The 94,854-nt window shown below is 42.3% G+C and carries 79 protein-coding genes and 3 tRNA genes; 36 read left to right on the top strand and 46 right to left on the bottom strand.

Annotated elements, in window-relative coordinates:
• Window positions 1-181: 181 nt before the first annotated feature.
• Entirely contained in the window at window positions 182-895 is a 714-nt protein-coding gene (locus tag ACT3QP_RS01465) for an HAD family hydrolase (RefSeq protein WP_444524181.1), read from the bottom strand.
• Window positions 896-1,028: 133 nt separating this feature from the next.
• Window positions 1,029-2,039 (bottom strand): RluA family pseudouridine synthase, encoded by a 1,011-nt coding sequence (locus tag ACT3QP_RS01460; protein ID WP_192991861.1) that lies wholly within the window; start codon window positions 2,037-2,039, stop codon window positions 1,029-1,031.
• A 1,217-nt stretch (window positions 2,040-3,256) separates the two neighbouring features.
• On the opposite strand from ACT3QP_RS01460, the gene ACT3QP_RS01455 reads away from it, so the two are divergent.
• Entirely contained in the window at window positions 3,257-7,336 is a 4,080-nt protein-coding gene (locus ACT3QP_RS01455; RefSeq protein WP_444524180.1) for an Rne/Rng family ribonuclease, read from the top strand.
• A 171-nt stretch (window positions 7,337-7,507) separates the two neighbouring features.
• Here the strand turns inward: ACT3QP_RS01455 and ACT3QP_RS01450 are convergent, their stop codons facing one another.
• Window positions 7,508-8,437: a DUF808 domain-containing protein gene (locus ACT3QP_RS01450; protein ID WP_192991859.1), complete on the bottom strand. Its 930-nt coding sequence runs from the start codon at window positions 8,435-8,437 to the stop codon at window positions 7,508-7,510.
• A gap of 410 nt (window positions 8,438-8,847) precedes the next feature.
• Between ACT3QP_RS01450 and ACT3QP_RS01445 the strand changes: the two genes are divergently transcribed.
• From ACT3QP_RS01445 to ACT3QP_RS01425, 5 genes are all read left to right on the top strand, one after another.
• Complete coding sequence (locus ACT3QP_RS01445) at window positions 8,848-9,702, top strand: DsbC family protein (RefSeq protein ID WP_444524179.1); 855 nt, start codon at window positions 8,848-8,850, stop codon at window positions 9,700-9,702.
• A gap of 353 nt (window positions 9,703-10,055) precedes the next feature.
• On the top strand, window positions 10,056-11,414 hold the full coding sequence (locus tag ACT3QP_RS01440) for a homoserine dehydrogenase (protein ID WP_442063384.1): 1,359 nt from the start codon (window positions 10,056-10,058) through the stop codon (window positions 11,412-11,414).
• Window positions 11,415-11,527: 113 nt separating this feature from the next.
• The gene (locus tag ACT3QP_RS01435; protein ID WP_192518134.1) at window positions 11,528-12,709 is read left to right on the top strand and encodes a thiolase family protein; all 1,182 of its coding nucleotides are present in this window, start codon (window positions 11,528-11,530) and stop codon (window positions 12,707-12,709) included.
• A 398-nt stretch (window positions 12,710-13,107) separates the two neighbouring features.
• Window positions 13,108-13,956, top strand: a complete 849-nt coding sequence (locus ACT3QP_RS01430) for a DUF2382 domain-containing protein (RefSeq protein ID WP_192991855.1) — start codon at window positions 13,108-13,110, stop codon at window positions 13,954-13,956.
• A gap of 412 nt (window positions 13,957-14,368) precedes the next feature.
• The gene (locus tag ACT3QP_RS01425) at window positions 14,369-14,956 is read left to right on the top strand and encodes a YsnF/AvaK domain-containing protein (RefSeq protein ID WP_444524178.1); all 588 of its coding nucleotides are present in this window, start codon (window positions 14,369-14,371) and stop codon (window positions 14,954-14,956) included.
• Between the two features lie 170 nt (window positions 14,957-15,126).
• Here ACT3QP_RS01425 and ACT3QP_RS01420 read toward each other — a convergent pair whose 3' ends face one another.
• Together ACT3QP_RS01420 and secA are read right to left on the bottom strand one after the other, a co-directional pair.
• Window positions 15,127-15,411 carry a hypothetical protein gene (locus ACT3QP_RS01420; protein WP_192518137.1) on the bottom strand — a complete coding sequence of 95 codons (285 nt, stop codon included), beginning with the start codon at window positions 15,409-15,411 and terminating at the stop codon, window positions 15,127-15,129.
• Between the two features lie 328 nt (window positions 15,412-15,739).
• Window positions 15,740-18,523 (bottom strand): preprotein translocase subunit SecA, encoded by a 2,784-nt coding sequence (gene secA / locus ACT3QP_RS01415; RefSeq protein ID WP_444524177.1) that lies wholly within the window; start codon window positions 18,521-18,523, stop codon window positions 15,740-15,742.
• A 460-nt stretch (window positions 18,524-18,983) separates the two neighbouring features.
• On the opposite strand from secA, the gene mutS reads away from it, so the two are divergent.
• The gene (mutS, locus tag ACT3QP_RS01410; RefSeq protein ID WP_444524176.1) at window positions 18,984-22,151 is read left to right on the top strand and encodes a DNA mismatch repair protein MutS; all 3,168 of its coding nucleotides are present in this window, start codon (window positions 18,984-18,986) and stop codon (window positions 22,149-22,151) included.
• Between the two features lie 206 nt (window positions 22,152-22,357).
• Window positions 22,358-22,681, top strand: coding sequence for a ferredoxin FdxA (gene fdxA / locus ACT3QP_RS01405; RefSeq protein ID WP_055123496.1), 324 nt, complete (start codon window positions 22,358-22,360; stop codon window positions 22,679-22,681).
• Window positions 22,682-22,819: 138 nt separating this feature from the next.
• On the opposite strand, the gene ACT3QP_RS01400 is transcribed toward fdxA, so the two are convergent.
• The 22 genes from ACT3QP_RS01400 to ACT3QP_RS01295 all read right to left on the bottom strand — a co-directional run bounded on the left by ACT3QP_RS01400 (window position 22,820) and on the right by ACT3QP_RS01295 (window position 47,061).
• Window positions 22,820-22,993: a hypothetical protein gene (locus ACT3QP_RS01400; protein ID WP_444524175.1), complete on the bottom strand. Its 174-nt coding sequence runs from the start codon at window positions 22,991-22,993 to the stop codon at window positions 22,820-22,822.
• Window positions 22,994-23,011: 18 nt separating this feature from the next.
• The gene (gene tfpZ / locus ACT3QP_RS01395) at window positions 23,012-23,812 is read right to left on the bottom strand and encodes a TfpX/TfpZ family type IV pilin accessory protein (protein ID WP_444524174.1); all 801 of its coding nucleotides are present in this window, start codon (window positions 23,810-23,812) and stop codon (window positions 23,012-23,014) included.
• Window positions 23,813-23,899: 87 nt separating this feature from the next.
• Complete coding sequence (locus ACT3QP_RS01390; RefSeq protein ID WP_444524173.1) at window positions 23,900-24,352, bottom strand: pilin; 453 nt, start codon at window positions 24,350-24,352, stop codon at window positions 23,900-23,902.
• 136 nt (window positions 24,353-24,488) lie between these two features.
• Entirely contained in the window at window positions 24,489-24,953 is a 465-nt protein-coding gene (locus tag ACT3QP_RS01385) for a pilin (protein WP_444524172.1), read from the bottom strand.
• A 622-nt stretch (window positions 24,954-25,575) separates the two neighbouring features.
• Complete coding sequence (locus ACT3QP_RS01380; RefSeq protein ID WP_442439998.1) at window positions 25,576-26,019, bottom strand: type IV pilin protein; 444 nt, start codon at window positions 26,017-26,019, stop codon at window positions 25,576-25,578.
• Window positions 26,019-26,606: a prepilin-type N-terminal cleavage/methylation domain-containing protein gene (locus tag ACT3QP_RS01375; RefSeq protein WP_444524171.1), complete on the bottom strand. Its 588-nt coding sequence runs from the start codon at window positions 26,604-26,606 to the stop codon at window positions 26,019-26,021. Before ACT3QP_RS01375 ends, ACT3QP_RS01380 begins: the two co-directional genes overlap by 1 nt.
• Before the next feature lie 131 nt (window positions 26,607-26,737).
• Window positions 26,738-30,484: a pilus assembly protein PilY gene (locus tag ACT3QP_RS01370; RefSeq protein ID WP_444524170.1), complete on the bottom strand. Its 3,747-nt coding sequence runs from the start codon at window positions 30,482-30,484 to the stop codon at window positions 26,738-26,740.
• A 96-nt stretch (window positions 30,485-30,580) separates the two neighbouring features.
• Window positions 30,581-31,408: a pilus assembly protein PilX gene (locus ACT3QP_RS01365; RefSeq protein WP_442439995.1), complete on the bottom strand. Its 828-nt coding sequence runs from the start codon at window positions 31,406-31,408 to the stop codon at window positions 30,581-30,583.
• A gap of 32 nt (window positions 31,409-31,440) precedes the next feature.
• Window positions 31,441-32,331, bottom strand: coding sequence for a PilW family protein (locus ACT3QP_RS01360; protein ID WP_192991811.1), 891 nt, complete (start codon window positions 32,329-32,331; stop codon window positions 31,441-31,443).
• 44 nt (window positions 32,332-32,375) lie between these two features.
• Window positions 32,376-33,026 carry a type IV pilus modification protein PilV gene (gene pilV, locus ACT3QP_RS01355; protein ID WP_442439994.1) on the bottom strand — a complete coding sequence of 217 codons (651 nt, stop codon included), beginning with the start codon at window positions 33,024-33,026 and terminating at the stop codon, window positions 32,376-32,378.
• The gene (locus tag ACT3QP_RS01350; protein ID WP_444524169.1) at window positions 33,023-33,508 is read right to left on the bottom strand and encodes a pilus assembly FimT family protein; all 486 of its coding nucleotides are present in this window, start codon (window positions 33,506-33,508) and stop codon (window positions 33,023-33,025) included. Before ACT3QP_RS01350 ends, pilV begins: the two co-directional genes overlap by 4 nt.
• A 495-nt stretch (window positions 33,509-34,003) precedes the next feature.
• The gene (locus ACT3QP_RS01345; RefSeq protein ID WP_444524168.1) at window positions 34,004-34,813 is read right to left on the bottom strand and encodes a ComF family protein; all 810 of its coding nucleotides are present in this window, start codon (window positions 34,811-34,813) and stop codon (window positions 34,004-34,006) included.
• Between the two features lie 27 nt (window positions 34,814-34,840).
• Window positions 34,841-36,340 carry a phospholipase A gene (locus ACT3QP_RS01340; RefSeq protein WP_444524167.1) on the bottom strand — a complete coding sequence of 500 codons (1,500 nt, stop codon included), beginning with the start codon at window positions 36,338-36,340 and terminating at the stop codon, window positions 34,841-34,843.
• Between the two features lie 557 nt (window positions 36,341-36,897).
• Window positions 36,898-39,054 (bottom strand): cytochrome c biogenesis protein CcdA, encoded by a 2,157-nt coding sequence (locus ACT3QP_RS01335; RefSeq protein WP_444524166.1) that lies wholly within the window; start codon window positions 39,052-39,054, stop codon window positions 36,898-36,900.
• Between the two features lie 235 nt (window positions 39,055-39,289).
• Entirely contained in the window at window positions 39,290-39,838 is a 549-nt protein-coding gene (locus ACT3QP_RS01330) for a protein-disulfide reductase DsbD N-terminal domain-containing protein (protein ID WP_442439990.1), read from the bottom strand.
• A gap of 604 nt (window positions 39,839-40,442) precedes the next feature.
• On the bottom strand, window positions 40,443-41,513 hold the full coding sequence (locus ACT3QP_RS01325) for a hypothetical protein (RefSeq protein ID WP_442439989.1): 1,071 nt from the start codon (window positions 41,511-41,513) through the stop codon (window positions 40,443-40,445).
• 758 nt (window positions 41,514-42,271) lie between these two features.
• The gene (locus ACT3QP_RS01320) at window positions 42,272-43,198 is read right to left on the bottom strand and encodes an AraC family transcriptional regulator (RefSeq protein WP_442072901.1); all 927 of its coding nucleotides are present in this window, start codon (window positions 43,196-43,198) and stop codon (window positions 42,272-42,274) included.
• Window positions 43,199-43,497: 299 nt separating this feature from the next.
• Window positions 43,498-43,573 (bottom strand) — tRNA-His (locus ACT3QP_RS01315).
• Window positions 43,574-43,612: 39 nt separating this feature from the next.
• A tRNA-Arg gene (locus tag ACT3QP_RS01310) sits at window positions 43,613-43,689 on the bottom strand.
• A 96-nt stretch (window positions 43,690-43,785) separates the two neighbouring features.
• Window positions 43,786-43,862, bottom strand: a tRNA-Pro gene (locus ACT3QP_RS01305).
• A gap of 235 nt (window positions 43,863-44,097) precedes the next feature.
• Complete coding sequence (locus ACT3QP_RS01300) at window positions 44,098-45,582, bottom strand: McrC family protein (RefSeq protein WP_442439988.1); 1,485 nt, start codon at window positions 45,580-45,582, stop codon at window positions 44,098-44,100.
• 15 nt (window positions 45,583-45,597) lie between these two features.
• Window positions 45,598-47,061, bottom strand: a complete 1,464-nt coding sequence (locus tag ACT3QP_RS01295) for an McrB family protein (RefSeq protein WP_442439987.1) — start codon at window positions 47,059-47,061, stop codon at window positions 45,598-45,600.
• A gap of 335 nt (window positions 47,062-47,396) precedes the next feature.
• On the opposite strand from ACT3QP_RS01295, the gene ACT3QP_RS01290 reads away from it, so the two are divergent.
• The 3 genes from ACT3QP_RS01290 (at window position 47,397) to ACT3QP_RS01280 (ending at window position 51,032) form a co-directional block, all read left to right on the top strand.
• Window positions 47,397-48,104 carry a DUF4442 domain-containing protein gene (locus ACT3QP_RS01290; protein ID WP_442439986.1) on the top strand — a complete coding sequence of 236 codons (708 nt, stop codon included), beginning with the start codon at window positions 47,397-47,399 and terminating at the stop codon, window positions 48,102-48,104.
• 413 nt (window positions 48,105-48,517) lie between these two features.
• Window positions 48,518-49,345, top strand: a complete 828-nt coding sequence (locus ACT3QP_RS01285) for a thiazole synthase (RefSeq protein ID WP_442439985.1) — start codon at window positions 48,518-48,520, stop codon at window positions 49,343-49,345.
• Between the two features lie 265 nt (window positions 49,346-49,610).
• Window positions 49,611-51,032, top strand: a complete 1,422-nt coding sequence (locus ACT3QP_RS01280; RefSeq protein WP_442439984.1) for a WS/DGAT/MGAT family O-acyltransferase — start codon at window positions 49,611-49,613, stop codon at window positions 51,030-51,032.
• A gap of 119 nt (window positions 51,033-51,151) precedes the next feature.
• Here the strand turns inward: ACT3QP_RS01280 and ACT3QP_RS01275 are convergent, their stop codons facing one another.
• Both ACT3QP_RS01275 and dxs read right to left on the bottom strand, forming a co-directional pair.
• A complete protein-coding gene (locus ACT3QP_RS01275) occupies window positions 51,152-51,979 on the bottom strand; it encodes an inositol monophosphatase family protein (protein WP_442439983.1) in 828 nt (275 codons plus the stop codon).
• 403 nt (window positions 51,980-52,382) lie between these two features.
• Window positions 52,383-54,431, bottom strand: coding sequence for a 1-deoxy-D-xylulose-5-phosphate synthase (gene dxs / locus ACT3QP_RS01270; protein ID WP_442439982.1), 2,049 nt, complete (start codon window positions 54,429-54,431; stop codon window positions 52,383-52,385).
• 466 nt (window positions 54,432-54,897) lie between these two features.
• On the opposite strand from dxs, the gene ribA reads away from it, so the two are divergent.
• The 3 genes from ribA (at window position 54,898) to ACT3QP_RS01255 (ending at window position 57,480) form a co-directional block, all read left to right on the top strand.
• A complete protein-coding gene (gene ribA, locus ACT3QP_RS01265) occupies window positions 54,898-55,590 on the top strand; it encodes a GTP cyclohydrolase II (RefSeq protein ID WP_192518159.1) in 693 nt (230 codons plus the stop codon).
• Window positions 55,591-55,597: 7 nt separating this feature from the next.
• Entirely contained in the window at window positions 55,598-56,602 is a 1,005-nt protein-coding gene (gene hemF / locus ACT3QP_RS01260; protein ID WP_192518160.1) for an oxygen-dependent coproporphyrinogen oxidase, read from the top strand.
• Window positions 56,603-56,997: 395 nt separating this feature from the next.
• Window positions 56,998-57,480 carry a c-type cytochrome gene (locus tag ACT3QP_RS01255; RefSeq protein ID WP_192991804.1) on the top strand — a complete coding sequence of 161 codons (483 nt, stop codon included), beginning with the start codon at window positions 56,998-57,000 and terminating at the stop codon, window positions 57,478-57,480.
• A 277-nt stretch (window positions 57,481-57,757) separates the two neighbouring features.
• Here ACT3QP_RS01255 and ACT3QP_RS01250 read toward each other — a convergent pair whose 3' ends face one another.
• From ACT3QP_RS01250 to ACT3QP_RS01240, 3 genes are all read right to left on the bottom strand, one after another.
• On the bottom strand, window positions 57,758-58,714 hold the full coding sequence (locus ACT3QP_RS01250; RefSeq protein ID WP_192991803.1) for a mechanosensitive ion channel family protein: 957 nt from the start codon (window positions 58,712-58,714) through the stop codon (window positions 57,758-57,760).
• A gap of 104 nt (window positions 58,715-58,818) precedes the next feature.
• Entirely contained in the window at window positions 58,819-59,394 is a 576-nt protein-coding gene (gene gloA / locus ACT3QP_RS01245) for a lactoylglutathione lyase (RefSeq protein ID WP_192991802.1), read from the bottom strand.
• A gap of 149 nt (window positions 59,395-59,543) precedes the next feature.
• Window positions 59,544-60,182 (bottom strand): carbonic anhydrase, encoded by a 639-nt coding sequence (locus tag ACT3QP_RS01240; protein ID WP_192518164.1) that lies wholly within the window; start codon window positions 60,180-60,182, stop codon window positions 59,544-59,546.
• A gap of 807 nt (window positions 60,183-60,989) precedes the next feature.
• Here ACT3QP_RS01240 and potA point away from each other — a divergent pair.
• From potA to ACT3QP_RS01220, 4 genes are all read left to right on the top strand, one after another.
• The gene (potA, locus tag ACT3QP_RS01235) at window positions 60,990-62,231 is read left to right on the top strand and encodes a spermidine/putrescine ABC transporter ATP-binding protein PotA (protein WP_192518165.1); all 1,242 of its coding nucleotides are present in this window, start codon (window positions 60,990-60,992) and stop codon (window positions 62,229-62,231) included.
• On the top strand, window positions 62,231-63,109 hold the full coding sequence (gene potB / locus ACT3QP_RS01230; RefSeq protein ID WP_192518166.1) for a spermidine/putrescine ABC transporter permease PotB: 879 nt from the start codon (window positions 62,231-62,233) through the stop codon (window positions 63,107-63,109). Before potA ends, potB begins: the two co-directional genes overlap by 1 nt.
• Entirely contained in the window at window positions 63,109-63,897 is a 789-nt protein-coding gene (gene potC, locus ACT3QP_RS01225) for a spermidine/putrescine ABC transporter permease PotC (protein ID WP_192518167.1), read from the top strand. The genes potB and potC overlap by 1 nt, the downstream gene beginning before the upstream one ends.
• A gap of 93 nt (window positions 63,898-63,990) precedes the next feature.
• Window positions 63,991-64,881 (top strand): LysR family transcriptional regulator, encoded by an 891-nt coding sequence (locus ACT3QP_RS01220; protein WP_192518168.1) that lies wholly within the window; start codon window positions 63,991-63,993, stop codon window positions 64,879-64,881.
• A 549-nt stretch (window positions 64,882-65,430) separates the two neighbouring features.
• On the opposite strand, the gene crcB is transcribed toward ACT3QP_RS01220, so the two are convergent.
• From crcB to ACT3QP_RS01200, 4 genes are all read right to left on the bottom strand, one after another.
• Complete coding sequence (crcB, locus tag ACT3QP_RS01215; protein WP_192518170.1) at window positions 65,431-65,802, bottom strand: fluoride efflux transporter CrcB; 372 nt, start codon at window positions 65,800-65,802, stop codon at window positions 65,431-65,433.
• Window positions 65,803-65,853: 51 nt separating this feature from the next.
• Window positions 65,854-66,912 carry a tRNA (adenosine(37)-N6)-threonylcarbamoyltransferase complex transferase subunit TsaD gene (gene tsaD, locus ACT3QP_RS01210; RefSeq protein WP_192518171.1) on the bottom strand — a complete coding sequence of 353 codons (1,059 nt, stop codon included), beginning with the start codon at window positions 66,910-66,912 and terminating at the stop codon, window positions 65,854-65,856.
• 364 nt (window positions 66,913-67,276) lie between these two features.
• Window positions 67,277-67,792, bottom strand: a complete 516-nt coding sequence (locus ACT3QP_RS01205) for a c-type cytochrome (protein ID WP_444524165.1) — start codon at window positions 67,790-67,792, stop codon at window positions 67,277-67,279.
• Window positions 67,793-67,873: 81 nt separating this feature from the next.
• Window positions 67,874-68,266, bottom strand: coding sequence for a hypothetical protein (locus tag ACT3QP_RS01200; RefSeq protein ID WP_444524164.1), 393 nt, complete (start codon window positions 68,264-68,266; stop codon window positions 67,874-67,876).
• Between the two features lie 408 nt (window positions 68,267-68,674).
• On the opposite strand from ACT3QP_RS01200, the gene rpsU reads away from it, so the two are divergent.
• Both rpsU and ACT3QP_RS01190 read left to right on the top strand, forming a co-directional pair.
• Window positions 68,675-68,890, top strand: coding sequence for a 30S ribosomal protein S21 (gene rpsU / locus ACT3QP_RS01195; protein ID WP_010195908.1), 216 nt, complete (start codon window positions 68,675-68,677; stop codon window positions 68,888-68,890).
• 121 nt (window positions 68,891-69,011) lie between these two features.
• Window positions 69,012-69,464, top strand: coding sequence for a GatB/YqeY domain-containing protein (locus ACT3QP_RS01190; protein ID WP_444524163.1), 453 nt, complete (start codon window positions 69,012-69,014; stop codon window positions 69,462-69,464).
• Between the two features lie 47 nt (window positions 69,465-69,511).
• Here the strand turns inward: ACT3QP_RS01190 and ACT3QP_RS01185 are convergent, their stop codons facing one another.
• Window positions 69,512-71,104 (bottom strand): M48 family metalloprotease, encoded by a 1,593-nt coding sequence (locus ACT3QP_RS01185; protein WP_444524162.1) that lies wholly within the window; start codon window positions 71,102-71,104, stop codon window positions 69,512-69,514.
• Window positions 71,105-71,572: 468 nt separating this feature from the next.
• Between ACT3QP_RS01185 and ACT3QP_RS01180 the strand changes: the two genes are divergently transcribed.
• The 4 genes from ACT3QP_RS01180 to thiS all read left to right on the top strand — a co-directional run bounded on the left by ACT3QP_RS01180 (window position 71,573) and on the right by thiS (window position 73,811).
• A complete protein-coding gene (locus tag ACT3QP_RS01180) occupies window positions 71,573-72,010 on the top strand; it encodes a sulfurtransferase TusA family protein (protein ID WP_442061969.1) in 438 nt (145 codons plus the stop codon).
• 228 nt (window positions 72,011-72,238) lie between these two features.
• Window positions 72,239-73,102 carry an RNA polymerase sigma factor RpoH gene (gene rpoH / locus ACT3QP_RS01175; RefSeq protein ID WP_225739217.1) on the top strand — a complete coding sequence of 288 codons (864 nt, stop codon included), beginning with the start codon at window positions 72,239-72,241 and terminating at the stop codon, window positions 73,100-73,102.
• Between the two features lie 46 nt (window positions 73,103-73,148).
• Window positions 73,149-73,526, top strand: a complete 378-nt coding sequence (locus ACT3QP_RS01170; RefSeq protein ID WP_442069599.1) for a DUF423 domain-containing protein — start codon at window positions 73,149-73,151, stop codon at window positions 73,524-73,526.
• A gap of 84 nt (window positions 73,527-73,610) precedes the next feature.
• A complete protein-coding gene (gene thiS, locus ACT3QP_RS01165) occupies window positions 73,611-73,811 on the top strand; it encodes a sulfur carrier protein ThiS (RefSeq protein WP_192519796.1) in 201 nt (66 codons plus the stop codon).
• A 224-nt stretch (window positions 73,812-74,035) separates the two neighbouring features.
• Here thiS and hpf read toward each other — a convergent pair whose 3' ends face one another.
• Window positions 74,036-74,416 (bottom strand): ribosome hibernation-promoting factor, HPF/YfiA family, encoded by a 381-nt coding sequence (gene hpf / locus ACT3QP_RS01160; RefSeq protein ID WP_192519795.1) that lies wholly within the window; start codon window positions 74,414-74,416, stop codon window positions 74,036-74,038.
• A 438-nt stretch (window positions 74,417-74,854) separates the two neighbouring features.
• A complete protein-coding gene (rpoN, locus tag ACT3QP_RS01155; protein ID WP_444524161.1) occupies window positions 74,855-76,513 on the bottom strand; it encodes an RNA polymerase factor sigma-54 in 1,659 nt (552 codons plus the stop codon).
• 456 nt (window positions 76,514-76,969) lie between these two features.
• Here rpoN and ACT3QP_RS01150 point away from each other — a divergent pair, with 456 nt between their 5' ends.
• Window positions 76,970-77,866 carry a carbon-nitrogen hydrolase family protein gene (locus ACT3QP_RS01150; protein ID WP_444524160.1) on the top strand — a complete coding sequence of 299 codons (897 nt, stop codon included), beginning with the start codon at window positions 76,970-76,972 and terminating at the stop codon, window positions 77,864-77,866.
• 7 nt (window positions 77,867-77,873) lie between these two features.
• Here the strand turns inward: ACT3QP_RS01150 and ACT3QP_RS01145 are convergent, their stop codons facing one another.
• The 4 genes from ACT3QP_RS01145 to lptM all read right to left on the bottom strand — a co-directional run bounded on the left by ACT3QP_RS01145 (window position 77,874) and on the right by lptM (window position 81,886).
• Window positions 77,874-78,926 carry a tyrosine recombinase XerC gene (locus ACT3QP_RS01145; protein WP_444524159.1) on the bottom strand — a complete coding sequence of 351 codons (1,053 nt, stop codon included), beginning with the start codon at window positions 78,924-78,926 and terminating at the stop codon, window positions 77,874-77,876.
• Between the two features lie 58 nt (window positions 78,927-78,984).
• Window positions 78,985-79,872 (bottom strand): diaminopimelate epimerase, encoded by an 888-nt coding sequence (dapF, locus tag ACT3QP_RS01140; protein WP_444524158.1) that lies wholly within the window; start codon window positions 79,870-79,872, stop codon window positions 78,985-78,987.
• A 329-nt stretch (window positions 79,873-80,201) separates the two neighbouring features.
• Window positions 80,202-81,533, bottom strand: a complete 1,332-nt coding sequence (gene lysA, locus ACT3QP_RS01135; protein WP_444524157.1) for a diaminopimelate decarboxylase — start codon at window positions 81,531-81,533, stop codon at window positions 80,202-80,204.
• A 59-nt stretch (window positions 81,534-81,592) separates the two neighbouring features.
• Window positions 81,593-81,886, bottom strand: a complete 294-nt coding sequence (gene lptM / locus ACT3QP_RS01130) for an LPS translocon maturation chaperone LptM (RefSeq protein WP_192520342.1) — start codon at window positions 81,884-81,886, stop codon at window positions 81,593-81,595.
• Between the two features lie 683 nt (window positions 81,887-82,569).
• Here lptM and ACT3QP_RS01125 point away from each other — a divergent pair.
• From ACT3QP_RS01125 to ACT3QP_RS01080, 10 genes are all read left to right on the top strand, one after another.
• Entirely contained in the window at window positions 82,570-83,799 is a 1,230-nt protein-coding gene (locus ACT3QP_RS01125) for an acetate/propionate family kinase (protein ID WP_192520343.1), read from the top strand.
• A 194-nt stretch (window positions 83,800-83,993) separates the two neighbouring features.
• Window positions 83,994-86,141 carry a phosphate acetyltransferase gene (gene pta, locus ACT3QP_RS01120; RefSeq protein WP_442069601.1) on the top strand — a complete coding sequence of 716 codons (2,148 nt, stop codon included), beginning with the start codon at window positions 83,994-83,996 and terminating at the stop codon, window positions 86,139-86,141.
• Window positions 86,142-86,519: 378 nt separating this feature from the next.
• Complete coding sequence (locus ACT3QP_RS01115; protein WP_444519033.1) at window positions 86,520-87,443, top strand: nicotinate-nicotinamide nucleotide adenylyltransferase; 924 nt, start codon at window positions 86,520-86,522, stop codon at window positions 87,441-87,443.
• A 142-nt stretch (window positions 87,444-87,585) separates the two neighbouring features.
• Window positions 87,586-87,999: a ribosome silencing factor gene (rsfS, locus tag ACT3QP_RS01110; protein WP_192520346.1), complete on the top strand. Its 414-nt coding sequence runs from the start codon at window positions 87,586-87,588 to the stop codon at window positions 87,997-87,999.
• A 205-nt stretch (window positions 88,000-88,204) separates the two neighbouring features.
• Window positions 88,205-88,972, top strand: coding sequence for an MOSC domain-containing protein (locus ACT3QP_RS01105; protein WP_444524182.1), 768 nt, complete (start codon window positions 88,205-88,207; stop codon window positions 88,970-88,972).
• 30 nt (window positions 88,973-89,002) lie between these two features.
• On the top strand, window positions 89,003-89,497 hold the full coding sequence (locus ACT3QP_RS01100) for a hypothetical protein (RefSeq protein WP_444524156.1): 495 nt from the start codon (window positions 89,003-89,005) through the stop codon (window positions 89,495-89,497).
• Window positions 89,498-89,641: 144 nt separating this feature from the next.
• Entirely contained in the window at window positions 89,642-90,142 is a 501-nt protein-coding gene (locus tag ACT3QP_RS01095) for a DUF2247 family protein (protein WP_444524155.1), read from the top strand.
• Window positions 90,143-90,198: 56 nt separating this feature from the next.
• Window positions 90,199-91,074: an N-acetylmuramoyl-L-alanine amidase gene (locus ACT3QP_RS01090; RefSeq protein WP_444524154.1), complete on the top strand. Its 876-nt coding sequence runs from the start codon at window positions 90,199-90,201 to the stop codon at window positions 91,072-91,074.
• A gap of 44 nt (window positions 91,075-91,118) precedes the next feature.
• Window positions 91,119-91,865 carry a pyridoxine 5'-phosphate synthase gene (locus ACT3QP_RS01085; protein WP_444524153.1) on the top strand — a complete coding sequence of 249 codons (747 nt, stop codon included), beginning with the start codon at window positions 91,119-91,121 and terminating at the stop codon, window positions 91,863-91,865.
• A 21-nt stretch (window positions 91,866-91,886) separates the two neighbouring features.
• Window positions 91,887-92,072 carry a hypothetical protein gene (locus tag ACT3QP_RS01080; protein ID WP_444524152.1) on the top strand — a complete coding sequence of 62 codons (186 nt, stop codon included), beginning with the start codon at window positions 91,887-91,889 and terminating at the stop codon, window positions 92,070-92,072.
• A 47-nt stretch (window positions 92,073-92,119) separates the two neighbouring features.
• Here the strand turns inward: ACT3QP_RS01080 and ACT3QP_RS01075 are convergent, their stop codons facing one another.
• From ACT3QP_RS01075 to ACT3QP_RS01065, 3 genes are all read right to left on the bottom strand, one after another.
• Window positions 92,120-92,479, bottom strand: coding sequence for an ACT domain-containing protein (locus ACT3QP_RS01075; RefSeq protein ID WP_263972675.1), 360 nt, complete (start codon window positions 92,477-92,479; stop codon window positions 92,120-92,122).
• A 255-nt stretch (window positions 92,480-92,734) separates the two neighbouring features.
• Window positions 92,735-93,226: a hypothetical protein gene (locus tag ACT3QP_RS01070; protein ID WP_444524151.1), complete on the bottom strand. Its 492-nt coding sequence runs from the start codon at window positions 93,224-93,226 to the stop codon at window positions 92,735-92,737.
• 575 nt (window positions 93,227-93,801) lie between these two features.
• Window positions 93,802-94,041, bottom strand: coding sequence for an ACT domain-containing protein (locus ACT3QP_RS01065; protein ID WP_444524150.1), 240 nt, complete (start codon window positions 94,039-94,041; stop codon window positions 93,802-93,804).
• Between the two features lie 178 nt (window positions 94,042-94,219).
• On the opposite strand from ACT3QP_RS01065, the gene ACT3QP_RS01060 reads away from it, so the two are divergent.
• Window positions 94,220-94,840 (top strand): glutathione S-transferase family protein, encoded by a 621-nt coding sequence (locus ACT3QP_RS01060; protein ID WP_444524149.1) that lies wholly within the window; start codon window positions 94,220-94,222, stop codon window positions 94,838-94,840.
• Window positions 94,841-94,854: the final 14 nt, after the last annotated feature.

Raw genomic sequence — 94,854 nt, 5'->3', positions numbered from 1 at the left:
GATAAACCCTTTTTTATTGTCACAGACAATCATATTATCGCTGCATTATCAAATAATACCATTCACAAGAATACGATTAGCTGTGTCAGAATCGCTTAGCCTACAATGTGTAGTACTTGCACTCTTTTTCCTTGCTACTCTAATTTTTGTGAATGGTATAACTAAAACACTCAAACTGACATTATCCGCATAGAAGTTTGGCCAGTGCTTCTGGTGTGTCAACCTGATAAGTAGGTTGCTGCGCGGCGAGCTCAACACTAGAGGCTGTGCCGTAATTGACTGCTATACTGGTCATCCCAAGTTGCGTTGCCATTTGAATATCATAAACACTGTCACCGATAAAAACCGCATCAGACACTTGCTGCTGCGTATAATCTAAGATATCTATCAGCATTTGCGGATTAGGTTTCGACCCTGCTTCATCAGCACAACGTGTCATCACAAAATAATGATGACTCTCTGAAGCATCTAACACACGATCTAACCCCTTCCGCTTTTTTCCTGTAGCGACTGCTAGTTTTTTACCTTGTTGCTGCAACCTTTGCAACATACTTTCTATTGGCGAAAACAATGGCGTGCTGTGGCTGTTGGCAATATAGTATTCTGCATAGCTTTGTTGAATGGCCAGCTTTTGCGACTCGCTTGCTTCGGGATACAAAATATCGATACCATTCATTAAGCTAAGACCAATGATGTCCTGCACGGCTTTATCCGTCGTCTGAAACCCATGCGCTTCTCCTGCGATATGCATAGATTCAACGATTAAGCCGATGGAGTCCATCAGTGTTCCATCCCAATCAAAGATAACCAGCGTCTTATCTGATAAACGATGATTGGTTGATAGCGGAGAAGTTGTAGCCGATGCTAGTGTACTGGCAGCAGATTGTTCACTCATGAATAAACCTTAGCGAATAGCGATAATAAATAGCGCATATGAATGCGGATACAAAAACGTCACGGCGACTTATTAGAAAAAATAAGAGTTCGTGACGTTTAACGTTAATGCTCAAAAAATTCAGCTTGTTATCTTATTCAGGCAACTTGGTTTGCTCTGGTAGCCAGTCTGCCATGTCATCCGGTAGTGGTGCGGTAATGGTTTCATAACCTGGGATATCTAAGCGCCACGCATGTAGACACAGACGATGAACACCTGACTTGTCATGCACGTTATATTTATCGTCACCCAAGATTGCATGGCCAATATGGGCTAAATGTACACGAATTTGGTGAGTGCGCCCAGTCAAAGGTTTGGCTTCGATTAAGCTCACCGGCTGATCGGCAATCATAAAACGACTATGAACGACAATATCCGTCTGGCTTTCTTTGGCTTGTGGGTCCTGAGCATCTACTTTGACGCGGCGTTCACCACTAGCGACTGTATAGCGTAGTAATGGCGCATCGATACGTTGCTCATTTAGTGTAGGCTGTCCTTTTGCGATACATAAATAATGCTTTTGGATGGTTTTGTCTACCAGATGCTGTTGCAACACCTTTAGCGCTGAACGCTTTTTAGAAATCATCAATAGACCTGACGTATCTTTATCAATACGATGTATCAGCTCTAAGTACTTCTTACCCGTGACTTCACGCATGGCTTCAATAACACCAAAATCCAAACCACTACCACCATGAACGGCAATACCAGAGGGCTTATTTAGCACTAATAAACCGTCATCTTCATAGACCACACGCGCCAGTAGACTTTTGGCAAACTCATCGCTGATAATGGGCTTTTCGCGGGTGGCGAGTACCACTGGCGCGATACGTACCACGTCTTCACGCTGAAGTCTATCATGCGCTTTACAGCGTTTATTATTCACTCGAATCTCATCAGAACGAATCATTTTGTAGATATGCGATTTTGGTAAACCTTTCAACCGGTTCAGCAAAAAATTATCCAAGCGTTGATCGTGCTGATGGCGAGTTACTTCGAGATAATTCACCTTACCAAAGTTGCTGATTTCATCGTCAGCGCTTTGCGGGCGTGTTTTGCTATTGAAAATAGCAGGTGCTTCGTGGATAGATGCATCTTCAGTCATTTTTGAGTTCGTCATTTTTAGTTAGGTATTTACACAAAGATTTGCTATAGTTTAACATGTTGAATGACAATTAAGCAGAGACTGCGGCAATAATCATTGTTGTTTCAGAGAGTTCATTACCATTTTTGCTATTTGCTAGTAACAAGGTATAAGCTGTATGCCCTGCCAAGATTGTACCCTTCATCTAATTTTCGGGCGCATTATTTGTTTAGAACGATCATTTACAGATATTCTAGCGACTGCCCCATAAATTGAAAAACTGCACTGATTTTATTCAGTGCCACAAAATAAATAGTGACACTAACTAAATACCTTTGTGTTCGTAAATTCAGTGTTCATAAAATTGGCAAAACGCCTTTTTATTAAACTCGAATGTTATTAAACGCGAATGACACTAAATTGACTCACAACCTGCATGACAACGACTTTTTTGATAATTATTCATTATTTAATGACTGATTATCTGATGATTCTTTAGACAAGCATAGTTGAGCAAGTATGGGTGATTTAGTATTAGGGTCGATAAATATATCGATAGCTGCCTAAGTATTGGTGGTCAAACAGATAACGATAAGCAAGATATAAATATAGCACCACACCAATAGTTTGGTCATTTATTCTGTTTGCCAAGTACGCCCCGCTGATAATCAGAGCTGCGAGACCTAACTTTACAACTAAAACACCCAAGATATTATTGATGTTAAACCAGTCAGAACGACAAATACAGAGTGACCAATTGCTTTACCTAGAGAAATAACTGCTGACCACTACTACTTAATCATAGTACTGATAACAGCGATATTATTGTTAGACTTTGAGAGATTGATTGCAACAGCCAGATTTTTTCGATATCAATATATTAAGTCAGTAACTGACCGTCACCCACTCTTACAAAGTGCGCTGACATCACTACCAACAAAACCTACTGATACTGAAACTTTAATCGCACGCTGAGTCATTAATATTTAGACCAAACCTATCAGTAATAGGATATAAATAAATAGCCTTACACCCTATAAAATTTATATTTACTTTAGCACTGCTAAAAAATTTAGGTAAAACAAACCATTGAAAAGCCTACGTGCTTTCTTAAATACCTCATTTACGTTCTACTGTTGACTAACATCTACAAACGCTAATTTAACATACTAGCCACACTTGCCATCATACTCTAAAGCCCATCTTGTCGTTGTTGTGCGTACTCATAGGATATAAATATGAAACGCATTTTGATCAACGCAACTCAAAACGAAGAAATTCGTGTCGCCTTATGTAAAGGCAATCATCTGTATGATTTCGACTTAGAAAATCGTACCCGTGAACAAAAAAAATCTAACATCTATAAAGGTCACGTAACTCGTGTCGAACCATCACTCGAAGCGGTATTTGTTGAGTATGGCTCACAGCGTCAAGGGTTTTTACCAATTCGCGAAATTTCTACCGAATATCTAAGTGGTAATCCACGTGATGAAAATATCAAAAAACTGATCAAAGAAGGCGACGAACTCATCGTTCAAGTCGAAAAAGAAGAGCGCGGCAACAAAGGTGCTGCCCTATCGACTTACGTATCATTAGCAGGTCGTTACTTGGTATTGATGCCAAACAACCCTCGTGGCGGCGGTATCTCACGCCAAATCTCAGGCAAGCTACGTGAAGACATGAAGCGCATGCTGGGCAATCTTGATCTGCCAAAAGGCATGAGTGTCATCATTCGTACTGCAGGTATTGGTAAAACTCAAGAAGATTTGCAACACGATTTGAACCATTTGCTCAATATCTGGCAAGCCATCCAAGAACAAAACCAAAAATATCCATCGCCACGCTTGGTTCATCAAGAAGCAGGCGTCGTCACACGTGCTGTCCGTGATTATTTACGTGACGATATCGCTGAGATTTGGATCGATAACGAAAACGCCTACATCGAAGCAGCAGGGTTTATCGATGCAGTGATGCCAAAGCAAGCTGAAAAATTGCGCAAGTATACTGATTATGAGCCGATGTTTTCGCGCTTCAATATCGAAAAACAAATCGAAACGGCTTATCAACGTGAAGTGCGTTTGCCATCAGGTGGTTCAATCGTCATCGACCAAACTGAAGCATTGGTTTCGATCGATATCAACTCAGCCAAGTCCACCAAAGGTTCAGACGTTGCGGAGACTGCTTACCATACCAACCTCGAAGCAGCCGATGAGATTGCTCGTCAGCTACGTCTTCGTGATATGGGTGGTTTGATTGTTATTGACTTCATTGACATGAATGACAACAAGCATCAAAAAGAAGTTGAAAAACGTCTAATCGATGCCACCAAATATGACCGTGCGCGCGTTCAGTTTGGTGATATTTCTAAGTTTGGTTTGATGGAGATGAGCCGTCAGCGCTTACGTCCTTCACTAGAAGAGTCAACTGGTTATATCTGCCCGCGCTGCCATGGCAATGGTATGATTCGTGACTTGCGCTCATTATCTCTATCGATTATGCGTCAGATCGAGCAAATCGCGCTAAAAGAACGTCAAGGTGAAGTACAAGCTGAAGTGCCAACTGACATCGCAGCATTCTTATTAAATGAAAAGCGCGACAGTTTAGTCTATCTTGAACAAGACAGTGGTACTCGTATTACTATCTTGCCGCATGCACATTTAGAGTCACCAAATTTCAAACTGCACTTTAACCGTGATGGTTTTGCGCCATCAAGCTATGAGCGCATTACCGACACTCAGCAGCAAGAACATAGCGACCTTGGCTACAATGTTGATTGGCAAACGGCTGAAAAAGAACGCCCTGAGCAACAGCCTACTCGCCAGCCACGCCAAACAGCAGCAAATAAAGCCACTAATAAACCAACTACAACGGTTGAGCACAGTAATGATCGTCGCAACAATAAAAGTGCGACCAATGTTTCATCTACACGTGCACCTCAAGCTAATAAAAATCAAAGCGTTGCAGCACCAACGACTGCTCCAGTAGCAACACAACCAGCTAAAGTTGAGACAGCCGCCCAACCACAAGCAGTGGCCTGGTTATCTAATCTGTTTGCTCAAGCACCTCAAGCCACGACAACGCCTAACGTCAGCAGTCATGATGCAGCAGAAGCCATTGAGGCACTGGTGAATAACGGCGCACAAAGCTTAGGTTCATTTGGTCAAATTGATAACAGTGCTTTGAATAATGCTGCAGATAACGCGCAAGCAACTCAGCAAGACCGTCATCAGAAAAGTGATAATCAATCATCAAATAACAACACCAATAATCAACAGGCGCGTCGTAACTCAGACAACAACACTGAGGACGGTAATAGCGAAGACAGAAGAAGACGTAAGCCTCGCAAGTCTAGATCATCTAAGCCGCGTCAAAGAAAAGAGCAAACCGATGAGAGCACCAGTAATGTAAACAGCGACACAGAACGTAATGCGTCGAATAATGCCGTAAATGATACTGATGACAAACAGTCTAGCAATCAAGACAAACGTCAACAGGGTAATAAACGCACGAACGATCGAAATCGTAACAATCGTCAAGATAGCCATGCTCAACACGGCAACCGTCAACACAGTAACCGTAATGCAAGCGAACGCAATGAGACTACTGATAAAGACAGCAGCTCAGCAGATGAGCAAACTCGTAATAAACGTAAGTCGCATAGCCAACGCGGCTCACGTGGCAAGTTAGAGCGCGGTGAAACGCTAACAGCTGATAATATCAAACAGCAATCAGCTTCAGGTAATAATGGCAGCAAAAACCAAGCTAATACCCGCCGTAATCAAAACCCTAACGAAGTCGTGCTACAGGTCAACGAAGCACCTGCTGCGCTTAAGCCATCAGAAGTTGTGCATTTGTCTTTAGATGACAGTAAATCGATGCAGACAAAGTCTCAAGCTACTGAAAAGCAAAGCTCAACAAATGAGGTTGCGAAAGACAAAGTAGCAAAAGCGTCTAATGCTCAAGCGCAGACTAATCACAGAAACACTAATAAAAAAGTGACTGACGATAAGGTTGCGGCTGAAAAAGCGACTGCTAGCAACGCTGTAGAAATCAGTGAAGCTAAGGTTGATAGCACGGCTAAAGACGATAGTCAGCACAACACCATGAAAGCTAATGCTAATACTGATGTCAAGGAACCCGTTACAGGTGAACCGTCCGTGTCTAAAAGTGATAAAGACAGCGCATCTGACGACACTGTGAAGCCAGTAGCAGATAAGCATCAGGAAACTGCTAAGGGTAATGACGAGTGTGACAATGCTCAAAAGGCTGCGAGCGCTCAGAAAGCTGATAATAGCGTAAAATCTAGCAATGAGGGTGACAGTACCAAGAGCAAATCCGCACTTGAGCTGACACATGAGGCATTGTTCGCATCACGCTACGTGACTGCTGAGAAGTTTGGTCAAGCCAGTAATGATCCTCGTGTTGTCCTTAGTCAACAGGCGCAATCACAGGTGACACCAGAGCCTAAAGTCAACGAACAAGCAGTAGCAAGCGTACCTGCTATTCACGGTACGGTTGGCGAGTTTATTCGTGCAACGTTGCCAGAAGCACAGACTCGCTTGACAGCAGATGGCGTGATTAACTGCTTTATCGAAACCGTTGCTTTACACATGGAGCAAGCACAACGTGCTGATAGTGATGCAAACGTGAGCGTCAATAATGGCAGCGATCTTGCGAGTCAGAGCTTTGACTTTAGCAACTATGGCTATCAACCATTAACGGCTGATTATCTATCACGCTTCGAGATGATGACCCAAGCTGTCAGTCAATTTGCAGCAGCCCCAGGGAAAACAGACGTTGATCCTCGCACCATTGGTAAGCGTGCCAGTAATGATCCACGTGGTCAGCACCCTGACTATCAGGAGCCAGCCGTATTAGATGCCCATCAAGTTGAGGCAACGGCACTATCGAATCAGGATCAAACTGATGATGTCAGTGCTGATAGTAAGCAACTGCTAGCCGCCGATAAAACACTATCAGAAGCTGACAGCCAGCAACCAGATGTAGAGAGCACTACCAAAAACGTAGATGCCAAAAGTGCTGATAAAAGTGATGATGAAGCAGTTGAACAAGTCCTTGAATCGACTTCAGAAGATCCGACTAAAGAAGACAGTCAGGCTGCTAAGTCAAAGACGACTATTGCCAGTTATAAAAATATGATCGAAAATGTGGCTGAGCAACTACTGCCTCAAACCGGTATGTTTAACTTAACCACACCCAAAGTGCCAAAGGCTCGCACTCGTAAGCCTAAAGCAGATCATAAGAAGCCAACGCAAGCTGAAAAGCTAGAGAATGAAGATACAGACAGCGATAGCTAATCTTATCGATCTCAATGCAAAAGCCCCAAAGTTGTCAGCAACTTTGGGGCTTTTTTAGATCGACTTTTAAGCTATTGGAACATCACTAGAAGTGCTTAGACGGTACTCTTATTTGAAAGTCTTAACAAAATAAGCAAACACCCTAACCCTAAGACAGCGTAATAAATAATATCAGTGGGCTGATGTCGTACTATCATTCTTACCGCGAATTTTGGCAATCACCGTAAATATAGCAACCACTATCGCACCAATAATAAAGCCTATAGCACCATTTAATATCGCAGTCGTCACACTTTCAAAAATACCTGTGAGATGTGCAATACCCTCAACGCCATGATGCAAAAAGCCAATACCATGTACTAAAATACCACCACCTACTAAGAACATAGCTAAAGTACCCGCGATAGATAAAAACTTCATCAACTTTGGCGCAGCAGCAAACATAACCTTGCCAAGTTGCTGTTTGAATTTGCTTTCCTGCTCCATCAGATGCAAGCCGACATCATCTATCTTTACAATACCAGCCACCAAACCATAAATACCAATAGTAATACCAATGGCTAAAATAGAAAGTACCAAGCTTCGTTCTAATAATGTGGCACTGGCAGTTGTACCCAGTGCAATAACAATAATTTCAGCTGACAGAATAAAATCTGTCCGTACTGCCCCTTTAATTTTTTCCTTTTCAAAAGCGACCAAGTCCACTGTTTCGTCAGCATTGGCTTTCCGACGCGCATTTTGTTCTTCATCATGCGGTAAAGCATGTGGCCAGAAACGATGGATGACTTTTTCAGCACCTTCATAAACCAAAAACAAACCACCACACATTAATAAAAAAGTGACTAGGGGTGGGTAAACAGCACTAATTAACAATGCAGCAGGCACCAGAATCAGTTTATTAACAAACGATCCTTTTGCGACTGCCCAGACTACTGGTAACTCGCGGTTGGCTTTGACGCCTGTGACTTGCTCAGCATTGAGTGCCAAATCATCGCCTAAGACGCCGGCTGTTTTTTTAGCAGCAACTTTGGTCATGACTGAAACGTCATCCAATATCACACTGATATCATCAAGTAGAGTTAATAAACTGGCACCTGCCATGTGTAGTCCTTATCTGCATTTTTTGAAGTAAATAGTTCTATACAAAGGATTATTATATAGAATCTTATAGAATAATGTTAAATACTATAAAGTGTATTAAACACCCTAGCGATACGAGCATAGATATTAAATAGTACAAATGTATCCTATTTTTACAGTTCACTTGTCTCTATACGACTATTGTCATGCCTTTTATTTACCGATATAGCTTACTAGCCCGTGGCTATTATTTACTATAAATATGTTAGTATAGTCGGAATTACCGTTTACTTGACATTATCAATATTTCTCTATATCTCCTTAACATTCAAAACCTTAAGGAGTTTTGCGTTCATTATCATACGTATACTATTATTAGCTCCATTCTCAAAACAAACTATGATTAGGCACGATGCCTATAGGAAACCCGTATGTCGCTTCCCTCTATCAAAAACACCATCTCGCAAAGTCGATTTTCTCGTACTCTTCTCTCTCGTTTTATGATCAGTACACTACTGGTTGGTATCGCTGCTGGCTGCTCAAACAATGCTGCCGATGCCACCAATAATACCAGTATTGTCAGCAACGCAGAGAGCAACGTCAGTGCTGATAAAACGTCAACGGATAGCGATGCTACAGTGGTAAAAGCATTACAAGCCAACTTAAATGCTTCTGGTATCGAGGAAAACATCATTTCAGCAGTACCAACGGATATGGATGGGATTTATTGGGTAACGGCTGAAGGTCTGCCACCTTTCTTTACTGACAAAGTAGGTAAGCACATCATTCAAGGGCAAATCATTGCAGTCGGTGAACAAACTCCTGTAGATATTAGTGCGGCACTGGTTGCTAGCACGGCCCAAGAAGCGTTAAAGGCAGTCGACAAAAAAGACATGGTTATTTACCCAGCAAAAGGTGAAACAAAATCAATTATCTATGCCTTTACTGATGCAGACTGTGGTTACTGCCGTAAGCTGCATTCAGAAATAGACGATATCAATGCGCGCGGTGTCGAAGTGCGTTACTTAGCATGGCCACGTAGCCAACAGTCAATACCAAAAATGGAAGCGATTTGGTGCAGTGAAGATCGCAAAGCGGCAATGAATCAAGCAAAAACAGGCGCCAATGTGCAAGCGCCTAGCTGTGCAAACCCTGTACAAGAGCATATGGCCTTGGGTGCAAAACTCGGTGTGCGTGGTACCCCAGCTATCTTTACTGAAGCAGGACAACAAATTGGTGGCTATCTACCTGCCGCACAATTGGCAGAAGCCGCTGGCGCTAACTAAGATTCATTGTATGCGTTAATCATTATTGATATCTATACTTGCTAGCAGATAGTTTTAGAGATAAGAACGATGAGCGGTATTACTATAAATAGTAAACTAGATCATGCTTTCATTTTAAAAATGGAAACATAACGGTGGCGATATTGTGTAGACGTCAGAACTGCTTGTCGGTATGATACGATAAAACGCTATGAAAAATCTGCAGCATACTACTTTTATTTGAGTACTTTTTATTCAACTATAATGAAGTCACGATAGCACTACTACTGTCAAAGTACGCTTATTACTATTAGTAAATTTGACCTGTAATAGTTTTGCACTTGATTCATTATATTTAACCTCTTGAGGATACTGTGAGCAATTCCATCAAACTAGCGATACTTGGTCTGGGCACTGTCGGCACTGGCGTGATCAATCTTATTAATGACAACTTAGCTGAGCTAAAGCGCCGTAGCGGCCATGATATTATTATTACCGAAGTTGGTACGCGCCGTCAGCGTGATGATATTGATCCTAATATTATTCAAAACAGTGACTTGATGGCAGTGGCTGCAAGCGATAATGTCGACATTGTTATCGAAGTGATCGGTGGTACTACTTTAGCTAAAGATGTCATCATGCACGCTATTAAAAATGGCAAACATGTCGTCACTGCAAACAAAGCACTATTGGCTGAACATGGCAATGAAATTTTTGCATTTGCAGAAGACAATAACGTCCATGTCGCCTATGAAGCAGCAGTGGCAGGCGGTATTCCCATCATTAAAGTAATGCGTGAAGCGTTAGCGGCCAATAAAGTCAATTGGCTTGCAGGTATCATCAACGGAACTGGCAACTTCATCATGACCGAAATGCGTGATAAAGGTCGTCCGTTCTCCGATGTGCTGAGCGAAGCACAAGAGCTAGGTTATGCTGAAGCAGATCCAACGTTTGATGTGGAAGGTATCGATGCGGCGCATAAACTCGCCCTACTCGCCTCTATTGCATTTGGTATCCCATTACAGTTTGATAAGGTCTACTGTGAGGGCATCACTGGTATTACCTTGCAAGATGTGAACTATGCTGAAGAGCTTGGCTACCGTATCAAGCATTTAGGCTTTGCTGTACGCCGTGATGGTCAGGGTGACAATGCCGCCGCTGGCATCGAGTTACGTGTACATCCAACGCTTATCCCGCAAAATGCGCTATTGGCTAATGTCAATGGCGTAAAAAATGCAGTCTTGGTCAACTCTCATCCACTTGGACAAACGCTCTATTGCGGGGATGGCGCTGGCGCTGGGGCGACGGCTTCTGCAGTCATGGCCGATGTCATGGATTTGGTTCGCGTGTTAGGTAACAAAGATGGCGATGAGCAAGACAGCAACAATCAAAACAACCACGGGCATCATGTACCGCATCTGGCATTTATCCCTGAGCAATTATCAGACACACCAATATTACGCGCTGAGCAGATGACGACTGGTTACTATCTGCGTGTACATGCCAGTGACAACCCTGGGGTATTGGCCGATATCACTCGCATCCTAAGCGATGCTGGTATCAATATCGATGCGATTTTACAAAAGCCTGCACATAAAGTTGGTCAAGTCCCAGTAATTATTCTGACCTTACCTGTGGTTGAGAGTCAGATGAACTTAGCGATTGAAAAAATTGAAAACTTAGAAACCATTACTGATAAAGTAGTACGCATTCGCTTAGATGAGCTAGCATAAAACTAAGTAACTGAAACTGCTGCTCACCTATCTGCGTTTGATAATGAATAAATGTTTGATTTTACTCAGCGTAAAATACTCTCATTTAAAATACGTAAAAGGGAATAATAAAAATGTCAAATGATGCAATTGTAATTTTAAACGGCGCACGTACTCCAATGGGCGGCTTCCAAGGTGCCTTAAAAGATATGAGTGCGACAGATCTTGGAGCCGCTGCCATTAAAGCTGCGGTCGAGCGCTCAGGTGTTAGTAGTGATAACATTGATGAAGTTATCATGGGCTGTATCTTGACTGCAGGTCTGGGTCAAGGTCCTGCCCGTCAAGCAATGCGTAAAGCAGGTTTGTCTGATGCAACTGGTGCTGTCACTATTAACAAACTGTGTGGCTCAGGCCTAAAAGCAGTCATGCAAGCACATGACGGTATCAAAGCAGGTAGCTTCAATGTCGCGGTTGCAGGTGGTATGGAATCAATGACCAACGCACCCTATATCCTGCCAGGCTCACGTGGCGGCTATCGTATGGGGCATAAAGAGGTCAAAGACCATATGTTCTTGGATGGTTTAGAAGATGCTGAAACTGGCAAGCTGATGGGTAGTTTCGCTCAAGAAATGGCGAATGAAAAAGGCTATACGCGCGAGCAAATGGATGAGTTTGCTATCGAATCTCTCAATCGTGCACTAACAGCTATCAAAGATGGTCACTTTGCAGATGAAATCGAAGCGGTTACCTTTAAAACTCGTAAAGGTGAGCAAACGATTGATACTGATGAGCAACCACCTCTTGCCAATGCCGATCGTATTCCTACCTTACGCCCAGCATTTGCCAAAGATGGTACCATCACTGCGGCAAACGCTAGCTCGATATCTGATGGTGCTGCCGCCGTGGTCGTCATGAAAGAATCGCAAGCGCAAGCTGAAGGTTTGGATTACCAAGCACGTATCATCGCTACAGCATCCAACTCTCGTCATCCAAGCGAATTTACCATTGCACCAATCGGTGCGATTGAAAAAGTACTGGCTAGTGCTGGTTGGTCGGTGGCCGATGTCGACCTATGGGAAATCAACGAAGCTTTTGCGATGGTTACCATGGCTGCGATGGACGAGCTAAAAATTGACCATGCCAAAGTCAACGTAGAAGGTGGTGCTTGTGCACTGGGTCATCCAGTAGGCTGTTCTGGTGCTCGTATTTTAGTCACTCTGATCAACTCTCTAAAACGCACTGGCGGTAAAAAAGGCGTTGCCACCTTATGTATCGGTGGCGGTGAAGCAGTGGCAGTTGCCATAGAACTGGCTTAAGGCGGATTTGTTAAATATAGAATTGCTTTGAGCATTAGAAAATTCTTAACATTCAAAAACCCGCAGTGTATCAAACACTGCGGTTTTTTTATGTCTATCTACTCTCAATACCCTCAAAACATTACTCTCTGTAAAAACACGTTAATGTATACCCCCACCTATGTTATGCCATTTACAGCCTATTACACGCAATTACTTCAAGTGCACACTTTGCTACCTTGCTCATATATCTCATCAGAAATCCTGATGTTAGGATTATTACAAGTCGATATAGAGTTTTCTTATGACTTATTAAGTAATTGATTATAAAAATATTTTTCTTGAAGATGTACTATTATTCAAATAACTATTAATAATTATCCCATAAAATAATTAACTCATAAAAAAGGAAGACAACAATGAGCCAACTAATCCGTTTAAAAGATATCCAAGCAACTCACCATGACCTTATTGGTGACGACTATTATGATCCAACAGGCAAAACTGCATATGGTATCAATGAAGACAAAGTCGGTAAAATTGAAGGTGCGTTGGTAGAAGATACCACTGGCCGTATCCGTTATCTCATTGTCGATGCAGGTGGCTGGTTCAGCTCAAAAGAAGTACTAGTACCAGCAGGTCTCGCTCGTATCGTTGGTGATGATGTATTCTTTGATAGCTTAACCAAAGCTCAAGTAGAAGCTATGGAAGTATATGATCATGACTATCAGTATAGTTATAAAGATCAACATCAAAAAGATCGCCAAGCCTTTGTCGCTGATAGTGTTCCTGCTGCAGAGCGCATGGAAATCGCTGATCATGCCTATGAAGCACCAAATACCCTAGAGTTACTAGAAGAGCGTTTAACTGTCAATAAAGACCGTATCGTCGCTGGCTTAGTTAAAGTCGGTAAGCATGTGGTCACTGAAGAGCGTAATGTCGATGTCGAGCTAGAAGAAGAGCATGCCAATATTCAACGTACCAATGTCGACCGTCCGACAGACCGCCGTATCGGTGATGTAAATGGTGATGAAACAGTTGAAGTCGAGTTACAAGCGGAACGTGCACGCGTTGGTAAAGATACCTATGTGTCAGAAGAGGTCAATGTTGGTAAAACAACCGACCGTCATACCGAAACTATCGTTGAAACCATTCAGCGTGAAGAGTTAGACGTTGATCGTGACGGAAATGTGGTCGACCGTGAAGGCAATGTCATAGATCGCGAGGGAATCACTGCAGAAGACGTACGCCGCGCACGTGATCTGTAATACACTACACCACCACATTATTTGACTGTCATTACAACTAAATAAAATCTAGATAAAGATAACAGTCACAAGTAGCTAAGTTTAGCTATTTAGGTTTTTCTATTTAGATTTTCGCTTAGAAAATTAAGATCAGGGTATAACTCTGGTCTTTTTTTTGCTCAGCTTTTACTCATTCATATAGTTGAGTTCAAATAATTTCGATACAAAAAAAACCGAGTGCAAGCTATATATTAGTATGGTCAGCGAGGATGACGATGTAGCAGATTTATATAGGTTTGACTATCTAAGCCATGTTAAACATTGCTGATAAAACGCCCGCAAAAAATAATAACGTTAAATGAACCAAATTTTTCAATACTCGCCCTCCATTCCTGTATAACTATAAATATTGCTCAATTATAAGGAAACGATGATGACCACTAATAACAATAAAGACAAGCGCCTAGACAGATCAGACAAAAATCAAGTTTTACCACCTGATCAACAAACTGACAAGAAAGGCATCAGTGATGAAAAAAAAACTGGTTATTTAGAATTGCTAGAAGAACGTCCAGTCATTAACAAAGAACGCTTGGATGTCGGAAAAGTCACGGTCACTAAGCATGCGCGCACTAGAACCGTTGATGTACCCATCGAGCTAGTAGAAGAATACCTTACCATTCGCACTGAGTTCAATGATGCAGAAAGTCAGGACCTATTGTCTGGTGATTATGACAAACAGGATATATTGCGTCATGTTGAACCATCATTGGACAGTAAAGCCGTTATCACCATTAATGGTAAGCAAATACAAATCGGTGATGACCCTATCGAAATGGTCTTGTCTCGCCAAGTAGCTACCATTATGAAGGAAACCTATACTGTCCAAGAAATAGATATCAGTAAAACCACGCATACTCATACCGATACCATTCAAGTAGCGCTGAAACATGAAGAATTGGATGTACGAGAAGAAGGGCTTTTGGATCATGAGGATAGTAATACCATGCACAAAAATTAGAGTAGCAAGGAAAACGAGTGCAAGTACTATTCACTGTAGACTAAGCAAGTTTGACACTGCTAATCGTATTTTTTGGGATTGGTATAATACGCATAAGTAAGCCAAAAGTTGGTAATAAAAAAAGCAACGATAACGTTGCTTTTTTTATTGCTTAGACCATAGTGAATGTTTTAGGGTGTGTCCTCATCAGCATCGCTATCTTCAGCAGCACTATCCATCGAGATAGCCGCATCACCTTCTACTTCATCGACCGATGTATCTGTAGTATCAATGATCACTTCAGTCGGCTCAGCAGGTTCAGCAGACATTGGTACTGTTTCTTCAGTATTAATACCGTCTTCTATATCACCCTCTGTCTCTGGCTGTTGCTGACAGGCGCTGATAGACAACACACCAGCAAGCAGTGCCGTCAACGCCATTGAACGACGTAACCCTTTTGCTAACTCTAAACTCATAACACTCTCCAAATAAATCTGTTAAATACTATAGCCTGTCAATAAATACACGCCTACGCTGAATTTGTAAGAAATCAATACAGCATATAGTCAAAGAACTCTAAAATGAGTATAAGGCAGCCAACTGTAGATTGTACAAGTAGTACATCTAAGAAGGATAACGCCGTAGTGACTTAGTAGTTCAGCGACTATATCTGAGAGTATTAGTGCGTGTCTTAATAAATACCAAAAAACCCCTATCCACTTTAGATAAGGGCTTTTCCTATAGTATTGCTAATATATCTCTACTAACGATTCAGTACCTAGCGTCCACACCTACTTATTAGAGCTAAATTTTGCCATGACAGTGTTTGTACTTGAGGCCTGAGCCACACGGACAAGGCGCATTACGGCTGATGTTTGAGCCTGCATATGGGTTTGGCTCACCAGCTGTACTCCCTGCTATCGAAGCCGCTGCTGCTGCACTGGCTACAGCACGGTTGTCAGGTTGCGACTGTGCAGCTGAGTTGCTTGCGCCACTATCTAAGTTATCAATGTCATTATGCTCGAACTGCATTTGCATATGAGCAGCATTCTCACGTTGCTGCGCTTCCAATGCTTCTAGCTCTTCTTTGGTAGGAATATGTACACGTGATAAATCTTGTACTGTTTCAGATTTAATCGCACCTAGCATCATTTGGAACAACTCAAACGACTCACGCTTATATTCTTGCTCTGGGTTTTTTTGTGCGTAACCACGTAAATGAATACCTTTACGTAACTGGTCCATCTGCGTTAGATGCTCTTTCCAATGCTTGTCTAGACTCTGTAGCATAAAGTGACGTTCTAGCTGAGCTGCGTCTTTTTCACCCATCTGCTCACGGCGCCCATGATAGCGCTCTAAGGCTGTTTGAATGATTTTTTCACGCAGTCCTTCTTCATCTAAGCGGCGATCCTCGTCTAGCCAATCATTAATCGGCATCGAGATTTTGAACTCATCTTCTAGCTCATCCTCTAAACCATCGATATTCCATTGGTCATCGATAGAGCCCGGTGGAATAAACTGGTTGATCATGGCGTTATAAACTTCACGATGCATCACTTCGAGAGCCTCGAGTAAATCCATCTCTGCCAACAAGTCATCACGCTGACCATAGATAACTTTACGCTGCTCATTGGCAACATCATCGTATTTCAATAGGTTTTTACGGGCATCAAAATCACGACTTTCAACCTTACCCTGCGCATTCTCAATCGATTTGGAGACCATTTTGTGTTCGATGGCCTCGTCTTCTTTTAGACCCATCGCACGCATCATATTGACCACGCGATCGCCTGCAAAGATACGCATGAGGTCATCTTCAAGCGATAAGAAAAATCGCGACATACCAGGATCACCTTGACGACCGGCACGACCACGCAACTGGTTATCAATACGGCGTGATTCATGGCGCTCAGAACCAATAATATGTAGACCACCTGCCTCAACCACTTTGTCATGCTTGACTTGCCATTGATCTTTTAAGCGCTGCATTTCCTCTGGGCTAACCGCATCAATGTCCTCAATAAACGACTGCCAATTACCACCAAGGATAATATCGGTACCACGACCTGCCATGTTGGTCGCAATAGTGACTGATTTTGGGCTACCCGCTTGGGCGATAATTTCTGCCTCACGCTCATGCTGCTTAGCATTCAAGACATTGTGCTTAACGCCTTCTTGATCGAGTAGATAAGACAATTCTTCACTGGCTTCAATCGTCGCCGTACCAACCAGTACTGGCGCACCTTTGGCTTGAATTTCTTTAATTTCGCGGATAATGCCTTTGTACTTACCTAGCTTGGTCAAGAAAATCTGATCATCCATATCGATACGAGCAATTGGCTCATGCGTTGGAATGACGATGACATCTAAATCATAAGTTGATTTGAATTCTGCCGCTTCGGTATCTGCTGTGCCCGTCATACCAGATAATTTGTCATAAAGACGGAAGTAATTCTGGAATGTGGTGGTCGCAAGCGTTTGGTTTTCTGCTTGAATATCGACGCCTTCTTTGGCTTCTACTGCTTGATGTAGACCTTCTGACCAGCGACGACCCGGCATGGTACGACCAGTATTTTCATCAACGATGACCACTTCGCCTTCATCAACGATGTAATGCACATTTTTTACAAAGACATGATGCGCACGAATGGCGGCTTGCACGTGAGCCAATAACGGCAAACGGCTTGGACTATATAAGCTTTCGTTTTCGCCAAGCTCACCGACTTCGACTAAGAAACGCTCAATTTTCTCATAGCCTTTTTCGCTAATCTCAATTTGACGGTTCTTTTCATCAATCCAAAAGTCTTCGTCTTCGTTGTTTTTGTTGGCTTCTTCATCTTTTGAGCGAACAAGAACAGGAATAATGGTATTAATCAACGCATACATACGTGATGAATCTTCGGCTTGACCCGAAATAATGAGCGGCGTACGGGCTTCATCGATCAAAATAGAGTCAATTTCATCGATAATACAGAAGTTCAGTGGACGCTGTTTTTTCTCAGCAAGACTAAACACCATGTTATCGCGTAGGTAATCAAAGCCGTATTCATTATTGGTACCGTAAGTGATATCCGCTTGATAGGCCTCAACTTTATCCTGCGGTGGCTGCTGCGAATAAATAACACCAACCGTCATACCCAAAAAGCCAAATAAGGGGCGGTTCAATTCGGCATCACGCGCCGCCAAATAATCGTTAACGGTAACCAAATGAACGCCTTTACCACTAATGCCATTGAGGTACATGGCTAAGGTTCCCATTAGGGTCTTACCTTCACCAGTTTTCATCTCGGCGATTTTACCTTCATGCAAGGTAATACCACCAATCAGCTGCACATCATAGTGACGCATACCATTGACACGTAGCGATGCTTCACGGCAGACAGCAAAAGCTTCTGGTAATAATGCATCTAAGCTTTCACCATTTTGGTAACGTGCTTTAAACTCTGCGGTTTTTTGTTTTAATTGCTCATCAGACAGTGCTTGTATTTCGGCTTCTTGTGCATTAATTTTACTGACCACTTTGCGCATACGCTTTAATTCGCGGTCATTTTTGGTGCCAACGACACTGCCTATAATCTTTGATAACATAATTTTTTGACCTATGGAAATATTCGATAATTAGTGCGCATTAGCCAACGCTTAGCTCGCTGCCTTGTCATTATCTGACTAACGTACCACTGAAATGAAGTATCGCCTAATGAAGTATCGCCCAATTAAGTGTGACGTCATTATATATGGTTATGACGCTGATGGATACAAGGGCAGCGGGCAGATATTTGCCGACGTAAAAACACCGTTGAACGTGTTAAAATGGTTTTGTTATATTTATGACACGGCACCGCTATATCCACCGATATTACGCCAAGCCGTTTCATGCTAGCTAAATAAAAATACGTAAAAAACACTCCATTTCATACTATCACCACTCTCAAAAAATAGAATAGCCAAAAAAAACAAGCACACGTACTACGCCTAGTAGTCTGAACAAGTTTGACACCGCTAATCGTATTTTCTGGGATTGATTAATAAGTACTATAAGAGACTCTGCATGACTGTAAAGACGTCCGCTCAAAATTTTAACACCTCAAAATCTACTCCGTCAGCATATGCGCTATCAAAACAACAGACATCCGAACCATTAACCGCTGATCATTTGACAATCGGTGATAGCGTTTATAATTTGGCCGATCATACGCCGATGATGGTGCAGTATCTAACCATGAAAGCCAACTATCCACAAGCGTTGCTGCTGTACCGGATGGGTGATTTCTATGAGCTGTTTTTTGATGATGCCAAACGCGCAGCACAGATATTAGACATCACGCTCACACGCCGTGGCACGGATAAAGCGGGCAACACCATTGCAATGGCCGGTGTGCCGTTTCATGCTGCTGATAGCTATATGGCACGATTAATCGCTGCGGGGCAAACCGTCGTTGTCTGCGAACAGGTTGATGAATCAGCCACTGCGAAGAGTCAATCTAACGCGCCTACGATGGGCGACAAGCAAAAGAAAAGCAAATCTGCCGCTGGTAGCATCATGCGCCGTGAAGTGGTCAAAACTCTAACGGCAGGAACCATTACCGATGACGCATTAATTGCGCCAAATCATACGCCAGCTGTGGTCGCCATTGATATTGCCATACCTAAGGCAAATAGCAAACAGCCTTTGCAAGCTGCTATTAGCCAGATGGACCTGACCGCTGGCACGCTGACCACCCAAACGCTAAGCACAAATCATGACGATATTGAGGGCTTACAAGCGCAGATGCTCACTGTCTTGGCACGCTTTGCCCCTAGTGAATGCATCGTGAGCGAAACACTCAATGGCCGTATTGGTACTGATAGCGAAGACTGGCTACTGTGGTTACGTCAACATCTTGACTGCCCTATTATCGAAGTCGCTGCCAATGACTTTCATCCTGAACATGCCAGCGCAACTCTTTGCCAACAGTTTGAGGTGCAACGTCTCGACGGCCTAGGGATTAGCGACGCACCACTGGCACAATCTAGCTGTGCTGCACTCATTCATTATGCGCGGCAAACTCAGCAACGCCATGTACCACAACTCAATCAGCTAATTGTCGAATATAGCGACGACTACCTGATTATCGATGCCAACAGCCAGCAGAATCTTGAGCTATTCACCCCTGTTAGTAGCAATGGCACCTCATTGATATCGGTGCTAAATCATTGTCAGACCCCGATGGGTAGACGATTACTAGTACAGCAAATGAAGCGCCCACTACGTCAACACGCACGTATCAACTTACGCCTAGATGCGATCGCTAGCCTGTTAAATACAGAACATGCATCAAACAACCTTGGGCAAACATTAGCAAATAACGAAACAAAGCGCACCCTAGTCACCAGCATACGCGAGACGCTACATACCATCGGTGATATTGAGCGAATCACAAGCCGCATCGGTCTGATGAGTGCAAAGCCACGCGACTTACGTAAACTTGCTGAGGGTATCGCCAGTAGTGACCAGCTGACGACCTTACTCAACCAAGCAGGCATTAGCCATGATCAAGCAGGCTTATTACCCATGCTCATGCAGCAACTGCCAGCACAGTTACCTGCCATACAGTCCGTCGCCGAGCTGATTGAGCGCGCCATTATCGTAGAGCCACCTGCGCATATCCGCGATGGTGGCATGCTCGCTGCTGGCTATGACGACGAATTTGATCGCTTGACCCATTTGCATGACAACATTCAGACGACTTTGGATGAAATGGTCGAGCGTGCACGTCAGGACAGCCAATTGCCCAGTCTTAAAGTTGGCTTCAATAAAGTCAGTGGCTTTTATTTTGAGCTGCCCAAAATGCAGGCAAAAAATGCACCAGCGCATTTTATTCGTCGGCAGACGCTCAAAAGCAGCGAGCGCTTTATCACCGATGAGCTAAAAGAAGTCGAGACCGAATATCTAAGCGCACAAAGCTTAGCACTGGCTCGAGAAAAACAGCTGTATCATGAGCTGTTGACGATACTCAGTAATCATTTGGCCGCATTGCAGCAGCTAAGCGCCGCCATCGCTCAAATAGATGTGCTCAGCAATTGGGCGCAGCTTGCGACGACTTATCATTGGCAACGTCCCGTTATGACTAACGATTCAAACGATGGCAACTTGTTAAAAAACAGCAGCCAGACCCGTATCGACCAGAGCAGTATCGACATCCAGCAAGGCCGCCATGTGGTGGTCGAGGCGGCATTAACCCCCGATAATACCAGCAGCCCAGCCGTGCAAGGCGCAACACAGACTTTTAGCCAAAACCTCAGCCAACACCCCAGCAAACCTGCGCGCGCCCATGCCTTTGTCGCCAATGACTGCACGCTGGGCAGTGCCAATACTAAAGAAGGACATCCTGAGCGCCTGCTGATGATCACAGGCCCCAATATGGGCGGCAAATCAACCTACATGCGCCAGACCGCTCTTATTGTCTTGCTCGCGCACTGTGGCAGCTTTGTGCCAGCAGCCAGCGCGCGCATCGGTGATATCGACCGCATCTTTACCCGTATTGGCTCGGCTGATGATCTGGCAGGCGGCAAGTCGACCTTTATGGTCGAGATGATCGAGACGGCCAATATCTTAAACCAAGCGACCGATAAATCACTGGTGCTCATGGATGAAGTCGGCCGCGGTACCGCCACCACCGACGGGCTGGCCATCGCCCACGCTTGTGTCAACAGGCTGCTTGAGATCGGCTGCCTGACCCTGTTTGCCACCCACTACTTTGAGCTGACGCAATTGGCTGCACAGAATAAAGGTATTCGTAACGTCCATGTCGCTGCCAGTGAAATCGACGGTCAACTGTTACTACTGCATCAAATCAAAGACGGTGCCGCAAGCTCTAGTTTTGGTCTGCATGTGGCAAAAATGGCAGGGATTCCTACCCAAGTACTGGATGACGCCAAGCGCTACTTAGCAGATAACTTAAAATTAGACCCTATTGAAGTAGAAAGCGTGAGAACCGTTGATGACAAAAATGAATTAGCTAAGTCATTAAATGATAAATGCGATCATATGAATGGTCATGAAATAGAGAGAGCTGATATAAAAACCACAAATCAATCTCAAATAATGGCTGATATTCCACAACAAAATCAGCTGTTTAGCTTACAAGATGAGCTAAGCGCGATTGATCCTGATACCTTAACGCCAAAGCAAGCCCATGATTTACTCTATCATTTGAAGAAAATCATTAGTCATTAAAGGGAATTGTCAATTAGCCGTAAAGGCGTTAAAATGTGCCTTATTTTCCAACTATTCTATGTAGCCCTTATCGTTGATTCACTTTAAAAGAAAATCAAGGCAACCAAATGCAGATGTATCAATAATACTTCAAGCACGGTGAGCACAGTAACTCTTTTAAAAGGGATGAACTATATCAGCCAATCCAATAACAGGTAGACCTCACTATGACCTTTGTCGTTACAGATAACTGCATTCTTTGCAAATACACCGACTGTGTGGAAGTCTGTCCTGTGGACTGCTTTTATGAAGGCCCGAACTTCCTCGTCATCGATCCTGACGAGTGCATCGACTGCGCACTATGCGAGCCTGAATGTCCCGCCAATGCCATCTTCTCAGAAGATGAAGTACCAAAAGGACAAGAGATGTTCACCCAGCTAAACGAAGAGCTGGCACAAAAATGGCCGAACATCACTGAGATGAAAGGTCAATTGCCAGAAGCTGAAAAGTGGGATGGCGTGGAAGGTAAGATTCAGTATTTAGAGAAGTAGCTGATAATAAGCAATTTTTAGATACTAAAACCATTTAACGGTAGGATAACGTTAAATGGTTTTTTATTCTTTATTTTTTGAGGTGAATAGATTCATAAATTTTCATTCTTTATTAGTTTATGGAATACATTCTACAATCTATGCCATAACTTTTTTAGCTAACGGATAGCATAAGGCCACTAGTACGCCCCAAGCAATCCAACTATATTCTAATATACTTTGAGAAGGTATAACTCCAATGCCATTTATAAACAAAGCAATTAGAAAAAAAATAAGAGAGCTAATCAGTGCTGCACCAATAATATATTTCATAACTATTCCTAAACTTACCTAAAGAACTTCAGAAAGGCGACTCGTATAGTGAGGTCGCAAATCCACAATATCAATAACATTGCCATCTTTATCAATCAGTACTACCATATTCACTACGGGCGCTGTTAGCGGTAGCCAGCCCTCAGAATCAGGATAATGGCGCAATACAGCTTCTACTCTTAGCTTATCATTACTATTTGTCAGCTTGCTTAACGGCTTAGCCTTAGTTTGGATAATATCGGCTGCTGTTTCAATAGGCTGATAGCTATCGGTTCTGAAGATAGCAGGCACTCGCATTTGGTATTCCTTTACTGCAAACTCTTCCAGTGTAAGCTCTTCTGCCTTAATCTTTGGTTCAGATGCTAAGACAGAATAGACAAATTTGGGTTTCTCAAATAATCCTAAAGGCTTAGCTGCTGTCATCTGTGTACCAAGATGCTGCTGTGCCCACTCGTTATCAAAGCCGCGCACCACCTCAAAGTTATCTACCGCAAACGCTATATAAGCAGGCCGACCCGCCTCGACAATGTATAGCCCGTAGCCCAATGCTGCTATCTGTAACACTGCTATCACTGCAATATCGCGGGTGAGCTCTTTTTTGTCGGCCTTATAGACGATAAAGGTGAGTAATGGGGCGACGATTAGGTTCAACGCAATCATCATGAGCACAGCAGGCAAGACACCTGTCGCTTGATAGAGATGGCTGGGATACCAAACAAAGTAGATAATAGCGCTAATCAGCACATTAAGTACTAACGAGCACAGCACATGATAGCCCGTAATTTCTAGTTTTGATGAGGGCTTGGAGGTTGTCGACATATTTATTCCAGTATGCGGTTTTATGGGTCTGTTTTAATCTAACCTGTTTTAATATAGTTTATGTTATTTAACGCGACAAATATCAGATTATGGGCAGTTACCAGCACCAGACCTAAAGCCGCGGGCAGCGTTACATACGGTACCCGTATTGGTCCACACCATGTTCGTTCCACCCCCTACCATCGTCGGGGTATTGATATAGGTCAAGTTATTACCTGTGTTGTCTGTTGAGCCTATGATAGCGCTGATAACCCCATCGCTCACAGCGATCAGTGCTGTGACATTGCTAGTTGTGGTAAACGCTGCAATCGCTGGGATACCACTCGTGCCCGCGTCACACCCTGCAATTATGCCCGTCTGAGCGACGCATTCATTGACTGCCTGCTTAATCGAAGCCAGCTCTACCGCGGCAGCGGCGGCGCGGGTACGTGAGGTATAGCTATTATAATGAGGCAGAGCGATTGACGTTAATATACCGATAATAGCGATAACAATCATGATCTCAATTAAGGTAAAACCTGTCTGGGTCGTTGGTTTCATTATCTCTCCTAAGGTTACCTACTATCGTCAGTTATAGCCAGTGCGATGTCGACGTATAATAGTCAGTCATTAGACACAAAAAAGCCAAACATAACGTTTGGCTTTTTTATTAACTTAAAATATCTAAGTTGTCAGATTATACGCAATCACCAGTACCTGGCTTAAAGCCGCGCTGTGCGTTACAGATAGTACCAGTCTGTTTCCAAGTCATGTTAGCAGCACCTACAGCCATAGTAGGGGTATTCTCATACGTTAAAGCAGTACCATCAGCAGCTGTTGCACCTAAAGAAGCTACTTTGATAACACCATCTGTTACAGTAGGCTGCGCCGTAACATTTTTAGTCAAAACAAAAAGAGTTGCGTCAGTTGTGTCTGGGATACCGTTACTACCAGCATCACAACCTGGGATCTTACCAGTGAAAGCGATACATTCATTAACCGCTGACTTTACAGATGCAAGCTCTGCTGCTGCGGATGCTGCACGGGTACGTGAGGTGTAGTTACCGTACTGAGGAATAGCAATCGCAGCTAAGATACCGATGATAGCGATAACAATCATTAATTCGATTAAGGTAAAACCTTTCTGGGTAGTAGCGTTCATAGTACGTCCTTTAGAGTAAGGTGATAACAGATTGATATGCTACTTGGCACTATCATTTGTTATCTATTATAAATAATGGTTTGTCAGTATGAGTAATTCACTAACTCGTCTAACTATCTTGTTATTATTGTTGCAGGTAGCATGCCAACTTTTTAGTCAATTCTCATGTTTCACTATGAAAATCTCATTAATTGTATTAACAAGCTATATCCTACTAAAGCTAATCTGCCTATATTTAACTTATAAAGGCTTGGTTAATAGTGTGTTAACCATTGCTAGTAAAGGTATTAAACAAGATATCTCTGATTCGTAGGGATACCAGAAACCATTTATGTGTTAGCTAGACCTACATACGTTATCCAATGACAATTTTTGTCTATTGACTATTGTTGCTGTTAACTTGCTGAAAATTGTCAGTTTAAGTGACATTTAAGCGTATCAGGTAAGCTAGCATGACATTTTTTGTCAGATAAAGGCTTTTATTCTATTTGTAAATCAATAAAAAAAGCCACCCTAGATTATCGTTGTATCTAGGGTGGCTCTTTAGCATACTTTAAATATACTCAGTCTATATAAGACAATAGCATATCAGCTATTCAGTCAGTTATTCTAGATCAGAGCTCTATTCATTCCAGTCGTCACCAGTGCTACAGGTGGTCGATCGGCATTTAATGCCTTGAAAATCCAAACTGAGCGTACCATCGCTAGCCATCTGTGTATCTGCTTCTGGTGTAGCAACGATAGTCCAGTCAGAGGTGAGCGGATCAGGGGTGAACGTAATTTGATACAAGGTAGTACCCTGAGCAGGGTAGCTGCCACCCAGTCCTGTGATTAAGTCATTACTATAGGTACCTTGTGCCAGCTTGTTGGTTTGGATTTGAGTAGCAATGTTTTGCATCTCGCTCATCATATCGGTGCGCTTAGACTTGATAACATAGCGTTGATAGTTAGGATAAGCAACAGCAGCAAGTACACCAATGATGGCGACAACGATCATTACTTCAATTAATGTGATGCCTTGTTGCGATGAAAATGGACTTATCGACTTATCTAAAGTAACACGCATCACCATTCCTCCTGCCCAGTACCACAATCGCTATTTGCGATGGCTAAGCTGTTGTTTTTACTCTGACAGCGTAAGCCAGCACTGGTGATCATAATTTCATTAGCATTTTCGGTAATGCCTACAGGATTTGGTAACGCTAGCATTTTCCATGTACGTCCAGTCGTACTATTGACAGTAGCACTGGCAGTAGGAACCAATGAACTGGCTGTATTACTACCATCTACAAGGGCAATCAAATAACGATAGTTGGCTGCATCACTACCGTCTGGCACATAGATGGTCTTGTTGTCCGATTCATCATAACTATAGCTAATAACGCCTGTCCCACTATCTACCACTTTTGGCTGAAAACCTTGATAACTCAACGCTTTCGAACGCCAACGCTCAAGCTCTAGTTGTAACTGTAGCAGTTTTGCCTGAGCTTCACGTTCGGCATTCATCACAGCATACTGCCGATAGCTAGGAATCGCTATGGCAGCTAGAATGCTGATAATTACCACGATAACCATCAACTCTATGAGCGTAAAACCACGTGCGCCGCTATGCGTTGTCATACTTTCTGTCTCGTTCTTATACGACTTAGTCATATACCGCGCCCTATTATCAATACTGTTAGAATCACCAATCATGACTATCATTAGTTATCATGGTACTGGCAGTGAATAAAACTCTGAAATGATCATCACTGCCTATATTGTTATTCTAGTGTTTGCCCTAATTACTGCGTTCGCTTATACCATGTTTTTGGCTGCAACGTATAACGCTCATTGAATAAGAATTCAGCAGCACTACCATCACCACCTGTAACGGTAGGACGGACTGTCTCACCTGGATATAAATCTTTGATATTACTGTCATCCTTATCGCCATCGTTACCAAAATTCTCACGATTGGCCGCTGCTATACGCTCAGTCAGGGTGGTCGTACCGATAAGTACCTTAACATCTGTATTATCTTCGTTATAAGCACCGAGGGTCAGCTCTTGAATACCTTGACCAGCAGGAATATAGCCGCCTGTACCAGATATCGAGGTATCGTCCATACAAACACCATAAGGCAAGCAATAAAGCTGACGCTCTGAACCACCTGTTATCTGTGCAGCACAGCTGGCAACTGAGTCATTATACTGTTTGTCAGGATTATATACGGTGGTGTATAACAAGTTATTGATAACCGCACTATCACCTACACCTTTATTGTATCTGACATTATTATAACCATCGAATCGGGTCAGTGGATAATACCAGCCCTGGCTAGTACCTCTAATCATATCTGCTTTCGCCGCCGTTTTTACCGCTGTCGTCGGTGCAGAACCCAACTCTGTCGCTAGTGCTGTTAACTCACTTTCGGTGATATCTTCAATAGTCGCCGAAAACGTACTGCTTAAGACATCTGTGTTTGTTACATCAGTGTCAATAATGCCATACACTCTGTTGGCAAAATCATTGTCATTACGCAAGGTTGATAAAGGAGCGCTACGATTACCTGATATCACATTGACCAATGCAAAGAGTTGACCGTTATTGGCAATATTCTCTCCAGAAATACCTTCATTGCGATAGAAACTCACGATTGGACGTTCGTAAAAGCGATACGCATATTTTTTGTTAGAACCACTAGGAGCTACATCAAGTATTCGTGTGACTCGTTGATTAGAAAAGCTGCCTACTTCAGCAAAGCCATTGCCAGCAGGGCGAGCATTTTCAAAGTCCGCGCGGAATACTTGTCCACCTAAATCTGCAGCATAGAGATGATCCATCAGTCCATCATTGTCTCGATCCAACACGGTAATTTCACCAGTAATACTATTGATCATACTATCGGTTTTATCATTTTTTGTACTGCCGTTCTCACCACTGGTTGACCATATCAACTCACCTGTCGCAGCATCAATCATATAGATAGCATTACCCTGTGCTGGTGCGCTAGAGGTTGGTACATAGCTATCTTCTTCATAACCCATATCATAACCACCACCGAATACCAGTACGTCGATAGGATCACCGTCTCTAGTGAGACGGATTTTAGCGGATGTTGGCTTGCTCCAAATTTGCCCTAAACGACTAAAACCTTGTGTGGTAGATTTAGCAGACGTACTGGAACGTAAGCCATCCTGAGTAATAGTAAATAAAATCTCAGGTGCGGACACATCGGTAATATCCATACCGTAGAAAGCTTCTCCACCCATACGCAAGCCACCATAAGCAAACATACCGTTACCGTCTGAGGTGTCGACAGTGACTCTAGGGTTAGTCAGATCTAAATCATAAGTGTAGTCTGTAGTCACTAACCATGGTGCATCGATGCCAAAATATGGCTGACCTATTTTATCAATCGTTGAGCCATCAACTAAGGCTTCTGGCTGTGTCTCGATCATATATTTAGGTATGATCGCCACTTCCTCTTCGCCTTCATCGGCGTCAACTAGATGCAGTGCACCATCCATAGATCCAAACAATACATAATCATCACGATCATCAGCAATGTTACCATTGGCATCTAAATCTGCACTGTATGAGATTGCGGTAGGCTTTGAGTGAACGACACCGCCCAATACCTTAATCTCAGTAGTAGGTATAGAAAGCGTTAAATCTTTGACATCCGTAGTATCTGTTGCTTGTCCGTCGGCAGTTAATAAAGAGTCAAAACCTAAGAAACTTAGTAAACGACGCTTGTTAAGTTGAGTATAAGTGGTGGTATCTTTTAGTTGGTCAAACCCTTGTGGCCTACCGCTACCATTGACACTCAGCTGGCGTAATACTGGCGTCGTATTAGTCGCAGAAGTATAATCCTCGACATACAGTGTACGTACACTGCCTAACCCTGCATTGGGTGCTTGCAATCGAGCATAAACACCACCCGCTGTAATATCATTATTTGCATTACTACCATCTACGATATAGTTAGACTCTTGCCATATATCTTGCGTATCTTCGTCTAGATCACCTGCGACATTCTTATATAGCGCACTATTGCTTTTACCAAATAAAGTACCTTCATCCAAATTGTACTTTTTAAGGTTGCCACGCCAAGTACTCGCTCCTGAAGCAATATCAGGATCTAGCATCGGCAGATAAGCAAATGCTTGTTGATTTGCCGCTTGATAAGGGTCATCAGGAATCGTAATCGTACCAGATGGCGAAGTATTAATGGTATTCACAAGACCTGTGGCAAAATCGACAATACTCGCAGCAATATCTGCAGACTCTTCTGTATAGTAAAAACCACCATCACCAAAGGTTTTGGTCTCATTATCGCCTTTTCGCTCACCGAGCTTACATAAATTACGAGTGTCATTGCCGACACTACCGCTATCACAATCCGTTACTTCTTTTGATTCGCCGTCAACTGTGATGGTGCGCGTGCCAGTCAGTCCAGCAAAATCACTACCAAAACCAACTGTTGCTGTTTTGATAGGTAACCCAAGCGGATTATTGGCAGTATTGCGTAGTAGCGCTGCATAGCTAGCCATACAACCCCATGACCTAGAACTACTGTCACCACTTAAACCAGCACAGCTATCTACTGACAATGCAGGGCTAGAGGTAGAAGCTAACAAAGATTCATTCATTAAATTCTTAGATCTAGTAGTACTACTACCGTTTGGTTGGCCATCGGTTAATAAGTAAATACCATTACCGCTACATTCTTGGGTATTCAATGGAGAAATATATGCATTGCCAGATTTGGAACTACTAACAGAGTCATCAAACCCACTATAATTATCTGAGCCGCCACCTTTAGTAGTCGTACCCATCATGTAAGCACCTGACTCTGCTAGCGCGTGGGCAGTTGGTGTCAAACCTGATGCTTCTAAGTCTTTTGCTGCATTGATTAATGCTGCTCGTTGAGGCGCAGTTAGTGCCTTGGTAGGAACTAACACCACCCCCGCTCTGTCTCTGCCATTATAACTATAATTACCGAAGCCTATCTCATAATCATCCGAGAGAGAGCCACTGTCTTTTAGGTTGTTCTGATAGTCGAAAACCTCATCGGCCAATAGTTCGATGAGCGCTATTTTTAGGCGAGTCAATCTATCAAATCGCATCGTCCCATTAATAGTACAACCTTCAGGAGTAAAGTTAATTTCTTGTTGAATGCTTGTCTTGTCTATGACGGTATTCCCATCTTCATCCCTGTACAACCCATCAGCAGCTGAACCATCATCCTGACGTTTATAAATAACGGCACGAATTTTTTCTGAAGACTGAGAAGATGTCCAGCATGATTGGCCATAATCGTTGCGCATGCTACCACTACCCATACTACCTGAGGTATCTAGCATCATAAAAATAGACGCCGTACCTGGTGTGGCGGCTTTGTAAATTTCTAGATCACCCACAGGTTTTCTACTAATAGTATCTGCTTGTGCCACAGTACCACTAAACCCTAGTAGCACAGCAATAGCTAATGCCTTAACGCGCCACGGCTGTCGATTGGAGCTCTTATTAGTTCGGTGTATCATGATTTTTTCCTTATGATAATTGGGCGATGCGCTAACCATACTGCTATAGCAGTGACGCTATCTAATGTTGCAAAATTAGACGAAATATCCAAACTTTTAGCTTGATGGTAACGTACAAAGCAAACCACCACCTGTTCCAAATTCGACGCACTTGGTACGCTGTGACTGGTTTTCTACATTGGCTTGTTCATAAATAACAGCACTAGGCACACCAGCAGATGCCATACATCCACCAATAGTATCCTCGCTATCAGCAACCGTATCTACGCGACTGGTTTGTGCAAAACAGTTTTTGCTGCCGACTTCTGTGTCTGCATACGCAGGCAATACAGCGGTATTATTAATATCGAACGTATACGCTTGGCTAGAAACTGAACTGCTGTCTTGTCCAATAGTATAGTTACTAAATGCTTCAGTATCAGCACTGGCTGACGTTAATGATATATTGACCTGAGTCATACTAGCATTGCGACTACTCACGTAATCTTCTGGCTCTTCAGGATTACAGTAACCATTATTACTACCAAGAATGGTACCACTCGATGCTAAAACAGAAGTTCTGTTGATATCAAAAAACCGGTCTCGTGGGCGGAAACAAAAGACATATTCATGATCAGAATTGTCAGGATTCAACATAAAGTACCCAAAAGGTCCTGTTATTGATAGCATGTCATCATAGATGTCTTCATCACTACTACCGTTGACACTTTGCTCAATACTTTGATTGGCATTATCAGCTGACTGTAATAGCAAAGTATTAATCTGATCGCTGGTTGCGAGCCGTAAGTCAGTCGTGCTTTGCTTAACAGCAATCACACCCGCCAATATTATCAAAACTAAAAACAGCAATACCACAATGAGAACAGCGCCTTGTTGTGAGGATGGAGATACTTTAAGAGATGGATACTGCTGCATATTTGACATATTGCCTCTTCTTCTGGTGACACGCTGTTATATTAAAGACCAGTCACTGACATAACGCGCGCATTACGTAACAAGATGGTTGATTCATAGCTGCGACGATAGAACTGATCACGTGTCGCATCAGTTTTTAAACTTTGCTCTGTACCTAGTATAGTAAAAGTAGTTTGGTCTTCTGTGCTTATCAATGGCGTGCTACTACGAATCACAACACCAAGCTTCACCGTTGTGATTGGAGGCTTTTCGGTTAGTTGTGTGTATATATTGGCTGGTAGATATGTTAAATTGCTCGTATCTGTCTGAGCACCTAATAGCACTTGGAACTGATCAACACCTGGTGTGATAATGGTACCATTACCATTAAAATTCTCTGAAACCACACCAGCATCCGTCACTCGCCCAGCATCACACGCCAATACCAAGTCATTCGCCGCTGAGTCTGCACGGATAAAATAGCGTTCAACAACCCAGTCATCCGTACCAGATACCACCTCTGTCCCTTCGCAATCAAACAGAGAGCTTTCCGTAATGTTTTTATATTGAATAGTCAACTGGTCACTCACCACACCATCCATATTAGATAAGCCCACCCAGCCGGTAGAACCATTGCTATTCGTAAAATTCTTACTATCTGTAGTGTTACTCGCGCCTAAATTTGTCGTCGTTAGCACGATACCGCCATGACTGGTCTCATCGGTAATACTCGTAATAGGATTTCCTAGGTTAGCGAGACGGACATGATCTTCAATGCCTTGTAAAGCAAAGATCGCACTATCTTGCACTTCTGAAGCACTTTGCTGTACTGTCAGCGTGCGTGTATTAATCAGATAGACTTGCATCACGGCAGCTGATATGAGGAGACCTAATACCAAAGATATCATCAGTTCAATAAGGGTGAAACCTTGTGATCTACTAAGTGCGCTCATCTTAAGCTCATTTTTATTATAAATAACATTATGATTGCCGCTCATTAGTAAGCCTCCGATATCAAGCATTGGCTACCAGTTTTGTAAACTCCATTACTGTCTGCACATGCATCGTCATCACTATCATCTAATATCGCTTTAGTATCGTTCCATGCAGTAATCACACACATTTGCTGCTGAATTGCCTGAACAGAGGTACCCGGACACATAGTGACAGCAATATTTATATCCTCATCTGCTGCCGTTTTTTTGATCATCAACGCATCACGAGCGGCCAGCTGATTAATACTACAAGGCTCTTTTGGCGTATCAACTCCACCCGTGGTTACTATCTCTGTCGATAGGCAGTTATTGCCACTGGCTAAGATACTAATCACTTCACCACCGACGGTGACCGTTTCAGTTGCCGAACTATCGACGATGGCTTGAACGGTTGGCACTGCACCAGTATCTGTAGAGAGAGCATCACTAAAAGCAGTTCCACTTCCTGTAACGTAAGCTTCAGGGTAGGCACGCATTACTTCAGCCAAATTACGAACTATAGTTAAAGACTTGGTCCTAACCAAACTCTCATCCGTTGCGGTAATTGCACGCATCTGTAGCGCACTAAAACCTAATACCGCAATAGATAATAATAAAACGGCTACTAACACCTCAACCAAACCCACACCACGCTGATAAGTTAAAACCTTCATGGGCAAGAGCCTCCTAGCTGACTGCTGATATTAGCAACTGCAGTAATAACGACCTGTCTTGGTGACGCAGAATCATTGCTATCACAAATAGTATAGACCATTGCGTCCGCCGTCTTACTTGGTTTGAACTCAATCTGACTGGCAGTAGATTTAATGGTGCTTCGAGCATCATATTGATAAGTATCAAAAACCTCACTGGCGTTTTCTATTTCTATCGTGCCAGCATTCGTACCATCATTGTCGTAAGACAGTTTGATTTCTTGGCGACGAATCACACTCTCAGCTTTGGCTTCTTTTAGCGCATTAAGTAGCGTCGCAGTAGTAGACTTCACACGCTGATTGGCCAACTGGCTACTAATGTTAGGTGTAGCGATACTAACAATAATAGCAAGCACAGCAATTGTCACCATCAACTCAATCAAGGTAAATCCTGAGCTATTCATTCGTAGTTTGGGCAATAGATTGTTCGTAGATGCGGTCACATCAAATCCCTATTTATAACGGTAATTGTCTATCTGATAACGATATTGAGCTAGAGAAAGTTAACCAATAACCCATATTTTTATATCGTTTTTTCTGCACTTCTTTACATCTGTGAACGTATAATTATGCAGTAAACCCTGCAATTTTTATTCCATAATTATTAACTGCTGTCCGATAAAGAAATAAACACAGCTACGTCAATAGCACAAGTTATCTAAGACTCGTCATTTTGTTGGTTGGTTTCATTCAATGTTGAACACATAATTTCTGAACAACTAACAAATTCATATATACAATTTTAACAATATAGCGTTAAGGAAACATATTAGCAACATATTAGTATATTTCAAGTCACTAAAAACAGCTATTCGCATCTATTTTTATCTTAAAAATAGTGATATCTATCACCAAACCAGAAAAGCTATGCAGCTAAGTTAGGATATTGAGCAAAATTCAGCCCTTGAAATGACTACTAACTGGATTAAAAATAAATCCTAGGATTGATTGCCATGTGCCACAGCATAAGCAGAAAGATGGTACCTATCATGCAGTGGACTATTCAGAGTAGTGTCTGTGAATGCTCTTGATAGAGTACGCCCTAATGCTTGCAAACTAGCACCTGTGGTCGCAACATCATCAAATAGCAGTAAGCGTCTGACGGGTGGGGTTTTGGTTAATGCAAAGGCATTGTCTAAGTTACTCAAACGCTCTGCGCGTGTAAGCCCTTGTTGACTGACGGTATCATCAATGCGCTGAACCCCTTGCCATAATGGTATCCGCCAATGCTTGGACAGTTGTGCTGATAAAATACCGACAGGATCGAAGCCGCGCTTGATCAGGCGCTGATTGGTCGTTGGCATGGCGACAATCACGCTATTGTCATGATGACAGCCATGTGGCCGTGGCAACTGGCGTATTGCATGCAGTAGCAAGGGGAACTTGGTCATATCTTCATGATGTTTAAAGGCCCTGATAGCTTCACGCATTGGATAGTCATAATAAGTAGCGGCTTGGATAGTTAGTGAACTACCAACAGCAATATCAACATCAAAAGGCTCCGGCAACCATGCGACACTATGATGGCAGTACGCACATAGCAATCCTTTATTTAAATGGTGATGAAACTGATGATATAGCCTGCTAGAGAGGGAGTGGTCGCTTGATGAGCCAGTGGTATTTAATGATGGTTTTCCTGATGATAGCTGAGACTGTGGTGTGCTGCGATAAATACGACATAACTGGCAGTGTATATCAACATACTCTGCCAGCCATAAGCCAGTTTGATAAGGTGCTAATCGCCGCATAAGTGACCGTTGATACTCATACTGCTATCAGAATCCTTTCCAATCATTAAGTATGATTCCAATACCAATAGCGGTAGCCTCATCATTGTAATCGATAAGAGATTCGCCATAGCCGTGGAACAACTGTACATAACCATTGACGTTTTTGCTTAGTGGATAGACGTAGTCAATTTGTGCAGCGCCTTTATTACTATCTGGGTTATAACGCAATGTACCGCTGATACTCTGTTGTTTTGGCATATCATATAAGAACTTGAGATCACCATAACCCATATAGTCTTCGATGTCAGGGTTGTCATCTTGACCGCTATCATCATCTACTCGAGCCCATAAGCGGGGTATAATCGAAAAATTGCCCCATTCAGCACCAGCCATTAAGTAAATACGATTCCATGAGCGTGACAACGGATCATCCTGTCCATTTGACTGATGCACTGCGCCTGCACCTAACATGCGTAAGCGTCCACCAAATGGTAAGTTAGCAGCCACAGGTTGCGTCAAGAATATTTCAGGCTGATAATCCGTCGCACGGAATGGTCTTGAGTTGTCTTCGTTATAGACCTGCCAATGTGATTCTTGCGTATAACCAAACCATAAATCAGCATTACTATCGAACAAATCTTCAGCTACTTTGGTTTTTAAAGATAGCTGAAATTTCAACTCGGTTTCACGTCTATCATTAGGGGTGAAAACTTCTGTATCTTGTGATGGTGTGCTTGGACTCAAGTTAGGATCAACGGTATAAAACACGGGCAAAAGGTAGTTGGGATTATGTGGTCTAATGGTCCATGTACCACGCTCACTATTTTGATCTAAATCGTAAGCAAGACTAAGTGGCGAGTATTTTTCAATATCTGTTTGAGTGACTCCGACATTTTCTAAAATCTGTGCCTCACTTTGAGCTTCGCCGTTTGCCTCTAGGCTGCTGCTTACATCTACGCTACTGTTTGCATCTAACTTACTTGACGCATATCGCTGGTTACTCACTAGAACTGTCTCGGCATCTTCAACCGTTGTCCCACTCATAGCGCTCTCAGACTCGGCCAACACTACTTGTGGATTACCTGAGATCGTGCTTTTAAAGGTTTTTGCTAGATCTAGCGGCTGTTTAGTTGTTGTGTAACTTGGCGTCTTACCTTGCTCAGCAACTTTGTCAAAACAAGCCAAACGTGCAGCACTATTCTGTACTTGGCTACACTCAAAAAACAACTTCGCCTGCGCAGCAACAAACTCTTTACTGACTACTTTGCGAGTCTGATCCGCTTTATCAACATCTACCGACTGCCCGCCAACATCTTGTGGTATCTCATAATCTTGATATTCTACCGATTCCAATGCGGTCTCTGGTACTGATGGTAACTCACTGTAAGCCTGCTCTTCATTAGCAGCCTGTACTTGTGCCGTAAAGCAGGTCAATGCTATGCCAACAGCCATGGTTAAATGATGTTTTTTTGTTTGAAGGAAGATATTTTTTCTCGCTTTAATAAAAGACTTAGACGGTCGCTGTGCAATAATATGGGAAAACATAAACATCCTTTAGCTCACTGATAATTCATAGCGTCAGCAAGTATATAAAGTAATAAACTTGATCATTAGCATCATTGCTAAAATAAAATAAGAAGCAAACTAAAACCAATGACATTCGAACATAAAAGTCAGCAATTACCATTGGTAATGTTTTTTTAGCATTGTTGCTTTATTGTAATGAAAATATAAGCACTATACTAGCGTTATCGCTGCACAATACAAATATCACTGTAAATAAACCATTTTAAACCAAAAGCTTAATACTAAAATAATAGATATATCTTGAGATAATAAAAAAGCCAACGTACTGTCACCATAGTACGTTGGCTTTTTTAGATTTTTAAGCCTAGGGTGTGTCCTCATTTTAAAAATGGTGATAAAAATAAGATAAATCGCCGTCAAATGAGGAAAATAGTGCAGGTAACATCAAGATATAGACCAACTATTTGACGCTGTTTGGCAAAATTTAGCTATTTTTAGCCCATTTAGAGGACACTCGTTTGAATTGAGGACATGCCCTAGATAATAGATTTACTCGCATTATCAAAAATTAAGTATCAGTTGTTCAGCATCGTCAATGTCTGCTCAAACTCTGAACGACCGATTTCACCCACTTGTTGATTGGTCAATTGACCATCCTGGTAATAAAGCAATGCCGGTGGGCCAAATAATTGATAACGCGCTAAGATAGCTTTCGAGTCAGCAGTCGTCTCATTGATATCAAGTTTGACCAACTGCCAATCTTGCATTTGTGTTGGACGATTATGAAACAAATTTTTATCCATAATACGGCACTCTATGCACCATTCAGCAGTGACATCGACAATAATTTTTGGGTTGGCCGCGATAATAGCATCTAACTCAGCCAAGGTAGTGACCGTCTGATCAGTTGCATCATTAGCCGTTGTCTGACCAGAGGTCGCCTGCATCATCGGCGCTGCACTCAATGAGGCGAGCGGATGTAAACTGTCATCGTTGCCTAATGCTGCACCGACAACCAAACAAGCCGCCCAAATACCCGCGAGCAAGCCGAACGCTTGCGTCAGCATTCGACCTTTACCTAACCAACCCCACGCCCATGTAGCAACAACCATAAACCATAATGCCCAAACCATTAGCATTATTGGTGATATAAAGACACGCTCAATTAATAATAGCGCCACAGCAAAGAGCAATAAAGCAAAACCTTGCTTGACCCAATTCATCCAATCGCCAGCTTTTGGCATTATTTTGCCTTGAGTCGCACCAATTAGAATAAGCGGCGCTGACAAACCAAAACCAAGCATAAATAAAGCAGCAAAGCCAAGCAATGGACTGCCAATCGTAGACACCGCAAGCAATGCCCCAAATAGTGGCGCAGAGACACACGGTGACACAACCAACGCAGATAAGAAGCCAGCGATTAAACTACCGCTTGTACTACCAAGTTTACTATCGCCCGCTTGACTCAAGCCTTGCATCTTACTACTAAGGGCTCGTGGTAAGTGAATACTAAATAACCCAAGCATATAAAGCGCCAGTAAAACAAAAATAATCGCAAAGCTAATCAGAATAATGGGGTTTTGTAACCAACCAATAATACCTAATGATTCGCCAAACACAGCAATAACAGCACCCAAAATACCATAAGCAGTCGCTACACCAATGGCATAACTGGTGGTTAAAATCACCCCACGTTTCACTGTTGGGTTCTGTTCACGAGCCACGATGTTAGCAACGATAGGTAGCATCGGTAATACACAAGGCGTCAACGCTAAACCAAGTCCTGCTAAAAACAATAAAACTAACGCTATCCAAGGATGAGAGCCTAAACCAAAAGGATCGCTATCGATCACGCTATCAGCAGCAATACTACTGTTTGGCGCGGTGCTCCCTACTGCTTCTCCATCTGTATCCGCACCAGAGATAGTATTGGTGGTAAGTAAGTCTTCTGAATCATCTTCACCTAGCAATGCATAATCAACAATCTCATCATCTGCTTGCCCTGCTTCAAAAACATCTGTACCCGTCGCTTGCTGATTTTCATCAGTCATAGCATTGTTATTTGTCTCAGAACCATCAGCTGAAGAGTTTTGGACTGTAGCAGAGTCACTAGTAGCACCTGCTGCTGATTGCTGTGATGTCGCTGCGATATTGATCGTAGTATTAATTTTTTCAGGTGGATAGCAGAGTCCTGCTTTCGCACAGCCTTGCCAACCAATGACCACCGCAGCATTATCTATACTATTGCTGTTGTTACTCGTCAACGTGGTCGTCGCAACCATATTTATCTGATCAAATACTGGCACTTGACCAAAGGTTGGATCATCAATTAATACAGGCGTCTGACTAAAAGTAAAAGGTGCCGCTGTCACGCCAGTCGGCAACGTCAGCTTGATTTGGTTTTGATAAACATAATGCCCAGGCGTGATATCAAAATTAATGGCTAAGCGTGTACCATTATCAGTAGCGTTAGTATCCGTAATAACCTGAAAGGCCTCATCTACTGGCAAAAACTTTGACGGATCGCTACTTTTTTTATTACCAAACAAGTCACCCAATCCAGCCGCTTGCGTGGTCATAGATACAGTTGTCAACCCCGTCGCTACTAGACTAGTAGGTAGAAATCCTGTGAACAATGAGCTGCTAGCAATTGTCAATGCCAGTAGATAAGATTTTTTAGTAGGACGATTTAGCGTTAGTGATGAGGGTTTTTCTGTTGCCTTAATCGACATGGGTGGCTACCTATTTATTACCAATATTCTATTTATGACTAGGGTCTGATGAACCTTCAAACATTAGGGTTGCTGATCGCTAAAACTTTACCAAACTAGGTGCAAGCCAATGATAATCTCGAGACCTTGACTGTAGCTAGGCTTGCCACAACGTTTGGAGTGATGTTAGCACCAGCTTTTTAGAACACCATATTTGAATATCAAACAGACACTGATGTATGAATCGATCCACTAACTACTGAACCGCAATATTAACAGTGGTTTTTATCTTTTCTGGTGGATAGCACAGCCCTGCTTTAGCACAACCTTGCCACCCAATCACAACCGGTACATTTTTAGCACCTTTACCATTGTTTGTTGTCAGCATAGTAGTGGCGACCATATTTTTTTGCGTAAATACTGGCACCTTACCAAAGGTCGGATCATCAATTGAAACAGGTGACTGACTAAAAGTAAAAGGCGTTGCACTCACCCCTTTAGGAAAGCTCATAGTAAGCTTATTTTTATAGACGTAATGCCCTGGCGTGATATCAACAGCAATAGATAAGCGTGTACCTTTAGACATTGCCTTAGTACTACTACTCACTTGAAAAGCTTGCTCAACTGGTAAAAATTTCGATTTTTTCGCCGTGTTATTACTAAATAGCTCACCTAACCCTGCTGCCTGCGCACTCACAGATATCATGGACGACATACTCATAACAGTAAATGCAAGCACATAGATTTTTTTGGCAGCATGTTTTGATATTGTTGCCGATGTTGATGTTGACGTTTGGATTGACATAAATGATTACCTTAACTGCTGCTTTTCAGGACTAGTATGTATCTTTAATCTGAACAGTAAACGTTACATAGGCTAAAGGTTGCTAGCATATGACTCACCCATACAGAGCCTTATAACGTAAAAACTATATCGAATGGTATTCTTTGCCTACTAATAAAAAATATCAACCAATAATTATCTTATTGGTTGATGTTAGTATTGAGCAATGAGTCATTTAAAACGTCATATGCCCCAAGGATATTTGTATAGATTTATAGATCATTGATTCAATTTGGTACTGACTGCCACTAGAGTCCATTGCTGACTACTCAATGACTCTCACTATAGCTTGATGAATGGTTTTACCATAGTAAAAATGTGACTCAGTCAACAATATACAACAGTAAGTAAATATTAAGAAAGCTATGGTATGTCATGAGTTAGATTGTATGACTTAAAATGAGAAGGATGGTAAATAAGAAAATCACCATTAAATAGACACCATTCAAGCCCTATCACCAAACAACCAGGTGATAACCATCCATAGCCTTTACTCTGATAAGTTTTGATAAACACTCATCAATCAATGAGAAATACCACCACGCCATATCTAAAAATCAGCCATTCAAAAGAGTGGTGTAGAATCACTACTGTCCGGCATCAGGCCTTTCAACAACAAAACGTCTAAATTCTGTTGTTGTAGTTTTTTATCGAAATCATTTACCTCTGCAATCAACATTCTTTCGATTCGCTTATCACTAGAAAAAACACTCAACCGGGCACAAATAACTGCCAGTTGATAAATGCGCTTTTTACAATAACCATCTAGCCCTTGTAACAGCCTAACCATATGCGGTGTTTCGAGACTGGCATAGTCATAATCGGCAACAACTTGTTGACCAAGTGCCATAACACTATAGCTAATAGATAAATGCGCACAAAAATAACAACTGAATAAATAGCCAACAACATGACCAATATAGTAACCACGGTCATAGGTAAAGCTACTCACACCAAAGTGGCTGAGCACGTAGTTATTAAGACTACCTTGATCAAGGATAGGTTTGGCATGTTTTAGCTTACCAATAGTCGCAAAACACAATGGGTTGCGACCATCTTGAGTAGTGAGCTGCCAACCTGCTGGTTTTTGGGCTGGCATGTGACGAACAACATCAGCAATGATATCATCGACAACATGCAACTGCTGCCACAGACGCTCTAGTCCTTCCGTATCCATCAAACCACGTTTATCAAGCTGCTGAGCAAGCAAATACTGCTGACGTTCTACGAACTGTGGTTTCAGTGTTTGCACCAAATACGTAGGACGTGTGCCCGCTGAAGCCATGTAAAGCAACCGAGTACGCTCATATTGAGATTGATATAGTGCCACACGCTGTGCCGCGATATTAGTCTGACTATCAGCAGGTTTTTGCATGGCAGCATTACTATCAGAAGAAACAGTCGCTGAGCCGTTAGATATTACCGTCGCTTCGTCCACTGCTTCTTCTAAGTGTGGTAACGTAAACAATGCTAACAATGCAGCTTTATCAAGAGGCTTAGCCACACTATCTGCAAGGCATTGGTTGTCCTCACCTTTGCCTTTGATGTTGCTTGTATTACCTTGTTTTTTGGCGCATGCAACAGAGCCTTGTTGGTTCTCGGCTTGTGCATTTGGCTTTGCAGTCGGTTCAGTCATAACATACCATCAGCAGTATAAATTAACATCATCTAGGCCGTGCGATATGACCACCATATAGCGAAATATCTTACGCTCAAAACAAGCGCTCATACCCAGACAACTCATTAGCCCATAGTAACTGAATAAAAGCGCATTGTCAGCCGTACATCGTCAAAACCCCAGTAGTAACAGTCAGATAAAAAAACTCTATCGACACCCAATAGATCACTGCTAAAAATAAAAAAAAGCGCTAAAGGCACAGTAGCACCTTTAACGCTTTTAGGGCGTGTCCTCGTTTTGAAAATGGTAATCAAAACGAGATATAGTCAGTCCTAAATAAAAAAGACACAAACTCAACTAAGCGAGACTGGCACACAATTTTTCTTGCTTGCTGTGCCTGCGCAGACAGAGGCTACGCAAAATGTACCCAGTATCGCTGTATTTCTTTTATAGTCAATCGACTATAAGTAGTACGGATAATATCAAGATATTAGCAAGCTGCTTGATGCAGCTTGGCAATGACTTAACCATTTTGGTCCATGTGTAGTTTAGATTGAGTGCACGACCCTAATAAAGCTAAATATATTTAACGTAAACTAGGGTGTGTCCTCATTTTAAAAATGGTAATAAAAATGAGATAAATTGTAGTCAAACAAGGAAAATAGCGCAGATAATATCGAGATATTAGTCAGCTATTTGACGCCGTTTGGCAAGATTTAGCCATTTTTAACCCATTTAGATGGCTATCGATTGAATTGAGGACACGCCCTAAACCATTATTTTTTTTGATACTGTTGACGATATACTTTGGGGGACACCCCATACACACGTTTAAATGCCTGACTAAAAGTAGAATCTGACGCATAACCAACTAACTCACTGATACGGCCAATACTGTTTTGCTGCAAACGCAAATAACGGGCAGCTAAACGTAGGCGATAATCCATAAGGTAAGTCAATGGCGGTATGCCAACCGTATCTCTAAAACGCTGCGCAAAGCTTGATCGTGACATTCCTGCTACCCCAGCGAGCTTATGTATCGTCCAACTTTGATTGGGGGATTCATGCATAGCCACCAACGCTTTGGTCAAAAAGGGATCTTTCATAGCTTTTAGCCAGTTTTCCGTCGCCTCAGGTAAGCTTTCAATATACACACGCAAACACTCAATCATCATAATGCTTGCCCAATGATTGATGACAGCGATCTTCCCCATGCGATCACGCTCAGCCTCTAGGGTCAGTAACTTAATCTCTACGTCAATCACTTCAAACCTACCATCAGATGCGTCGTTTATTTCAGGTAAAATCGATGGCAACACAGATAATAAAGGACGTATCATCTCTTTATCATACTTACATTCAATTAATATCAAAGAGGAGTTGGGATCACCATTACCATCAATATCCAGCGTATGTTTTTTACAATTGAGCAATGAGTCATCTAATGGTTCAGCAGCATCGCCATGATGATTTAACGCATAGCTAACATGTCTATGTGCATTAGGAATCATAATCATATCACCAGCATGGGCCTGTCGTAGACCGTTACCGACATCAATACAAAAGCTACCAGACATGACCAAATAAAATAAAATCGTATCTTTCCTAGTAATTGAATAAGACCAATTACCAGCACCATTTAACCGATAGTATTTGGTTTCAAACAAATGCACATTTTGTAGCAATACGCTCAATGCGTCCATCAATCACTCCCTCGATAAGATAAGATCAATATATTCCATGCACTATATGGCTTTAAAAGCTTATCATGACACCTGACTTAAAAACGTATCGCTATTGGTCTATATCAAAGCAAATAAAGAAACAAGCGCAGAGAAGTGCGGCTGATTAAAAAACAACCTATAATAAGATACAACAGAAAACAATCAGACAGACGCAAAAAAATGCCAAAAGAGGCAGATAGCATAATTTATATTAAAATATTTTTGAAGAAAAAACTTAGAAGTAACAAGGAAGGATAAAAATATTACAGAAAAAAAATTGGGGCGACTGATGGGACTCGAACCCACGACAACCGAGATCACAACCCGGGGCTCTACCAACTGAGCTACAACCGCCATAACTATTACCTGAGAAGGTAAGATTTGCAGGCTAAATGGTGCGCCTGGCAGGATTCGAACCTGCGGCCACCTCCTTAGAAGGGAGATGCTCTATCCAGCTGAGCTACAGGCGCTCTTAGAGGACTTTTATACATCAAATTTAGTTTTAAATATAGCAGAAACTAAACCATTATACATAAAAAAAAGCCTGTAAGGCTCTTAAAAATAGATGGTCGGAGTGATAGGATTCGAACCTACGACCCTCTGGTCCCAAACCAGATGCGCTACCAAACTGCGCCACACTCCGAAGTTTTCTATTATCACGATAGGTTTGTTTATTAACTTGTTATTGGTAATACCGCTAACTTGTCAACGCTGCTCGCTATCGAGGTGCACATATTAAGGGGAAAAGATGATTGTGTCAACACCTATTTTGAATTAATTTAAAAAAAAGCTAAATTATTTCAAAAGTACTTATTGTGACACAGCGCTTATAAAACGCCTTCCCCTTTCAATAAGATTTAAGTCTTATCGAAGGCTGATTATACTCCGTTCCAATCTGGAATCAAGCCCTTATTTACCTTACCAGTGAGAACATTAAAAGGAACGAGCCATAACTGAGTAGAATCCTTATAAACATCAACGCCTTGACCATGAAGCGACCGTTGGCTGAGCGCGATAATTTGCCTATCGTCACCTTGCACAGGATAGACTAGCCAAACCTGTCTTGCTTGATACGCCTGTGCATAACTGGTCAATTGATAAGCATCACTGGCACTGATATCAGCTGCATGAGATAAAGCTTTCCACTTGATATCGATGACATGACTATAGCTACCTGAAACGCTAACCGTAGAGGTTTTTGCTGTATCATTCCGATCTTGATGAATATCTGTATCCATCGCTGGCTTATATATGAGCAAATCAGGACGTATAGACAAGCACGCCTGTCCTTCTAAATCACTGAGCCAGATACTTTGTGCTTGATATAGCGGCCTATAGTTCGAACTCATCTGACTGAACATTGAGGCGATACGCTGACTGGCCCATTGCTCAAAAGCTTGATTCATATCAATCAACAGGCATAAACGTGGTTGCGATAAATTTTGTTTAAATGCTTTATCTGGATCAATAATATAACCCGCAGTACTATTTGATTGTTGTAATAACCAATAAGCCAGATTCACCAATTGTTGAAGGGCTTGTAGTTTTTGTACCTGTAGCGGCAGAACGGCTAACTGCTGCTGAGCTTCATGGTATATAGCGTCTAGCCGCTGCAGTTCAGACTGGCTCAGTACAGGTACTGAGTGCCACGCCTGCAAAGATTTAGGCACCGTTGAGGTGCTGACTAGAGGAGTTAATAACACCAGTGCACTCTTAATCAACCGATTACTTTGCATGTCTTGACTCAGAATACTACTTTCACAGATGAACTTATGCGGATGCATGCTGTTTTGGCGTAGCTGCTCTCTGATAAGCAACCGCCCTTGTAACGATGCTTGATTATGGGTTTGCGACTGATAACGCTTGGTTGGTTGATGCAGTATCAATCGTTGCAAAAACTGCATACTGAGCCAATCTGATAGTGGCAATGTGGCTATCGGTAGTACGCTATACTGATTACTAACCTGACCTAAGTTCTTTGTGCTAGGTAGTTTATTAGCGATGCGGTCACTGCTATCAATCAAGTCTGATAACATCGCTTGTACCCATTGACGAGTTTGTACGAGACTACTGTTTTGAGTAGACTGGTTTAGCTTGGGTAATATTTCCAATATCATGCCACTAGGCAGAAGAATAACACCGATATAGTGCCCCACTTTTAGCTGCCACTGCCCTTGTTTACGTTTGATACTGAACACCGCAAACTCTTGTGTCATCAACCAATGAAAATCCGTTATCTGTAAAAAATCGGCTGTCGTTAGCCGTTGATGCTCAAACACAGTAATAACGTTAGTGTCAACTGAGCCAATGTCATTGACACCCTTGCTTGTACTACTCTGACTGCACTCACTACTATTTATCAATTTTTAATAACCCAATCAATATAGTCGCTGATAGGTAGTAGGTTTTGTAAACTCACCTGTCTTGGTGACGAGATCATCATTAATCTTATAACCACCTGTATTCATTGATTGTCCAAGCCATGAATTGTGCCCTGAGAATACCTGACCTTGTGCTGTTAGATTATTTTTAATATCTATCTGATGGTTTTCATCATTTGCTACCAGTGCTTGGCTGTCTTGAATAAATTGAGCACTCAATGGCTGCTGTTCATCTTTAAAAATATACTGTAACGCCGCCACTTGCCCTCCAGTGGCTTGAGCTAACTGTGGAATAATCTGCTCAACTAATGCACTTTGTAAGTGTTCAAGGCTAGTGACGGAACATAAAAAAGCATGACCCAGTTGCGCATCCACTCCTAACGTCTGAACAATACGATTGTTCAACCCTACTAATATTTTAGCCAAATCGATAACCTCGGCTTCACTGGCAGTCATTGAGTCTGTGTGTAATCTGATAGTCGATAAAATTTCAGGCTGCGGTGAACAATCAATAAAGCGAAAACGACGACGTAACGCCATATCTAGTGGAGCTAAGGAATGGTCTTGGGTATTCATGGTCGCATAAATATCGACATTGGCAGGCACACTAAAAGCGCGTCCCGAATACGCCAGATTAACTGTCATGGCATTTGCCATACCCGTACGTTTATTTGGTTCAATCAAGCTGAGTAGCTCACCAAAGACTCGTGAGACGTTAGCACGATTTATTTCATCGATCAGCATAGCATAGCGCTGTTTAGGATTATTTGCCGCACGCTGACATAACGTTAAAAATGCGCCATCTTGAATCGCATAACTCATCTGAGATGCACCGTTATTGACGTTATTTGATTGACTGCTGGCTGCCATCACAGGACGAATACCTTCGACAAATTCTTCATAACCATAAGCCTGGTGAAAACTTACCATACTAAACCGCTGCTGACTAAAAGCTTGATTTTGGCTGGTGTTATTGTCACGCTTTGCCTGCTGAAATTCTTCTAACTGCTGCGATAAACCCGTTAATAACGCCATGCTTTCTGGTAACAAATACCATGCACCACTATTATCTTTATCGAAGTAAGCTTGGCTCGCTCGATTTTTATAACTTACGGTGTTTGAGCTGCTGGGAGTATGCATTTGCAACACAGACCATGCGGTATTGCTTAAATTTTTCTCACGGGCGTTTTGCGAGGCTTTTGCGACAAAAAATTCATGACTGACAATTTCAGGTACCTTGACCAAATCTTGATGGTTAGATTGTAAGTCTAAAAATATCAGACAGACAACATCACGCCAGCTGAGTGCTTGCAACAACTGTTTCAGCAAATCTTCATCATTCGCTCTAGGCAGATAGTCGGTATACTGCTTGGCAATTTGTAACAGTCGATAGGTTTTACCTGTACCAGCAACCCCTGTATAAACAATATTGGTCGGCTTATGAATTGATGTATCAGGCATAGCTTTATCCAGCAGATGAGAAATACTTAAAAAAATAAAAAACGCTCGAAAGTGCTATTACTATAACGTTGCCCATCATAAAGCATCTAACAACATTACTGTCAACAATACAGCTTGTCACGAGGTTGTTTCTAGCATCTAAGACATGATGACGTTACTGTTGGTTTTTAAGCGCAGCAGTTCATTCTAATAATAGTCGAGCGACAATAGTTAATGTAACATAGTGGTTATAGCAGCTTTCATAATACTCAGTATTTTTCTGCTACGATAGCCAGATATCGGATATGACCTAAGACTCAAACCTCATTCAATCCATATAAGTTAAGGAATTTTGTATGTCAGGATTATTAAAAAAACTCCCTACCAAGCTGACCAGTAAATTACCAGCCAAAATGTCTGACAATACAAAATCGCCAGCCGAAAAACCCACCAGCACTCTCAAACCTATTAGTAACCAATTCACCAAACTGTTATCCGTGACGAAGTACTTACCCGCCAGCGCCCGATCGAGCATTTTATCAAAAGCCTTTGGTAAGGTAGTGCCGTATGTCGGCACAACGGGGGTCTATTACGAGACAGTCGACCCCAATCAGGTCGTTGTCAGTTTAAATAATACCAAGTCGGTGCAAAACCATATCGGCTCTATCCATGCCGTTGCGATTACCTTACTGGCCGAAACGGCCACAGGTTTTATTTTGGGTTTAAACTTACCCTCTGACCGTGTGCTATTAATTAAATCTTATTCAGTTAATTTTTATCGTCCGATCAAAAAAGGTCAAATTGCCGCAGTCGCAAGCTTATCTGATGAGCAGCGTTTGGATATCTTAAACACTCCAAAAGGTGAAATGATTATTCCTTGCGTGATTCATGACCGTGAGTCTGATAGTGAACGCGACCCAATCGTGGTTGAGATGACATGGGCTTGGATACCTAAATCTGAACTAGAAGCGCGCCGTAAAGGTAAAGAAAATGATAAAATCACAGAGGTTGATACTGACGCTGAAACCACCACAGAGCCCGAAAAAACAATAAATCAGCTATAAATGATGAGAGATAGTTCATGTCACTACAAGCAAATACGGTACCAGCTTACTTAGGGCGTACTCAACACGCCCTATCTAGAGTCAAAAAATTCTAAAATAGAGACAAGACTACTGACTATACTGTAGTACCTCTAAGGAAGGTAGTACAGTATTGCTTTGGTAGTTCGCTGGCTATAAATGGTTAAACTGGGTAAAGATTGTCAGTAAGCACGCATGAGTTTGTTATAATAACCTTTCATTTTGCGCACGTAACAAGGCTTGCCTTTGATGCTAGACGCTTTCTTATCTCATCGTCACCATAATAATCAAAAGCAACTGTCTATTACCAAATAACGACCTGCGTTGAATGACCTTTACAATTGACCTTACTCTTTGTTTGTTACTTTTGTTCGCCCGCTATTAGGATCATCCTTATGTCACAACAAGCCGTTTCTCCTACTACTAATCTTATTCCACTTTCACAAGATACTTTTACTGTAGGCACTCGTACATTCTCTTCTCGACTGCTGGTTGGTACAGGAAAGTATAAAGACATGACCGAAACTGGTGCTGCTATTGCCGCTTCAGAAGCCGAGATTGTCACGGTTGCTATTCGCCGAGTCAATATTGGACAAAATAGTAACGAACCTAACTTATTGGACGTCATCTCACCCGATAAATACACCATCCTTCCCAACACGGCTGGCTGTTTTGATGCTGAGACTGCTATTCGTACTTGTAAGCTAGCGCGCGAGCTATTAGGTGGCCATAACTTGGTTAAGCTTGAAGTTTTGGGCGATGAAAAAACTTTATATCCAAACGTAATGGAAACGTTGAAAGCTGCCAAAGTATTGATTGATGATGGTTTTGAAGTGATGGTCTATACTTCAGATGATCCTATCGTTGCACAAGAACTAGAAAGCATGGGCTGTGTCGCCATCATGCCACTTGGCAGCTTGATTGGTTCAGGTCTTGGTCTTCTCAATCGTCACACGCTCAGTTTAATCATTGAAAACGCTAAGGTTCCCGTACTGGTAGATGCCGGCGTTGGCACAGCCTCAGATGCTGCACTGGCGATGGAGCTTGGCTGTGATGGCGTACTCATGAACTCTGCGATTGCCAATGCTCAAAATCCAGTAATGATGGCGCATGCCATGAAACATGCTATGTGGGCAGGTCGCGAAGCATTTTTAGCAGGACGTATGCCTGTACGTAAAATGGCAACTGCTAGCTCACCACAAACTGGCTACTTTTTTCAGTAAGATTTTGACTTAGTGATACTGCATCACACTTAGTGTTTATTGAATATAATAGAAATTCAGCCACATAACAATAAGAAAAGTTGACGGTAGACTCACTTATATTGAGAGGTTATTTTAATAACCACCTAAAGCTCTTATTAGGCAGTCATATAGTTTCCATGCCATATAGTTTCAATGTCATGTGGTCCTAATAAAGACTAGATGATTGCTTCATAGGTGCTCATGATAGCTTCTCATTTAACATATCGTCATAAAAGGATTTATTATGCGACTTCTCACAGCAGTCGATCAGTTATTTTTGTTTCTTGAGTCGCGTAAACAACCCATGCATGTTGGTGGCTTATTTGTATTTGAAGTTCCAGATGCAGCAGATAGTGATTTTGTCTATCAATTAGTGAAGCAGATGCAGGATTCCTCTGTACCACCGACCTTTCCTTTTGATCAGGTTTTGGAGCATTTGGTATGTTGGAACAAAGACAAAAACTTTGATGTCGAGCATCATCTTCATCATGTCGCGCTACCAAAACCTGCACGGGTACGCGAACTGCTGATGTATGTGTCAAGAGAGCATGGACGTTTGCTTGATCGCGCCATGCCTTTATGGGAGTGCCATGTAATTGAAGGTATCAACCCAGAGAATGAGGGCGATCCAGAACGCTTTGCTTTATACTTTAAAATCCATCATTCCTTGGTCGATGGCGTGGCAGCCATGCGCCTTGTACAAAAATCTCTCTCGCAATCACCACTTGAGCCAGTGACACTACCAATCTGGTCTTTAATGGCACGTCATCGTAATCACGCAAACACAATATTACCCTCAAGAAGATCCATTAGACGTATCGTTAAAGAGCAAGTATCTACCATTAAACCTGTATTCACAGAACTGCTAGATAACTTCAAAAATTCTGGCGATGAGGGTTATGTCGGCACCTTTGATGCACCAATGAGTATTTTAAATAAGCGTATTTCAGCCTCACGGCGGATAGCAGCACAGTCTTATGACATACAGCGCTTTAATGATATTGCTCAAAGATTACAAATCAGTAAAAATGATGTGGTCTTAGCCGTTTGTGCTGGAGCACTGCGTCGATACTTGATATCGATGGATGCCTTACCAAGCAAGCCACTCATTGCTTTTGTACCGATGTCACTGCGTACGGACAACAGCATATCAGGCAATCAGGTGTCATTTGTATTGGCCAATTTAGGCACACATGTTGATGATCCATTGCGTAGGATAGAGCTGATTCATCGTAGTATGAACAATAGCAAACGTCGATTCCGCCGTATGAATCAAGCGCAAGTCATTAACTATAGTGTCATCGCCTATGCTTGGGAAGGTATTAATTTAGCCACTGGCCTATTTCCAAAAAAACAAGCCTTTAACCTCATTATTTCAAATGTTGCTGGTTCCAAGAAGCCTCTATATTGGAATGGTGCACGCCTACAATCATTGTATCCTGCTTCTATTGTGTTCAATGGGCAGGCCATGAATATCACTTTAGCCAGCTATTTGGATAAGATTGAGTTTGGTATTGCCGCTTGTAGCAAGGCATTGCCACATGTACAAGACATGCTCGATTTGATAGAAAAAGAATTAACGTTATTAGAAATAATAAGCAAAAAACTCGCAGTTCAAGGTATTACTGTTAAAGATAATAAAATAATAAAAAAGCTGGCTCCTTAACGGAACCAGCTTTTTATGTACAGGCTATAAAATACAAACTTTTAAACGCTACTAGCTCGCTATACTAAGACTTAGCAACACTAAGACTTCACGATGCTAAGGCCTAACGATATAGCGTCCTATACTGCGTCGCCCCATAGTGGCACAACCACTTGCATGAGCGGTTTCAATAGTTTGACATTACATGCAAATATCGAACCTGATGTCATCGAGTTATGCGCACCTGTATGATCGACCACCACACCACGTGCTTCAGTAACGATAAGCTCGCCAGCAGCGATATCCCACGGCTTAATAGACATCTCAAAATAACCGTCAAAACGACCAGCTGCTACATAGCATAAATCTAGTGCTGCTGACCCTAAACGACGAATTTGACCGCCCGCTTCAGAGACTTTCTGTAGGCTTTCAAAATGTTCTTTCGCATAAGAAACAACCTCACCATCGCGTTTACGCTCTAACGGATGACCCGTAGTAAATAAACCACCATCAATGGTTTTGCGTTCGCTCACTTGCATACGGCGATTGTTCAAACGTGCACCTTTACCACGGCTAGCAGAGAACATCTCATCACGGACGGGATCATAGACCACACCATGCTGAGTAACACCTTTATGCTGTACCGCAATAGATACACAGAACTGTGGCACGCCATGAACAAAGTTTTTGGTGCCATCTAGCGGATCAATGATCCAGCACCAGTCAGCATCTTCACCGATACCTTCTTGCATACCAAACTCTTCACCCAAAAATGAATGATTTGGATAGCTGGCCTTTAACGTCTCAATCGTCAGCTCTTCACTGAAACGATCAATACGCGTAACCAATCCGTCGAGCCCTTTCGACTCGATATCTAGCTCGATTTTGTGGCGGTTTTGATGCGCATATAAAATCTCTTTACCAACTTTTTCGGCAGTGCGTGCTGCGATGACGACCATGGGTTCCATAAATAACCTATTTGCTTGATGAATGAATATAAAAATAAGACTAACTTTGTGCCCACAACATGCCAATTAGACTAGCCGCATCACACCACATCTATGCGATTTAAAAAACGTGTCTTTTACAAATAAAAACTTATAAACGACAACCGCATTATACTAAAATTGTTCGATAAAAACGAAAAAACCATTACATTCGCCAAACCACCCTATATTTTGGTGGTCATCACAAACTGCGCAAGTTGTAAAAAAGTCAGCACCCACGGCTAAGTAGGCGATAGATCTAAGTGTAAGGCTTTTATTTATTAACTTCAGTATTCTGTTATCAACAAATAAAAGCTCAATACTATCAATTTAAAAAATCTAAAATCTTAAAAAATTTGGTATACATCAAAAAAAGGCATACGGCTTATAACAACAACTTCTTAAGTTGCGCAACTACACCTTGGACATCTAAACCACAGTCGGCCATTTGCTCCGCTTGTGAACCGTGGGCAATAAAGCGATCAGGAATACCAAGATTGCAAATAACTGAACGGTGGCGTTTAAAAGCAGCAGACTCATTGAGCAAATACTCATTGACCGCACTACCCGCGCCGCCCATCATCACATGCTCTTCTAAAGTAACGATGTGAGTAATGCCTTGTGCTAATAACGACTCTAACAATTTGGTATCTAGCGGCTTCACCCAACGCATATTGACCACATGTACCTGACAATTTAACGCGACATCATCAGTGATGATAACTTCTGCTGCCTGCTGAGCCGTAGCCACCATCGTACCGAACGCCAACAACGCGACTTTATTAGGTGCATCATCGCTACCCAATACAGATTCAACCATGGCTTTACCGATTTTATAGGTTTGTGCTGGCTGCTCAATAACAGCACCTGTTCCAACACCGCGTGGATACCGTACTGCCGTACATCCTTGATATTCATAGCAGGTATTGAGTAGATGATAACATTCGTTTTCATCTTTTGGTGCCGCAATCACCATATTTGGCACACAACGTAAAAAGCTAAAATCAAACACGCCAGCATGGGTGGCCCCATCTTCACCGACCAAACCTGCTCTATCAATCGCAAACATCACATCAAGATTTTGCAACGCAACATCATGAATCAGCTGATCATAACCTCGCTGCAAAAACGTAGAGTAAATCGCGACAATTGGCTTAACACCTTGCGTTGCCATACCAGCGGCTAGCGTGACAGCATGTTGCTCAGCGATGGCCACATCAAAAAAACGCTCTGGATAATGACGAGCAAACTCAATCATCCCCGAACCTTCTTCCATCGCAGGCGTGATGGCAAGCAGATTCTTGTCTTCGGCTGCTTTATCACATAAAAACTGTCCAAACACTTGCGAATACTTTAATGCAGGCTTATTTTCTACCGCTTTAGCCGTTTTAGCTTTCGCTTCGCTCTCTTCAACAGGTAGCTTACTGATAGCATGATAGCCGACCGGATCTAACTCAGCAGGCGCAAAACCTTTACCTTTCGTGGTATAAACATGAACTAAAACAGGACCTTTTAGCTGCTTAGCCAATGATAGTACCCGTAGCAGCTCAGGAATATTGTGACCATCAAACGGACCAAAGTAGGTAAAACCAATGGCTTTAAATAAATTATCTTCTACTTGCGGAACATCGCGCATCTCTTTGTGACGCTTTCGACGATCAAACCCTTGCATATCGGGACGATGACATAAGACAGGTTCACCGCTATCAGAGATATCAACCTGATAGCCGGACTCCCAAAGCATGGCTAAATGCCGCGAAAATCCGCCGATAGAACAGGATATAGACATATCATTATCATTAAGGATGACCAGTAGATCAGCATCTTGCTGTACCGCATCATTCATGGCTTCAAATGCCATACCACCTGTCATCGCACCATCGCCAATAATACAAGCAACTGTTTGCGATCGACCTTGATAACGCAGCGCTAGGCTCATTCCTAAACCCGCTGAGATAGAAGTAGATGAATGACCAACACCAAAGGTATCGTACACAGACTCCATACGCTCAGGAAAGGCAGTCAAACCATTTTTAGAGCGAATGCTTCCTAGCTGCTCACGACGACCAGTCAATACCTTATGAGCATACGCTTGGTGACCAACGTCCCAAACGATTTGATCTTCTGGAGCATCTAATAAATAATGTAGCGCAATGGTCAATTCAACCACGCCCAAATTGGCACCAAAATGCCCGCCACTCTGACCAGCTGAGTACAGCAAAAAAAGCCGTAATTCATCAGCTAAGGTAATAAGCTGAGCTGCAGTAAAGGATTTTAAATCAGAGGGTACATTAATACCATCTAATAACGGCGTATGCGGGCGCACACGCGGAATGACAGCATAAGTCTGCTGCAAAGTCGACAACTGGGCAGCAGACGTGGTGGCTGATTCAGATACGGACTGAGACTGTGGGGGGTGGGGTGACTGCTGCATAAACCGTACGATACCTACCAATCTGCTGACTAGACGTGCTTTAGAATATAAAGATAACTATAGCTAAGCGACGTCAATAATATCTACATCATTATTGATGTGACTGACCATATAATTATTCATGCTACGCCTACGCGCATATAGCTACGTGGCGTCTAAAAGCAAACACGCCGTCATAATAGACAGCGTTTTTATGCTAAGGGTGGATATTATGCCTTATTATTTTGCATCAATACCGAATGTTCGTGACGACATAGTAATGTAAGGGTAAAGACTTGTCACTGTATCCGTCAAAATAGTATGGCATAATAGCATTTTTTTTTAATGGTCGCTTTAATCATCGTGCATCGTCTGTGAACTTTGTGTGTTATTTATAATAAAGACAATCAGCACGCGTGCGTTACGAACAGGTTATACTGCTATTACAGACCTCACTGCCACAATTATCGGCTTATGCAGGACATTAATGTCATATCAATTTATTACTAGTGCCAAGCTACCAACTCGTCATGGCGAGTTTGATATTCATATATTTGAAAACGAAGACGGTCAAGAGCATGTGATGCTGACCGTTGGACTTCCTGTGGTTGCTCAAAACACAGAATTGAACAATACAGCAAACCCGAATGGTAAGATGGCAAATCAAAAACCTCATCTGCTTGAACAACAGACGCCATTGATTCGTATTCATTCTGAGTGCCTAACTGGTGACGCCTTTAGCTCACTGAAATGCGATTGCGGGCCACAGCTAAATACAGCAATGCAAGCCATACAAGAGGCAGGCTGCGGTGCTATATTATACCTGCGTCAAGAAGGTCGCGGTATTGGCCTGACCAATAAAATTCGTGCTTACGCCCTCCAAGACCAAGGGCATGATACCTTAGATGCCAATCTAATGTTAGGCTTGCCCGCAGATGCCCGCATTTATGACATGTGTGGACCGATGCTTGCTCATGTCGGTGTTGATACCGTTCGTCTTATCACCAACAATCCAAATAAGATTGCTTATCTCACTGAACACGGTATTGATGTCATTGAACGTGTACCATTACTGGTTGGAGTAAATGATATGAACGCTGAATATCTAGCGACCAAACGCGACCGTATGGGACACTTGCTAGATAAAGACCTCAATACTGCAATACACCTAAATAAATAGATATTTTATGAGTATTTCAAATATAGATAATAAGCACGATCTCTCAGAGTCAACGACGACACCGACCGATAATGACATCGCACGAGTACGTGAATTCTTAGTCGATTTACAGGCGCGAATCTGTCAAGCGTTAGAAGCACAAGAGCGTGATGGTGGCACAAATGGCAACGAGCATGCCACGTTTGTCGCTGATGACTGGGAACGTCCTGAAGGCGGCGGTGGACGCTCATGTGTCCTAGCAGATGGCGAGGTGATTGAAAAAGCGGGCGTGATGTTTAGTCATATTCATGTTCACAACCTACCAGCGTCAGCAACGGCACGTCACCCTGATATCGCTGGTCGCAAAGCTCAAGCCATGGGCGTCTCATTGGTGGTACACCCCAAAAACCCCAACGTCCCTACTAGCCATGCCAATGTGCGTTTGTTCGTCGCCGAAGCGAAAGGTGAGAACCCTATTTGGTGGTTTGGTGGTGGTTTTGATTTGACTCCGTTTTATCCGGTACTGGCTGACTGTGTTCATTGGCATCAGGTTTGCCACGACCTATGTGCGCCTTTTGGCGATCACATCTACCCTGATTTTAAACAATGGTGTGATGAATATTTTCATCTACGTCATCGTGATGAGCAGCGCGGTATCGGCGGCTTGTTCTATGACGATGTCAATACTGAAAGTCGTGGCTGGGATTTTGAAACCTGCTTTGATTTTATGAAAGCTGTAGGTAACGGTTATTTGGATGGCATTTTACCTATTTTTGAGCAGCGCAAAGACACACCTTACACCGATGAACAGCGTAAATTTCAGCTGTATCGCCGTGGTCGCTATGTTGAGTATAACCTTGTCTATGATCGCGGCACGTTATTTGGACTACAAAGTAATGGTCGTATTGAGTCTATCTTGGTTAGCATGCCACCATTGGCTAGCTGGCACTACCGCTTCGAACCTGCTGAAGGGACGCCCGAATTTGAGCTGACCGATTTTTATCTGAAACCACGTAATTGGTTGACTCTATAGTTTGTACGAATATAATAAGGACTAGAGATGTCTTCCAGACTATTGTCTAAAATATTAAAATAAGGTCAGCTATAGTAGCTGACCTTATTTATATACTCACTCTTAAAAAACTGTCAGTTACATTAAGGGATTGCGTTCATTCAACTATATATTTTAGATTATCTTTATTATTGTCCTAATAAATAGTTGTCATTTCAAAAATTACGATGATGTAACAACTATTTTAACTATAACTACGTAAATTGTGGTTACAATAGAAGTCATATTCTGAAAAAATCATTTAGAGTCGAATACGATTCTAAATAGTTATAAGTACACTTTATACCTGCACCTTGTTCAAAGCCAGCGTTTGCATACACGCATACTATTAGCAATATTTTAAAGGAGTAATCTATATGACACAGGTTCATTCTAATAAGTCATTAAAGTCTATTTTTGGTATCACATTAATGGCAGCTGCCCTAGGCTTAACGGCATGTAGCCCTTCAGCAGATGCTGACTCTAACCCTGATCTACAAGCCCGTCAAGACAGCATGAAAAACTGGGGTGATGCCATGGGTGTCATGGGCGATATGGCTAAAGCACCTGATACCTTTGATGCAGATGTCGTTAAAGAACAAGCCGCATTCTTAGCAGAAGATGCTAGTACGCCCTGGAGTCATTTCGAAGACCCAGAAAACATGGGTAATGCAACTGAGGCAGTTTGGTCTAATGCGGAAGGGTTCCGTGCAGAAGCCGAAAACTTCGAAGCCGTCACAGCTAATCTAAGCGCTGCTGCACAGACAGCGACTAGCATGGAAGACATCAAGCCTGCCTTTAGTGAAGTTGGTGCAAGCTGTAAATCATGTCATACTGAGTTTAGAGCAAAAAATGAATAAACCTTTATACTGATAGCTAGGGCGTGTCTTCAAGTCACTCGATAGTCATCTCAATGGGCTAAAAATGGCTGAATCTTGCCAAACATCGTCAAATAGCTGGTTAATATCCCGATATTATCTGCGCTATTTTCCTTGTTTGACGGCAATTTATCTCATTTTTATCACCATTTTTGAAATGAAGACACGCCCTAGTAGACAAGCATAAAAAAACCGCCACATTTTTGATAGGGCGGTTTTTTTATTATTAAAATTAAGCTATGTCCATATTAAGACATGATTACTCTGCTACTGACTTGCTCGTATCAATTGGCTTGCTTGTATCGATCGTTTTTTGCTCATTCAGTTTATTCACAATCGTCACGACAGATGAATCACTCAAATCTATCGTCCGAATTGGGAATGGAATATTTATACCAGCCGCATCAAATGCGCTCTTGATCTCTACAAAAACCTGATGAGTCGAGGCGACTTTATTGGCCTGTGTGCCATCTTCAATAAACCAACGCACCATCAAATCAATCGAAGAATCTCCAAAACCTGTCGCGATCACACTCGGCTGAGCTTTCTTTGAGACACTATCTGATCTGTCTAATGCTTGCAAAATTTCAGCTTTTGCTGCTTCGATGTCGTTTTCATAACCAATACCCACGGCCAGTTGTAATCGTCGCTGCTTATATGCCGTATTGACTGTCAACGCTGAGGTATATAAATCAGAATTGGGAATCACCACTTGCCGACCATCATAAGTTTTGATGGTAGTTGCACGGATCTTAATATCTTCGACGGTGCCCTCATATTCACCAGACACTATCTGATCGCCGATACGAAACGGCTCTGAAATAAGTAGCAAGATACCAGACAGCAAGTTTTGAAAAATATCTTTAAAGGCAAAACCAATAGCAACTGAACCGATACCAAGTGCACCGATCAACTTGGCAGGCGTAAAGTCTGGTACTGTAATGACCATGGCTATCATAATGCCAATAAAGATAATGAGCGCCCCACCCACTCGCTGAAAGACTTTCACTAGATTTTGATGACGTCTACGACGGCCTAAAATTTTATAAACAACCTTTTTAAAGGCAATCGATAAAAACCAAAACACAAGAACCACGATGATAGAAGCAACAAAATATGGAATACGTTCAAGAAAACTAACAAATATTTCATTTGCTGAATCCACAATACTTTGGTAGGTCAAAACATCAGGTGTTACTTCCTCAGAGGTGGGCATTTAGGTATCACTCCTTTGATCAGGGGGCTCGCTAACTTACTCAATCCATTAATAACTATAACTGCTTGGCATAAGCAATAACTCCTTATACCACGCATTCAAACCTAACCCATCAAGTCAGCTTGGACAATCTCAATCCAGTAACCATCGACATCTTTGATAAAGGCAATGTTTTTCATACTGCCATCTTCTGGGCGTTTTTTGTATTCGACATTGTTTTTATCAAACCAAGCAACGGCTTCTTCTAAATTAGGCACGCTAAAGCAAATATGTCCAAAACCTTGTGGCTCTTGGTTACCGTCATGGTAACTAAAGTCAGCTTGGGTTTCTGTCCCATAATTATGGGTCAACTCTAAAATACCACGTTGACGGAATGCAAAAATCTCTAAATCATCACCAGCTGGCAAATTCTCACGCTCGCTTTCTGTCAATTTGGCTAAAAAGTATAAATCAAAACCCATATCAGGGAACTTTTTGACCGCAAGCAACGTCATACCAATAACGCCTGTGTAAAAGGCTAATGATTTGGCAGGGTTTTTTACCCGTAGCATCGTATGGTTAAAAGTAAAGCCTGTCGTCTGAGCTGAAATTGGCTGCACACCAGTAGTGATTACACTGCTCTCTGGCTGATCAATGACAAAATCATTATGATTATCGGTAGCTGATTCAGTATTTGACATAGATATAGATATCCTAATATTAACAATATATTGATTTGAGAAATAAGCGCGCAAAAATTGTTTTTACGCGCTTGACCCTCTTATCATAATAAAAAATCATGAAAGGATTGAGAGGGTTTTGTAAGAGTCTGTGCTAGGGCGGGGTTTAATTAACTTTCTAAAAACCTTACTTTTCCTGTCTCTAAGTCATACTCGGCACCAACGACTAGCAATTGACCGCTATTAGTCAAATCTTCTAGCGCACGCGAACCATGCTTAAGCTGACTAACTGACATGCGTACGTTGGCACGGATAGAGCGGTCTAGCAATTCATCAGCATCGACATCCTGACCGTTCGCTGTTGCTAGCTCATGTAAATTATAGACACTTGGGCGAATACGATCGACGATAGATTGCAAGTTAGGAGAGTAGTTTTGCTCGGGATTGATAAGCGTCTCTACACAGGCCGTGACCGCACCGCAATGTGAATGTCCAAGTACCACGACCAGTTTTGTACCAAATTTTTCAGCAGCAAACTCAATGGATCCAATCTGTGAAGGCGCTACCACGTTTCCTGCGACTCGAATGACAAACAAATCACCTAAGCCCTGATCAAATACAATCTCAACAGGTACGCGTGCATCCGAACAACCCAAAATAATCGCCAAAGGATCTTGATCTTTCACCAACTCTGGTCGACGCTGCATACCTGACTCAATACTGGTAAGACTATCCACATAGCGTGCGTTGCCTTCTCTTAAAATCTCAAGGGCTTCTTGACCCGTTTTTGGGCGTGTATCGTTAGGCATAAAATATCCTTTATTATCAATATTATGAAAGTGACAGGCTGTTTTAAATCGATTTATACAAACAAAAATTGGCTCAGTATTTACTAGCAATGATTAATAACCAGCATGCTGACCATATTTGTCAGCCACAACGTGATTGTATAGCAATCAGAATTAAAAATTGATAAAAAGTTTAGGTTTAGGGCGTGTTGAACATTCACAAGTAGGCACTGCTGATTGCTAAAATTGTTCCAGACAAGGCGCAAAGCGACGGTAATGCAAATGCCTTAGCTAGATTTGCAACGCAGTATGGGGCAATTTTATCATCAGCCGTAGGGACAGGAGTATTTTTTGCCGCTTCATTGCTAAAAATAGACGCTTAGAAAGACTAAACTTACTACTTTTACCTTAGAATCGCCTAAAAAATAGTCTCTGTCAGTGCCATGGTTGAATGTTCAACACGCCCTAATGTCTCTGCAGAACCTCCATACTTTTGCATCATAACTTTTTCCTCATATAGTATAGAGAAACGGTAAAGAGCAAAATGATAAATATTAACGGCAATTTTTTCCTTGTTTATCTAAAACCTGTCTCATTTCAAGCCTCACAATCTAATTAATGACACGTCCTAATACAAGCGATTGCATACCACTTGTCATCGCTTGCATCCTTATAACGAACTTGCACTAATTTATATCGAGGGTTTGTTATAATACGTGTCAATAAAACTAAGTTTATCTCTACTGATCATATCCACATTCAATCACCTTGATAGCAGCATCCTAAATAAATCGCCATATCATCATGTTAGATGCCTAGGAAAAAACCATGACCATCCCTCCTCCCAATACGCACAAAACTCCTGTATCACCCAATGATGACAAGGTGCTGTTGCAACTGACTGGTCTAAAAAAAACCTTTGATCAAACGGAAGTATTAAAAGATATCAACCTAGATATCAAGCATGGAGAGTTTCTGACCCTGCTAGGCCCATCCGGTTGTGGCAAGACGACATTACTACGTTTGATTGCAGGTTTTGAGCAGCCAAATGAGGGCGCTATATATTTGGATGGTCTACAGATGGCAGGGTTGCCAGCAGATAAACGTCCAGTCAATACTGTATTTCAGCAATATGCATTGTTTCCTCATATGAGTGTCGCACAAAATGTGGCGTACGGACTCAAACTCAAAAAAGTATCTAAAGATGAGACTAAAACACGAGTGAGCGAGATGCTCGCCATGGTACAGCTAGAGCATTTAGCCAATCGTAAACCACAAGATTTATCAGGTGGTCAGCAGCAGCGTGTAGCGATTGCGCGTGCCGTGATCAATCGTCCCAAATTATTATTACTTGATGAGCCATTATCCGCGCTCGATCACAAGCTGCGTTTGCAAATGCAATCTGAGCTAAAACGATTACAGCGTGAGCTGGGCATTACTTTTGTATTTGTCACTCATGACCAAGAAGAAGCACTATCGATGTCGGACCGTATCGCGGTGATGAAAGATGGCTCATTTCAGCAAATCGGCACACCCATTGAGATTTATGAGACGCCTGCCAACTTGTTCACCGCCAAATTCATCGGTGAGACCAACTTGTTCAAAGCTGAAGTAAAAGGTGTGTATCCCAATCAGCCAGATCGTGATGGCAAAGTCACCAACGGACGTATCGAAGTAGAGGTTTGCGAGGCGCAAGCACAAGATGGACCTACAGCACTACGGAATCTACGCCGTCCTAATTTTGCCAATGATGTGCAGGTAGGCGACATCGTAAATTTACTGCTTCGTCCTGAAGACTTACGGATTTATGATCCAAAAGATGATGAAAACATTGGCCTGTTTGGCCGCGTTATTGAAAGCAACTATAAAGGCAGTACGTTAGACTCAATTATCGAACTGGCAAACGGTCATATTATTAAGGCCTCTGAGTTCTTTGATGAAGACGACCCGAGCTTTGATTACAAACTAAACGAAGGTGTCAAAGTCTCATGGGTAGATGGCTGGGAATGGGTATTGCCAGAAGTCTCCGAAAATATGTCAGACACGACTGTACAAAAGGATGGTAGCTGATGGCACCTCGTAGCTTGGGCAGTAAAAGTCCTTTTCGTACCGCAACGCTATGGTTGATTTGGGGTTGGCTACTGATATTTGCGCTATTGCCAAACATCTTAGTCATTGCTGTCAGTTTTTTGACCCGTGATAGCAGTGCTTTTATTAGCTTGCCGGTCAGCATCGATAGTTATGTGCGTATGATCGACCCCTTATATTTTGAGGTCTTTGTGCACTCACTATGGATGGCAGGTATCACAACCGTCATCTGCTTACTACTCGGTTACCCTTTTGCTTGGCTGATATCTAAAGCCAAAGTACGCTGGCAACCACTATTGATGATGCTATTGATACTGCCATTTTGGACCAACTCTTTAGTACGTACCTATGCACTCAAATTACTGTTTGCTAATAACGGTTTGATTAATAAATCACTACTTGCTATAGGCGTTATCGATACACCTATCGATATTTTATATACGCAAGGTGCGGTGATTGCTGGTCTGACGTATTTGTTATTTCCATTTATGGTATTGCCTTTATATGCGGTGTTTACTGATTTACGTAATGACATGCTGTTGGCCTCTCAGGATTTGGGTGCATCCAAGACCCAGACGTTTTGGCACGTGGTGCTACCATTGACGACACCTGGGATTATCTCTGGGGTGCTCTTAGTGTTATTACCTGCGATGGGTATGTTTTATGTAGCAGATATTTTGGGTGGCTCACGTAACTTATTGGTCGGTAATATCATCAAAAACCAATTTTTAGATGCCCGTGACTGGCCATTTGGGGCCGCCGCCAGTGTAATACTGACACTGGCAATGGCGTTGTTATTACTCGCCTACCGCGCCAGCAGTCGCCGTATTGGTAAAACCGACTTTAATGAGGTGGCCTAATGTCTCATTCACGCACATTGAAGCTTGGCAGTATCGCTGCTAAAGGCTACCTTAGCTTGATTTATACCTTGCTATATCTACCTATCATCGTCTTAGTAGTGATGTCATTTAACCAGTCAAAGATTGGCTACAACTGGGGCGGGTTTAGCTTAAAGTGGTATGAATCGCTCTTTAATAACCAAGCGATGCTCGATGCGTTTTGGCACTCTATTGTCTTAGGTTTAGTCGCTGCAACTGTCTCAACGTTGATAGGTACACTCACTGCCCTAGCCTTACATCGTTATAATTTTCGCGGTAAAGGCCTACTAAATGGTCTGCTATTTGTGTTGATGATGTCGCCTGAGATTGTGCTCGCTATCTCGTTATTAGCATTGTTCTTATTAATCGGACTGCAATTGGGCTTTGTCTCACTGCTATTGGCACACATTACCTTTTGCTTGCCCTTCGTGGTCATCACTGTGTTTGCACGGCTGAGTAGCTTAGATGAGCGCTTGATGGAAGCGGCACGTGATTTAGGTGCCAATGAATCAACGATGGTGCGCACTGTACTAATTCCAGTCATTTTACCTGCGGTTATGGCAGGTTGGTTGCTGGCCTTTACCTTGTCACTAGATGATGTAGTGGTTTCAACCTTTGTGACAGGACCCAGTTATGAGATTTTACCGTTACGGATTTATTCTATGGTAAGAGTTGGGTTAAAGCCTGAGGTCAATGCCATTGGTACATTATTATTAGTCGCTTCTTTAATATTGGTTATTATCTCACAAGTACTGTTGCGCAAGCGCTAGCTGTTGCTGAATCATTAATTATATACTATGAATGAAAGTCAGCAACATATGTACTATAATGAATTTATCTCACTTTAGTGGTTAGGTCGTCTTATGCTAGAACTACGCCATCTCAACACCTTGACCGCGCTACGAGCGCATGGCTCACTTGCTGCCGCTGCCGATGAGCTGCACGTCACAGCGTCTGCGGTATCACACCAATTAAAAGAGCTAGAGAGTTACTACGATATCAACTTGGTCAATCGTCGTACGCGACCGCTCACCTTTACGCCAGCTGGTAAAGCCGTACTGGCATTAGCAGATAACATCCTGCCGCAAGTGACCCGTACCAAATCCAATCTTAAACGCCTAGCACACGGGCAAGCAGGCAGGTTACGCCTAGCCTCTGAATGTCACAGCTGCTTTGATTGGCTAATGCCGATACTCAATCAGTATCGCCGCGAATGGTCTGATGTGGAGCTGGACTTTGCGACGGGCTTTGAGCCTGAGCCCCATCATTTATTGATGGAAGGTGATATTGACCTGCTGATTACCACCAGCAACTTACCGATAGAAGGACTCTGTTATCAGCCACTATTTGAATACGAGAGTCGTTTAGTACTGTCACCCATGCATGATTTGGCAGCGCAAGATTTTATCGATCCAAGTGATTTGACTGATGAGACTTTGATTGCCTATCCCGTCGAGGCCAAACGTCTCGATATTATCGCCAACTTTATGACGCCAGCGCAGGTAAGCTTTGAGAGCGTTCGTACGACAGAGCTGACAGCGATGCTGATTCAGCTGGTCGCTAGTGAACGCGGAGTTGCTGCATTGCCTGATTGGGTCGTCGCGGAATATGAGAAAAAAGGTTGGGTCGTCTCGCGGAAGTTGGGTGTAGGTGTACATTGTCAGTTGTATGCAGCAACGCGCACATCTAGCCAAGATACGGCGTATATGCAAGGGTTTGCGAATTTACTAGAAGGGATAGTGAAGCCGTTGTAGGTTCATTACTGATTACTTTCTTATAGTTATAAAATATTAGTCACTTTTTCATATCGTAACAAATGTTATGGTAAATAATGGTTCCCTAGTGAGGAATTGAACCTTAGGCTGTAGGCTAATGGTATCAGGGTTTTAACTTGCTAAGATAACCACAGTGTACTTCATGGTGTACTTACCATACATATTCTATCTATGATCGGTGCGCTATACAGGCTTCGAACTATATGCTATATCTCAGAGAGTTGAGTCTCTGATAATCCCGGTGCGGTTCATTACTGCTTACACCGATAACATCGGAGGCATTGGTTTATATAAAAGCTTGGGCTTTGTGATAGAAGGTGAAATGGTGGATTATGCTTATCGTAACGGCGAGTATGTCAATGCCTATCAGATGGCAAGAATTCGAAAAGCTAAAAATGGGTGATTCTGGGTATACCCCAAGGTAACCAGTTATTTTGCCCTTCAAACCTATTAACAGACCACTTAAAATAGACTGCTATCATGGAACCACTTATAACAGACCATTAAACGATGACTATCTACCAACGGCTACAAAACCAACTTAAAGAAGTAAAATCCCAGCGCGGTTGCCACTAATGTCAGGCCAACGTGCAGACCTATCAATGCAAGACCTGCTAATAACCTGCCTTCGCTGATAAAAGTAAACACTTCCGCGCTAAAGGTACTAAAAGTCGTCAACCCGCCCAAAAACCCAGTGATCACAAACAGTCGAATATTAGGAGACAGACCGCTGCCCATCCGCTCGAACCAAACTAAGGCCAACCCTATTAGCAGACCGCCCAAGATATTAGCACCCAATGTACCCAGTGGTATCCAGCTGTGCAGCGGGTTAAAGCGAGCCAACCATGTCCGCAAGCACGCGCCAAATGCTGCTCCTAAACCAACGGCAAGCCACTGCATAGACCATCCTTACTTCTAATAGACGTTAGAGTTTGTTGAATAAAATACTTTTTATACCGCAGGCAGCTCAGTCATCGGCCAACGTGGCACACAGCTCACGGCTAGTTCATCAGACTGCCCAGCCTGCAAGCGCTCATAACCTGCATAAGCAATCATCGCCCCATTATCCGTACACAAGGCAGGTGGTGCATAATGCACCGTCGCGTTTATCTTTGCCAGTTCAGCTTCTAAAGTCGTGCGCAAATGCGTATTAGCGCTGACACCACCTGCTATCACCAGTCGGCTCATATCAACTTGCTTGAGTGCTTTGACGCACTTTTTCACCAATGTATCGACCACTGCATGTTGAAAACTGGCAGCAATATCCGCTCGCACTTGTGGATCGCTATCAGAGCTATTACCTGACCCTCCTGATAGTGGCGTGTCTTTGATGAGATTATGCACGGCTGTTTTCATACCACTAAAAGAAAAGTCTAAACCACGATGTAACATCGGTCTGGGCAGATGGTACGCATCAGGGTTACCTGTCTCAGCCAATTTAGCGATATTGGGGCCACCAGGATAAGGCAAGCCTAGCATCTTAGCCGCTTTATCAAAGCACTCACCGGCAGCATCATCTATCGATTCACCTAATATCTCATACTGCCCGACCCCACGTGCAGCGATCAGTAACGTATGTCCACCAGAGACCAGTAACGACACAAAAGGAAACGCAGGAGGGTGTGCACCCATCAGCGGTGCCAGTAGATGCCCTTCCATATGATGAATGCCGATCGCTGGGATATCCAAACCATAAGCCAAACTGCGTCCAAATAATGCGCCCGTCATCAACGCACCAATGAGACCTGGGCCTTTGGTATAAGCAATCGCATCGATCTCGCTTTTTTTCATATCGCACTGCTCTAACAGCTCATTGAGCAAAGGCACTAGTTTGCGAATATGATCGCGACTGGCAAGCTCAGGTACCACGCCGCCATAGAGGGCATGCAGCTCTATTTGTGAATACAGCACTTGCCCAACCAAACCTTGATTGTCATTAGCCATCTGCTCGCTATCAAAAATCGCTAGACCAGTCTCATCACAAGAGGTCTCTAAACCCAACACTTTCATATTTTTGCCTTTATGCTTTTATTTTTATGCTACTTTTGCAATGTTTGTCTTTTTATAGTCAAATCCATATAAATCCGCTACATCGTCATCCTCGCTGACCATACTAATGTATAGCTTGCACTCGATTTCCTTGTATCGAAATTATTTGAACTCCACTATATGCTGGCGCTAAAGCTTGAGTAGCCATAAAAACGGAGGTTTCAATCATTGGATAGACCAAATGACTTAGGGCACGCCCTAGACACAGCTGACTATATTTTTAGCTTTGACATAACAAAGAACGCGCATTAAAAAACCGCCATTGTCAGTCACAATGACGGTTATTTTAGCAAATTTCAATGGCGAATATATTCTATATATAGTATCAGCTGACTGCTTCTATCATATAATCTACAGCAGCATAGACCTGTGCTTCACTTATCTTGTCAGTCACTTGCGCTGGCATATTCTTAAAGCCTTTTGCTGAATGTATATGCAGCGTATCTTTACCTTTGCTAAGACGTGCTGCCCACGCGGCTTTATCACCATATTTTGGTGCATTAAGCAAACCTGCCTCATGACACACTTTACAGTTTGACTCATAGAGCTTAGCACCTGCGTCAGCGGCCAATACTTCAGGCTCAGCAGTAACTTCGGATTCCGAAACTTCTGTCACAGCAGTCGTCTCGACAGCTTCTACTTTCACTACCGGTTCAGATCTAGCGACTTCAGAATCAGAGATAGGAGTATCCTCTGCCACTACGCTAGTATTGGCAGATTCATTGGCAGCAGGCTCTTTAGTGGCTGTACTATCATCACTACAAGCATTCAATGCCAATAATGCAATAATGCTGATAGCAGAACAAATATTTTTATTTATCTGCTTTAATTTATATTTCATTATCGCACCTATACTTAACGTGTCATATTGGCAGCTACTCGCTGCATCATATCAACTTTATCTACAACAGTTAAAAAATATCTATTCAGCGGTGGCGTCAGCTGCTTCCGTTGTTTCCATGTCTGTGCCTTCAGTAGTAGCTGCGTCAGCATCAGTACTGTCAGCACTGGTATCAGCAGTCGTTTCTTCTGCGGCAACTTCATCCGTTGTTTCGGCATCAGTAGCGGTATCAGTCGCTGCATCGGTATCAGCTGCTGCTGTACCATCGACTGGAGCAACGGCTGTTTCTGGAAAGTCGAATTCTTCAGCGTCAGGGGCATTTTCACGAGCAAGTGCTGAGGCAGCATCTACGCGATCTTTTGCCAATACTTCATGTGACTCGCCTTCTTCGTGACCACCACAAGCGCTAACACCAAAACTAAAAGCGACAATAAATGCTGTACTCAACGCCGTATTTAATACTGTCTTTTTCATTCAAACATCCTCAATAAAATGCACACAAAACGGTTAATATGCTTACTACTATATGGAAAATATCATAGCATAAACTCCAACCAAACCGTTATAGACAGTAGGGTTTTTATTCATGATAATTTTATGCAAGATATTTATGTATACATCTAATATTCGCTAAAAATATATAGTTCACACAACAACCTATCCTTATCTCAACATCACATCATGCAGTTTGATGATAAATATGGATTAACACACTAAATTTATTGACTTTTTTAATATTCTTTATTAAAATATCTGCCCTTGTGCTCATGCGCAATATTATCCTAGTTTGAGCTGATGCCTGTGATCTTGAGATATCACGGCTAAATACTAATACACAGCCAAACTAATGCCTTTATATCTCATCCTAATCAAGGAGTCTTCATGCCTGCAGTTAAGGTTAAAGAAAACGAACCAGTAGATATCGCTATCCGTCGTTTCAAGCGTGCTTGTGAAAAAGCTGGTGTATTGTCAGACGTACGTAAGCGCGAGTTTTATGAAAAACCAACGCAAGTACGTAAGCGTAAAAAAGCAGCTGCCGTAAAGCGTTATAAGAAAAAATTACAACGCGAAACTATTCGTACCACTCGTATGTACTAACCTATATTACGGTTAGTTAAATACAAGCGCTACACTAACGCCACTGTTATCAATTGATATCAGTGGCGTTTTTTATGCTACAATTTTTATGATTAACACTTAGCCAATAAGGATAATAACAATGAGCCAAATTAAACAAAACTTATCGGATAGTATCAAATTATCCATGAAAGCTCGTGAGCTTGAGCGTGTTAAAGTATTGCGTAACGTACAAGCAGTCATCAAGCAAATCGAGATTGATCGTCAAATAGAACTTGACGATGACCAAGTCTTAGAAGTACTACAAAAGCAGCTAAAACAGCGACACGAGTCGCTTGGTATTTTTACCGAAAACAGTCGTGACGACTTAGCAGCCAAAGAGCAGTTTGAAATCAACATCATCAACGAGTTTATGCCAAAACAAATGGATAATGAGGAGCTTACAGCCTTGGTACAAGCAGAAGTCGCTGAGCAAGGTGCAACCTCTATGCGTGATATGGGTAGCGTGATGGGTGTGTTAAAGAATAAAACCGCAGGTCGTGCTGATCCAGCCATCATCTCTAAACTGGTCAAAGAAGCACTACAAAGCAAATAGCTGGTTACCTATTATTGATTAATCAGTATTTTGGTACAAACAACCGCCTAAGGCTTAAAGTCTTTGGCGGTTTTTACTGCCTTAATTTCTGCATTGATATTAGCCAAGAGTGGACGTGCACTATTTGCTTGCGTGGTATTTTGTAGTTTTTCTGCCAGTTGCTTAGCTTGTGTGAGTGATATTAGCGCACTTTCGTAGCGATTACTCCATAGCTGATCCTGACTCCGATAGCGTAATGCATTGATTGTCGCAATATTGGCTAATTGTGGTGATGTAGTCGTTTTTGCTAACTTCTCATTGGCCAGCTGTAAACTCTGCCAAGCATAGCGATCACTTGGCTGCTGCTCTATCAAAGGTTTGAGCAATGCTTGCGCTTTAGCTGGCTGGTTGCTGTTGGTGAGCGCTTCGGCCAAATAAATCCGAAGATCACGACGCTCAGGATAAAGACGATGTTGCCCATCTAAAATCTCAGCGGCTTCTGACCACTTATCTTGTTCTGTCAATACTTGGCTATGAGTAATCGATAACAAGGGTTCTAACCTTTGACGCTGTTCCACTGGCAATGCATTGATGTCACTCAGTACTTTTTCGGCATCTTTAAAACGTTGCTGCTCACCGTACCAATTCATCAATGCCAATTTAGCACCAATGCTATTGTTGGCAGCAGTGGTCAATACTGTCTTAGAAGCATGCTTACCCATACTTTGTACACGCCAATAGAGCAGGTCAAACAACGCCTGATGACGTTGCTGCTGGCTCAATGATAATGACGGATAACTCTGCGCGCGACTTTGTGCGTCACTCAAGCGCTCGTTAGTCAATGGATGTGAGAGTATAAAACTTGGTAAGAACTGGTTTTCGGATTGATTCAGTTGACTTTGTTGATTCATGGTCGCAAAAAATCGCGGCATCGCTCTCGGATCATAACCCGCGTGAGTCATGATTTGCATTCCTATCCGATCAGCCTCACGCTCATTGCTACGACTAAACGCCATGCTACTATTCATCGTCGCTGTTTGGCTACCCATCATCACCGCTGCTGCTGCATCACCATCGACCGCTGACGCTGCTATCGCCGCTAGCATACCTCCTACCTGCATCAGTAATGCTTTTTTGCGGTCATCGACACCACTCTCATAATGATGTTGGCTAAGATGCGCAACTTCATGCGCGACCACACTGGCAAGCTCGTCCATACTCTTGGCTGCCAATATGGTTCCTGTATTGATTCCAATGACACCGCCTGGTGCCGCAAAGGCATTAATACTCGGACTATCAATAATCACCAAGCCCATTAGTGCTTGCTGCCGCGCTTGAGCATTAAGACGCCACGTCATGTCTTTGAGCGTTTCTTGAATCCAAGGGTCATGCTCCATCTTAATGCTACCATTGACATTTCGTAGCGACCACTCACCAAGCAATTTATTTTGATATTGTTCAGCGAAGCTCAAGCCTTGACCACGCAAGCTAGGTAGACTTAGTGTGTCGGTTTTTGCAGGCTGCCACGAATTATAATTGGTTGACTCTGTTTGATTACTGCTACCACTCCAGTCAATACTATTGGCCGCAGCGGGTATGGCCATCAATAATGCCGCTGCAACTCCTGATGCAAAAGCACTTGATACCGCTATAGACAGCATCGTTTTTTTTCGTCCACAAAAAAGCGACATGAAGCAGAGCACATGTTGGTTTGACTTGTGTATATTCGATGAACGGATGCTGGTACTACCAAACATCGACTGTCTATTAGAGTGATACAAATACTTATCCTATACAAGTGAGTATGAACCATGTTTTGTCGACTATACGAGCTTGTTGATACAAGGTCAATTCTAGTATGTTTTCGACTACCAATAACTAAGCGGTGTGTCACTATCGTGCAACATCATTGTGTGATTCTAACGAACCGAATACGATGTTGATTATATTCAACTGCACTGATACCTTGGCTATTTGCTATAATAGCAACTTAAACAATAGGTTTGGGTTGCTATTGAGCACAAGGCACTCCATAACAAAACCTTAAAATTAACAATATTCTAAAACCAACTATTATTTACCATAAAAATAGTGCCAATTAAAGTATTGGTCTTTATAAAGGTTGTTTTATGTCTGCTGATAGTCAGTCCACCATCCTCCATACACCTGACGCTATAAGATTATCAGAAAAAATCTCTAGTGCTGATCAACAAGAGATCAATCAACTTTTAGCCTTATTGAAAGCAGATAACAGTGCTTTAAACCAGAATGCAGAGATAAGACCACTTAGCATTAATATTACTCGCTTCGTCGATGGCCGCGGACTTGCTTGTCCGATGCCGTTATTAAAAACCAAAGTGGCATTACGTGATGTCGCAAATGGTGACTCACTATATGTCGTCGCCACCGATGCCAACTCACAAGCTGATATCACTGCTTTTTGTCGTCAAACTCAGCTGCTATTGATTATTAATAGCGTCACCCACCAACAGACAACTAATAGCATATCATCACAGCGTTTCGATACAATATATCACTTCATCATTACTAAAACTGATAGCAACTAAGTGTCGCTATCCTTTACAATTACAACTATAAATATTTTTATATGACTATTTGCGTCACTATTTAATAAGGTCAAGAATATGGCTAATACTTCTAATGATGCTACAAAAGATGAGGCAGCACCGGTAATAAACGAAGCACGTGATGCAGCGCTAAAAGCTGCCGCACAACGACCACCTTATGATGCGAATGCGCTAGGTGATACCAGTACCCGTGACTTAGTACCTGCGATGCCAACCCATTTATCTGCACCTGGGGTCAATCTCGGTGCTTATATCAATACCGTCCATCAAATTCCTATTTTGACACCAGTACAAGAGCAAGAGCTAGCGCATCGCTACTATGATGACGGTGATGTGGAAGCAGCACGATTACTTGTGATGTCACATCTACGCTTTGTGATTCACATTGCGCGCAGTTACTCCGGTTATGGCTTACCACAAGCCGACTTGATTCAAGAAGGCAACCTAGGTCTAATGAAAGCCGTAAAACGCTTTGACCCCAACAAAGGCGTACGTTTGGTATCCTTTGCTGTACATTGGATTAAGGCGGAGATTCATGAATTTGTGATTCGAAACTGGCGGATCGTAAAAGTTGCGACCACCAAAGCACATCGCAAACTGTTCTTTAATTTGCGTAGTCTCAAAAAGACCAACAATCAGCTGACTCTAGAAGAAGCTGATGCTATTGCAAAAGATCTCAATGTCACGCGTAAACAAGTACTAGAGATGGAGTCACGGCTCACATCTTATGATGCATCATTTGAAGCGCAATCTAGTGATGATGACGATGGACGTTATGCACCGCAGCTATTTTTAGAAGATGGCATCGATCCTGCTGAGCAGTTAGAAGAATCAGACTGGGAAGAGAATAACTCCTCTGCCTTAATCGCAGCGATGGATACTCTCGATGACCGTTCTCGCGATATCGTCGAACAGCGCTGGCTCTCTGAGCAAAAATCTACCTTGCATGAGCTAGCAGCCGTCTACTCTATCTCTGCAGAGCGTGTCCGCCAAATCGAAAAAAATGCCATGGATAAGATTCGCGATGCAATGACCATTGATAGCGTCATCTTGCCAGATGACATTCAATAACAGCTGCCTTTTAGTCGTGATAGCTTTTAGATAAGATGAATTCAACATGCTAAATTGGATAGGTATTGCAGCGATCAATATGGCTGTCGCCGTCGCCCTAGGTGCATTCGGCGCTCATGGCCTCAAAAACATTGCCAGTGCTCAACAGCTAGAATGGTGGCACACGGCGACCTTATATTTATTTATCCATGCACTTGGATTGCTGCTGGTTGGTCTGCTGATTCGTCTCAAATACATCACTCAGACAACGGCATGGCTACTACAGATCGGTATTATCATATTTTCGGGCAGTCTTTATGCAATGACACTTGGGGCGCCACTGTGGTTCGGAGCTATTACACCTATCGGTGGTGTATTAATGATTATCGGTTGGCTATGGCTAGCACTATCAGCATTCAAAATACATGATTCAGCAGCCAAATAGACACTCATATAAAATAGATAACAGACAATGTGAAGAATCATTATGCTGATAGCAGTAATACGAAACCATTAAGGAGTGTTTTTTATGAGTACCATTAGTGTCAATGGTAAGACATTGCAAACTACCCACCAGACTGTGCAATTGGTTATCAATGAACTTGGACTTAGCCAAGGGCGTTATGCGGTAGAAATCGACGGTGAGCTTATCCCCAAAAGTGAGCTTGGTCATCTACGTATCGTGGAAGGAATGGACATCGAGGTAGTACAAGCCGTTGGTGGCGGCTAGTCATTATAACAAGCTCAGTATAAATACTTGATAATAGAAAAGGCCTCAAACGTATCATACGTTGAGGCCTTTTTCCTTTTTTGTATTATCATGCCAATTTAGTAGAATCAAGTTTTAACTATATGGGCCAGATGTCCTCTTTATTATCTTACCTGTTGTTATTGAATCAGCCAATACTCGTTAAATCTGAAAAATACTAACACTCAGCACTAAAACTCATTGCATTATACTGCAGGTACCACGTCGGCAGCTGTGAGATCGTCATAGCGGTCGTCACGTCCAGCACCCTGAGTCTTTTTACGATCTTGGCGGGTTTTATATTTACGTACTTGTCTATCAAGTTTGTCTGCCATGTCATTAATGGCTTTATACATATCATCTTCACACGATTGGACAAACATTTCTTGACCTGAGACTCTCATTATCGCTTCAGCTTTATGGCTTTTTTTACCACCATCGCTAGAACCATTGTTATCCAACGATAATATCACTTTAATACTTTGTATCTGATCAAAGTGTCGTTCTACTTTCTCAAGCTTTTCACGCACCGCTTTATCCATAGCTTCGGTAACACTGATATGGTGACCACTGATAGAAACATTCATATTATTGTCCTTTTGTTTGTACTAACAATCAACAGATGAAATAGCATTCCTGCCTTTATCACCCTGCTTTACCAACCGCTAATCTATCGCCTTTGATAGTCAATGCATGTAATCAAATGCTAATGTATCCTTTCATCATCTCTCTGATTGCTGCTATAAATAGGCTAAATCGATATTTAGATTTCGTTGTTGGTATGACTCTAATTTGTCATGAAAATTGAATAGTAGCAAGACACTATATTGTAATTAAATGTAATAAAACCTGTTGTTTCTATCATGTTTCTATATAATCAAAAAATTTTATTTTTTATATTTGAATTAAGCCATAAAAGACAATTGTATGACATTACTCACAACTTTTTGAATAACATCACTTAAAGTGTGCTGAGCATTCATAAATAGGTACTATCAATGCTATTGTCAAACATACAACACGCCTCAATATTTTTGTTTGCGCTGGGTAGATGAACCAATATTCATCGCTTCACGATATTTAGCCACTGTTCTTCTAGCGATATCGATACCCTCCGCTAATAAACTGTCCTTGATACGACTGTCTGATAATGGCTTTTTCGGATTTTCATCGGCTATAAGCTGCTTAATCATGGCGCTAATAGCCGTTGAAGATATGTCACCGTCATTACTACTGACATGTGATGAGAAGAAGTGTTTTAGTGAAAACAATCCTTGTGGTGTCAAAATTGTTTTGCTAGTAGTCAGACGCGATACCGTAGATTCATGCAAATCAACTTCTTCTGCGATAACCTTTAGAATCAGCGGTTGCATTGCCGTAGCACCATGTAACAGAAACTCTTGCTGATAACGGACAATACTGGTTGCCACTTTTAGCAAGTTCTGATTACGCTCTTCGATACTACGAATGAACAAACGCGCATCAGTGAGGTTTTCGCGTAAATATTGATTATCAGGACTGTCGTCACCACGCTTAACTAAATTGGCGTATTCTTGATTGACCCGTAATTTTGGCAATGTGTCGGGGTTGAGACGCACATACCAAGCATCATCCTGTACATCAGATTCTAAATTATTATCACTCGTTTGATGACGAACAGGTGTAACCAATACATCAGGAATGTCGTAGCTGTCTGTTTCACGCACATAATCTGGTTGACTACTCTGAAACAATAAGCCTGGCGAAGGGTTTAAGCTGCGTAATAGATTTAATGCAGGTGTGATTTTTTCAGCCGCGAGCCCTGTCTGCTCAGTAAGTGCTTTGATATTATTACTGACTAAATGATCACTAGCTGATAATAGCGCCTGGGCTTCTGTTAGATACTCTGTATTGGGACTAAGCTTGGATAACTGAATAGCGAGACATTCACTCAAATTTCGTGCGCCAACACCCAGCGGGTCACAAGATTGAATAATGCGTAATACGGCCATTATTTCATCTTTCTCAACACATTCATCCCATTGATAAAAGCTTGCCATGGTGTCTAAACTTTGTAAAAACTCATCAACATCTAGCCGAATAAACCCCATATCATCCATAGAATCTATTAGGTACGTAGCAATCACCATATCCGCTTCTGAAAGGTGTTTAAAATTTAGCTGCCAACGCACATGATCTTGGATAGTGGCAGACGTGCCACCTTGATAGCTATCAAAGTCTTCATCGCTTTTGTTACCCGTATTGGTAGCCACTGATGCATGATTACCACTATCAGCGCTATTATAATCAGTAGCACTATCAAAACTACTGTAATCATCGCTATCCATAGTATGATTGTCTACCGCACCATCATCGATATTTACTTGCTGTAGTTTATCAAAGCTATCACTAAACCCCTCATCATACTCAGAGTTAGCAGTCGATGAATCAGCATCCGAATTTTGATTCCAGCTATCTAACGTCAATGGCTCATTCAGCTCATCGATAGTATCATCGCCACTATGATCGTACTCATCTTCATCATCTTCGACACGTTCAAGCAATGGATTACTATCCAGCTTGGCCTGAACCTCTTGTGCGAGCTCAAGACTAGAGAGCTGCAGCAATTTAATAGCTTGCTGCATCTGAGGGGTTAGTTTCTGTGAGGTACTCAGCGTGGTTGCCAATCCAAACGACATACTCATGGGCGGCTTATTACACTCCGATAGTAAAATATTATTCTATATATATTTGGTTAAACGAGTAGTTTAACGTTATTAGGACATGACGATAGCATTTTTTGATGCAATCTTGCTATGATAATTTATACTCTGTTCAGATACATTTATTACTTTTCTGTCATAAAACCATATAAATCTTAGCATTTCAGCATAAATTACTAAATAATTGATATGAAAACTGTGCGTCTAACTGGAGCATGCTTTTAACCCAAGCAATAATCATTTAACTGAGCTGAAATGAGAAAAATGGTAGATTCACAAAGAAAAGCCTACTGTGAATATGAATATATTGGCAATTTTAGCCCATCTACAGTTTATTCTTTAGATTGAGGACAAGCTCTAGGTATGATGAATAATATCAAGGTCTGTTAAATATTAAATTTGAATAAACAAGTCTCAAAACTCACTGAGAACACTACTATGAATAGCAAAACAAACAATCCATTGCTAACCGCTGCCATTCAGATGAATAGCCAGCAAAATATTGAAAAAAACCTCAATGATATCAAAGCTGCCATTATCGAAGCACGTGCGCAAGGTGCTCAACTTGTTGTTCTACCAGAAAACTGCTGTAGTATGGGACAGCAGTTTTCTACCGCAGAGCGTTTCGATGAACTATCAGCAACCATCGCTGGATATGCGCACACTTACGGTATGTATGTATTGGTAGGCTCACTACCTTGCCTTTATCGTCCAGATGGCATGATCGTACCAGATGGTAGATTGCGCCAAGTCAGTCAACTGTTTGCTCCTGACGGTAAGCAAGTGGCGCGTTATGACAAGATTCATTTATTCACAGCAACCGTGGCAGATAAGCAAGGCAGCTATAATGAAGCCGCGACTTTTGAGCCAGGCACACAAACAGTGACTGTACCGCTCGAAGCAAACAATGAAATTTACCATCTAGGCATGATGGTGTGCTTTGATTTACGTTTTCCAGCATTGGCGCAACGTCTAAGGCAAGCAGGTGCAGATATATTGAGCGCGCCTGCCGCATTTACTTATCTAACAGGCCAGGCGCATTGGTCTTTATTGTTGCGGGCACGTGCTCTAGACAGCCAATGCATGGTCATCGGTGCGGCACAGGGCGGTGATCATGTTTATAAAAATGGGGATATTCGCCAAACTTGGGGACATAGTACGATTACTGCTTACGATGGTACCATCATAAACAGCTACGATGACAGCGAGCTAGGTGATAGCACTGACATCGAAGAAAAACAACGATATGCCATAGTACTAGCATCGTTAGATAAACAAGCACAACAGCAAGGGCGGCAAAAAATGCCAATTTTTGATTGTCACCGTTTGGCGTAACCGATACTTAGCTCGGGTTCGAATCACTGTCATTTTGCGTATGAGTGGCTCGTGGATGAGCGCGATCATAGACTTGTGTCAATTTAGCAAAATCGACATGGGTATAAATTTGCGTGGTGCTAATGTCACTATGACCCAGCATTTCCTGTACTGCACGCAAGTCGCCACTACCTGATAGCATATGTGAGGCAAAACAATGTCGCAACAAATGCGGATACATATTTTGGGCAATACCTGCCCGTGTAGCAGCAACTTTTAAGCGTTGCTGCACCGCTCGCGTTGACAAGCGTGTACCTAACTTTTCGCTGATAAACAATGCGCTATCCATCTGCTCGACCCACAGATTACGATGCGGCAGATAGCGTGTTATAGCTTCTGCAGCCTTTATACCTAAAGGTACTAAGCGTGTTTTGTTACCTTTACCTGTCACACGTACCCGTAACTCTGACAGGTCCACATCGGCCATATCTAGCGCAACCAGCTCACCAACACGCAAGCCACTACTGTAAAGCAGCTCAAACATGGCTTTATCACGTAACCATAAACGCGCTTGTTCCGGAGAATCTGGTATCTCTTGATCAAGTAACTGAGTAAGCAAGTCCACATCAGCGATAGACGGTAACGGTCGAGGGCTACGTTTCAGCTGATAACCTGTCGTTGGATTGATACGTGCTAGGCCCTCTTCAATCAGCCAACCATAAAAATGACGAATAGCTGATAGCTCTTGCTGCACACTGGCAAGCGCAAGCTTGTCTTCATCGAGACGCTGACCGATATGCTGAGCGAGTTGGCGCTTATCACAACGCGTCCACGTCAAGCGCTTACCTCGCAAAAATAGCGCCAATTGGTTCAGGCCAGAAAAATAAGCCGTTAAAGTATGCTCAGAATGATTACGCACTGATAAAGTGTTTAGCCACCGATGCACATCTGACAACAGCTCCCTTAGCGCGGCATCTGCTTCTATAGTGGCTGCTTGTGTGTCTGACAGCCATGCTGCTGACTCTGATGTAGGCAGATGCTGACTATTCTTGTTTGACATAGCGCTATTAGAGACGACCATCGTTTTTACCCAGCAATTAATATTAGCCGCTTATCATTGTGCATGAACCTAAATTCCGTTAGCCTTCTGGGTTGGGTTTGATACCTGCTTGTGCCATTAATCCATCTGGACTAAAGACACCTTCATAGACAAAGGCCGTTGGGCCGGTCATCATGACTGAATAACCTGGCTGCCATTTGATAATCATGCTGCCACCATAGAGCTGTGCGCGTACTTCTTCCCCTTCATCCAACCAGCCTTCACGTATACCAACAGCCACTGCAGCACAAGCGCCTGTACCGCAAGCTTGGGTTTCACCGACGCCGCGCTCATAAACTCGCAGGCGAATATGACGCTGATTCATAATTTGCATAAAACCAACGTTCACATGATCTGGAAAAGCCGGATGTGATTCAATAGCTTTGCCCAAGGTTTCGACCTCAGCATCAAGCACGTCATCTACTTTGATAACCGCATGAGGATTACCCATATTGGCAACATAGAGCTGTACAGGTGTGCCATTTACATCTAGGTGATAGGCGTTTTGGATTTTGGTAGTGGCTCTCGGGCTAAATGGAATCTCATCCGGCTCAAACTTGGGCTTGCCCATATCGACCTCTACCCAACCATAACGATCTGTGGTCAACGTGATAATACCGCTAGCAGTCTCAACACGTAGACGCTGTTTAAATGACAGTTTACGTGCTTGGACAAAACGAGCAAAACATCGTGCACCATTACCGCACTGCTCAACCTCCGTGCCATCAGTATTAAAAATACGATAACTAAAATCAACATCCGGACGCATAGGTGGCTCAACTACTAGCAGCTGGTCAAAACCAATACCTAAATGACGATCTCCCAATAACTGTACCAAATCCTTGGTTAATTCTAAGCGCTGAGTCACCAAATCGATGACCATAAAATCATTGCCTAGACCATGCATCTTAGTAAATTCTATTAGCATACCCTTGATATCCTATCCTATTTTTATGTATGGCTTATATTAGCACGCTGTCAGATACATTCATAATAATACCAATCCCAAAAAATACGATTAGCGGTGTCAAACTTGTTTAGTCTACAGTGAGTAGTACTTACACTCGTTTTCTTTGCTACTTTAATTTTTGTGCATGGTATTGCTGTCAACTAAAGGCATGCCTATAACTAAGAGACAGCGTTAATTAAAAAATACCTCCCTTAAAGTCTAGTCATAAAAAAACCCATTGTCATTATCACAATGGGTTCTCTTCAATCATCAAATACGGCGACCGTTTTGGCTCGTCTTTAATAACCTTACTGCGCCTGCCACAATGTTTCATTTTCATATAATGATTCAATCGTTTCGCGTGGACGTATCAACTGATGATGATTACCAGCCACCATCACTTCACTAGCACGCGGACGCGAATTATAGTTACTACTCATGGTAAAGCCATAAGCACCAGTGCCTGTAACTGCCAACGTATCTCCTACTGCCAATGCTAATAAGCGACCTTTTGCTAAGAAATCGCCAGTCTCACAAATAGCGCCAACGATATCCCACGGTTGCGTGCCGTCCGTATCAATACCTTTGCTCGGTAACACACTTGGAATCACTGCCATTTCTGCTTGATACAATGCAGGACGAATCAAGTCATTCATCGCCGCATCAACGATAGCAAAGTTTTTATGTTCGGTTGGCTTTAGCACATCAACTCGAGTCAATAGCACTCCTGCATTGGCCACGATACTGCGGCCCGGCTCAAAGAATACCGTTAAACCAAGCTCGCTTAGCTTTGGTAATAACGCAGCAGCAAACTCATCCATAGATACGGGCGTCTCATCGATATAGCGCACGCCAAGACCGCCACCCAAATCGATATGACGTAGCTCAATACCTTTCTCACGTAGGCTATGTACCAGCTCAATCACTTTGTCCAATGCCGCCACGAATGGCTCTACTTCCGTCAGTTGCGAGCCAATATGACAGTCGATACCGACAATATCAATATGCGACATCGCGGCAGCTTGCTCATAGACAGCCACTGCATCTTCGTGTGCGATACCAAATTTATTGTCTTTTAAACCCGTTGAAATATAAGGATGAGTCTTGGCATCTACGTTTGGATTTACCCGTAGTGAAATCGGCGCTGGTTTATCAAGCTGCTGTGCTACCTCATTAATTAAAGAAAGCTCACTAATGGACTCAACGTTGAAACAACCAATACCTTGATTCAGTGCATATTCAATATCATCACACGTCTTACCAACACCTGAGAATACAACGCGGGCAGCATCCCCACCTGCCGCCAATACTCGCATTAACTCACCACGTGAGACAATATCAAACCCTGCTCCTGCTTGCGCAAGCACTCCAAGCACCGCAAGGTTAGAATTCGCTTTGACAGCGTAGCAAACCTGGTGCGGCAAGCTAGAAAAGCTATCAGTATAAGCCTGATAAACATCCAATATCGCCTGTTTTGAATAAACATAACATGGCGTGCCATAATGCTTGACTACGTCATCAACATTAACCTGCTCCATATGTAATCGACCGTTATGGTAATGCAGTGCTGGCAAATGAGCAGTTAAGGCTTCAGGATTGATATATAAACCCTGTTCTGTTTGGGTGGTTATTGTCGTCATTATAGTTATGTCTCTCATTCAATCAGATAAAATTTGTCAGAATTTTTGGGCAAAATCCACTAATAATCGTTAGGGTCTTCGTTGACGTCTGCTAGCATTATCTCTAACTCACGGGAGTTTTGTTCATCACTCGCCAATGCTGTCTCTGATAAATCATCAGTGTCAGATAATAACGCTGAACCTACCGTATTTGAGCTTGTATTATCTACTAGGTATAGGTCACCTTTTTGTCCGCAGCCTGATATTCCTACTATGGCAGTAGCAATAATGAGTGCAGAAAGTGCACGGCGACTGGTATTGACAGATAAACGATAGGTGTGCTTGACATTTAAAACACGGTGTATAGTAAGCATAAAACAGATAACCTTACAGCAGGGTGAATATAAGTAAATTATTCAAAATATTATAATTTATTGAAAACATTTTTAGGGTCTTTTGGACACCAAACAGTGCTTCAGCATAGCATTGTACCAGTAAAGAAGCATGCCTTTTAAGTGTGCTCGATCACTAATTTTTCGGTATTTATTATCTATAAATATTACTGATAACGATGGTTTTTTGAGCCTGTTTTTTTAACGTAGGCTCAGAAAACTACCAAACGAAGACTAGCAAAGTTACATGGCATTTGCTGTAAATTTAGAGCCGTTTCATAGCGAAAAACACGGGCAAAAACAATCTTGAAAAACTTTCTTACAATTTTTATTGTGGACAATCCTGCCTTTATAGCAATTGTCATTTTATAACGATATCCGGTGTACAGATGTAACAGTACTTGACGAAGTTCAATCTTAAACCTTATAGTTACTGTGGTATAAGATTTTAATTGTGTTACATTATACTGCGAAATTATTTGCTTTGTTTGATGAATTGCTAGAAGCAACCAAGTAAAGTGACCAGTAAGTATCTATTGGCAAACCTGTAAGCGAATTATCGCTTAGTTCATTTTTATGACAGGTTTGCTGATTTTTGTTTGTTTAGCGGAAGTTAATCCGCTATGATTTACCACTTATCAAAAAACATAATCTAAGGATAGAGCATGAGCGATAGCACCCCCATCTTTAATGACCGCAATACCGGCAGATCAAAACTAATCAACCCTACCTTGGTTCTGAACTGCGGTTCATCTTCAATCAAATACGCACTCATCAGCGAAGACGAATCCACCCGTATTACAGGACTTGCCGAAAACTTGGGGCTCGATACCGCTCGCATCAAGCATACTACATTAAACGGTGAAAAACTTGAAATCACAATCCCTGGTGGACGTCATGAGCTAGCTCTACAAAAAATTCTAGCACTACTTGAGCAATATCATTTTATTGCTGTTGGTCATCGCGTGGTCCATGGTGGTCGTGAATACTCAAAAGCAGTTCGTGTTGACCAACACGTACTTGATGAAGTAAAACGCCTAAAAATCTTAGCGCCATTGCACAACCCAGCAAACGCCTTAGGTATTGAAGCGGTTGAAGCCATTTATCCTGATATTCCACAAGTAGTCGTGTTTGATACTGCCTTTCACCAAACAATGCCACCTGTTGCCTACCGCTATCCGATTCCAAAAGCATTATACGAAGAAGAAAAAATCCGTCGTTACGGCTTCCATGGTACTTCGCATGCCTACGTATCAGAGCGTGCTAGCACTCTCACAGATACCAAAGGTCCACATGGTTGGTTAACCGCCCACTTAGGTAACGGTTGCTCAGCGTCTGCTGTCTATAATGGTGAAAGCTTAGATACTAGCATGGGTCTGACGCCACTTGAAGGTCTGATGATGGGCACACGTAGTGGTGACGTCGATCCTAGCCTACATATTCATCTCAAGCGTAAGTTGGGTATGAGCTTAGAAGAAGTAGATACCATGCTCAACAGCGAAAGTGGCTTATTGGGTATCTCAGGTCTATCTAATGACTTGCGTACTATCGAACAAGCGGCAAACGAGGGACATAAAGATGCTCAGCTCGCCATCGAGATGTTCTGTTATCGTGTCGGTAAATATCTAGCCAGCCTCAGCTGTGCGCTGCCTGACTTTACTGGTATTGTCTTTACTGGTGGTATTGGTGAAAACTCATCAACCACACGTGCGCGTATCTTAGATGTCATGCGTCATTTCGGCATCAATTTTGATGCTGACAAAAACGATGAGCTGGTCGGTGGTGCTGAAGGAAACTTCCAAGAGCAAGATAGCAGCATTGAGCTGTGGGTTGTTCCAACTGATGAAGAATGTCAGATTGCTAAAGAAACCCGTCAGGCATTAGGTCTGAAATAAAAATAGCTTGGCTATCTAACGATACCTACTTAATGGCTTATGTTATATAAAAATTATTTATATAACGTAGGCCTTTGAGTAGCTGCTCGATTCTCAGTCAATACTACAAATGAACGATGCAGCAAGCATCATCGTTGTAGCCAATCAGCAATACCCCCTTCATAGATATAACAAAACAAATAGTAGGATATACTATGCAAACCATTTTACTTGTTCCCATTAGTCGCGGTATCGGCGTGACATCAGCAGCACTAGGTCTTATTCGTGCATTTGATTATAACGGTGTTAAAGCCGGTTTTATGAAACCATTTCTGCAAGATGATACGCTCGACAAGCAGAATAGTCTGGACAGCTCAAGCGCACTAACCATGCACGCATTTGGTCTAACACCGCCCAAATCTATCAACCGTCAGCGCGTCGAGCGTATGATCGGTGATGACAATCTAGATGACTTGATGGAAGAAGTCGTTGAAAACTATCACTCCATCGAAGGTGATTATGGTGTCGTCATCTGTGAAGGCTTGGTATCAACCACAGAAGCCTCTTATGCCGCACAAATCAACCGTGCCATTGCTCATGCCTTAGATGCCAAAATCATCTTTGTTAGTACTGTTGATACCAAAAACCCAGCTCATTTAGCAGATAAACTTGATGTGCATGCGCGTGAGTTTGGTGGTATGGCCTCTGATCGCACGTTAGGCTGCATTCTGATGCGAGTGCATGACTTACCAAACACTTTTGAGAATCAACCAGTCGCGCCAGGTGAGGCGGTTGTGAGTTTAGATGAAAATTTCGTTCAAGAAGTACAGCGCTTATCTCCTTCTTTTGATACCGAACAGTTTCGCCTAATTGGTGTGGTGCCATTTAGCGACTCATTATCTGTACCTCGTACTTGGGATATCGCCACCGAACTTGATGCCACTTGGATCAATGTTGGTGAAGCCAAAACACGTCGTATCAACAAGATTAGCCTAACTGCACGCTCAGTGACACGGGTAGACGAAGTGTTCAAACGTGGCACACTCATCGTCGTACCTGGTGACCGTGATGACTTGTTACTCGCTGCGGCTTTGGCTTGTATCAATGGTGTGCCATTAGCAGGCTTGGTACTGACTGGTGGCGTGTCACCAAATGCGACCGTGGCTGAGCTATGGCAATCAGCTCTTAAGACAGGTATTCCTGTCATGAGTGTCGAAGCAGATAGCTTTGAGACCGTACAGAGCTTATTACACATGAGTGCTGAGATTCCAAGTGATGATACTGAACGCGCCCTAGAAGTAACACGTTATGTGGCTGCACACTTAGATTTAGGTTGGATCAAAGAGCAGTTCAGCGGTGAGTATAAGCCACGTTTATCACCAGCTGCCTTCCGTCATCAGGTCGTCAAAAAAGCACAAAATGCCAAAAAACGTGTGGTACTGCCTGAAGGGTCTGAACCACGTACAGTAGAAGCTGCCTGTATCTGTCAAAGCCGTGGTATCGCTGACTGTGTACTACTTGCAAAACGCGAAGATGTAGAGCAAGTTGCTAAGAACCGCGATCTTGTCTTGCCAGAAGGTTTAGAGATTCTCGATCCTGCCAGCCTTGATATGAGCAAGTATATTGATGCAGTGGTTGCTCGCCGTAACGGAAAAACTTCTCCAGAAGTCGCCGCTGAACAGCTCGAAGATACGGTATTCTTAGGCACTATCATGCTACAAATGGATGAGGTTGACGGTCTAGTCTCTGGTGCTATCCACACCACTGCCAACACTGTGCGTCCAGCTTTTCAATTGATTAAGACTGCACCACAATACTCATTGGTATCATCAATCTTCTTTATGCTGCTACCAGAGCAGGTCGTGGTGTATGGTGACTGTGCGATTAACCCAGACCCTAATGCAGAAGAGTTGGCAGAGATTGCTATCCAGTCTGCTCAGTCTGCCGCCGCCTTTGGTATCGAACCAAAAGTTGCGATGATTAGCTACTCAACTGGCTCATCAGGTACAGGCGCAGATGTCGAAAAAGTCATCAAAGCCACACAAATAGTCCGTGAGCGCGCGCCTCACCTAGCAGTTGATGGCCCGCTACAGTACGATGCCGCATCGGTCATGAGTGTCGGTAAACAAAAAGCCCCTGACTCGCCTGTCGCTGGTCAAGCAAACGTGTTTATCTTCCCAGATCTCAATACAGGTAACACCACTTATAAAGCGGTACAGCGTAGTGCCAACGTTGTGAGTGTTGGACCGATGCTCCAAGGTCTAAATAAACCAGTAAACGATTTGTCACGTGGTGCGTTGGTTGATGACATCATTTACACCGTTGCGCTTACTGCAATTCAGGCATATAGTGACGCCATTTAATCACTCAATCAGATCGTAAAAAATCCTGTGATTAAGCCGACTACCTCATTGATAGTCGGCTTTTTCTTAGGCATTTTTTATTTAATACTGTTTATGGGTTTTGAGCGCTACTAGGGTGTGTCCTCATTTTAAAAATGGTGATAAAAATGAGATAAATTGTCGTCAAACAAGGAAAACAGCGCAGATAATATCGAGATATTAGTCAGCTATTTGACGCCGTTTGGCAAGATTTAGCCATTTTTAACCTATTTAGATGGCTATCGATTGAATTGAGGACACGCCCTAGTGACATATACCTGCTTGCCCACTACAATAGCGCTACCCTCTCTTTTAAACCTGCGGTAAGATTTTCTTGCCAACCATTTGCTCCCTTTATTTATGTCTAATATCACCAACCATAAACAGACTCAATATCCTGCGCCTGCCATTCGTGCGTATCTTGGTGGCTCATTTGATCCTGTGCATAAAGGTCATGTGCAAATAGCGATGTACGTTTATCAGCATTTATTGCCACTAGCCAAGCAGCTAAATCGTGAGCTGCATGTGTCACTGTTACCCAATGCTCGCTCACCTTTTAAACAACAAAGCACCGATCCTAATCATCGCTTAGCCATGTTAAAGCTCGCAACACTAAATACTCCCATACGGATAGACGAGCTTGAGCTTTGGCAAACACCACCTGTCTATACCATCGATAGCGTACGGGCGTTACGGCAGCGCTATCCGAATGACAGTTTGATATTTATCATTGGTATGGACAGCGCGCTAAGTTTGACTAAATGGAAACAAGGGCTTGAGCTGACTGATTATGTCAATCTGTGGGTTTTTAATCGTGATAGCTTATCTGAGACTTATGACAACGATAGCGGCTCTTCTCAAACCAATGAAAAGCTCATGAACAAAAACACCATGAACCAAGACGTTTCTGTGTCTGAGCTGCAAGCGCAATTACCCAATCAACTACAGCCTCTCATTATTAGTTCGCCCAATGAACTCATAACAGCTAACTCTCATATAGCCGCAAATAGCAGTCGCTTACAAAATAATAAACACCAAGGCAGTATTTACGTAGACGTGCGCCCTGTGACCGCCGTATCTAGCACGCAAGTACGTCAGCAACTTCAGAAAATCTCTCACGCATTAAATATAAAGCACACTGCCGAAACGCAAATCGCATCTTTGCAACCAATAAATGATATCATGGACAATACTGAACCCAATCCATTAGCTAAATGGCTAAATCCTGCTGTTTATCAATATATTATCACCCATCAGCTATATTCTGCTGCTCAATTCCGTTAAAATCGCCTTATCTTTGTCATTTTGCCTACCCTGTCTCTATACGTGACGGGCGACATCTAGCTCATTCGACAATGCCAACGCATGCAAATTGACGATTTACCTTTTTTATTTTTAATATTTACGATTCAAGAGATCAAAATTTATGACCAATACCATGACTGAAGAACGTTTAAAAAAATGCTTAGCCGTTGTTGAAAATGCTCTAGACGATATGAAAGCAAAGAACATCACTGTAATGAATGTAGAAGCATTAACTGACGTAACAGAACGCATCGTCATCGCTAACGGTACCTCTAAGCGCCATGTACGCGCAATGGCTGACAGTGTCGGCGCAGAGGCGAAGCAAGCTGGCTTTATGCCACTTGGCCGTGAAGGCGGTATCGACTCTGACTGGACATTGATTGATTTGGGCGCTGTTGTCGTCCACATTATGACGCCTCAAGCACGTGAGTTCTATGACCTAGAAGGTTTGTGGTCATCACCTGACCAATTGGCTGAGCTAGTTGCGACCCCGCGTGAAAAGAAAACGGCAGGCCGTCGTAACAAAGTCAAATAAGATTGTTGATTACGATATCCGTCCAACATTAAAACATGCACTACCAAAAAGACCAGAATCACTATTCTGGTCTTTTTTATGCAAAAAACACTGTCTCTATCCCTAATAAATATTCTGAAAATGGTTCACAATTACGCTATAGTCGATACTAGAGTCTGTTGATCAGACCTTAAATAAATCAGAATCGCTTATGAGTACAGAATCGATGATACCGACGTTACCAACGACAGAAGACCCCAAATCAGACTTTAATGATACCCTACCCTTACATATCGCCAACTTAACCTGCGTTCGCGCTGGTAAAGCTATGCCATTTGCGCGCGAAGAAATGAGCGCCATTGATAAAGCGCCAATCAAAGCGCCTGTTGCGGTCAACTTCATGGGATTGACCACTGATGAGCAAGCCGATCGCAAACATCATGGTGGCCCGCTAAAAGCGGTGCATCAACTGGCACTTGCGACTTATGAAAAAATCAATGCAGAGTTTGCTCTAAAGGTGCGCGTCGGTACATTGGGCGAAAACCTCACGACCGAAGCCCTCAATGGTCTACCGGAAATGACTGAGTCTACGGTTTGCATTGGTGACGTTTTTCAATATAGTGGACGTTTTGAGAACGGACAAGACTATAGTAATGATAGCGATTGCGTTCAGCTACGCATCGTCCAGCCGCGACGCCCCTGCTATAAGATCAATGATCAAATCGGACAGTTTACCAAAGTGCCGAATATCGCGGCATGGGTAAGCAAACAAGGCATCTCTGGCTGGTACTTTCAAGTCGTACGTGATGGTCTGATTAATGCGGATTTACCAGTTTACTTGATAGAACGCCCCTATCCGTTTGCGACACTTGAAAAGTTATGGCAACTGTCTAACTCTAAAGAGAAATACGATGCTGATGTGATCGAGTCGTGGCTCGCGATTGAGTGTTTGGAAGAGAGTTGGAAAAAGGTGTTGGCTAAGAAGATTATTTAAGGCGATTCGATAGTTTGAGTGAGTAAGAAGATGCATAAGAATGAAATAGACTGGTACGCAGATATCATCCCAGGTGAAAGTATTGCTGGTTTGGAAATTTCAAAATACAGCCATCAAGATATAAAAGCACTTTTAAAAAAATCAGATAAGAATAATTTTCACATCAGAGATAATAGTGACAGCTTAGACATCTATAGTAGTGATAACGTCGATGCTATTGATACGAATTTGTTGATGAGATTATCTTTCAATGAACAAATGATATTGAACTCCATCATGGTTTATATCACAAGAAAGCCAAATCAATACCAAGGTAAGATATATGGAAAATATGGTCTTGGAGACAAATTAAGGCATGTCTCTGAGTTTGGTGTACTAGAAAGAAGCATAACGGGTGAAGAGTTTTTTTTAATTAATGATGACAATAGGTGTGGTTTGGATGTTGCAAATGGCCTAGATGTTTCTTTAGAAGAAGACCCAGACCAAAACATAGCTATCATTAGAGTTCATGAGTTTTTTAAGTAGACCTATATATTCATAGATTAGTGCGTGTTTAATTAATATCTTAGCACTCTCAAACAGAGTATTTCATGGTGAAAAATATATTCTTAGCGTTTGGCATGACACTGTCTCTGCATAAACGTACTCAAAATAGAGATTAGAATCATCATGAAAGACCTTAATACTCCCTTCTCTTTTTTACAAGAACATAGCGTCATTTTATCTGCAGAAGAAATCAGATTTGCTATAGGGTATGAGCTAATCGATTTAAGAGAGTTAGCTGACATTGTTGATACGTCATTAATTAAGCACCCTAATGATGAGAGCTTATTAGAATTGGCTCTTAATCTGTTGTTAGACAGTTTTTATATAGATACTGACATCAAACCTATAAGTTTAATATCTAGTGAGGCAGCCTGTGAGCTGAAATCAGTAAGTAGTAAATGGAGATACATTCTCTTACTTTGGCTCTATGAAAATAGAGAAAATAGTAGTGCTGATTACGATAGAATTAATAAAGTTTATGCTGACTTTAATTACCCTGTAGATATGGAAAGATTCATAAGTTATATGCCTGCTCATGGTAATACTGAAAAGCTAGGCTATGACCATATCTTGCATAACTGGAAGGACTATTTAAATGCTTATAAACATTTAATAGCATCTTAAAATACTTCAATCTGAACTACCCTTTGGAAAGACATCATTCCCACACAGAGCATTTCATGGTAAAAAACATCTTCTTAGTATTTGGCCTAACACTTCCCTTGATTGGCTGCGTGACCACTACCTCTCCAGTGGCAACCACTGAGAACTATATCGTGGATAGTCATACTTATCACTCGACTGGCAAGAGCGAACGCATCAAAACCATCGTGCTGCACTACACAGTGTCAGACAATGACCGATCTATCAACACACTGACCACAGGCAAGGTCAGTGCCCACTATCTAGTGTTAGATAATGATGATGATAAAATTTATAACCTCGTACCAGAGAACGAGCGCGCTTGGCATGCCGGTGATGGCGGGTTTGCAGGACGCACGATATTAAACGATACCTCTATCGGTATAGAGATCGTCAATGTAGGCATTGCGCCTGAATATAAGGATGCGCTAAAAGACGGTACGCTGGCGTATCATCCTTATGACCATTATGTGGCGTTTGACCAGCTACAGATCAAAAAGGTCGCGGAGTTGGTGCAAGATATCACGGCAAGATACGACATCTCACCCAAAAACATCATCGGTCATTCAGACATGGCACCCTCGCGTAAAATAGATCCCGGTGCAAAGTTTCCTTGGGAGCAGCTATATAAACAATATGGTATCGGCGCTTGGTATGATGGCGCTGATAAGTTTGCGTTTATGGACATAGAAGCGTTTGCGGCAGCCACAAGACCTGAGATTAAGCAGCAGTTTCGTGATTATGGCTATCAGATCAATAATAGTGATGAGTGGGACAAGGCCAGTCGTGATGTCATTTATGCCTTTCAGTTGCACTTTCGACCGCATAACCCAACGGGTGAAATAGATTTAGAAACTTATGCTATTTTAAAGGCATTAAATAAGAAGTATGCTGATACCAACGATTTTTATTAACCCTTTCATGTCATCAATAACAAACGAGCTGTACAAGGAATTTTATGAGCACATTGTTTAGCGTAAATTTGAATAAATTGGCTTTAATCCGTAACTCTCGCGGTACTGACTACCCTAACCTGTTGACCTTTGTGAAGAAGCTGATTGACCTAGGTGTCAAAGGCTTTACCGTACACCCAAGACCTGATGAGCGTCATATCAGATACCAAGACGTCTATGATATCAGTGCATTCTTAAAGGACTATCCAGAGATTGAGTTCAATATCGAAGGCAACCCAAACGAGCAGTTTTTAAAGATTATCCGTGAAGTAAAACCGCATCAATGTACGCTTGTGCCAGACAGTGACGATCAGCTGACCTCTGATCATGGCTTTGATATCATTACCCATCATGAGTTTTTATCAATATTGAGCAAAGAGCTAGAAGCTTTCGGTACGCGCTGTGCGGTGTTTATCGACCCTGATATCGAACAGATCAAAGCCGTCATCGAAAGCGATGTACAGACGATCGAGATGTATACCGAAGAATGGGCGCGCGCTTACAGTAATGGTAAGAGCGATGACAATATTGATTTCGATGAGGTCAAGCAACGCTTTAGCGACTGTATCAATCTAGCCAATCAAAACGGTATCCGCGTCAATGCTGGTCATGATTTAAATTTGGATAATTTGGCTGATCTGCTCGCGCTTAGTGATATCGCTGAGGTGTCGATTGGTCATGCGTTTACGATTGAGTCGCTGGAACAAGGCATGGATAATGTGGTGCGTCAGTATTTAAAAATATGTGATTAAAAAGCATTAGCAGGAGTCAATATGAGTGACTTAACAGGTAAAGAGCAACAAAACGAGCTTGAGAAATATCTAGAAGAAAAAGCCAAGCAAGCGGAAGAAAAGGAGCAGGAAGCGAAACCGCTTTCTGCTTATGATGCTTGCGTACTAAAAGAAAGTGCGAAAATTCATGAGTTGATTACTGAGGCTCGGAAAGAAATTAAGAAATGATTTAGACGTTAACGATACAGATTTGCAAATATAAAATTTCAAACTGTCTATTTATGACCCAGCTCTTTTAACGCCGATAGCGCCTGCTCCGCCTTGTCATTCGATACAAATATATGGTCATGATAATAGGCAGCGATCACGTTGGCACTGATACCTTTTGAGGTCAATTTGGTTGACACTGCTGCGGTTAGACTTACGGTGTCTAGGCTTGAATGTACGGTTAAAGTAATTTGCTGAAAAACACCTTCGTAGTTCAAACCAGCTTCCTCGGCTTTATGCTTGGTTAATACTAAAGTTAGACCTTCTGGCTCCTTAAACGTAGCTATCGGTTCTAGGTGAAGATATTGTTCTAACTTATCAGCTACTGAGCAAAATACGAACGCTTCATCTACAAGCTCTGGCTGCATCGCATCGAATCAAGCAATTTACTTAAGTCTTTAATTCCTGCCATTTTCTTAGTCCTGAATTTATTTAACTCTAGTATTTGATACTGGTATTGAGTCGCTACCTAACTTTGTCAGGCTGTAAACAGTCGTCTTTGATAATCTAAAATTGCAGTGCAATTTTTTAACGCTTTTCAGGATTAGCTCTAAAAATTATCAAGCCTTAACAATCAAATCAGGCTGCTTATCCAACCTACGCACTTTTTTAATGTCATTAAATCAAGAGACAACATCAATTGTTATCCATACTTTATCTGCTTGACACTCATAAAGATATGGATTTTTCCATTCCGTATTAGACCCCATATCGTTGTCCGTAAGGTCAGAATAATCCATTGAGAACCCGCCTAGGGTTACCGTATCCCCAATCTCGAAACTGGCTTGCTTGTCCTCATCATATAAAGCAGATATATGATCGTTAAAAGACAAATGCTCAGTTTGAATAAGAATTAAATAGTCATCTATATAAAGACATTTGCCTTTTTTCTTGATTAAGCCGGTTATCGTATCGAAGTTATTTTCAGGGTGATTATCTTGTTCATTAGTTGACATCATATTGACGTTACCTCCTGCTGCTTCATCGTTATTCATTATTTTAAAACTTTCATCTAGCTCAAGGTTACTACTCTGGATGTCATTTAAGTTATTAGACGCCTCTGGCTGGCAAGCTACTAATAAAAGACTGGCTAATACGAGTACATATTTACGCATATTTTAACCTTAGAATCTAATATTTATTCGGCGGAATGCTGTTGCGATAACTCTGTATCAGTACGGATCGATTTGATATCAGGTATCTCATGACTGAACTTGCGACTAGGCCCAACTTCGCCTTTGGCAATCGTCGATGCTTGATTCAACGACGTGGATAGATCAGTGTAAAATTAATTACTCATTTTTATACGTCTCTTTTATTTGTTGGGTTAGCTTTGCAAGCTGGGTTTTTAGTCATCAATTATATTATTTTGACACTGATAAAAAAACCTATTTAAAGGATTTTCCTTGCAAGCTTAACAAAGCAGTACTTCGTTTTTACGGCTTTCAGGTTACGTTCACACTACCGACCTTTTAATTTGTAGAATCGAACCACGACAAATATCTGCAAGAACACGATGCCGCCGCTAGCCCCGACTGTAGTGATATCCTGCTAGTTTAGGCGAGTTGCGATGGCTAGGTTTTGGGGTGGCGACGCGAAGCAAGCGACGACCCAAACCGTAGCCAGCACCGCGCCCAGACTGGCAGATACAAGTGGAAGGCGGGAAATAGCTCACTTACTTATAAAAAATTCATACATCACCCAGCTCTTTTAACGCAGATAGCGCCTGCTCTGCCTTGTTATTCGATACAAATATATGATCATGATAATAGGCAGCGATCACATTGGCACTGATATCTTTTGAGGTCAATTTGGTGGATACTGCTGCGGTAAGACCTACCGCTGCTAAACTTGAATGTACCGTCAGAGTGATTTGCCGAAACGCGCCCTCGTACTGTAACCCCGCTTCATCAGCCTTATCTTTTGCCAAAACCAAAGTCAATCCTTCTGACTCCATAAGCTTAGCGCCAATGCGGGCTGCATCGAACCCAACAGCTCATTGATATCTGTAATTCCTGACATGGCCTAACTCCTGAATGTACTTAACCCTAGCATTCAATGCTGATGATAGGTATATTGCCACTTGATTGTCATAACAAGGATAAGCCATGTACACCCTATACGGTAATAAAATATCCGGAAATAGCTATAAAACGCGCCTAACTTGCGCGTTATTAAACATTGATTACCAATGGATTGAGGTCGATATATTGACGCAAGAAAGCCGACAAGAGGCATTCCTGCAAATCAATCCACTAGGTCAAGTACCCGTTTTATTAATCGAACCTGACGACTCATCTATTGATTGCAAACCTACCAAAATACTAGAGTCGAATGCGATCATCAGATATTTGGCGGACGGCTCATCACTTATTCCAAACGCTGCCATAAAATACGCAGAAATGTGGCAATGGTTACTCTATGAACAAACCGAAGTTCGACCTAATATAGCCTCTGTGCGTTTTATTAAAAAGTTCCAGAATATGATACCCAGTCGGTTGGCCGAATATCAGCAGAAGCTTGATAAGTCAAAAGACATTCTTAGTTATTTGAACGAACATTTTCAAAATAAAACCTATGTATTAGGAGATAATGTGAGTCTTGCGGATATCAGCTTATATGCCTATGCGCATAATGCGGAGGAAGGTGGGCTGGAGTTATTGCCTTATAAAAATTTACTCAATTGGCTTAAACGTATCGAATCACTACCCAACTTTGTGAAACTATAAAAAAAGGTGAGCTT

The sequence above is a fragment of the Psychrobacter sp. AOP7-B1-24 genome (genome assembly GCF_052376215.1).
Taxonomy (GTDB): Bacteria; Pseudomonadota; Gammaproteobacteria; order Pseudomonadales; family Moraxellaceae; genus Psychrobacter.
Note: the sequence above shows the minus strand (reverse complement) of the source record. Positions and strands in the feature narration are given on the sequence as shown.

Bases quoted from the DNA above. Each gene is read 5' to 3' on its own strand.
- rpoN (WP_444524161.1), bottom strand. From the start codon at position 76,513: ATGAGTATGTCGTTTGGATTGGCAACCACGCTGAGTACCTCACAGAAA.
- ACT3QP_RS01085 (WP_444524153.1), top strand. From the start codon at position 91,119: ATGAGCACATTGTTTAGCGTAAATTTGAATAAATTGGCTTTAATCCGT.
- ACT3QP_RS01200 (WP_444524164.1), bottom strand. From the start codon at position 68,266: ATGAAAAAGACAGTATTAAATACGGCGTTGAGTACAGCATTTATTGTC.
- ACT3QP_RS01450 (WP_192991859.1), bottom strand. From the start codon at position 8,437: ATGGCAGGTGCCAGTTTATTAACTCTACTTGATGATATCAGTGTGATA.
- ACT3QP_RS01275 (WP_442439983.1), bottom strand. From the start codon at position 51,979: ATGGAACCCATGGTCGTCATCGCAGCACGCACTGCCGAAAAAGTTGGT.
- ACT3QP_RS01330 (WP_442439990.1), bottom strand. From the start codon at position 39,838: ATGTCAATCCAAACGTCAACATCAACATCGGCAACAATATCAAAACAT.
- ACT3QP_RS01285 (WP_442439985.1), top strand. From the start codon at position 48,518: ATGTCACAACAAGCCGTTTCTCCTACTACTAATCTTATTCCACTTTCA.
- ACT3QP_RS01290 (WP_442439986.1), top strand. From the start codon at position 47,397: ATGTCAGGATTATTAAAAAAACTCCCTACCAAGCTGACCAGTAAATTA.
- ACT3QP_RS01360 (WP_192991811.1), bottom strand. From the start codon at position 32,331: ATGAGCGCACTTAGTAGATCACAAGGTTTCACCCTTATTGAACTGATG.
- ACT3QP_RS01345 (WP_444524168.1), bottom strand. From the start codon at position 34,813: ATGCGGCGATTAGCACCTTATCAAACTGGCTTATGGCTGGCAGAGTAT.
- ACT3QP_RS01205 (WP_444524165.1), bottom strand. From the start codon at position 67,792: ATGAAATATAAATTAAAGCAGATAAATAAAAATATTTGTTCTGCTATC.
- ACT3QP_RS01340 (WP_444524167.1), bottom strand. From the start codon at position 36,340: ATGTTTTCCCATATTATTGCACAGCGACCGTCTAAGTCTTTTATTAAA.
- hemF (WP_192518160.1), top strand. From the start codon at position 55,598: ATGAGTATTTCAAATATAGATAATAAGCACGATCTCTCAGAGTCAACG.
- ACT3QP_RS01100 (WP_444524156.1), top strand. From the start codon at position 89,003: ATGCATAAGAATGAAATAGACTGGTACGCAGATATCATCCCAGGTGAA.
- ACT3QP_RS01435 (WP_192518134.1), top strand. From the start codon at position 11,528: ATGTCAAATGATGCAATTGTAATTTTAAACGGCGCACGTACTCCAATG.
- ACT3QP_RS01255 (WP_192991804.1), top strand. From the start codon at position 56,998: ATGACACAGGTTCATTCTAATAAGTCATTAAAGTCTATTTTTGGTATC.
- rpsU (WP_010195908.1), top strand. From the start codon at position 68,675: ATGCCTGCAGTTAAGGTTAAAGAAAACGAACCAGTAGATATCGCTATC.
- ACT3QP_RS01095 (WP_444524155.1), top strand. From the start codon at position 89,642: ATGAAAGACCTTAATACTCCCTTCTCTTTTTTACAAGAACATAGCGTC.
- ACT3QP_RS01295 (WP_442439987.1), bottom strand. From the start codon at position 47,061: ATGCCTGATACATCAATTCATAAGCCGACCAATATTGTTTATACAGGG.
- ACT3QP_RS01390 (WP_444524173.1), bottom strand. From the start codon at position 24,352: ATGAAACCAACGACCCAGACAGGTTTTACCTTAATTGAGATCATGATT.
- ACT3QP_RS01380 (WP_442439998.1), bottom strand. From the start codon at position 26,019: ATGCGTGTTACTTTAGATAAGTCGATAAGTCCATTTTCATCGCAACAA.
- ACT3QP_RS01125 (WP_192520343.1), top strand. From the start codon at position 82,570: ATGAGCGATAGCACCCCCATCTTTAATGACCGCAATACCGGCAGATCA.
- ACT3QP_RS01150 (WP_444524160.1), top strand. From the start codon at position 76,970: ATGAATAGCAAAACAAACAATCCATTGCTAACCGCTGCCATTCAGATG.
- ACT3QP_RS01385 (WP_444524172.1), bottom strand. From the start codon at position 24,953: ATGAACGCTACTACCCAGAAAGGTTTTACCTTAATCGAATTAATGATT.
- ACT3QP_RS01420 (WP_192518137.1), bottom strand. From the start codon at position 15,411: ATGAGTTTAGAGTTAGCAAAAGGGTTACGTCGTTCAATGGCGTTGACG.
- mutS (WP_444524176.1), top strand. From the start codon at position 18,984: ATGACTGTAAAGACGTCCGCTCAAAATTTTAACACCTCAAAATCTACT.
- ACT3QP_RS01365 (WP_442439995.1), bottom strand. From the start codon at position 31,408: ATGTCAAATATGCAGCAGTATCCATCTCTTAAAGTATCTCCATCCTCA.
- thiS (WP_192519796.1), top strand. From the start codon at position 73,611: ATGAGTACCATTAGTGTCAATGGTAAGACATTGCAAACTACCCACCAG.
- potA (WP_192518165.1), top strand. From the start codon at position 60,990: ATGACCATCCCTCCTCCCAATACGCACAAAACTCCTGTATCACCCAAT.
- ACT3QP_RS01185 (WP_444524162.1), bottom strand. From the start codon at position 71,104: ATGCTGTCTATAGCGGTATCAAGTGCTTTTGCATCAGGAGTTGCAGCG.
- gloA (WP_192991802.1), bottom strand. From the start codon at position 59,394: ATGTCAAATACTGAATCAGCTACCGATAATCATAATGATTTTGTCATT.
- potC (WP_192518167.1), top strand. From the start codon at position 63,109: ATGTCTCATTCACGCACATTGAAGCTTGGCAGTATCGCTGCTAAAGGC.
- fdxA (WP_055123496.1), top strand. From the start codon at position 22,358: ATGACCTTTGTCGTTACAGATAACTGCATTCTTTGCAAATACACCGAC.
- rsfS (WP_192520346.1), top strand. From the start codon at position 87,586: ATGACCAATACCATGACTGAAGAACGTTTAAAAAAATGCTTAGCCGTT.
- ACT3QP_RS01460 (WP_192991861.1), bottom strand. From the start codon at position 2,039: ATGACTGAAGATGCATCTATCCACGAAGCACCTGCTATTTTCAATAGC.
- ACT3QP_RS01320 (WP_442072901.1), bottom strand. From the start codon at position 43,198: ATGGACGCATTGAGCGTATTGCTACAAAATGTGCATTTGTTTGAAACC.
- ACT3QP_RS01250 (WP_192991803.1), bottom strand. From the start codon at position 58,714: ATGCCCACCTCTGAGGAAGTAACACCTGATGTTTTGACCTACCAAAGT.
- ACT3QP_RS01115 (WP_444519033.1), top strand. From the start codon at position 86,520: ATGTCTAATATCACCAACCATAAACAGACTCAATATCCTGCGCCTGCC.
- dapF (WP_444524158.1), bottom strand. From the start codon at position 79,872: ATGCTAATAGAATTTACTAAGATGCATGGTCTAGGCAATGATTTTATG.
- crcB (WP_192518170.1), bottom strand. From the start codon at position 65,802: ATGCAGTGGCTTGCCGTTGGTTTAGGAGCAGCATTTGGCGCGTGCTTG.
- ACT3QP_RS01220 (WP_192518168.1), top strand. From the start codon at position 63,991: ATGCTAGAACTACGCCATCTCAACACCTTGACCGCGCTACGAGCGCAT.
- lptM (WP_192520342.1), bottom strand. From the start codon at position 81,886: ATGCTTACTATACACCGTGTTTTAAATGTCAAGCACACCTATCGTTTA.
- ACT3QP_RS01145 (WP_444524159.1), bottom strand. From the start codon at position 78,926: ATGGTCGTCTCTAATAGCGCTATGTCAAACAAGAATAGTCAGCATCTG.
- ACT3QP_RS01280 (WP_442439984.1), top strand. From the start codon at position 49,611: ATGCGACTTCTCACAGCAGTCGATCAGTTATTTTTGTTTCTTGAGTCG.
- hpf (WP_192519795.1), bottom strand. From the start codon at position 74,416: ATGAATGTTTCTATCAGTGGTCACCATATCAGTGTTACCGAAGCTATG.
- ACT3QP_RS01445 (WP_444524179.1), top strand. From the start codon at position 8,848: ATGTCGCTTCCCTCTATCAAAAACACCATCTCGCAAAGTCGATTTTCT.
- ACT3QP_RS01170 (WP_442069599.1), top strand. From the start codon at position 73,149: ATGCTAAATTGGATAGGTATTGCAGCGATCAATATGGCTGTCGCCGTC.
- rpoH (WP_225739217.1), top strand. From the start codon at position 72,239: ATGCCAACCCATTTATCTGCACCTGGGGTCAATCTCGGTGCTTATATC.
- ACT3QP_RS01465 (WP_444524181.1), bottom strand. From the start codon at position 895: ATGAGTGAACAATCTGCTGCCAGTACACTAGCATCGGCTACAACTTCT.
- ACT3QP_RS01080 (WP_444524152.1), top strand. From the start codon at position 91,887: ATGAGTGACTTAACAGGTAAAGAGCAACAAAACGAGCTTGAGAAATAT.
- pta (WP_442069601.1), top strand. From the start codon at position 83,994: ATGCAAACCATTTTACTTGTTCCCATTAGTCGCGGTATCGGCGTGACA.
- ACT3QP_RS01455 (WP_444524180.1), top strand. From the start codon at position 3,257: ATGAAACGCATTTTGATCAACGCAACTCAAAACGAAGAAATTCGTGTC.
- ACT3QP_RS01370 (WP_444524170.1), bottom strand. From the start codon at position 30,484: ATGATACACCGAACTAATAAGAGCTCCAATCGACAGCCGTGGCGCGTT.
- ACT3QP_RS01400 (WP_444524175.1), bottom strand. From the start codon at position 22,993: ATGAAATATATTATTGGTGCAGCACTGATTAGCTCTCTTATTTTTTTT.
- tsaD (WP_192518171.1), bottom strand. From the start codon at position 66,912: ATGAAAGTGTTGGGTTTAGAGACCTCTTGTGATGAGACTGGTCTAGCG.
- pilV (WP_442439994.1), bottom strand. From the start codon at position 33,026: ATGAAGGTTTTAACTTATCAGCGTGGTGTGGGTTTGGTTGAGGTGTTA.
- tfpZ (WP_444524174.1), bottom strand. From the start codon at position 23,812: ATGTCGACAACCTCCAAGCCCTCATCAAAACTAGAAATTACGGGCTAT.
- potB (WP_192518166.1), top strand. From the start codon at position 62,231: ATGGCACCTCGTAGCTTGGGCAGTAAAAGTCCTTTTCGTACCGCAACG.
- ACT3QP_RS01180 (WP_442061969.1), top strand. From the start codon at position 71,573: ATGTCTGCTGATAGTCAGTCCACCATCCTCCATACACCTGACGCTATA.
- ACT3QP_RS01375 (WP_444524171.1), bottom strand. From the start codon at position 26,606: ATGACTAAGTCGTATAAGAACGAGACAGAAAGTATGACAACGCATAGC.
- secA (WP_444524177.1), bottom strand. From the start codon at position 18,523: ATGTTATCAAAGATTATAGGCAGTGTCGTTGGCACCAAAAATGACCGC.
- ACT3QP_RS01105 (WP_444524182.1), top strand. From the start codon at position 88,205: ATGATACCGACGTTACCAACGACAGAAGACCCCAAATCAGACTTTAAT.
- ACT3QP_RS01070 (WP_444524151.1), bottom strand. From the start codon at position 93,226: ATGCGTAAATATGTACTCGTATTAGCCAGTCTTTTATTAGTAGCTTGC.
- ACT3QP_RS01425 (WP_444524178.1), top strand. From the start codon at position 14,369: ATGACCACTAATAACAATAAAGACAAGCGCCTAGACAGATCAGACAAA.
- ACT3QP_RS01430 (WP_192991855.1), top strand. From the start codon at position 13,108: ATGAGCCAACTAATCCGTTTAAAAGATATCCAAGCAACTCACCATGAC.
- ACT3QP_RS01190 (WP_444524163.1), top strand. From the start codon at position 69,012: ATGAGCCAAATTAAACAAAACTTATCGGATAGTATCAAATTATCCATG.
- ribA (WP_192518159.1), top strand. From the start codon at position 54,898: ATGTCATATCAATTTATTACTAGTGCCAAGCTACCAACTCGTCATGGC.
- lysA (WP_444524157.1), bottom strand. From the start codon at position 81,533: ATGACGACAATAACCACCCAAACAGAACAGGGTTTATATATCAATCCT.
- ACT3QP_RS01240 (WP_192518164.1), bottom strand. From the start codon at position 60,182: ATGCCTAACGATACACGCCCAAAAACGGGTCAAGAAGCCCTTGAGATT.
- ACT3QP_RS01090 (WP_444524154.1), top strand. From the start codon at position 90,199: ATGGTAAAAAACATCTTCTTAGTATTTGGCCTAACACTTCCCTTGATT.
- ACT3QP_RS01060 (WP_444524149.1), top strand. From the start codon at position 94,220: ATGTACACCCTATACGGTAATAAAATATCCGGAAATAGCTATAAAACG.
- ACT3QP_RS01335 (WP_444524166.1), bottom strand. From the start codon at position 39,054: ATGTCGATTAAGGCAACAGAAAAACCCTCATCACTAACGCTAAATCGT.
- ACT3QP_RS01075 (WP_263972675.1), bottom strand. From the start codon at position 92,479: ATGCAGCCAGAGCTTGTAGATGAAGCGTTCGTATTTTGCTCAGTAGCT.
- ACT3QP_RS01325 (WP_442439989.1), bottom strand. From the start codon at position 41,513: ATGACTGAACCGACTGCAAAGCCAAATGCACAAGCCGAGAACCAACAA.
- dxs (WP_442439982.1), bottom strand. From the start codon at position 54,431: ATGCAGCAGTCACCCCACCCCCCACAGTCTCAGTCCGTATCTGAATCA.